General features: G+C 72.3%; 96 protein-coding genes and 2 riboswitches (1 of these 98 running past the window's edge). Of the genes, 53 read left to right on the forward strand and 43 right to left on the reverse strand.

All coding sequences use genetic code 11. The annotated features are described in order from the left end of the window. Window positions 1–15: 15 nt before the first annotated feature. Together ACIGO6_RS22385 and ACIGO6_RS22390 are read right to left on the reverse strand one after the other, a co-directional pair. Window positions 16–789, reverse strand: coding sequence for an SDR family NAD(P)-dependent oxidoreductase (locus ACIGO6_RS22385; protein ID WP_399878773.1), 774 nt, complete (start codon window positions 787–789; stop codon window positions 16–18). Window positions 790–852: 63 nt separating this feature from the next. After that, window positions 853–1,521, reverse strand: a complete 669-nt coding sequence (locus ACIGO6_RS22390) for an MOSC domain-containing protein (protein WP_399878775.1) — start codon at window positions 1,519–1,521, stop codon at window positions 853–855. Between the two features lie 91 nt (window positions 1,522–1,612). On the opposite strand from ACIGO6_RS22390, the gene ACIGO6_RS22395 reads away from it, so the two are divergent. Beyond that, window positions 1,613–2,527 carry a LysR family transcriptional regulator gene (locus ACIGO6_RS22395; protein WP_399878777.1) on the forward strand — a complete coding sequence of 305 codons (915 nt, stop codon included), beginning with the start codon at window positions 1,613–1,615 and terminating at the stop codon, window positions 2,525–2,527. Window positions 2,528–2,543: 16 nt separating this feature from the next. On the opposite strand, the gene ACIGO6_RS22400 is transcribed toward ACIGO6_RS22395, so the two are convergent. Beyond that, window positions 2,544–2,876 carry a WhiB family transcriptional regulator gene (locus tag ACIGO6_RS22400; protein WP_399878779.1) on the reverse strand — a complete coding sequence of 111 codons (333 nt, stop codon included), beginning with the start codon at window positions 2,874–2,876 and terminating at the stop codon, window positions 2,544–2,546. 399 nt (window positions 2,877–3,275) lie between these two features. On the opposite strand from ACIGO6_RS22400, the gene ACIGO6_RS22405 reads away from it, so the two are divergent. From ACIGO6_RS22405 to ACIGO6_RS22420, 4 genes are all read left to right on the forward strand, one after another. Continuing rightward, entirely contained in the window at window positions 3,276–3,887 is a 612-nt protein-coding gene (locus ACIGO6_RS22405) for a response regulator transcription factor (protein WP_003948568.1), read from the forward strand. Between the two features lie 279 nt (window positions 3,888–4,166). Beyond that, window positions 4,167–4,754 (forward strand): sigma-70 family RNA polymerase sigma factor, encoded by a 588-nt coding sequence (locus ACIGO6_RS22410; RefSeq protein ID WP_345588558.1) that lies wholly within the window; start codon window positions 4,167–4,169, stop codon window positions 4,752–4,754. 151 nt (window positions 4,755–4,905) lie between these two features. Further along, window positions 4,906–6,414 carry an IMP dehydrogenase gene (gene guaB / locus ACIGO6_RS22415; RefSeq protein WP_399878780.1) on the forward strand — a complete coding sequence of 503 codons (1,509 nt, stop codon included), beginning with the start codon at window positions 4,906–4,908 and terminating at the stop codon, window positions 6,412–6,414. 114 nt (window positions 6,415–6,528) lie between these two features. Then, window positions 6,529–7,653: a GuaB3 family IMP dehydrogenase-related protein gene (locus ACIGO6_RS22420; RefSeq protein WP_031018174.1), complete on the forward strand. Its 1,125-nt coding sequence runs from the start codon at window positions 6,529–6,531 to the stop codon at window positions 7,651–7,653. A gap of 69 nt (window positions 7,654–7,722) precedes the next feature. Here ACIGO6_RS22420 and ACIGO6_RS22425 read toward each other — a convergent pair whose 3' ends face one another. Beyond that, entirely contained in the window at window positions 7,723–8,931 is a 1,209-nt protein-coding gene (locus tag ACIGO6_RS22425) for a nucleotide sugar dehydrogenase (RefSeq protein WP_399878782.1), read from the reverse strand. Window positions 8,932–9,263: 332 nt separating this feature from the next. Here ACIGO6_RS22425 and ACIGO6_RS22430 point away from each other — a divergent pair, with 332 nt between their 5' ends. The 8 genes from ACIGO6_RS22430 (at window position 9,264) to ACIGO6_RS22465 (ending at window position 24,532) form a co-directional block, all read left to right on the forward strand. Beyond that, window positions 9,264–10,970, forward strand: coding sequence for a glycerol-3-phosphate dehydrogenase/oxidase (locus ACIGO6_RS22430; protein ID WP_399878783.1), 1,707 nt, complete (start codon window positions 9,264–9,266; stop codon window positions 10,968–10,970). Window positions 10,971–11,130: 160 nt separating this feature from the next. Then, window positions 11,131–13,221: a serine/threonine-protein kinase gene (locus ACIGO6_RS22435; protein ID WP_399878785.1), complete on the forward strand. Its 2,091-nt coding sequence runs from the start codon at window positions 11,131–11,133 to the stop codon at window positions 13,219–13,221. 153 nt (window positions 13,222–13,374) lie between these two features. Continuing rightward, a complete protein-coding gene (locus ACIGO6_RS22440) occupies window positions 13,375–15,996 on the forward strand; it encodes a protein kinase (protein ID WP_399878787.1) in 2,622 nt (873 codons plus the stop codon). 145 nt (window positions 15,997–16,141) lie between these two features. Continuing rightward, window positions 16,142–17,974 (forward strand): protein kinase, encoded by a 1,833-nt coding sequence (locus tag ACIGO6_RS22445; RefSeq protein ID WP_399878957.1) that lies wholly within the window; start codon window positions 16,142–16,144, stop codon window positions 17,972–17,974. A gap of 110 nt (window positions 17,975–18,084) precedes the next feature. Beyond that, window positions 18,085–19,131, forward strand: coding sequence for a serine/threonine-protein kinase (locus ACIGO6_RS22450; RefSeq protein WP_399878789.1), 1,047 nt, complete (start codon window positions 18,085–18,087; stop codon window positions 19,129–19,131). Between the two features lie 81 nt (window positions 19,132–19,212). Next, the gene (locus ACIGO6_RS22455) at window positions 19,213–20,931 is read left to right on the forward strand and encodes a serine/threonine-protein kinase (protein ID WP_399878791.1); all 1,719 of its coding nucleotides are present in this window, start codon (window positions 19,213–19,215) and stop codon (window positions 20,929–20,931) included. Window positions 20,932–21,063: 132 nt separating this feature from the next. Next, window positions 21,064–22,677 carry a succinic semialdehyde dehydrogenase gene (locus ACIGO6_RS22460; protein ID WP_399878792.1) on the forward strand — a complete coding sequence of 538 codons (1,614 nt, stop codon included), beginning with the start codon at window positions 21,064–21,066 and terminating at the stop codon, window positions 22,675–22,677. Between the two features lie 37 nt (window positions 22,678–22,714). After that, on the forward strand, window positions 22,715–24,532 hold the full coding sequence (locus ACIGO6_RS22465) for a GMC oxidoreductase (RefSeq protein WP_399878794.1): 1,818 nt from the start codon (window positions 22,715–22,717) through the stop codon (window positions 24,530–24,532). A gap of 79 nt (window positions 24,533–24,611) precedes the next feature. Here ACIGO6_RS22465 and ACIGO6_RS22470 read toward each other — a convergent pair whose 3' ends face one another. Next, window positions 24,612–25,733, reverse strand: a complete 1,122-nt coding sequence (locus ACIGO6_RS22470) for an LAETG motif-containing sortase-dependent surface protein (RefSeq protein ID WP_399878795.1) — start codon at window positions 25,731–25,733, stop codon at window positions 24,612–24,614. Window positions 25,734–26,299: 566 nt separating this feature from the next. Further along, the gene (locus ACIGO6_RS22475; RefSeq protein WP_399878796.1) at window positions 26,300–26,635 is read right to left on the reverse strand and encodes a chorismate mutase; all 336 of its coding nucleotides are present in this window, start codon (window positions 26,633–26,635) and stop codon (window positions 26,300–26,302) included. 346 nt (window positions 26,636–26,981) lie between these two features. On the opposite strand from ACIGO6_RS22475, the gene guaA reads away from it, so the two are divergent. After that, window positions 26,982–28,562, forward strand: coding sequence for a glutamine-hydrolyzing GMP synthase (guaA, locus tag ACIGO6_RS22480; protein ID WP_399878797.1), 1,581 nt, complete (start codon window positions 26,982–26,984; stop codon window positions 28,560–28,562). Window positions 28,563–28,571: 9 nt separating this feature from the next. On the opposite strand, the gene ACIGO6_RS22485 is transcribed toward guaA, so the two are convergent. Beyond that, window positions 28,572–29,045, reverse strand: coding sequence for a pyridoxamine 5'-phosphate oxidase family protein (locus ACIGO6_RS22485; protein WP_399878799.1), 474 nt, complete (start codon window positions 29,043–29,045; stop codon window positions 28,572–28,574). Between the two features lie 169 nt (window positions 29,046–29,214). On the opposite strand from ACIGO6_RS22485, the gene ACIGO6_RS22490 reads away from it, so the two are divergent. After that, complete coding sequence (locus ACIGO6_RS22490; protein WP_399878801.1) at window positions 29,215–30,018, forward strand: class II aldolase/adducin family protein; 804 nt, start codon at window positions 29,215–29,217, stop codon at window positions 30,016–30,018. A gap of 118 nt (window positions 30,019–30,136) precedes the next feature. On the opposite strand, the gene ACIGO6_RS22495 is transcribed toward ACIGO6_RS22490, so the two are convergent. Continuing rightward, window positions 30,137–31,057 (reverse strand): DUF4429 domain-containing protein, encoded by a 921-nt coding sequence (locus ACIGO6_RS22495; RefSeq protein WP_399878803.1) that lies wholly within the window; start codon window positions 31,055–31,057, stop codon window positions 30,137–30,139. Between the two features lie 263 nt (window positions 31,058–31,320). Here ACIGO6_RS22495 and ACIGO6_RS22500 point away from each other — a divergent pair, with 263 nt between their 5' ends. Together ACIGO6_RS22500 and ACIGO6_RS22505 are read left to right on the forward strand one after the other, a co-directional pair. Beyond that, entirely contained in the window at window positions 31,321–32,616 is a 1,296-nt protein-coding gene (locus ACIGO6_RS22500) for a hypothetical protein (RefSeq protein ID WP_399878805.1), read from the forward strand. 190 nt (window positions 32,617–32,806) lie between these two features. Further along, window positions 32,807–33,337, forward strand: a complete 531-nt coding sequence (locus tag ACIGO6_RS22505) for a DoxX family membrane protein (RefSeq protein ID WP_399878807.1) — start codon at window positions 32,807–32,809, stop codon at window positions 33,335–33,337. Between the two features lie 128 nt (window positions 33,338–33,465). On the opposite strand, the gene ACIGO6_RS22510 is transcribed toward ACIGO6_RS22505, so the two are convergent. Beyond that, window positions 33,466–33,708: a hypothetical protein gene (locus ACIGO6_RS22510; RefSeq protein ID WP_399878809.1), complete on the reverse strand. Its 243-nt coding sequence runs from the start codon at window positions 33,706–33,708 to the stop codon at window positions 33,466–33,468. Beyond that, a complete protein-coding gene (locus tag ACIGO6_RS22515) occupies window positions 33,695–35,143 on the reverse strand; it encodes a PspC domain-containing protein (RefSeq protein ID WP_399878811.1) in 1,449 nt (482 codons plus the stop codon). Before ACIGO6_RS22515 ends, ACIGO6_RS22510 begins: the two co-directional genes overlap by 14 nt. Window positions 35,144–35,323: 180 nt before the next feature. On the opposite strand from ACIGO6_RS22515, the gene ACIGO6_RS22520 reads away from it, so the two are divergent. Together ACIGO6_RS22520 and ACIGO6_RS22525 are read left to right on the forward strand one after the other, a co-directional pair. Further along, window positions 35,324–36,616: a PspC domain-containing protein gene (locus ACIGO6_RS22520; RefSeq protein WP_399878812.1), complete on the forward strand. Its 1,293-nt coding sequence runs from the start codon at window positions 35,324–35,326 to the stop codon at window positions 36,614–36,616. Then, window positions 36,613–37,362: a LuxR C-terminal-related transcriptional regulator gene (locus ACIGO6_RS22525; RefSeq protein WP_399878814.1), complete on the forward strand. Its 750-nt coding sequence runs from the start codon at window positions 36,613–36,615 to the stop codon at window positions 37,360–37,362. Before ACIGO6_RS22520 ends, ACIGO6_RS22525 begins: the two co-directional genes overlap by 4 nt. 112 nt (window positions 37,363–37,474) lie before the next feature. On the opposite strand, the gene ACIGO6_RS22530 is transcribed toward ACIGO6_RS22525, so the two are convergent. Next, window positions 37,475–39,037 (reverse strand): polysaccharide lyase family 1 protein, encoded by a 1,563-nt coding sequence (locus tag ACIGO6_RS22530; RefSeq protein WP_399878816.1) that lies wholly within the window; start codon window positions 39,035–39,037, stop codon window positions 37,475–37,477. Window positions 39,038–39,319: 282 nt separating this feature from the next. After that, window positions 39,320–40,375, reverse strand: a complete 1,056-nt coding sequence (locus tag ACIGO6_RS22535; RefSeq protein ID WP_399878818.1) for an NlpC/P60 family protein — start codon at window positions 40,373–40,375, stop codon at window positions 39,320–39,322. A gap of 324 nt (window positions 40,376–40,699) precedes the next feature. Here ACIGO6_RS22535 and ACIGO6_RS22540 point away from each other — a divergent pair, with 324 nt between their 5' ends. After that, window positions 40,700–41,053, forward strand: coding sequence for a hypothetical protein (locus ACIGO6_RS22540; RefSeq protein ID WP_399878820.1), 354 nt, complete (start codon window positions 40,700–40,702; stop codon window positions 41,051–41,053). Here the strand turns inward: ACIGO6_RS22540 and ACIGO6_RS22545 are convergent. Both ACIGO6_RS22545 and ACIGO6_RS22550 read right to left on the reverse strand, forming a co-directional pair. Further along, entirely contained in the window at window positions 41,031–42,050 is a 1,020-nt protein-coding gene (locus ACIGO6_RS22545; protein WP_399878822.1) for a tellurite resistance/C4-dicarboxylate transporter family protein, read from the reverse strand. The two genes, ACIGO6_RS22540 and ACIGO6_RS22545, sit on opposite strands and share 23 nt — an antisense overlap. Before the next feature lie 27 nt (window positions 42,051–42,077). Continuing rightward, on the reverse strand, window positions 42,078–43,271 hold the full coding sequence (locus ACIGO6_RS22550; protein WP_399878824.1) for an NlpC/P60 family protein: 1,194 nt from the start codon (window positions 43,269–43,271) through the stop codon (window positions 42,078–42,080). A gap of 7 nt (window positions 43,272–43,278) precedes the next feature. After that, a riboswitch (cyclic di-AMP (ydaO/yuaA leader) is annotated at window positions 43,279–43,458 on the reverse strand. 231 nt (window positions 43,459–43,689) lie between these two features. Here ACIGO6_RS22550 and pcrA point away from each other — a divergent pair. After that, window positions 43,690–46,185: a DNA helicase PcrA gene (gene pcrA, locus ACIGO6_RS22555; protein ID WP_399878826.1), complete on the forward strand. Its 2,496-nt coding sequence runs from the start codon at window positions 43,690–43,692 to the stop codon at window positions 46,183–46,185. Window positions 46,186–46,292: 107 nt separating this feature from the next. Here the strand turns inward: pcrA and ACIGO6_RS22560 are convergent, their stop codons facing one another. After that, the gene (locus ACIGO6_RS22560; RefSeq protein ID WP_399878828.1) at window positions 46,293–47,888 is read right to left on the reverse strand and encodes a peptidoglycan DD-metalloendopeptidase family protein; all 1,596 of its coding nucleotides are present in this window, start codon (window positions 47,886–47,888) and stop codon (window positions 46,293–46,295) included. A gap of 207 nt (window positions 47,889–48,095) precedes the next feature. Continuing rightward, complete coding sequence (locus ACIGO6_RS22565; RefSeq protein WP_399878830.1) at window positions 48,096–49,076, reverse strand: lipase family alpha/beta hydrolase; 981 nt, start codon at window positions 49,074–49,076, stop codon at window positions 48,096–48,098. A gap of 505 nt (window positions 49,077–49,581) precedes the next feature. Here ACIGO6_RS22565 and ACIGO6_RS22570 point away from each other — a divergent pair. Continuing rightward, complete coding sequence (locus ACIGO6_RS22570; protein WP_055418278.1) at window positions 49,582–49,998, forward strand: cobalamin B12-binding domain-containing protein; 417 nt, start codon at window positions 49,582–49,584, stop codon at window positions 49,996–49,998. Between the two features lie 179 nt (window positions 49,999–50,177). Here ACIGO6_RS22570 and ACIGO6_RS22575 read toward each other — a convergent pair whose 3' ends face one another. Both ACIGO6_RS22575 and ACIGO6_RS22580 read right to left on the reverse strand, forming a co-directional pair. Beyond that, window positions 50,178–51,812: a DUF5691 domain-containing protein gene (locus tag ACIGO6_RS22575; protein WP_399878832.1), complete on the reverse strand. Its 1,635-nt coding sequence runs from the start codon at window positions 51,810–51,812 to the stop codon at window positions 50,178–50,180. Between the two features lie 52 nt (window positions 51,813–51,864). Then, window positions 51,865–53,220 (reverse strand): SWIM zinc finger family protein, encoded by a 1,356-nt coding sequence (locus tag ACIGO6_RS22580; RefSeq protein ID WP_399878834.1) that lies wholly within the window; start codon window positions 53,218–53,220, stop codon window positions 51,865–51,867. A gap of 130 nt (window positions 53,221–53,350) precedes the next feature. Between ACIGO6_RS22580 and ACIGO6_RS22585 the strand changes: the two genes are divergently transcribed. The 6 genes from ACIGO6_RS22585 (at window position 53,351) to sucD (ending at window position 62,381) form a co-directional block, all read left to right on the forward strand. Further along, a complete protein-coding gene (locus ACIGO6_RS22585; RefSeq protein ID WP_399878836.1) occupies window positions 53,351–54,490 on the forward strand; it encodes an AAA family ATPase in 1,140 nt (379 codons plus the stop codon). Between the two features lie 108 nt (window positions 54,491–54,598). After that, window positions 54,599–57,106 (forward strand): DUF5682 family protein, encoded by a 2,508-nt coding sequence (locus tag ACIGO6_RS22590; protein WP_399878838.1) that lies wholly within the window; start codon window positions 54,599–54,601, stop codon window positions 57,104–57,106. Next, window positions 57,103–58,281, forward strand: coding sequence for a VWA domain-containing protein (locus tag ACIGO6_RS22595; protein ID WP_399878840.1), 1,179 nt, complete (start codon window positions 57,103–57,105; stop codon window positions 58,279–58,281). The genes ACIGO6_RS22590 and ACIGO6_RS22595 overlap by 4 nt, the downstream gene beginning before the upstream one ends. A 129-nt stretch (window positions 58,282–58,410) precedes the next feature. Then, window positions 58,411–59,412, forward strand: a complete 1,002-nt coding sequence (locus tag ACIGO6_RS22600) for a hypothetical protein (RefSeq protein ID WP_399878842.1) — start codon at window positions 58,411–58,413, stop codon at window positions 59,410–59,412. 875 nt (window positions 59,413–60,287) lie between these two features. Continuing rightward, a complete protein-coding gene (sucC, locus tag ACIGO6_RS22605) occupies window positions 60,288–61,469 on the forward strand; it encodes an ADP-forming succinate--CoA ligase subunit beta (RefSeq protein ID WP_351137457.1) in 1,182 nt (393 codons plus the stop codon). A gap of 27 nt (window positions 61,470–61,496) precedes the next feature. After that, window positions 61,497–62,381 (forward strand): succinate--CoA ligase subunit alpha, encoded by an 885-nt coding sequence (gene sucD, locus ACIGO6_RS22610; protein ID WP_356601891.1) that lies wholly within the window; start codon window positions 61,497–61,499, stop codon window positions 62,379–62,381. 164 nt (window positions 62,382–62,545) lie between these two features. Here the strand turns inward: sucD and ACIGO6_RS22615 are convergent, their stop codons facing one another. Further along, a complete protein-coding gene (locus ACIGO6_RS22615; RefSeq protein ID WP_399878844.1) occupies window positions 62,546–63,745 on the reverse strand; it encodes a helix-turn-helix domain-containing protein in 1,200 nt (399 codons plus the stop codon). A 107-nt stretch (window positions 63,746–63,852) separates the two neighbouring features. Between ACIGO6_RS22615 and ACIGO6_RS22620 the strand changes: the two genes are divergently transcribed. Next, window positions 63,853–65,430, forward strand: coding sequence for a DUF6350 family protein (locus tag ACIGO6_RS22620; RefSeq protein ID WP_399878959.1), 1,578 nt, complete (start codon window positions 63,853–63,855; stop codon window positions 65,428–65,430). A gap of 103 nt (window positions 65,431–65,533) precedes the next feature. Here ACIGO6_RS22620 and ACIGO6_RS22625 read toward each other — a convergent pair whose 3' ends face one another. Next, the gene (locus ACIGO6_RS22625) at window positions 65,534–66,328 is read right to left on the reverse strand and encodes a hypothetical protein (protein WP_399878846.1); all 795 of its coding nucleotides are present in this window, start codon (window positions 66,326–66,328) and stop codon (window positions 65,534–65,536) included. A gap of 316 nt (window positions 66,329–66,644) precedes the next feature. Here ACIGO6_RS22625 and purN point away from each other — a divergent pair, with 316 nt between their 5' ends. Both purN and purH read left to right on the forward strand, forming a co-directional pair. Continuing rightward, window positions 66,645–67,283 carry a phosphoribosylglycinamide formyltransferase gene (gene purN / locus ACIGO6_RS22630; RefSeq protein WP_399878848.1) on the forward strand — a complete coding sequence of 213 codons (639 nt, stop codon included), beginning with the start codon at window positions 66,645–66,647 and terminating at the stop codon, window positions 67,281–67,283. Continuing rightward, on the forward strand, window positions 67,280–68,851 hold the full coding sequence (gene purH, locus ACIGO6_RS22635; protein WP_399878850.1) for a bifunctional phosphoribosylaminoimidazolecarboxamide formyltransferase/IMP cyclohydrolase: 1,572 nt from the start codon (window positions 67,280–67,282) through the stop codon (window positions 68,849–68,851). Before purN ends, purH begins: the two co-directional genes overlap by 4 nt. Window positions 68,852–68,933: 82 nt before the next feature. On the opposite strand, the gene ACIGO6_RS22640 is transcribed toward purH, so the two are convergent. The 7 genes from ACIGO6_RS22640 to ACIGO6_RS22670 all read right to left on the reverse strand — a co-directional run bounded on the left by ACIGO6_RS22640 (window position 68,934) and on the right by ACIGO6_RS22670 (window position 75,662). Beyond that, window positions 68,934–69,854 (reverse strand): hypothetical protein, encoded by a 921-nt coding sequence (locus tag ACIGO6_RS22640; protein ID WP_399878851.1) that lies wholly within the window; start codon window positions 69,852–69,854, stop codon window positions 68,934–68,936. Between the two features lie 4 nt (window positions 69,855–69,858). Continuing rightward, window positions 69,859–70,236, reverse strand: a complete 378-nt coding sequence (locus ACIGO6_RS22645; protein WP_399878853.1) for a peptidase inhibitor family I36 protein — start codon at window positions 70,234–70,236, stop codon at window positions 69,859–69,861. Between the two features lie 122 nt (window positions 70,237–70,358). Beyond that, entirely contained in the window at window positions 70,359–71,756 is a 1,398-nt protein-coding gene (locus ACIGO6_RS22650; protein WP_399878854.1) for a protein kinase, read from the reverse strand. Then, window positions 71,753–72,496: an FHA domain-containing protein gene (locus tag ACIGO6_RS22655; RefSeq protein ID WP_399878856.1), complete on the reverse strand. Its 744-nt coding sequence runs from the start codon at window positions 72,494–72,496 to the stop codon at window positions 71,753–71,755. The genes ACIGO6_RS22650 and ACIGO6_RS22655 overlap by 4 nt, the downstream gene beginning before the upstream one ends. A 137-nt stretch (window positions 72,497–72,633) precedes the next feature. After that, the gene (locus tag ACIGO6_RS22660) at window positions 72,634–74,190 is read right to left on the reverse strand and encodes a serine/threonine protein kinase (RefSeq protein ID WP_399878857.1); all 1,557 of its coding nucleotides are present in this window, start codon (window positions 74,188–74,190) and stop codon (window positions 72,634–72,636) included. Then, window positions 74,187–74,957 (reverse strand): FHA domain-containing protein, encoded by a 771-nt coding sequence (locus ACIGO6_RS22665; protein ID WP_399878859.1) that lies wholly within the window; start codon window positions 74,955–74,957, stop codon window positions 74,187–74,189. Before ACIGO6_RS22665 ends, ACIGO6_RS22660 begins: the two co-directional genes overlap by 4 nt. 126 nt (window positions 74,958–75,083) lie before the next feature. Further along, a complete protein-coding gene (locus tag ACIGO6_RS22670) occupies window positions 75,084–75,662 on the reverse strand; it encodes a hypothetical protein (protein ID WP_399878861.1) in 579 nt (192 codons plus the stop codon). A 319-nt stretch (window positions 75,663–75,981) separates the two neighbouring features. Between ACIGO6_RS22670 and ACIGO6_RS22675 the strand changes: the two genes are divergently transcribed. From ACIGO6_RS22675 to ACIGO6_RS22690, 4 genes are all read left to right on the forward strand, one after another. Further along, complete coding sequence (locus ACIGO6_RS22675; protein ID WP_399878862.1) at window positions 75,982–76,836, forward strand: bifunctional methylenetetrahydrofolate dehydrogenase/methenyltetrahydrofolate cyclohydrolase; 855 nt, start codon at window positions 75,982–75,984, stop codon at window positions 76,834–76,836. A 115-nt stretch (window positions 76,837–76,951) separates the two neighbouring features. Next, the gene (locus ACIGO6_RS22680; protein ID WP_399878961.1) at window positions 76,952–77,389 is read left to right on the forward strand and encodes a DUF3017 domain-containing protein; all 438 of its coding nucleotides are present in this window, start codon (window positions 76,952–76,954) and stop codon (window positions 77,387–77,389) included. Window positions 77,390–77,970: 581 nt separating this feature from the next. Continuing rightward, the gene (locus ACIGO6_RS22685) at window positions 77,971–79,248 is read left to right on the forward strand and encodes a DUF2690 domain-containing protein (RefSeq protein WP_399878863.1); all 1,278 of its coding nucleotides are present in this window, start codon (window positions 77,971–77,973) and stop codon (window positions 79,246–79,248) included. 437 nt (window positions 79,249–79,685) lie between these two features. Further along, a complete protein-coding gene (locus tag ACIGO6_RS22690) occupies window positions 79,686–80,675 on the forward strand; it encodes a malate dehydrogenase (protein WP_399878865.1) in 990 nt (329 codons plus the stop codon). A 64-nt stretch (window positions 80,676–80,739) separates the two neighbouring features. Here ACIGO6_RS22690 and ACIGO6_RS22695 read toward each other — a convergent pair whose 3' ends face one another. Next, window positions 80,740–81,636 (reverse strand): GNAT family N-acetyltransferase, encoded by an 897-nt coding sequence (locus ACIGO6_RS22695; RefSeq protein WP_399878866.1) that lies wholly within the window; start codon window positions 81,634–81,636, stop codon window positions 80,740–80,742. Window positions 81,637–81,832: 196 nt separating this feature from the next. On the opposite strand from ACIGO6_RS22695, the gene ACIGO6_RS22700 reads away from it, so the two are divergent. From ACIGO6_RS22700 to ACIGO6_RS22720, 5 genes are read left to right on the forward strand one after another with little or no spacing between them, the layout of a single operon-like run. Then, window positions 81,833–83,362, forward strand: a complete 1,530-nt coding sequence (locus ACIGO6_RS22700; RefSeq protein WP_399878868.1) for an aldehyde dehydrogenase family protein — start codon at window positions 81,833–81,835, stop codon at window positions 83,360–83,362. Between the two features lie 46 nt (window positions 83,363–83,408). After that, window positions 83,409–84,941, forward strand: a complete 1,533-nt coding sequence (locus ACIGO6_RS22705; RefSeq protein ID WP_399878870.1) for a GMC family oxidoreductase — start codon at window positions 83,409–83,411, stop codon at window positions 84,939–84,941. After that, on the forward strand, window positions 84,938–86,065 hold the full coding sequence (locus tag ACIGO6_RS22710; RefSeq protein WP_399878872.1) for a glycine betaine/L-proline ABC transporter ATP-binding protein: 1,128 nt from the start codon (window positions 84,938–84,940) through the stop codon (window positions 86,063–86,065). Before ACIGO6_RS22705 ends, ACIGO6_RS22710 begins: the two co-directional genes overlap by 4 nt. Continuing rightward, window positions 86,065–88,005 (forward strand): ABC transporter permease, encoded by a 1,941-nt coding sequence (locus ACIGO6_RS22715; RefSeq protein ID WP_399878874.1) that lies wholly within the window; start codon window positions 86,065–86,067, stop codon window positions 88,003–88,005. Before ACIGO6_RS22710 ends, ACIGO6_RS22715 begins: the two co-directional genes overlap by 1 nt. A gap of 1 nt (window position 88,006) precedes the next feature. Next, window positions 88,007–88,957, forward strand: coding sequence for an ABC transporter substrate-binding protein (locus ACIGO6_RS22720; RefSeq protein ID WP_399878876.1), 951 nt, complete (start codon window positions 88,007–88,009; stop codon window positions 88,955–88,957). Window positions 88,958–88,978: 21 nt separating this feature from the next. Here the strand turns inward: ACIGO6_RS22720 and ACIGO6_RS22725 are convergent, their stop codons facing one another. Genes ACIGO6_RS22725 through ACIGO6_RS22735 form a run of 3 tightly spaced genes read right to left on the reverse strand, consistent with a single transcriptional unit; the run spans window position 88,979 to window position 90,650 of the window. Further along, the gene (locus ACIGO6_RS22725; RefSeq protein WP_399878877.1) at window positions 88,979–89,698 is read right to left on the reverse strand and encodes an isocitrate lyase/phosphoenolpyruvate mutase family protein; all 720 of its coding nucleotides are present in this window, start codon (window positions 89,696–89,698) and stop codon (window positions 88,979–88,981) included. Then, the gene (locus ACIGO6_RS22730) at window positions 89,695–90,141 is read right to left on the reverse strand and encodes a carboxymuconolactone decarboxylase family protein (protein ID WP_399878879.1); all 447 of its coding nucleotides are present in this window, start codon (window positions 90,139–90,141) and stop codon (window positions 89,695–89,697) included. Before ACIGO6_RS22730 ends, ACIGO6_RS22725 begins: the two co-directional genes overlap by 4 nt. Continuing rightward, window positions 90,138–90,650, reverse strand: a complete 513-nt coding sequence (locus ACIGO6_RS22735) for a carboxymuconolactone decarboxylase family protein (protein ID WP_399878881.1) — start codon at window positions 90,648–90,650, stop codon at window positions 90,138–90,140. The genes ACIGO6_RS22730 and ACIGO6_RS22735 overlap by 4 nt, the downstream gene beginning before the upstream one ends. Window positions 90,651–90,696: 46 nt before the next feature. Between ACIGO6_RS22735 and ACIGO6_RS22740 the strand changes: the two genes are divergently transcribed. The 6 genes from ACIGO6_RS22740 (at window position 90,697) to ACIGO6_RS22765 (ending at window position 97,246) form a co-directional block, all read left to right on the forward strand. Further along, window positions 90,697–92,085, forward strand: a complete 1,389-nt coding sequence (locus tag ACIGO6_RS22740; protein ID WP_399878883.1) for a PLP-dependent aminotransferase family protein — start codon at window positions 90,697–90,699, stop codon at window positions 92,083–92,085. 75 nt (window positions 92,086–92,160) lie between these two features. Beyond that, window positions 92,161–92,526: a hypothetical protein gene (locus tag ACIGO6_RS22745; protein WP_399878885.1), complete on the forward strand. Its 366-nt coding sequence runs from the start codon at window positions 92,161–92,163 to the stop codon at window positions 92,524–92,526. 9 nt (window positions 92,527–92,535) lie between these two features. Beyond that, complete coding sequence (locus tag ACIGO6_RS22750) at window positions 92,536–93,720, forward strand: glutathionylspermidine synthase family protein (RefSeq protein ID WP_399878887.1); 1,185 nt, start codon at window positions 92,536–92,538, stop codon at window positions 93,718–93,720. 136 nt (window positions 93,721–93,856) lie between these two features. After that, window positions 93,857–93,944, forward strand: a riboswitch (ZMP/ZTP riboswitch). A 35-nt stretch (window positions 93,945–93,979) separates the two neighbouring features. Beyond that, a complete protein-coding gene (locus tag ACIGO6_RS22755) occupies window positions 93,980–95,425 on the forward strand; it encodes a glycine hydroxymethyltransferase (protein ID WP_399878889.1) in 1,446 nt (481 codons plus the stop codon). Between the two features lie 53 nt (window positions 95,426–95,478). Then, window positions 95,479–96,492, forward strand: a complete 1,014-nt coding sequence (trpS, locus tag ACIGO6_RS22760) for a tryptophan--tRNA ligase (RefSeq protein WP_399878891.1) — start codon at window positions 95,479–95,481, stop codon at window positions 96,490–96,492. Between the two features lie 175 nt (window positions 96,493–96,667). Beyond that, window positions 96,668–97,246, forward strand: a complete 579-nt coding sequence (locus tag ACIGO6_RS22765) for a 2'-5' RNA ligase family protein (RefSeq protein ID WP_399878893.1) — start codon at window positions 96,668–96,670, stop codon at window positions 97,244–97,246. A gap of 29 nt (window positions 97,247–97,275) precedes the next feature. Here ACIGO6_RS22765 and ACIGO6_RS22770 read toward each other — a convergent pair whose 3' ends face one another. Together ACIGO6_RS22770 and ACIGO6_RS22775 are read right to left on the reverse strand one after the other, a co-directional pair. Next, window positions 97,276–98,031 carry a decaprenylphospho-beta-D-erythro-pentofuranosid-2-ulose 2-reductase gene (locus tag ACIGO6_RS22770; RefSeq protein WP_399878895.1) on the reverse strand — a complete coding sequence of 252 codons (756 nt, stop codon included), beginning with the start codon at window positions 98,029–98,031 and terminating at the stop codon, window positions 97,276–97,278. A 16-nt stretch (window positions 98,032–98,047) separates the two neighbouring features. Further along, window positions 98,048–99,457, reverse strand: a complete 1,410-nt coding sequence (locus ACIGO6_RS22775; protein ID WP_399878897.1) for an FAD-binding protein — start codon at window positions 99,455–99,457, stop codon at window positions 98,048–98,050. Window positions 99,458–99,590: 133 nt separating this feature from the next. Between ACIGO6_RS22775 and ACIGO6_RS22780 the strand changes: the two genes are divergently transcribed. The 4 genes from ACIGO6_RS22780 to ACIGO6_RS22795 are packed head-to-tail and all read left to right on the forward strand — an operon-like array spanning window position 99,591 to window position 102,467. Then, the gene (locus ACIGO6_RS22780; protein WP_399878899.1) at window positions 99,591–100,097 is read left to right on the forward strand and encodes a phosphatase PAP2 family protein; all 507 of its coding nucleotides are present in this window, start codon (window positions 99,591–99,593) and stop codon (window positions 100,095–100,097) included. Beyond that, complete coding sequence (locus tag ACIGO6_RS22785; protein WP_399878901.1) at window positions 100,094–101,044, forward strand: decaprenyl-phosphate phosphoribosyltransferase; 951 nt, start codon at window positions 100,094–100,096, stop codon at window positions 101,042–101,044. Before ACIGO6_RS22780 ends, ACIGO6_RS22785 begins: the two co-directional genes overlap by 4 nt. After that, window positions 101,038–101,544 (forward strand): GtrA family protein, encoded by a 507-nt coding sequence (locus ACIGO6_RS22790; RefSeq protein WP_399878903.1) that lies wholly within the window; start codon window positions 101,038–101,040, stop codon window positions 101,542–101,544. The genes ACIGO6_RS22785 and ACIGO6_RS22790 overlap by 7 nt, the downstream gene beginning before the upstream one ends. After that, window positions 101,532–102,467 carry a YihY/virulence factor BrkB family protein gene (locus tag ACIGO6_RS22795; RefSeq protein WP_399878905.1) on the forward strand — a complete coding sequence of 312 codons (936 nt, stop codon included), beginning with the start codon at window positions 101,532–101,534 and terminating at the stop codon, window positions 102,465–102,467. Before ACIGO6_RS22790 ends, ACIGO6_RS22795 begins: the two co-directional genes overlap by 13 nt. On the opposite strand, the gene ACIGO6_RS22800 is transcribed toward ACIGO6_RS22795, so the two are convergent. Next, a complete protein-coding gene (locus tag ACIGO6_RS22800; RefSeq protein ID WP_399878907.1) occupies window positions 102,415–103,707 on the reverse strand; it encodes a D-alanyl-D-alanine carboxypeptidase family protein in 1,293 nt (430 codons plus the stop codon). The genes ACIGO6_RS22795 and ACIGO6_RS22800 overlap by 53 nt on opposite strands. A 91-nt stretch (window positions 103,708–103,798) precedes the next feature. Here ACIGO6_RS22800 and ACIGO6_RS22805 point away from each other — a divergent pair, with 91 nt between their 5' ends. Next, window positions 103,799–104,038 carry an SCO4848 family membrane protein gene (locus tag ACIGO6_RS22805; protein ID WP_399878909.1) on the forward strand — a complete coding sequence of 80 codons (240 nt, stop codon included), beginning with the start codon at window positions 103,799–103,801 and terminating at the stop codon, window positions 104,036–104,038. Between the two features lie 36 nt (window positions 104,039–104,074). After that, on the forward strand, window positions 104,075–105,433 hold the full coding sequence (locus ACIGO6_RS22810; RefSeq protein WP_399878910.1) for a metallophosphoesterase: 1,359 nt from the start codon (window positions 104,075–104,077) through the stop codon (window positions 105,431–105,433). Here the strand turns inward: ACIGO6_RS22810 and ACIGO6_RS22815 are convergent. The 9 genes from ACIGO6_RS22815 to ACIGO6_RS22855 all read right to left on the reverse strand — a co-directional run bounded on the left by ACIGO6_RS22815 (window position 105,424) and on the right by ACIGO6_RS22855 (window position 111,957). Further along, a complete protein-coding gene (locus tag ACIGO6_RS22815; protein ID WP_399878912.1) occupies window positions 105,424–106,170 on the reverse strand; it encodes a TetR/AcrR family transcriptional regulator in 747 nt (248 codons plus the stop codon). The genes ACIGO6_RS22810 and ACIGO6_RS22815 overlap by 10 nt on opposite strands. Before the next feature lie 11 nt (window positions 106,171–106,181). Continuing rightward, window positions 106,182–106,670, reverse strand: coding sequence for a thiol-disulfide oxidoreductase DCC family protein (locus ACIGO6_RS22820; RefSeq protein WP_399878914.1), 489 nt, complete (start codon window positions 106,668–106,670; stop codon window positions 106,182–106,184). A 4-nt stretch (window positions 106,671–106,674) separates the two neighbouring features. Further along, window positions 106,675–107,082, reverse strand: coding sequence for a hypothetical protein (locus ACIGO6_RS22825; RefSeq protein WP_399878915.1), 408 nt, complete (start codon window positions 107,080–107,082; stop codon window positions 106,675–106,677). A gap of 109 nt (window positions 107,083–107,191) precedes the next feature. Continuing rightward, complete coding sequence (locus ACIGO6_RS22830; RefSeq protein WP_399878917.1) at window positions 107,192–107,602, reverse strand: VOC family protein; 411 nt, start codon at window positions 107,600–107,602, stop codon at window positions 107,192–107,194. Between the two features lie 178 nt (window positions 107,603–107,780). Continuing rightward, the gene (locus ACIGO6_RS22835) at window positions 107,781–108,554 is read right to left on the reverse strand and encodes a succinate dehydrogenase iron-sulfur subunit (protein WP_311571808.1); all 774 of its coding nucleotides are present in this window, start codon (window positions 108,552–108,554) and stop codon (window positions 107,781–107,783) included. Then, on the reverse strand, window positions 108,554–110,308 hold the full coding sequence (gene sdhA, locus ACIGO6_RS22840) for a succinate dehydrogenase flavoprotein subunit (protein WP_399878919.1): 1,755 nt from the start codon (window positions 110,306–110,308) through the stop codon (window positions 108,554–108,556). Before sdhA ends, ACIGO6_RS22835 begins: the two co-directional genes overlap by 1 nt. A 19-nt stretch (window positions 110,309–110,327) precedes the next feature. Next, window positions 110,328–110,816 carry a succinate dehydrogenase hydrophobic membrane anchor subunit gene (locus ACIGO6_RS22845; protein ID WP_019330052.1) on the reverse strand — a complete coding sequence of 163 codons (489 nt, stop codon included), beginning with the start codon at window positions 110,814–110,816 and terminating at the stop codon, window positions 110,328–110,330. A 5-nt stretch (window positions 110,817–110,821) separates the two neighbouring features. After that, complete coding sequence (gene sdhC / locus ACIGO6_RS22850; RefSeq protein WP_079163643.1) at window positions 110,822–111,202, reverse strand: succinate dehydrogenase, cytochrome b556 subunit; 381 nt, start codon at window positions 111,200–111,202, stop codon at window positions 110,822–110,824. A 260-nt stretch (window positions 111,203–111,462) separates the two neighbouring features. Further along, complete coding sequence (locus ACIGO6_RS22855) at window positions 111,463–111,957, reverse strand: 2-oxo-4-hydroxy-4-carboxy-5-ureidoimidazoline decarboxylase (protein WP_399878921.1); 495 nt, start codon at window positions 111,955–111,957, stop codon at window positions 111,463–111,465. Window positions 111,958–112,238: 281 nt separating this feature from the next. On the opposite strand from ACIGO6_RS22855, the gene ACIGO6_RS22860 reads away from it, so the two are divergent. Then, on the forward strand, window positions 112,239–113,622 hold the 5' portion of the coding sequence (locus ACIGO6_RS22860; protein WP_399878963.1) for a glycoside hydrolase family 20 protein. It continues 209 nt past the right edge of the window; the window shows 1,384 of its 1,593 coding nt (coding positions 1–1,384); it begins with the start codon at window positions 112,239–112,241; its stop codon lies off the right edge, out of view.

Consider the following 113,622-nt stretch of genomic DNA (forward strand, 5'->3'; position numbering starts at 1 on the left):
GTACGTCCCCTGCTTCTACTGCGGCCCGTACTTCCGGCCCGTCCGCGACGTGATCCCGCCCAGCAGCCCCCGCGGCACCAGCTTCGCCGCGCCCATCAGGGTCTTGTAGCGGGGGTCCGGAATGGACAGGGACTTGCCGCGGGAGAGGTCGGCGAGGCCCGCCGCGACGACCTTGTCCGCGTCGAGCCACATCCAGCCCGGGATGTTGTCCGTGCCCATCCCGGCCCGCTGGTGGAACTCCGTGCGCACGAAGCCGGGGCACAGCGCCATCAGACGTACGCCGCTGCCGGCCAGGTCCTTCGCCACGCCCTGCGTGAACTGCACCACCCACGCCTTGGAGGCGCCGTAGGTGCCGCGCGGGACGAAGGCCGCGACCGAGGCCACGTTGACGACTCCGCCGCGGCCCCGCTCCCTCATCCCCTCCACCGCCGCCGAGGTCAGCCGCAGCACAGCCTCGCAGTGCACCTTGAGCATCGTCAGCTCGTCGGCCATGGAGACGTCGAGGAAACGGCCCTTGTTGCCGAAGCCGGCGTTGTTGATCAGCAGGTCGACGGGGTTCCTGCGCGCGCCCAGCCGGGCGGCCACCGCGTCGATGCCGGCGTCCGTCGCCAGGTCGGCGGTGAGCACCTCCGCCTCGATGCCGTGCCGGTCGTGCAGCTCGGTCGCCTGCTCGCGCAGCCGCTTGGTGTCGCGGGCCACCAGCACCAGGTCGTGCCCGTCGGCCGCCAGTCGTCGCGCGAACGCGGCGCCGATGCCCGCCGTCGATCCCGTAATCAATGCCGTTGTCATGGCGCAAGGTTAGAGGTCCGGACTGTGCACGTCCGCTTCTTCACCGGGACTCCGGGGCCCGGGTCAGGAGCCGTACGTCTCCACGTACTTCCGCGCCCTCGCCAGTGCCTCCGGGTGCAGCGCATCGCCCGCCGCGAGCAGCCGGGGCAGCAGCTCCCGCTGTGTCGTCACCGCCCGGAACTGCAGCGCCACCGTCACCTCGTGGGCGGGCCGGTGCACGATCCGCACCGGGTCGCCCGCCCGTATCTCCCCGGGCTCGACCACCCGCAGGTAGGCGCCCGGCGCGCCCCGTTCCGTGAAGCGCTTCACCCACCGCCGTTCACCCAGATGGCCCTGGAAGGTGCGGCAGGGGATACGGCCGCTGGTGACCTCCAGCACCAGGTCGGAGCCGATCCGCCAGCGCTCGCCGATCAGGGTGCCGGAGACGTCCACGCCCGTCGTCGTGAGGTTCTCGCCGAACGCGCCGTTCGGCAGCGTCCGGCCCAGCTCGCGCTCCCAGTCGTCGAGGTCCTCGCGCGCCACCGCGTACACCGCCTGGTCGTCGCCGCCGTGGTGGCGGGTGTCGCACACCGTGTCCCCGGCCAGCCCGCTCGCGCCGATCCCCGCCGGACCCGGTGCCGCCACCCGTACGGGCCCGTCGGTCGGCCGCTTGTCGATCCCGGTGACGCCCTCGGGCTGGTCCGTGTAGGGCACGGCCTTCGCGCGGCCCAGGTTGACTGACAGAAGCTTCATGGCGAAACGGTAGGACGATCGACATCAAAGCGGCGACGCATTATTCGGCTCTCGATCAAAGTCCCGCTTATCGTCGCTTATGCTCGGGGGTGTGATCGAGGCTCGTCATCTCCGCGTGCTGCGTGCCGTGGCATCGACCGGTTCCTTCTCCGCCGCGGGGCGCGAGCTGGGCTGTACCCAGCCCGCCGTCAGCCAGCAGATGAAGGCCCTGGAGGCCTCGGTCGGCACGCCCCTGCTCGTGCGCACCGGACGCGAGATGCGGCTGACCCAGGCCGGTGAGGCGCTGGTCCGGCACGCCGCGGGGATCCTCGCCGGGCTCACCGCGGCCGAGGAGGAGGTCGCCGCCATCGCCGGGCTGCGGGCCGGGCGGGTCCGCCTGGTCTCCTTCCCCAGCGGCAGTTCCACCCTCGTACCGACCGCGCTCGCCGCGCTGCGTGCCGCGCACCCCGGCACCCGGGTCTTCCTGGAGGAGGCGGAGCCGCCGAAATCCGTGGAGCTGCTGCGCGAGGGCGACTGCGACGTGGCGCTCGCCTTCCGCTACGAGGGCGCGGCCGGCGCGGAGGAGTGGGACGACCTGGTCGTCCGGCCGCTGCTGACCGACCGTCTCGTGGCGCTGGTGCCGGAGCGGCACCGGCTCGCGCGCACGGAGCCCACCGGGTCCGTGGCCATCGGGGAGCTGGCCCGGGAGCCCTGGATCGCGGGGTGTCCGCGCTGTCGCGGTCAGCTGGTCGAGGTCTGCGAGACGGCCGGCTTCACGCCCCGCATCGACTTCGCGACCGACGACTACCCGGCGGTCGTCGGCCTGGTCGGGGCCGGCCTGGGCGTGGCCGTCCTGCCCCAGCTCGCCGTCGAGTCCGTACGGCCCCGGGGCGTGCGCACGGTGAGGCTGGAGCCGGCGGTGCGGCGGGAGATCGTCGCGCTCACCCTGCCCGACCTCGCCCAGGTGCCGGCGGTGTCGGCGACGCTGGACGAGCTGGCCCGGGCGGCGGCACGCCAGCCGGCGTAAGTAGAGAAACGTTCCTTCAGTGATGAGCGGCCGGCTCCCCGCCGGCCGGTGCCGATGCCGCCACCAGGCGGTGGCGTGCTCGTCCCATGAGCTCTTCGCGCTCGTCCTCGGTCAGCCCGCCCCACACGCCGTACGGCTCACGCACCGCCAGTGCGTGCGCCGCGCACTCGGCGCGGACCGGGCACCTCATGCAGACCTCCTTGGCCGAGTTCTCGCGAGCACTCCGCGCCGCACCGCGTTCGCCCTCCGGATGGAAGAAGAGCGAGCTGTCCACCCCGCGGCACGCAGCCAGGAGCTGCCAGTCCCACAGGTCCGCGTTCGGTCCGGGAAGGCGGGAGAAATCTGCCATTGCGTGACCCCTTGTTGTAGATCTGGGTGGATCTGGGTGGATAGGGGGATACGACGTCCACGACCGTACAACTACGGTCTAAGGAGATGAAAATATGACTCATTGCGAATCTAGCCGCAGACACCAGCGAAGCGGAAGAAAAGCGGCTAAATGGGGCATCGGTTGTGATGAAACGGCGCGGGTCCGACGCGCATGTCTGCTGCGTGGCCGCCCCCTCACGTAGAGTGCCGAAGACGACACACAGCCCCGTAACTCTTTCGAGTGACCGTCGTTGAGAGTGCGGAGGCGGTTGAAGGAACAAGTGCTCGGGCGGGCGTCCGGGACGGTCGACCGCACAGGTGACGATTTCGTACCAGCCTGGAGGCTCAACGTGACGCGCATCAGCTGCGGAGGACGGCCATGACTTCCGTCCTCGTCTGCGACGACTCCCCGCTTGCCCGAGAGGCGCTCCGCCGCGCGGTCGCGACCGTGCCCGGCGTCGAGCGCGTGACGACGGCGGCCAACGGCGAGGAAGTCCTCCGCCGCTGGGGCGCCGACCGCTCGGACCTGATTCTGATGGACGTACGCATGCCCGGCCTGGGCGGCGTCGAGACCGTCCGGCGGCTGCTGTCCGCCGACCCCGGTGCGCGCATCATCATGCTCACCGTCGCCGAGGACCTGGACGGCGTGGCCCTCGCGGTCGCCGCCGGTGCCCGCGGCTATCTGCACAAGGACGCCTCGCGCGCCGAACTGCGCGCCACGGTCACGCAGGCCCTCGCCGACCCGACCTGGCGGCTCGCCCCGCGCCGGCTGCGCTCGGCCGAGATGGGCGCCGCGCCCACCCTCACCGCGCGGGAGATCCAGGTCCTGGAGGGCATGAGCCACGGCCGGTCCAACGCGGAGATCGGCCGCGAGTTGTTCCTCTCCGAGGACACCGTCAAGACCCACGCCCGGCGGCTCTTCAAGAAGCTCGGCGCCTCGGACCGGGCACACGCGGTGGCGCTCGGTTTCCGGTGGGGCCTGGTGCGCTAGGACAGCCCGTGCGGTGCAGTCCGGAAGGGCCCGTCGGGAGTGCCGCGATCCCCGCTTATCGCGAGGTGGGCGGGGGTGACAAGGCGACCCGCCGGGTGCTCGCTGCTCGTTTCGGCGCGGATGACGCATCCTTGAGGTGTGGAGTTCCTCGGGGACGAGTCGGTCGAGCGGAAGGGGAGGGCGCAGCGGATGAGTGCCGGCGCACCTGCTCATAACGCTTCGGTGCACAACAACGGGCACGGAGCCACGGATCGGACGGCCGCAAGGCACCATGGACCGATGCGTGACGACGAGGCGGCCCCTGATCAAGGGACGGTCGGTGGGCTCGTGCACCGCGCCGTCGACGGGGACGAGCAGGCCACGCACGACCTGCTCGCCCATGTCCATCCCCTGGCCCTGCGCTACTGCCGTACGCGGCTGTCCCGGCTGCCGGGCGACGCCCGGCACTTCGTCGAGGACCTCGCCCAGGAGGTCTGCGTGGCGGTGCTGCTCGCGCTGCCCCGCTACAAGGACACCGGGCGCCCCTTCGAGGCGTTCGTCTTCGCCATCGCCGCCCACAAGGTCGCCGACCTCCAGCGCGCGGCGATGCGGCACCCCGGGTCGACGGCCGTGCCGTCCGACGAGATGCCCGAGCGGCCGGACGACTCGCTGGGCCCTGAGGAGCGCGCGCTGCTCAACAGCGACGCCGCCTGGGCCAAGAAACTGCTGGCCAACCTGCCCCAGAACCAGCGCGAGCTGCTCCTGCTGCGCATCGCGGTCGGGCTCACGGCCGAGGAGACCGGGCAGATGTTGGGAATGTCACCCGGCGCGGTGCGCGTCGCGCAGCATCGGGCGCTGAGCCGGCTGCGGGCCCTGGCAGAGCAGTAGTTGCCGCCGTGAACGAGTGGCGACCGGTGTCCGTACGGAGCTCCGTACGAAGCTACGAAGGTCGCGGACGTCCTTGATCGTGGAATGAGCCACCCCTCCTTCCCGTTAGCATGGACATCCGCACCGATCAAGGCCATTTGGGGAAGGTGTCATGACTGCCAACGTCGACGGAGTGCCCGAGAAATTCGCGACGCTCGGGCTGACCTACGACGACGTGCTGCTGCTGCCGGGCCCGTCGGACATGGCACCCGACGAGATCGACACCGCCTCGTACGTCTCCAAGAACGTGCGGGTGAACATCCCGCTGCTGTCCGCCGCCATGGACAAGGTCACCGAGTCGCGCATGGCGATCGCGATGGCCCGCCAGGGCGGCGTCGGCGTTCTGCACCGCAACCTGTCCATCGAGGACCAGGCCAACCAGGTCGACCTGGTCAAGCGTTCCGAGTCGGGCATGGTGGCCAACCCGATCACCATCCACCCGGACGCCACCCTCGCCGAGGCCGACGCGCTGTGCGCCAAGTTCCGCATCAGCGGCGTCCCGGTCACCGACGGCGCCGGCAAGCTGCTCGGCATCGTCACCAACCGCGACATGGCCTTCGAGACCGACCGCGCCCGTCGGGTGCGCGAGGTCATGACGCCCATGCCGCTGGTCACCGGCAAGGTCGGCATCTCCGGCGTGGACGCCATGGAGCTGCTGCGCCGCCACAAGATCGAGAAGCTGCCGCTGGTCGACGACCAGGGCGTGCTCAAGGGTCTGATCACGGTCAAGGACTTCGTCAAGGCCGAGAAGTACCCGAACGCCGCCAAGGACGCCAAGGGCCGGCTGCTGGTCGGCGCCGCGGTCGGTGTCGCCGGTGACGCCTTCGAGCGCGCCCAGGCGCTGATCGAGGCGGGCGTCGACTTCATCGTGGTCGACACCGCCCACGGCCACTCCCGGCTGGTCGGCGACATGGTCGCCAAGATCAAGTCGAACTCCTCCGGCGTCGACGTCATCGGCGGCAACATCGCCACCCGTGACGGCGCCCAGGCGCTCATCGACGCCGGCGTGGACGGCATCAAGGTCGGCGTCGGCCCCGGCTCCATCTGCACCACCCGCGTCGTCGCCGGCATCGGCGTCCCGCAGGTCACGGCCATCTACGAGGCGTCGCTCGCCGCCAAGGCGGCCGGCATCCCGGTCATCGGCGACGGCGGCCTGCAGTACTCCGGCGACATCGCCAAGGCCCTGGTCGCCGGCGCCGACACGGTGATGCTGGGCTCGCTGCTCGCGGGCTGCGAGGAGTCGCCGGGCGAGCTGCTGTTCATCAACGGCAAGCAGTTCAAGTCGTACCGCGGCATGGGCTCGCTGGGCGCCATGCAGACCCGCGGCGACCGCAAGTCGTTCTCCAAGGACCGCTACTTCCAGGAGGGCGTCGCCTCCGACGAGCAGCTGGTCCCCGAGGGCATCGAGGGCCAGGTGCCCTACCGCGGCCCGCTCTCCTCGGTCGTCCACCAGCTGGTCGGCGGCCTGCGCCAGTCGATGTTCTACGTCGGTGGCCGCACCGTGCCCCAGCTGCAGGACAACGGCCGGTTCGTGCGGATCACCTCCGCCGGTCTCAAGGAGAGCCACCCGCACGACATCCAGATGACGGTCGAGGCACCGAACTACAGCCGCAGCAAGTAAGCAGCAGCTCCCCGAGGGCGGCCCCGGACATCCGGGGCCGCCCTCTGCGGTGCCCCGCCGTGCCGGTCGGGGATACTGGAAGGCGCTGCAACGCATCAGGGAAAGGCCACAGACGTGACTGAGATCGAGATCGGGCGCGGCAAGCGCGGCCGCCGGGCGTACGCCTTCGACGACATCGCCGTCGTCCCCAGCCGCCGTACGCGGGACCCGAAGGAGGTCTCGATCGCCTGGCAGATCGACGCCTACCGCTTCGAGCTGCCGTTCCTGGCCGCTCCCATGGACTCGGTCGTCTCCCCGGCCACCGCCATCCGCATCGGCGAGCTCGGCGGCCTCGGCGTGCTGAACCTCGAGGGTCTGTGGACCCGGCACGAGGACCCGCAGCCGCTGCTCGACGAGATCGTCGGGCTCGACGCGGACACCGCGACCCGCCGCCTCCAGGAGATCTACGCGGCTCCCATCAAGGAGGAGCTGATCGGGCAGCGCATCAAGGAGGTGCGCGACTCGGGCGTGGTCACCGCCGCCGCGCTCTCCCCGCAGCGCACCGCCCAGTTCTCCAAGGCCGTCGTGGACGCGGGCGTGGACATCTTCGTCATCCGCGGCACCACGGTCTCGGCGGAGCACGTCTCCGGCTCGCACGAGCCGCTGAACCTGAAGCAGTTCATCTACGAGCTCGACGTCCCGGTGATCGTCGGCGGCTGCGCCACCTACACCGCCGCCCTGCACCTGATGCGCACCGGCGCCGCGGGCGTCCTCGTCGGCTTCGGCGGCGGCGCCGCCCACACCACGCGCAACGTGCTGGGCATCCAGGTCCCCATGGCCACGGCCGTGGCGGACGTGGCGGCCGCCCGCCGCGACTACATGGACGAGTCCGGCGGCCGGTACGTGCACGTCATCGCCGACGGCGGTGTCGGCTGGTCCGGCGACCTGCCCAAGGCGATCGCCTGCGGCGCCGACTCCGTGATGATGGGCTCCCCGCTGGCCCGCGCCACCGACGCGCCGGGCAAGGGCAACCACTGGGGCATGGAGGCCGTCAACGAGGAGCTGCCGCGCGGCAAGAAGGTCGACCTCGGCACGGTCGGCACCATCGAGGAGATCCTCACCGGCCCGTCCCACACCCCTGACGGCTCGATGAACTTCTTCGGCGCCCTGCGCCGCGCGATGGCCACCACCGGCTACAGCGAGCTGAAGGAGTTCCAGCGCGTCGAGGTGACGGTGGCGGACTCGCAGCACCGCCGGTAGTCACCCGGACGGCGTACTGAAGGGGCCCGGAGCCACCGCTCCGGGCCCCTCGGCGTGTCCGGGTGCGGGTCAGAGCCGGTGCGCCGCTCCCGTGGGCGTCGCCCCCCGTGTGTCCAGCAGCAGCTGGGCCTTCACCGACAGGCCCTGGAGGTCGTACGTGCGGTGCTGCTGGAGGAGGATCGTGAGGTCGGCGTCGGCGGCGGCCTCGTAGAGGGAGTCGGCGCGGGGGACGGGGCGGTCCAGGACGTTCCAGGACGGGATGTGCGGGTCGTGGTAGCTGACCGCGGCGCCCATGGACATCAGGCGGGTCGCGATCTCCTCGGCCGGGGTCGCCTGCTGGTCGGCGAGGTCGGCCTTGTAGGTGACGCCGAGGAGCAGGACGCGGGCGCCGCGGGCGGACTTGCCGTGCTCGTTGAGGAGGGCGGCGGCGCGCTGGACGACGTAGCGGGGCATCTGGGAGTTGACCTGCTGGGCCAGCTCCACCATGCGCAGGCTGTGGGGGGCCTGGCCGGTCAGGTCCTGGGGGACGGAGTGGCCGCCGATGCCGGGGCCGGGGCGGAAGGCCTGGAAGCCGAAGGGTTTGGTCTCGGCGCAGCGCAGGACGTCCCACAGGTCGACGCCGAGGTCGTTGCAGAGGACGGCCATCTCGTTGACGAGGGCGATGTTGACGTGCCGGAAGTTGGTCTCCAGGAGCTGGACCGTCTCCGCCTCGCGGGGGCCACGCGCGCGTACCACCTTGTCGGTGAGGCGGCCGTAGAAGGTGGCGGCCGACTCGGTGCAGGCGGGGGTGAGCCCGCCGATGACCTTCGGGGTGTTGGCCGGGGTGAAGTCGCGGTTGCCGGGGTCGACGCGGCTGGGGGAGTAGGCGAGGTGGAAGTCGCGGCCGGCGCGCAGCCCGGAGCCCTGCTCCAGGATCGGGCGCAGGAACTCCTCCGTCGTCCCGGGACGCACCGGCGACTCCAGGATGACGGTGGTGTACGGGCGCATGTGGGCGGCGAGGGTGCGGGCGGCGGCCTCCACCTGGGTGAGGTCGAGGCCGCCGTCCGCGCCCGGTGCGGTGGGCGCGCAGATGACGGCGGTGCGGACGCGGCCCAGCTCGGCCGGTCCGGCGGGGGTGCGGAAGCCCGTCGCGAGCATGCGGCGCAGTTCGGCGGGGGTGAGCGGGTCGGCCTCGGGGCCGGTGCGGTAGCCGAGGGTGGCGACGCCGGCGGCGACGGCGGCCTGGGCCAGCGGCAGGCCGTACGGGCCGAGTCCGATGACGGCGAGATCTGCGGGCATGGCGTGGGCCGTCCTTCCCAATAACCGAAGCGGGACAGGCGCGCAAGCCCGGTGGACAGGGTGGGCGAGCACAACGTCAGACTAGGAGTAAATATGACCGATTTGCGGGATTGATCCGCCGAGTTTCGGTGAGTGTCGAGTGCCGAGGGTGAGCTGGGGGGACGGTGCGGGAAGTCGCGGGGGGAGTTGTCCACAGGCTGGGGCCGCGCGGCGGCCGATGTCGGGCAGGCCGGTCAGAATCTGGGCATGGTGGGTACCAGGAACCGGGCTTCGCCCGACGGGTGTCTTCGCCCGGCGGGTGCGGCCGACGCGACCGACAGCGGGAGGCAGCAGTGAGGACAGCGACCCTGGGGCCGGCGCAGCGCGCCGAGTCGCTCGCGGCCATGGCCGAGCGCGAGCTGGACGTACTGGTGGTGGGCGCGGGCGTGGTCGGTGCGGGCACCGCCCTCGACGCCGTGACCCGGGGCCTGTCCACCGGCCTGGTCGAGGCACGGGACTGGGCGTCGGGCACCTCCAGCAGGTCCAGCAAGCTGATCCACGGCGGCCTGCGCTATCTGGAGATGCTGGACTTCGCGCTCGTACGGGAGGCGCTGAAGGAGCGCGGACTGCTGCTGGAGCGGCTCGCGCCGCATCTGGTGAAGCCGGTGCCGTTCCTGTACCCCTTGCAGCACAAGGGCTGGGAGCGGCTGTACGCCGGGTCGGGCGTCGCGCTCTACGACGCCATGGCCATGGCCCGCGGGCACGGCCGGGGTCTGCCGATGCACCGCCACCTGAGCCGCCGTCACGCCCTGCGGGTGGCACCCGCCTTGAAGAAGGACGCGCTGGTCGGCGCGCTCCAGTACTACGACGCCCAGATGGACGACGCCCGGTTCGTGACGACGCTGGTGCGCACGGCGGCGGCGTACGGCGCCCAGGTCGCCAACCGTGCGCGCGTGACCGCGTTCCTGCGTGAGGGCGAGCGGGTGGTCGGCGCGCGCGTGCAGGACGTCGAGGCGGGCGGGGAGTACGAGATCCGCGCCAAGCAGATCGTGAACGCGACCGGGGTGTGGACCGACGACACCCAGTCGTTGGTGGGCGAGCGCGGCCAGTTCCACGTGCGGGCGTCCAAGGGCATCCACCTGGTCGTGCCCAAGGACCGCATCCACTCCACCACCGGCCTGATCCTGCGCACCGAGAAGTCCGTGCTGTTCGTCATCCCCTGGGGCCGGCACTGGATCATCGGCACCACGGACACCGACTGGGACCTGGACAAGGCGCACCCGGCCGCCTCCAGCGCGGACATCGACTACCTGCTGGAGCACGTCAACTCGGTACTGTCCGTCCCCCTGACGCGCGACGACGTCGAGGGCGTGTACGCCGGACTGCGCCCGCTGCTGGCCGGCGAGTCGGACGCCACCAGCAAGCTGTCGCGCGAGCACACCGTCGCGCACCCGGTGCCCGGCCTGGTCGTCGTCGCGGGCGGCAAGTACACGACGTACCGGGTGATGGCCAAGGACGCCGTGGACGAGGCGGTGCACGGACTCGACCTGCGGGTCGCCGACTGCGTCACCGAGGAGACCCCGCTGCTCGGCGCCGAGGGCTACCAGGCGCTGTGGAACGCGCGGGCGCGGATCGCCGCCCGCACCGGCCTGCACGTCGTACGCGTCGAGCACCTGCTGAACCGGTACGGCGCGCTGGCGGAGGAACTGCTGGAACTCGTCGCCGCCGACCCCGCGCTGGGCGAACCGCTGCACGCCGCCGACGACTACCTGCGCGCCGAGGTCGTCTACGCGGCCTCCCACGAGGGCGCGCGGCACCTGGACGACGTACTGACCCGGCGCACCCGCATCTCCATCGAGACCTTCGACCGGGGCACCCGCAGCGCCCGTGAGGCGGCCGAGCTGATGGCCCCGGTGCTGGGCTGGGACAAGGACCAGATCGAACGGGAGATCCAGCACTACGAGAAGCGAGTGGAGGCCGAGCGGGAGTCGCAGCGTCAGCCGGACGACCTGACGGCCGACGCGGCCCGGCTCGGGGCGCCGGACATCGTGCCGCGGTAGGCCTGGTGGCAGGGACCGGCGGGGCGGGTGTGACGCACGGTCACCCCGCCGTGCCGCCTCCCCTCGCCTCCGGTGGGCGCCAGAGGCACCCTGGGCGTCGAGCACTTGTCGGGTGAGGGACAATGAAGGCTCTGTCAGGGCGGGTTGCATGAGGGGACGCATGTCGGAGGCGGAGCGGGCGGGAACACCCCGAACGGACAAGAGCGCACGTCTCCTCGCCGGGCGGTACCGGCTGGGAGACGTGCTCGGCCGCGGCGGCATGGGGACGGTGTGGCGCGCCGAGGACGAGACCCTCGGACGCACGGTCGCCGTCAAGGAGCTGCGGTTCCCGGGCAACATCGACGAGGAGGAGAAGCGGCGCCTGATCACGCGCACGCTGCGTGAGGCCAAGGCGATCGCGCGGATCCGCAACAACAGCGCCGTCACGGTCTACGACGTCGTCGAGGAGGACGACCGCCCGTGGATCGTGATGGAACTCGTCGAGGGCAAGTCGCTCGCCGAGGCCATCCGCGAGGACGGCCTGCTGGAGCCCAAGCGCGCCGCCGAGGTGGGTCTCGCCATCCTCGACGTGCTGCGCTCCGCGCACCGCGAGGGCATCCTGCACCGTGACGTGAAGCCGTCCAACGTGCTGATCGCCGAGGACGGCCGGGTCGTGCTCACCGACTTCGGCATCGCCCAGGTCGAGGGCGACCCGTCCATCACCTCCACCGGCATGCTCGTCGGCGCCCCCTCCTACATCTCCCCGGAGCGCGCCCGCGGCCACAAGCCCGGCCCGGCCGCCGACCTGTGGTCGCTGGGCGGACTGCTGTACGCGGCGGTCGAGGGCACCCCGCCCTACGACAAGGGCTCCGCCATCGCCACGCTCACCGCGGTCATGACGGAGAACCTGGAGGAGCCGAAGAACGCCGGCCCGCTGCGGGACGTCATCTACGGGCTGCTCAACAAGGACCCCGCCCTGCGGCTCGACGACGCCGGCGCCCGGGCGATGCTCAACAAGGTCATCCACGCGCCGGACAAGGCGGACGAGCCCGAACCGGCCGACGCCACCAAGGTCGTGCCGCTGCCGGAGCAGCCGGACGAGCGGGCGCGCCGGGGCGGTTCGGCGGGCGCCGGCGGCAAGCGGGGCGAGGAGGCCGGGGAGCGGTTGCGCGGGGCGCTGCGTTCCGTGCGCAAGGCCGCCGTCGGGGCGGGTGCGGCCGGCGCCGCGGCTGCCTCCCGCGCCAAGCAGGGCGGCGCCGACCGTGCCGCTTCGGGCTCCGCCGGTTCTGGCGGTGCGGCCGGTGCGGCCGGTTCGTCCACCGCGTCGCCGTCCGCCGACACGGCCGCCGCCACGTCGGCACCGACCGGAGTCCGCTCGGGTGCGGGCGCCGGAGCGGGTGCGGGTGCAGGCGGCGTTGCTGCGAACGCGCCTGCGGGTACCCGGAGTTCCGGCTGGCCGGTCGTGCCGCCGCCGGACCTGCCGGCCAGGCCCGTGCCCCGGGCGCCGATCACCGACGTGGTGTCGCGCCGGACGCTGGTGATCATCGCCGTCGTCGTGGCGCTCGCCGTGCTCGGCACCGTGCTGGCCCTCACGCTCGGCGGAGGCGACGAGGACGGGGCCAAGGGCGGCAGCGGTGACAAGGCGGTCGCCACCGCCGACGCGAGCGGTGACACCAAGCAGGACGAGGAGAGCGGGACCGGCACCGACGGCTCCGCCTCCGACGAGGCGACGGACGGATCCTCGGCCGGCGCACCGAGCTCCGGAGCGAGCGCGTCCGGCGATGCCGGGGCCGGCGCCGGGACCGGGTCGGGCGATGCCGGGAAGTCCGGCGACGACGAGGGCGTGGCCGCCACCCACCAGGGCAAGCAGGGGTACAGCATCGGACTGCCCGAGGGCTGGAAGTACCAGTCCGCGAGCTCCGCGGGCGACCGGTTCACCGGCCCGAACGGTCAGAAGCTGCTCGTCGCCTGGACGTCCACGCCCAAGAGCGACCCGGTCGCCGACTGGAAGAACCAGGAGCGGGGCATGATCCGCTCGCAGTACAAGAGGATCCGCATCGAGAAGGTGGGCTACCGCGGCTGGAACGCGGCCGACTGGGAGTTCACCTACACGAGTGGCGGCACCAAGTACCGGACCGTGGACCGGGGGTTTGTCGTCAACGACCACCAGGGCTACGCGCTGATGTACACCGCGAAGGCCGCGGACTGGGACAGCGACCTGCGCCGGGACACCTGGCAGACCCTGTCGAGGACCTTCCAGCCCAAGTCCTGAAGCGGGGGAGTCCGGGTTTGACCGGCCGGATATCCGGCATCCCCTCTTTGCGGGTTGCCTCCGGCACGTATCGTGAGTGCTTGCGGACCGTACGCAGCCGGAACGGCCCGCGGGGCGAACGGAATTGACCGACGGGCTGCCGGGGGTGGCGACGTGGACGACTATGCGGGACGGGTGCTCGCCGACCGCTACCGCCTGCCCCTGCCGCCGTCCGACGAGTACGAACTCACCGAGACCCGGGCCTTCGACACCTACAGCGGCCAGGAAGTCCTGGTCCGACAGGTGCCGTTGCCGGAGGTCGTCGAGGCGGAGGTGCTCGACGCGGACGGTCTGCCCGACGGGTTCACGGCCCGGGACGGCGGCGTCCGGCACACCGGCCGGCGGCCGTCGGCCGACCGCGGTGGCCCGCGGCGGCCCACCGACCCGGTGGTGCGCCGTGCCGTCGAGGCCGCGCAGGCCGCGGCCGCCGTCCCCGACCATCCGCGGCTGGACCAGGTCTTCGACGTGTTCGCCGAGGGTGGCTCGCTGTGGATCGTGAGCGAACTGGTGGCCGCGAGGCCGCTGGCCGCGCTGCTCGCCGAGCAGCCGCTGACGCCGTACCGGGCGGCCGAGGTGGCCTCCGACATCCTCCTGGCGCTGCGCGTCCTGCACACCTACGGCTGGGTGCACCGGAACATCACCGCACGCACGGTGCTGGTCTGCGACGACGGACGCGTGATGCTGACCGGCCTGGCGGTCGGAGCGGCGGAGGAGGCCCTGTGCGGCTACGACCCGGTCCCCGCCCCTGAGGGCGAGACGGACGGGAGCGCTGCGGACCCGGGCGGGGCGGTTCCCGGTACGAGGGCGCCCCTGGCCGGGGGCTTCGGGTCCGACGCCGGTGCCGCGGGCCGGGGTGGTGTGCCGGGCTCCGGTGGCGCCGTGGGCCCCGGTGGTGGTGACCCCGAGGCTGCGCGGCGGGCCGCCATCGAGGCACGGGCCGTCGAAGGGCTGCCGGGGCCCGGGGTTCAGGGGCCGGGCGGGAGCACCGCCGGGAGCGCGCCCGCTTCACTCGAGGCCGGCGGTGACGTCCGCGCCGCCCGCGCCGGGGCGATCGCCGCGTACCGCGCGGGAGCCCGCGCGGCGGCCCGCGTCCAGGAGGCGCAGAACGGCCGCACGGCCCTGCCCGGCGCCCGCCCCGCCCCCGACAACGCCCCGGCCCGGCCGCCCGGCCCCGGCAGGCACGGAACGGAACAGGGCGGCGCCGCGCAGGCGTTCCACCCCACCGACCACGGCACGTCCCCCGGGGCCGCCCCGCCCGGGCAGATCGCCGACCCCTACGGCGTACGCACCGCCTCCTGGCACGGCGCCGCCCCCCGCGCCGCCGCCCCCCGCACTCCCGGCGACCCGGCCCCCGCCGCAGCACCCCCCGCTGCGGCGGCCGGGCGTGCCCTGCCCGCCGCGTCGCGGCAGGAGGACGCCGTGTCCTCCGGGCACTGGGACGACCTGCTCTCCCGTACCCCCACCCGGCACGGTCCGGCCACCGCGCTCGCCGCCGAGCGGGCACGGCAGGCGCGGATGGCCGTGGTCGGGCCCGTCACCGAGCGCTGGGCGCCGGAACAGGCCGGCCCGGTGCACGAGAACTGGCAGCTGGCCGCGCCCATCGGCCCCCCGACCGACCTGTGGGCCCTGGGCGCGCTGCTCTACCGCGCCGTACAGGGCCACGCGCCCTACCCGGAGGATTCGACCGCCGAGCTGGTGCAGATCGTGTGCGCGGAGCCGCCCGCGTTCGCCGAGGAGTGCGGGCCGCTGCGGCCCGTCGTGGAGTCGCTGCTCCGTCAGGACCCCACCGAACGCATCGACTTCGAGGAACTGCGCGGATGGCTGCGCTCCCTGGTGCGCTCGGCGCCCGAGGCGGAGGCCGGCCTGCACGTCGTCGCGGCACCACCCGCCGACACCAGCCGGCTGCCGATCGTGCGCCGCCGGGGCGAACTGGTGCGCAGGCGGCGCGCCGGACTGCCCGCGCATCACGGCCGGCACAAGCGGGCCAGGCAGGAGACCACCCGCTCCCCGCGCAGCCTCGGCCGGACCCTGCTCCTGCTGATCCTGCTCGCCCTGGCCGGAGCGGTCGCGTACGCCATGTTCTTCATGCCGAAGAGCGACACGAGCGGGTCCGGCGCCCCGGACCGCACGGGCGCCGCCGGCGAGGCGAGCCAGGCGCCGCCCGCGAAGTCGCCGGACGTCAGCAGTGAGCCCCGCCCGGAGCAGACGTCCCCGAAGGAAGGCCCGAGCGCCTCGGAAACGTCGGCCGGCTCCACCGGGCCGCAGACCAACGACCCCGACGTCGCCGACGGATTCACCCTGCGCAAGGACGCGGAGGGCTTCCGCGTCGCCGTCGCCGAGGGCTGGAACCGCACGCCCCGCAACGGCAGTGGCCAGGTCGTCTACGCCAAGGGCGACTTCGAGCTGATCGTCGTACCGGGCCGCGACCGTGCCTCCGAGTTCGGCGCCGACCTCATGACCTACCAGCGCGAGAGCGAACCCGAGTTGGCTTCGTACCGTGCCTCCAGCTGGGCCACCTCCAGCGGTCTGAAGACCATCGACGTCGGCGGACGGACCATGGTGGAGGGGCAGTTCACCTGGACCGCCGGCGACGGCGGCGAGCTGTACGTGCGCAACCTCGCGATGCTGATCGACGGCCGCTACCACGTGGTGCAGGTCCGCGGCCCGGAGGCGGAGCGTGACGAGGTGACCCGGCTGTTCGAACAGGCCTCGGCCACCTACCAGTACACGCGCTGACGGTAGTTCGGCCCGATGGTTGCCTCCTGTCACAGAAAGCGACAACCGTCACAGAGCGGTTTCCAAGCCACCCCACCCGTTCCGCGGACGGGAACCGGTCCCTAGTCTGACCCTGACAAGACCATTGCGGGGCAACGTGAATCAGATGCAGGGCCGGCTCGTCGCGGGCCGTTACCGGCTCGGCGAGGCGATCGGCAGCGGCGGCATGGGCCGCGTGTGGCGCGCTCACGACGAGGTGCTGAACCGGACCGTCGCCATCAAGGAGTTGACCGCCGCGCTCTACGTCTCCGAGAGCGACCAGGCGATCCTGCTGGCGCGCACCCGGGGCGAGGCGCGCGCGGCCGCGCGGATCAACCACTCGGCCGTCGTCACCGTGCACGACGTACTCGAACACGACGGCCGGCCGTGGATCGTGATGGAGCTGGTCGAGGGCCGCTCGCTCGCCGACGCGGTCAAGGAGGAGGAGCGGGTCGATCCGCGGGAGGCGGCCCGTGTCGGCCTGTGGGTGCTACGTGCCCTGCGCGCCGCGCACACCGCCGGCGTCCTGCACCGCGACGTCAAGCCGGGCAACGTCCTGCTCGCCGACGACGGCCGCGTGCTCCTCACCGACTTCGGCATCGCGCAGATCGAGGGCGACTCCACCATCACCCGGACCGGAGAGGTCGTCGGCTCCGTCGACTACCTCGCGCCCGAGCGGGTCCGCGGCCACGACCCCGGGCCCGCCTCCGACCTGTGGGCGCTCGGCGCGACGCTGTACACGGCGGTGGAGGGCAGGTCGCCGTTCCGCCGCACCTCACCGCTCACCACCATGCAGGCGGTCGTCGAGGAGGAGGCCACCGAGCCCCGGTACGCCGGCCCGCTCGCGCCCGTCATCAGCGCCCTGCTGCGCAAGGATCCGGCCGCCCGGCCCGACGCGACCGAGGCCGAGCACTTGCTCGCCCAGGCGGCGGAGGGGCGGCGGCCGAACGCGGCCCAGGCGTATGTGCCGACGCAGTACGCGGGCTCGCGGGGGTACGGCACCCCGGCCCACCCGGGGACGCCCGGGGTACCCGGGTCGCCCGGATCGGCCGAGCCGGCGGGTGGGGCCGCAGCAACGCCGCCGTACTCGTCGACGACCGGCCCGACGACGGTCGGTCCCACGTCGGTGGGCCATGCACCCGCCGGCCACGTGCCTGCCGGGCACGCGCCTGCCGGGCACGTGCCTGCCGGCCACGCGGCGACGGGTCACATACCCATGGGCGGGACGCCCACGACCCCCACGCTCGCGGGGCAGTCCGGACCACCGGGCACCCCCGCCGCCGGACACCCCCGGCGCGGCCGTCGTCGCATGCTCGCCCTGGTCGTCGCCGTCGCCGCCCTCATCGGCGCGGGCACCGCCGTGGTGCTGCAACAGGGGGACGGGGGCGGCTCATCGGCCGGCCCGGACCCCACCCACGCACCGTCCGCCTCCGCCTCTTCCTCCCCCTCCGCCTCCGCCACGACCGGCAAGGACCCCGGCGGCTCCGTCCCGGCAGGCTGGGTCCGCCGCGACGACCCGTTGGGTTTCAGCCTCTACCTGCCCGAGGAATGGCAGCGGACGGAGTTCGACGACTCCGGCGAACTCAAGCAGGTCGACTACACCCCCGACGGCGGCGAGCACATCATCCGCATATCCGTCGACACCGCTCCCGACTACAACGACCCTTACGCGCACCAGCTCGACCTGGAGGTCCAGCTCCAGCGGCTGGTCGGCTACGAGCGCGTCGCCATGGAGCGCACCACCTACCGCGACCGCGACAGCGCCTGGTGGGAGTACACCTGGACCGCGCTGGCGAAGGACACCCCCTTCCCCGGCCCGCGCCGGGCCGCGGCGCAGACGTATCTGTCCCGGAACGGCGTCGAGTACGCCCTCAACATGTCGGGTCCCGCGAACGACTGGCCGACCACCCGACAGCAGTTCACGGCGGTGCTGCAGAGCTGGCAGGAGCAGACCGGCTGACACCCGCGGCGTGCGCCGTGCGCGAGCCGCCACAACGGCGCTCGCGCACCCGTCGGTTGTCGGCCACCCGCGTCTCGGCTGCCCGGATCCGGCCCGTCCGGTGGGGCATGATGGAACGCATGGTGACCGAGGGGGCGGGCGGGCGTGTCATCGCGGGCCGTTACCGGCTCCATGAACGGCTCGGCCGCGGCGGTATGGGCATCGTGTGGCGGGCGACCGACCAACTGCTCGCCCGCCAGGTGGCGGTGAAGGCGCTCCCCGTGGGCGAGACCCTCTCCGCGGCGGAGGGCCGGCGGCGTCGCGAGCGCACCCTGCGCGAGGCCCGCGCGGTCGCGCAGCTGAGTCACCCGCACGTCATCGTCGTGCACGACGTCGTCGAGGACGACGAACGCGCCTACATGGTCATGGAACTGGTCGACGGCGGCTCGCTCGCCGACCGCGTTCTGTCCCACGGCCCGGTCGACGCCACCGAGGCCGCCCGTATCGGCATCGCCCTGCTCGACGCCCTGCGCACCGCGCATGCGGCCGGCATGCTGCACCGGGACGTGAAACCGTCGAACGTGCTGGTCGCCGAGGACGGCCGGGTCGTCCTCACCGACTTCGGCGTGGCCCAGGTCGCGGGCGCCACCACACTCACCGAGACCGGCTCCTTCGTCGGTTCCCCCGAGTACACCGCCCCGGAGCGGATGTCCGGTGCCGGGACCGGGCCGGAGTCCGACCTGTGGTCGCTGGGCGTCCTTCTGTGCGCCATCCTGAGCGGCGCATCCCCCTTCCACCGCGACTCGCTCGGCGGGGTCCTGCACGCCGTGGTCACCGAGGAGATCCGCCCGCCCGCGGAGGCCGGGCCGATCCTGCCCGTCGTACGGGGCCTGCTCGAACGCGACCCGCTGCGGCGGCTGGACGCGGCGGAGGCGGAGCGGATGCTGCGCGCCTTCCTGACCACGGGCCGTACCCCCGCGCCCGCCCGGGCCGGAGAAGCCCGGCACGTGACGCGGGGCGTACTCGCGGCGGTGCTCTTGGTGGTCGCGGCGGCGGGCGCGGGCATCGCGACGGCGGCGCTGCTCGCGGACGAGGGCGGTGACGGGGGCGGTACGCCGTCGAGTTCGGCCCCCGCGACCCCGACGACCGAACCCGCAACGCACCTAAACGGCAGATAAGAGGCAACCCGAGTCACGGGTCTGTGACCGCCGGGCATCCGCAGTGGAAAGGGATGCGCCGGGCACGGTATGGATGAACCCATGAGCAGCAACAACGGGGGGCCCCGCGAAGGGGCGGACGAGCCGACCAGCTTTGACCTGCGACCACCCCATCCACCGGTGGCCGTGCCGCATCCCGGGAACCCGTACGCGGCACCCACCCAGGTCGTGCCGCCGCAGGCCCAGGCTCAGGGGCAGGCGCAGGCTCAGGGGCGGGCCCAGGCTCAGGGGCAGGCGCAGGCGCAGGGCGTCGGGCGGCTCATCGCCGGCCGCTACCGGCTGCTCGCCAAGCTCGGCCACGGCGGCATGGGCACGGTGTGGCGGGCGAAGGACGAGACCGTGGACCGCGAGGTCGCCGTCAAGGAGCCCCGCGTACCCGATCACCTTCCCGAACGCGAACGGGACAACGCCTTCGAGCGGATGCGCCGGGAGGCGCGCGCCGCGGCCCGGCTCGACCACCCCTCGGTGGTCAACGTGCACGACGTGGCGGTCGTGGACGGCCGGCCGTGGATCGTGATGGAGCTGGTCCAGGGACGCTCGCTGGGCGACGCACTGCAGGAGGGCACGCTGGACGCCCGCGAGGCGGCCAGGATCGGCCTGGAGGTGCTCGGCGCGCTGGAGGCCGCGCACGCGGCCGGCATCCTGCACCGGGACGTGAAGCCGGACAACGTGCTGCTCGGCCGGCACGACCGGGTCGTCCTCACCGACTTCGGCATCGCCCAGATCGAGGGCGAGACCAACCTGACCGACACCGGCGGCTTCGTCGGCTCGCCCGAGTACATCGCCCCGGAGCGGGTGCTGGGCCGGCGGCCCGGCCCGGCGAGCGACCTGTGGTCCCTGGGCGTGGTGCTGTACGCGGCGACGGAGGGCGTCTCCCCCTTCCGCCGCAGCAACACGCCCGCCACGCTCCAGTCGGTGCTCAACGCCACGCCCGCGCCGCCCGCCGCCGCGCAGGGACCGCTGGCCGAGGTCCTCACGGGCCTGCTGGACAAGGACCCGGCGCGCCGCCCGGACGCCGCCCGGGTCCGCGCCCTGCTGGACGCCGCCGCGAACCCGCCCGCGCCGCCGCCCACCCGGATGGTCCGGCTCGACGGGGCTCAGGAGCCGGGCGGAACGCCCGTGTCCAAGTGGGGCGTCCGGCTGGGCCGCAACGCGTGGATCACCCTCGGCGCGGCGGTCGTCGCGGCGGCGGTGGCCTCGTACCTGGTGATCGCGGACCCCTTCGCGGGAACGGAATCGTTGCCGAAGGGCTGGAAGCAGCAGAAGCTCGACGGCAAGGTCGGCATGAGCGTCGGCATGCCCGCCGAGTTCGTGAAGCAGAAGCGCCCCGACGACTGGGACGGCACCAACGAGACGTTCGCCGACCCGAGCGGCGCGGTCGTCGTCTCCGTGGACCGGGACGCCGAGGCCGACGACAAGGACGGCGAACTCCCGGCCACCGCCATCGCGGGCGCGTGGGCGGACTGGGACACGCTCAAGGACGGCGAGTACTCCTGGAACATCGACGACGATCCCGCCCCCAAGGGGGAGCCGAAGGAGACCGAGCACAAGGGCGAGAGCGCGGCCGAGAACACCATCCGCTACACGACATCGGACCTGCAGAACCCCCGCGAGCGCGAGCTCCGCGTCCTCTACTACAAGGCCGAGAACGGCGACCTGTGCAAGGTGTCGATCGACTACCCCGGCAAGGGCTACTTCGCCGCCGAGGGACGGGAGATCGCCCGGACGGTGATCGCCAACTGGGAGGTCGACGAGTCCTGACGCGAGAGGAGGGCACGTAACCTCCTGATCAGCGGGTTTGTTGCCAGCGATCACTGGCGTTGTGTGAGCACTCGGTGAATCCCCGTTACCGACGGGTACACAAAGCTCTCCCGGCGTCATACCCTGCCGCTCATGACGGACGCGCACGCCCCGGAAATCACCGGCACGAATCCTCTCGCCCCCGCACCCGAGGGCGCCCGCACCGCTGCCGACGTGGTCACGCCCGAGCTGGTCGCCCAGCTCACCAAGGGCGTGGCCGGCTCCGGCCGGACCGCCAACCACACGCCGTTCACCGGCGAGAAGCTGGCCGACCTGCCCGAGTCGACGCCCGAGGACGTGGCCGGCGCCTTCGAGCGGGCCCGCGCCGCCCAGGACGTGTGGGCCCGCACGCCGGTACGGCAGCGCGCCGCCGTCCTGCTGCGCTTCCACGACCTGGTCCTGGAGCGCCAGGCCGAGGTCCTCGACCTCATCCAGCTGGAGACCGGCAAGGCCCGCCTGCACGCCCACGAGGAGGTCCAGGCCGTCGCCGTCGCCGCCCGGCACTACGGCCGCAAGGCCCCCGCCTACCTGCGGCCCAAGCGGCACACCGGCGCCATCCCGACCCTGACGAAGGTCACCGAGCTGCGGCAGCCGCGCGGGGTCATCGGCCAGATCGTGCCGTGGAACTACCCGTTCGAGCTCTCCGTGGGTGACGCGCTGCCCGCCCTCGTGGCGGGCAACGCGGTCGTGATGAAGCCCGACACCGAGTCCTGCCTCACCGCGCTGTGGGCCCGTGACCTGCTGATCGAGGCCGGACTGCCGGCCGACGTCCTCCAGGCCGTCATCGGGGTCGGCCCCGTGATTGGTCCGGAGGTCGTCAAGCACGGCGACTACGTCTCCTTCACCGGCTCCACCCGCACCGGCCGGGAGGTCGCCACCGTCGCCGCGGACCGGCTGGTCGGCGTCTCGCTGGAGCTGGGTGGCAAGAACGCCATGCTGGTCCTGGAGGACGCCGACATCGAGAAGGCGGCGGCGGGCGCCGTCCGCGCCTGCTTCTCCTCCGCCGGTCAGCTGTGCGTCTCCATCGAGAGGCTCTACGTCCACGAGTCGGTGGCCGACGCCTTCCTGGACCGCTTCGCCGCCCGCACCCGCGCGATGCGGCTGGGCAGCGCCCTGGCCTACGGCGCGGACATGGGCTCGCTGGTCAGCGGGCACCAGCTGGAGACCGTCAAGCGTCACGTGGAGGAAGCCGTCGACAAGGGGGCGCGCGTCGTCACCGGAGGTGTGGCCCGCCCGGACATCGGCCCGTACTTCTACGAGCCGACCATCCTCGACGGTGTCACCGACGCCATGGCCCTGTGCTGCGAGGAGACCTTCGGACCGGTCGTCTCCGTGTACCGCTTCTCGAGCGTGGACGAGGCCGTCGACCGCGCCAACGCCACACCGTACGGGCTGAACTCGTCGGTCTGGACGACGAACGCCCGTCTCGGTCACGAGGTCGCCGCCCGGCTGCGCACCGGAACGGTCAACATCAACGAGGGCTACGCCTCCGCGTACGGCAGCGTCCAGTCCCCGATGGGCGGCATGAAGGACTCCGGCATCGGCCGCCGACACGGCTCCGAGGGCATCCTCAAGTACACCGAGGCCCAGACCGTCGCCCACCAGCGACTGCTGCCGATGGCCCCGTCACTGGGGATGGACGACGAGAAGTACGCGGCGTTCATGAGCCGGAGCCTGCGCCTGATGAAGGCATTCCGCTTCCGCTGACCCCCTTACCAACGCCCGTTCTCAACGAGGAGAGCACGTGTCGCAGGAGAAGTCTGTCCAGACCCGGGACGAGAACGGGTACGACTACGACGTCATCGTCGTCGGCTCCGGCTTCGGCGGCTCCGTGTCCGCCCTCCGCCTGACGGAGAAGGGCTACGACGTCGGCGTCCTGGAAGCCGGCCGCCGCTTCACCCGCCAGTCGCTGCCGAAGAACTCCTGGGACCTGAAGAACTACCTCTGGGCCCCCAGGCTCGGCATGTTCGGCATCCAGCGCATCCACCTGCTCGGGAATGTCATGGTCCTGGCAGGCGCGGGCGTCGGCGGCGGCTCCCTCAACTACGCCAACACCCTCTACGTACCGCCGAAGCCCTTCTTCGACGACCCCCAGTGGCGTGACATCACCGACTGGCAGGACGAGCTGGCGCCGTACTACGACCAGGCCCGGCGCATGCTCGGCGTCCGCCTCAACCCGACGATGACGCCCTCCGACGTGCACCTGAAGGCCGCGGCCCAGCGAATGGGCGTCGGCGACACCTTCCACATGGCGCCGGTCGGCGTGTTCTTCGGCGACGGCGAGGACGCCGACGGCACGGCGAAGGCGAAACCGGGCGAGCAGGTGCCCGACCCCTACTTCGGCGGCGCCGGACCGGACCGCAAGGCGTGCAACGAGTGCGGCGAGTGCATGACCGGCTGCCGGCACGGCGCGAAGAACACCCTCAACGAGAACTACCTGTACCTCGCCGAGAAGGCGGGCGCGGTCGTCCACCCGATGACCACGGTCGTCTCGGTCACCGAGGACTCGCGCGGCGGATTCGCGATCGCGACGCTCCCCACCGACCGGCGGAAGAAGAGCGCGGGCCGCACCTTCACGGCCCGCCGGGTCGTCATCGCCGCCGGCACCTACGGCACCCAGACCCTGCTGCACCGCATGAAGGCGGGCGGCCGGCTCCCGCACCTCTCCGACAAGCTCGGCGAGCTGACCCGCACCAACTCCGAGGCCCTGGTCGGCGCCCAGACCATCGACCGGCGCTACCGCCGGGCCACCGGCGAGCCACGGGCCGACTTCACGCGCGGCGTCGCCATCACGTCCTCGATCCACCCGGACGCCAACACCCACATCGAGCCGGTCCGGTACGGCAAGGGCTCCAACTCGATGGGCGGCCTGTCCATCCTCCAGGTCCCGTACGCGGGCGAGTCCGCCTCGGGCGCCCACCGCGTCCTGGGCTTCCTCGCGCACGCCGCCAAGCACCCCGTGCAGGTCCTGCGCTCCCTGTCCAACCGCCGCTGGTCGGAGCGGACGATCATCGGCCTGGTGATGCAGTCGCTGGACAACTCCCTGACGACCCACCTGAAGCCGACGGGCGTGGGCAAGGGCCTGCTCACCGCCCGCCAGGGCCACGGCTCGCCCAACCCCAAGCAGATCAAGGCCGCCTCCGAGGGCGCCTCCGCGCTCGCCGCCGAGATCAACGGCTTCGCCGGTTCCAACGTCGGCGAGCTGATGGGCACCCCGCTCACCGCCCACTTCCTCGGCGGCTGTCCCATCGGTGCCTCCCGCGACACCGGCGTCATCGACCCGTACCACCGGCTCTACGGCCACCCCGGCATCTCGGTCGTCGACGGCGCCGCGGTCTCGGCGAACCTGGGCGTCAACCCGTCCCTGACCATCACCGCGCAGGCCGAGCGCGCCATGTCCTACTGGCCGAACAACGGCGAGTCCGACCCGCGCCCGGCGCAGGGAGCGGCGTACGAGCGCCTCGCCCCCGTCGAGCCCAAGTCCCCGGCGGTCCCGGCGGAGGCCTTCGGCGCGCTCCGGCTGCCGTTCCTGGGGATGCCGACGGTGCCGCCGAAGAAGTAGCGGACGACACAGAACAGAAGGACCTGCGCCCCCCTCCGAGCGCAGGTCCTTCCCGTCTTGCGTCAAGCCGTGCCGACGGTTACGCCTCGATGCCGGCCTTGCGCCGCCGCACCACGAACACCGCACCGCCACCGACGACGACGGCGAGCCCGCCGGCGAGGCCGATCATCGGCAGCGCGGAGTTGGAACCGGTCTCGGCGAGGCTGCCGGTGGGCAGCTCGGAGACGTTGCCCTGCGGCTTCTTCACCGAGATCTTGTCGCCCTTGGAACCCTTGTCGCTCGGCTCGGCGGTGCCGGGGTCGGGGTTGGCCGAGCCGGACTTCAGGACCTGGAAGTCGTACTGGGCCCAGCCCGCGGCGATGCACTCCTGGCCGTCGATGTCGTCCAGGTAGGCGCCGAACGCGAAGGAGTAGGCGTCACCGGCGGGGGCATTGGCGTCGATGCTGAGCCGCAGGTCGACGGTCTTGCTCGCCTTGGCCTTCAGCTTCTCCACGAAGAAGAAGTAGTCACCGGCCCACTCGTCGGTGCCGATGCGCTCCCAGGCGCCGGACTCGGGGTTCTTGAACTCCAGGTCGACGTACGAGCTGAGGAACTTCTTCTCGTCCTCGAACTCGTAGTTCTCCACCTCGGCGTAGAACGCGACTTCCTTGACGTCGGTCTTCGACTCGTTGGTGACGGTGAGCTGGAACGCGTGGCGGCCGTCGCCCGCGACGATCTTGCCCGGCAGGCCCTTGATGGCCGCGGACACCTTGGCGCCGGAGTAGTCCGCGTCGATGTCCTCGCAGAACGGGACGTCGTCCGGCTCCTCCGGCTCCGTGGGCTCGCCGGTCGGCGCCGAGGTCGACGGGGCGGGGCTGGTCGTCCCGGAGCCGCCGGGGGTGCTCTCCTCGTCGGACGGGGTGCTCTGCTCGTCCGAAGGCGTCGACTGCTCGTCGGACGGCGTGCTCTGCTCACCGGCCGGCGTCGACTGCTCGTCGGAAGGCGTCGACTGCTCGCCGGCGGGGGTGCTCTGCTCGTCCGAGGGCTTGGTGTTCCCGTCGGAGGAGGAATCCTGGTCGTCCGAGGAGGTGTCCGTCTCGGACGAAGCGCTCGCTGACGGGGCCGGGTTCTCGGTCGCGAAGGCGGCCGGTGCCGACAGCAGTGCCAGCGGAGCGATGACGGACGTCGCGGCCATGGTGACGATGGCGCGGCGAAGCTTCATGAAGACCTCGTGAAGTCAGGCGTACCGCGTCTGTGCGGTACGGGGCTCTGAGGAGGCCTCCGCGTGTGGGGCGCGGTGGACCCTTCGGACCGATCCACTCGATCGGTTCGCCGTGTTTGATCGGCGAAGCCTGTGATTGGTTGCCCTGACCTCACAGAATTCTTATGTTGCCTGCACCACACGGTTCGCCACACGGATCTCATGGTGTCCGCACCACACACGAAGGGCCCCGCGGGATGTGCCCGCGGGGCCTTCCGGTGCAGTTGTGTGAGGGGGTCGTGCAGGGACGTCTCGACCGTGCGGTCCGGATCCGGACCTTCCCGTCGGCCGGCCCCGGGCGTCCCCGGAGCCGGCCGTTCTCTTGGGTGACCGGGCTGCTGTCCCCTGCCGTCCGGTCACTTTCCTGGAGCGAGGTCCCACGACGTGCGGCACGATGCGCACGTCTCATCGCTCCAGCGAGCCACGCGTGGTTCTTTCGGGCCCGCCCCTGGCTGACACGGACACCGGGACCAACGAAGCCGCTCCCGTACCGGTCACGCGCCGTACGGGTGAGAAGGCGCCCGAACTCAGATGCGACCCCGGCACAGCTCCAGCATCGTCATCGCCAGCGCGGTACCCGGCTTGCCCAGCGCCTGCCGGTAGTGGTCGAGGACCTCCATCTCGCGGGAGAGGTTCACGCGCCGGCCGCCGGAGGTGATCCGCGCCTCCTGGATGACGGCGGAGACGGCCATCCGTTCCTGGATCAGTCCGATGATCCGGTCGTCGAGCGCGTCGATGCGTTCCCGGGCGCCGGTGATCACGTCGGCGGCCTCGGTGGTGCGGGCGCCGGTCTTGTCCGCCGCGGTGGCGGTCGTGGTGGCGGTCGTGGTCGTGGTGGTGGTGTTGTTCGTCGCGGTGGCCATGGGGGGCTCCTTCAGGGGGCTCGGGAGGCGGGCCCCGGAGCGACAGGGTCCGGGAAACGGCAGGCGCCCCGGGCCTTGTCGGCCCGGGGCGCCTGGGAAGTCGCTTGTCAGTTGCTCAAGCAGCACGACCATGGCAGCCGGTGGGCCGGTTGCCATAGGTAAACAGGAAGGTCGAGTGCGTGAGCATGGGCCCAGTATGCCCCGGGAGCGGACGGCGTCCAAGCCGGTTCGCATGATGAGACGTGGGGGCGGGAGGGTGCCGGGCGCCACGGGCGGGCCGGGTCACCCGCCCACCTCGGTAGAATCGGGAGCACAAGACCCCCGCCCGACCGCCGGAAGGCACCCCGTGTCATCAGCGACTCCCGCTGCCGCCGCCCCCGACACCGTCCTGGTCGTCGACTTCGGCGCGCAGTACGCCCAGCTCATCGCCCGTCGTGTCCGCGAGGCGCGGGTCTACAGCGAGATCGTGCCGAGCTCCATGCCGGTCGACGAGATGCTCGCCAAGAACCCGGCGGCCATCATCCTCTCCGGCGGCCCCTCGTCGGTGTACGAGCCGGGCGCCCCGACCCTCGACCGCTCCCTGTTCGAGGCCGGCGTCCCCGTCTTCGGCATGTGCTACGGCTTCCAGCTGATGGCGCAGACCCTCGGCGGCACCGTCGACAACTCCGGCGCCCGTGAGTACGGCCGTACGGATCTGCACGTCTCCAAGACCTCCTCCACCCTCTTCGAGGGCACCCCGGCCGAGCAGGACGTCTGGATGTCGCACGGCGACGCCTGCTCCGCCGCCCCCGAGGGCTTCACCGTCACCGGCTCCACGGACGTCGTCCCGGTCGCAGCCTTCGAGAACGACGAGAAGAAGCTCTACGGCGTCCAGTACCACCCCGAGGTGATGCACTCCACGCACGGTCAGCAGGTGCTGGAGCACTTCCTGTACCGCGGCGCGGGCCTGACCCCCGACTGGACCACGGGCAATGTCATCGAGGAGCAGGTCGCGGCCATCCGCGAGCAGGTCGGCGACAAGCGCGCCATCTGCGGCCTGTCCGGCGGCGTGGACTCCGCCGTCGCCGCCGCCCTCGTCCAGAAGGCCATCGGCTCCCAGCTGACCTGCGTCTACGTCGACCACGGCCTGATGCGCAAGGGCGAGACCGAGCAGGTCGAGAAGGACTTCGTCGCCGCGACCGGCGTACAGCTGAAGGTCGTGGACGCCAGCGAGCGGTTCCTGAAGGCGCTGGCCGGGGTCTCCGACCCCGAGGAGAAGCGGAAGATCATCGGCCGCGAGTTCATCCGCGTCTTCGAGCAGGCCCAGGCCGAGATCATCGCCGACCAGGGCCCGGCCGTGGAGTTCCTGGTCCAGGGCACCCTCTACCCGGACGTCGTCGAGTCCGGCGGCGGCACCGGCACCGCCAACATCAAGTCGCACCACAATGTCGGCGGGCTCCCCGAGGACCTCGAGTTCAAGCTCATCGAGCCGCTGCGCAAGCTGTTCAAGGACGAGGTCCGGATGGTCGGCCAGGAGCTCGGCCTGCCGGACGAGATCGTCCAGCGCCAGCCCTTCCCGGGCCCCGGTCTCGGCATCCGTATCGTCGGCGAGGTCACCAAGGAGCGCCTGGACCTGCTCCGTGAGGCCGACGCCATCGCCCGCGAGGAGCTGACCGCGGCCGGTCTCGACCGCGACATCTGGCAGTGCCCCGTGGTGCTGCTCGCCGACGTCCGCTCGGTCGGCGTCCAGGGCGACGGCCGCACCTACGGCCACCCGATCGTGCTGCGGCCCGTCTCCTCCGAGGACGCGATGACCGCCGACTGGTCGCGGCTGCCGTACGAGGTCCTCGGCAAGATCTCCACCCGGATCACCAACGAGGTCGCGGAGGTCAACCGGGTCGTCCTCGACGTGACGTCGAAGCCGCCGGGCACGATCGAGTGGGAGTGAGCCCCGGGCTCAGGCCCGCTTGAGAGTGCGCACCGGCTCTCCGGGCTTCCAGACCTGGACGACGAGATACGCGTCGTCCTCGACGTAGGTCCGCACGACCTCCGTCAGCTCGGTGCGGAAGAGGTGGAACGGCTCCGGCGGTTCCACCTCCTTCACGTACGCCGCCTTCGTCGCCCCGTCCTCGACCTCGACCGCCCGTCCGCTGATCCGTACGTCCCCGCCGCCCATGCCGGTGCCGTCGCCGGGGTTCGCCTGGAGCGCGAAGCGCGGGTCGCGGCGCAGGTCGAGGGCCTTGAGCGAACCCGGCATCATGCCGAGCCACAGCTCTCCGTCCAGGAAACGCACCTCCAGGCCGGTGGTGCGGGGCGAGCCGTCCTTGCGCAGGGTCGCGAGCGTGTGGTGCGTGTACGCGCCGAAGCGCGCCTCGACGGTGGCGGCCAGTTCGGGTTCGGCGGCGGCGAGGGAGGCCCAGTTCGCTGTCATACGGACAGTGTGGCGGCGATACCCGACAGCTTCTGTCCGGTATTCGTGGCGTGTCCGTTCTTCGTGGCGCGCAAGGCGTGTCCCTTTGCCGAAGGGTTCTGTCCCCCAGGGCTGACCGACGGTAACTTCCGCATCGTCACGCAATCCAGTGCCGGAGGACTGAGGACACATGCACGGGACGTCCGGGGCCACTCCGCCCCCGCCGCTGCCCACCGACCAGTTGCGGTTCGCGATGCCGCCGATGCACGACTCGGTCGAGGACGAGCGCCGGCACCGCAAGGAACGGCTCGCGGGCGCGCTACGGCTCTTCGGACGGTACGGGTTCGAGGACGGCGTCTCCGGGCACATCACGGCCCGCGACCCCGAGTTCAGCGACTGCTTCTGGGTCAATCCGTTCGGCATGCCGTTCCGGCACATCACCGTGAGCGACCTGGTGCTGGCCAACTCCGAGGGCCAGGTGGTGGAGGGCCGCTACCACGTCAACCAGGCAGCCTTCACCGTGCACGCCCAGGTGCACGCCGCCCGCCCGGACGTCGTCGCGGTCGCCCACTGCCACTCGGTGCACGGGCGCGCCCTCTCGGCACTCGGCGACCTCCTGGACCCCATCACCCAGGAAAGCTGCGCCTTCTACGAGGACCACGCCCTGTACGACTCCTACTCCGGCGTCGCCGTCGACATCGAGGAGGGGCGGCGCATCGCGGAGGTGCTCGGGTCCGGCAAGGCGCTCGTGCTGCGCAACCACGGGCTGCTGACCGTCGGCGACTCGGTGGACGCGGCGGCCTGGTGGTTCATGTCGCTGGAGCGGTCCTGCCAGGTGCAGCTGATGGCGAGGGCCGCAGGCCGGCCGGTGCTCATCGACCACCGTCAGGCGGAGGCGACCCGGGAGCAGCTCGGCGGCGACCTGGTGGCGTGGATCAACTACCAGCCACTGTGGCAGGAGATCACCCGGAGCGAGCCGGACCTGCTGGACTGACCTGCTGGACCGACCTGTTGGACCGACCTGTTGGACCGACCTGTTGGACCGACCTGTTGGACCGACCTGTTGGACCGACCTGTTGGACCGACCTGTTGGACCGAGGGGACCGGAAGTTTCAGAAGCACCGCAGTACGGCCGTCTTCGTCATCGTGAACTCCTCGTCGGTGAGCACGCCGCTGCGGTGCAGCTCGCCCAACTCGCGCAGCCGGCGCAGCAGGACGTCGTGATGGTCGGACGCGGGCGGTACGGCACCCGAGAGCCGGCGCCGGGCCCCGCCCTCGAGGCCCGGGTCCGACGTCCCCTGACCGGCGTACGCCTCGTCCGTGCGGGTCGAGGGATGCGGCAGCCGCGCGGTGACGGCGGTGGCGATCAGCGCGGTGAGCAGATCACGGCGGGCGCTGCCCCACAGGTCCAGGGCGTACGGGTCCTTCTCCGGCGGCAGCTTGGCGAACACCGTCTCCCGGGTCACGAACCGCAGGAATCCGTCCGCGGACCCGGTGTTCGGCAGCCACTCGACCTGCGTCAGATCGCCGACGGCGATGATCCGCGGGCCGGTGGCCCGCTTGACCCGGTCGGACGTGTCGGCCCAGTCGATCCGCACCTGCGTGCCGTCGAAGGAGACCGTGCCGTCCGAGGAACGCACCGACACCGGCACCGGCGGCCCGGGCAGCAGGTACGCCTTGGTCGGCTCGCTGGGGATCCGGTCGAGCAGCAGCGCGCGGCGGATCTCCTCGGCGACGTACTCGGCGACCCCGCAGCGGTCGAGCGTCACCGCCAGCCGGTACGGGTCCGCCGCCTCCGGCAACCGGCCGCCGGTCGCCTGGAGGAGCGGGTCGGCTCCCTCGCGCAGCCGCAGACGCAGCCGCCCGCGTCTGCGTTCCGGCTCGAAGACGATGCCCGCGACGGCCTCCAACGGCACCGAGACCTCTCCGTACGTCTGCCGGAACAGCGGCACCGAGCGGTGCAGACCCGGAGTGATCCGGACCGTGCTGCCGTCGAACGCCCAGGTCCCGTCGCGCTGGATGATCTCGGCCATAACGGAATTCTCGCAGCCGGGTCAACACGGCGGTCCGCGCGTCACCCGCGCTGAGCAGACAGGACCGGGGGCGCCGGGCGCGCAGGGGGTGCTGTACGGCACAATTCGCTGTCGTTCCACGGGACTTAGGGCTGTCGCCGCAGGCGGTGCCACAACTGCTGCCGCGGGTGTCGTGGCAACTGTTGCCGCGGGTGTCGTGGCGGCTGTTGTGGCTGGGTTCTTCGCAAGGTTCTGACAGGGGTTCGGGAAGGCGGGCGTCGGGCGTGGCGGTGCAGGAGGCGAGACGTGGGAGCGGCTCGGACAAGGGCGCGTACGAGGTGGCGCACGGGGGCGGTTGCACCTGCGGGGACTGCCCGCACGGCGCCCGTGAGGGGCACCGGCGTGCGGTCGCCGCGTTCCTGCTGCGGCGGGACGAGTTCGCGGCCGGACAGGGCCTGCCGGCCGCGGTGGCCCACTCGGCCTCCGCCTCCCGGCAGTGGGTCTCGGAGGAGCTGACCCAGTCCGCGGAACTCGTCGCCGAACGCGGCCGCGCCGAGGGCGAGGCGTGGCTCGCGGGCCTGGGGCGCCGCACGGCCGCCGTCGTGTGGGCGGGGGTCGTACTGCTGCTGCTCGGGCAGTCGCTCACCGCCATCGGTGCCGGCTGGACGGCGGCACGCACCGCCGGGCTCGCGGCGGCACTGGTCGTGGCCGGTGCCCTGACGGCCGCGTCGTGGTTCCACCGGACCCGGGGCGGCGCGCTGGCCCCGGTCATCGGTGAGGACAACCGCCTGTCCACCTCCCGGGCGGTGGCCGCAGCCTGGGTGCTCTTCGTCGCCTACGCGGTGCTGGTCCTGGTCGGGCAGCTGGCGGTGGCCTCCGGGCACGGCCGCCGCGACGCGCTGATCTCCGGGCTCGAACTCGCCCGCGGCGCCGGAGCGGTGACCGTACTCGCGGTGGTGTGCGGGATCGCGGTCCTGGTGCGGCGGGTGGTCGGGCTGCGGGTGCTGGGACAGCGGCTGCAGAAGGTACGGGCGGACCGGCCGCGCGCGGCCGACCTGCTGACGGACGACGCGGGGCGTGGCACCTTCGCCGACATCCAGTACGTGGTGATCAGCACCGTCGCCCTGGTGTTCGCGGCGGTACGGCTCGCCCGGCGGCCCGAACAACTGCCCGACCTGCCCTGGGGCCTGGCCGTCGTGGTGCTGGTGTCGGCGGCGACCTACCTGGCCGGCAAGTATGCGGAGGGCGGTCGGCCCGTGATCCTCTCCGTGGTCCGGGCACGGGAGGCCGGTGACCTGGACGCGCCGGTCCGCACCGGCGACGACATCGAGATCCGGGGCGCCGGCTTCGTCCCACCCGGAGCCCAGCGCGCGGACCGTCTCTCCCGCATGGTCGTCCGTATCGGCGCGGTCAACGTCCACGTACCCCTGGTCCCGGTGACGGGCGGATTCAGCAACCCCACGGACGACCGGCTGACGGTCCCCGTACCGGCGGACGTGGAACCGGGCCGGGTGGACGTCCAGGTGATCACGAGTGCGGGCGTGGAGACCAACCGGTACGCCATCGACGTGACCGACTGATGCCCCTCAGATGGTCCCTGATGGTCGTCTTTTGCCCCCCTGGTGCCCCTCTGGGCCCGTCCGTGACCGCCAAACTGTCGAAACCGACAGGAAGAAACCGGTCGCAGGAGGGTTGAGCGAGGCCTCCGCGTCGTACGTATGGTCTCGTGAGGGGGTCTCGGCATGCGCGGGCGAAGGGCGGCTGGCAGTGATGACTCACGGCATGCACACGGACACGCACACCTCCCATCTCAACGGTGGCCGGGACTGGCGTGACAACGCCACCCGGTACGCACTCCTACCCCTACGCATCTTCCTGGGCGTCACCTTCATCTACGCGGGCCTGGACAAACTCACCGACAGCGCCTTCATGAAGGACGCGGGCGCCGGCTCCGTCGGCGACATGATGCGCACCGTCCGCGACTCCGCGGCCATCCCCTCCCTGGTCGACCTGGCCCTGGAGAACCCGCCGGGCTTCGGCTACGCCATCGCCCTGGGCGAGCTGGCCGTCGGCATCGGCACCCTGCTCGGGCTGCTGACTCGTCTGGCGGCACTCGGTGGCGCGCTGATCTCGCTCAGCCTGTGGCTGACCGTCAGCTGGGCCTCCGACCCGTACTACTACGGCAATGACCTCGCCTATCTCATGGCCTGGACTCCTCTCGTCCTCGCGGGCGCCCCGCTCCTGTCCATGGACGCCGCACTGCGTGCCCGACGCCGACGCGGGGCGGGCGGGTACCGGTAGCTTTCGTCGCCGGGGGCGTTGTCGGGCTGCTGCTCGTTGCGGGGCGGTGTGCTGCGGGGACGGGCCGCTGAAGGGGCTCGGTCCTGAAGGGGCGCTCAGCCCTGAGCCGGGCTCAGTCCTCAGGGGGCTCAGTCGGGGAGGCCCGCTCGGGGACCGTTGTCGTTCGCGCGGAGCGCCCCGCGGCGTCGGCGTATGTCCCGGGTCACGACCCCGACCGCTCCTGCGGTACAGAGACCGCCCATGACGACAGGGATCATCACGAACCACGGTGTGTCCCAGAGGCCGCCCGCATCACCCGCATAGATGACGCCCGCAAGGATCAGGAAGACGCCGGCGACCAGTCGCCCGGGTTGGAAGCTATGACGCAGCACGGGTCACCTCCGCCTGTCCGACGCCGACCTGGAGGTCGAGGTCGACCGTGCCGGCGTTCTTGCCGCCCGTGGTGGGGGCCAGAGTGATCTCCCTGTGCTTGCCGGGGGCCACGTCCACGTCCTTCGCGTCGTCGCCGGGAAGCTGGATGTCGCCCACGCCCACCTCGACGCTCAGCCGCACCGTCACGTCCTGCGGCACGACGACCCGTATTCGGCCCATGCCCACGTCGGCCCGGGTGGTCACCGACTGGCCGTCGGTCAGCTCCAGCCGGGTCAGATCAAGGGTGCCGGAGCCGGCCCCGACGTCGTACTGCTCGCGCACCTCGGCCACCGTCGTGGGCCGCCAGGTGGTGCTGACCCAGTCGGTGCCGACGTCCTTGGGCAAGGCGGCCGAGCCGGCGAGCAGGCCGGCCGTGATGATCGCCAGGAAGATCGAACCGGCTCCCGTGCGCCCCAGGAAGGCGCTGACGGCGATGCCGAGGCCGAAGACGGCGAGCGCGCAGGCCAGGCCGGTCTGCAGGCTGGTCCCGAGCGGCTGCTCGTCCCAGGTCAGCCGGGTGCCGAGGAAACCCGCGAGCAACGCGAGGAGGAAGACCCAGCCGCCGATTCCGCGAGGACCGCGGGGCTGCGGCCGGTAGTGCCGGTCGCCCGCAGCGGCGCGCGAGCCGCCGCGGATTCCGCGCCCGATGCTGATGGCCGCGTCGATGTCACGGTCGTGGGGGTCCTTCGGCCCCCACAGATATCCCGTCCCCCCGACGTGGGTGCCGTCCTTGACTATGGGGTCGCGCCACCAGGAGGGCATCGTGACCGCGGCCGGGGGTGCCTGGGCCTCCGGTGGAGCGTCGGCGGCGGCCTGGGCGGCGAGCGGGTCGGGGCCGGTGGTCCCGCGCTGCTGCGACCAGTACCCGGCGCCCGCGAGAAGGAGGGAGAGGACGACGCCGAAGGTCAGCACTCCGCCGTTGTTCAGCATGGTCAGGAAGACCCCGCAGCCGACCAGCGCGAACAGCACGGCCGCCAGCGCCTGGCCGTCGACCCGGCCGGTCAGCAGCTTGCGCACCTCGTTCTCCTCCTCGTCGTCGTACGAGACGAAGAGCCAGGCGAAGCCGTAGAAGATGAGGCCTATGCCGCCGGTCGCGGAGAGCACCGCGAGCGTGATCCGGAAGATCACCGGGTCCATGTCGCACTGCAGCCCGAGGCCGGAGCACACCCCGGCGAGCGTCTTGTGGCGCCGGTCCCTCCGGAACCTGTGGGGCGGACCGGGGGCATCGGTGCCGGCCGGGTCGCCCGCGTCGGTCGTGGCACCCCCGGCATGCGGGGAGCCCCCGGCCTTCGCGGCATCCGCGGCGGGCACGGCATCCTGCGGCCCGGCACCCAGCGGTGCGCGCGGGCCGGAGCCGGGTCCCGGACCCGTCGCGGCGTGCTCGTGATCTGTCATGAGTCCATGGTGACGGGCGCGACGCCACGACGGCAGCCGGTACGACCCTGGTCGGACCCTGATATCGGCCCTGACGCGACGCCGGGGGAGCGTTCGAAGGACCCGCGGCCCGAAGATCAGGGGAGTCTCGGGGACCGACCCTGATGCTCGCGCTCCCGCGATCGTGTGAACATCGGTGTCATGCCGGAAGCCGCAGCAGCACCCCTGGTCGAACCGAGGCCGCCGCGCAAGCTCTACCGCAGCAGCGACGGACGCTGGCTCGGTGGCGTGGCGCGAGGGCTCGCCGGGCATCTCGGGCTGCCCGTCATCTGGGTGCGGCTCGTCTTCGTCGGCCTGTTCATGGCCGACGGACTGGGTGCGCTGCTGTACGCGGCCTTCTGGTTCTTCGTACCGCTGGGCGTCGGCGGCGTCGACGCGCAGAAGCCGCCGTCCCTCGTCACCGCCGAGACCTCGCCGGACGGCCGCCGCAGACTCGTCGCCCGCAAACCGGACAAGGGCCAGATCGTCGCCCTGCTCCTCATGGTCGTCGTGGCCCTGGTCTTCGTGGGCAACGTCGATCTCGGTGGCGGAGCGAAGGCGTACCTGTGGCCGACCGTGCTCGTCGGCGCCGGCGTCGCCCTCGTCTGGCGCCAGGCGGACAACGCCCGCCGGGCCCGCTGGGCCGAGGTCGGACGCCACCGGCGCACCGTCACCCTGCTGCGTTCGGTGGCCGGTGTCCTGCTGGTGACGGCCGGTGTCACCGGCATCTTCGTCCTCCAGGGCTCCGCCGCCCACCTCGGCTCCATCCTTCAGGCGGCCCTCGCCGTCCTCGTGGGGATCACGCTTCTCGCCGGCCCCTACCTGGTGCGGATGACACAGGACCTCTCCGAGGAGCGGCTGATGCGCATCCGTGCCCAGGAGCGCGCCGAGGTCGCCGCCCATGTGCACGACTCGGTGCTGCACACCCTGACCCTGATCCAGCGCAACGCGGAGAACGCGGGCGAGGTGCGCCGCCTGGCCCGGGCCCAGGAGCGCGACCTGCGCGCCTGGCTCTACAAGCCGGAGGGCAACGGCAAGGACGAGGACGACGAGCCCACCACCCTCGCCGAGGCCGTGAAGCGCAATGCCGCCGAGGTGGAGGACAAGCACGGCGTCCCCATAGAGGTCGTGGTCGTCGGCGACTGTCCCCTCGACGAGAAGATCGGCGCACAGATGCAGGCCGCACGCGAAGCTATGGTGAATGCCGCCAAGTACGGTGGCGAGGGCGGGGCGGTGCAGGTCTACGCAGAGGTCGAGGGCAGGACGGTCTTCGTGTCCGTCCGGGACCGCGGCCCCGGCTTCGACCTCGACTCGATACCCGCCGACCGCATGGGCGTCAGAGAATCGATCATCGGCCGCATGGAGCGCAACGGCGGCACGGCGCGGCTGCGCGCGGTGCCGGACGGCGGCACGGAGGTCGAGCTGGAGATGGAGAGGGCGGAGAAGACGTCATGAGCGACCCGACCGAGGCGAACGGAACGGCGGCGGGAGCGGGCGAGGCGGCCGAGCCCGCCCAGCCGGCGAACGGCGGCGCGGGGGAGCGTCATGTGCGCGTGGTGCTCGTCGACGACCACCGCATGTTCCGCACCGGCGTCCAGGCCGAGATAGGACAGACCGCGCAGACCGGCGTCGAGGTCGTCGGTGAGGCCGCCGACGTCGACCAGGCCGTCACGGTGATCACCGCGACCCGGCCCGAGGTGGTGCTCCTCGACGTCCACCTCCCCGGTGGCGGCGGCGTCGAAGTGCTGCGCCGTTGCGCGCCCCTGATGAGCGACGCCGAGCAGCCCGTCCGCTTCCTCGCCCTGTCCGTCTCGGACGCGGCGGAGGACGTGATCGGCGTGATCCGCGGCGGCGCCCGCGGCTACGTGACCAAGACGATCACAGGTACCGACCTCGTCGACTCCGTCTTCCGCGTCCAGGAGGGTGACGCCGTCTTCTCCCCCCGCCTGGCCGGCTTCGTCCTCGACGCCTTCGCCTCCACCGACGCCCCGCCGGTCGACGAGGACCTCGACCGCCTCACCCAGCGCGAGCGCGAGGTACTGCGCCTGATCGCCCGCGGCTACGCGTACAAGGAGATCGCCAAGCAGCTGTACATCTCGGTGAAGACGGTCGAGTCCCACGTCTCGGCGGTCCTGCGCAAGCTCCAGCTGTCCAACCGTCACGAGCTGACGCGGTGGGCGACGGCCCGGCGGCTGGTGTGACGGCCGGCGGGTGAGGCGAGCGGACGCCTCTCGAGAGGCGTGCATTCCAGGGACCGCGACGGCCCGCCGACCGGGTTCCGGCCGACGGGCGTTCGCGGCATCGTAGGTCGGCTCAGCCGGCGTAGGTCTCGAACTCGGCGACCCTCGGGGTGCCGTTCGCGCTGGTGATCTCGAAGGTGACCTTCTTCAGTGAGGTCGCGGGGAAGGAGATGACCCCCGCACCGCTGCCCGAGGTCAGCGTGGCGCCGGTGTCGGCGTTGACGACCCGCCAGGAGCCGATGGTGCCCGCGCTGCCCGAGGCCTCCCTGATGTTGATCTTGGAGACCGACGTGGCCGAGCCCCACTTGACGGAGACGGAGCCGGTCGTGCCGTTGGGCGACCAGTAGGTGTTCAGGTCACCGTCGCGCACGTTGCCGTAGCTCGTCCCGCTCGCCTTGGAGGAGCCGTCGGCGCCGGCTCCGAGGCTGAGGTTGGTCCCGCTGGGCTGCGTGGGGTCGGTGGGGTCCGGCGTCGGGTCCGTGGGGTCGGGCGTGGGGTCGGTGGGGTCCGGCGTCGGGTCCGGGCTCTCGGCCGAGCAGTTGCCGTCGGACACCCGCAGGCCCTTGTTGGCTCCCGCCGTCGCGCTCACGACCTCCGGCACGCAGGCGGCGTCGTCGAGGGCGTAGGCGTAGGGGATGCTCACGGTGGTGTTGGACTGCGGGTTCGGTCCGGCGGGGTTGTTGTCGCCCTCGCGCTCGGACCAGGTCACGTTGTCGAAGATGTTGCCGCTGACCTGCCAGCTGCCGGCCTGGTCGGTGTAGAAGGTGCCGAGGACGTCCTTGGAGTCCTCGAAGTAGTTGTTGTCCACCTTGGCCTTGGCGCCCGCCCGGGAGTTGATGCCGGACTCGTTCAGGCTCTTGTAGTGGTTGTTGTACATGTGGGCGATCCCGCCGCGCAGCAGGGGGGCGCGGGAGTCGATGTTCTCGTACAGGTTGTGGTGGAAGGTGACGTAGCCGTTCGACACGTCGCTCTCGCTGGACCCGATGAGGCCGCCGCGGCCGGAGTTGCGCAGCGTGCTGTAGGACAGGGTCACGTACTGGGTGTTGTCCTTCATGTCGAAGAGGCCGTCGTAGCCCTCCGACTCCCCGCCGGACGCCTCCAGGGTGGTGTGGTCGACCCACACATTGCGGACGTCGCTCTCCATGCCGATGGCGTCACCGCCGTTGGAGGTGGGGGAGCCGGACTTCTTGACGTTCCGGACCGTCACGTTCTGGATGATGATGTTGCTGGACTCGCGGATGTGGATGCCGAGTTGGTCGAAGACCGCGCCGTTGCCGACGCCGACGATGGTGACGTTGCTGATCTGCTTGAGCTCGATCACACCGGCCGCGGTGCTGCAGCTGTCGCCGGACACCTTGCTGGTGTTGCCGTGGTTGATGGTGCCCTCGACCTCGATGATGATCGGGGTGCTGCTGTCGGCCCGGCTGCACAGGGCCTGGTGGATCGCGGTGCCGGTGGTGGCGCGGACGGTCTGACCGCCCGAGCCGCCGGTGGTCCCGCCGTTCTGGGTCGCGTATCCGGTGGCGCCACTGGCCGCGGCCGAGGCCTCGGGTGAGGTCAGGAACGCGCCGGTGGCGGTTGCCAGGGCAAGCGTGCCCAGTGCGGCCGAGAGCCGTATGGCGACTGGTCGTCTCATGTTCGCCTCGCCTTTCGTCTTTGTGTGGCGGCGGGTGCCGCATGGTGTTGTCGTTCGGCGGGCCGTCGAGGTTGCCGCCCTGGGTCAGGCAGTCGCTGCGCGACCCTTTTCGTTCACAAGCTCGGATGGGACGGTGTAACGCCTGCCCTGGATGAACTAGGCATGACAAGCGGGTAAGCGCTTTCTGTGCAGGGGAGAATAGGATGGGTACCCAGAGGTGGCAAGAGCTTGCGCAAGCGTTGATGCGTAAATGTGGACGCCGTACGCATCTGTGAACGCGCGTCACGCCACTCGCGTGGCCCCCGCGAACGGCATCTCGTCGAGCGGGGCGACGCGGACCGGCGCCGACGGGTTCGGGGCGTGGATCATCCGGCCGTTGCCGACGTAGATGCCGACGTGACTGATGCCGGAGTAGAAGAAGACCAGGTCGCCGGGGGCGAGTTCCGCGCGTGTGACGCGGCGGCCCGCGTCGATCTGGGCGTAGGTCGTGCGGGGGAGCGAGACGCCGGCGGCGCGATAGGCGGCCTGGACGAGGCCCGAGCAGTCGAAGGCGTCCGGGCCGGTCGCGCCCCACACATAGGGGCTGCCCAGCTTCTGGTACGCGTACGCGACGGCCGCCGCGGCCCGGGAGTTGGGCGCCTGCGCCGAGGCGGACAGGCCCTTCCGGGCGTCTGCCGAGGAGCGGGAGGCGTGCTCACCCGTGCCGCCGCCGATGCGTGCGCGCTCCTCGTCCGTCAGCCGGGACAGCAGCCGGCGGGCCGTCTCCAGCTTGCCGGTGACGGTCTCGCGGTGGCGCTTCAGCTCGGCCCGCCGCGACTTCAGCGAGGACAGTTCGACGCGCGCGGCGCCGCGCAGCTGCTCGATCTCCCGCAGCTCGCTCCGTACCCGGCGCACGGCGGCCGTCTGTCGGCTGCCCGCCCGCTCGACGAACGCGGCGTCGTCGAGATAGCGGTCAGGGTCGGAGGAGAGGACGAGTTGCAGGGCCGGATCGAGGCCGCCGCCGCGGTACTGCGCCGCCGCGACCGAACCCAGGGCCTCCCGCGCCGAGTTCAGACGCTCCTGCTTGCGGGCCGCCTCGTCCCGCAGGTTCTCCAGACGCTGTTCGGTGGCGTCCGCCCTCTCCTTGGCGCCGTTGTACTTCTCCGTGGCGACCTCCGCCTCCTGGTAGAGCTTGGCCACCCTGGCCCTGACCTGACCCGCTGTCGGCTCCGGGTCGGCGTGTCCGGTGCCGCCGCCCAGGCCGGTCGCGGTGGCCGCGCCCGCGAGGGTGATCGTGGCGGCGGTACGGGCCGCCCCGCCGCCCGCCGGGCGCTGTCGTGGCCTGCGGTGTGCTGCCACCAGGGATCCACGTCCTTCCGTACGACTCGCCGGTCGCTGCTCGTGCCGGTCGCCTGCCGCAGGACGCTAGGCGCGCGGGTAACGAGCCGGTGACGGAATGCGCGGAACTGGCGGTACCGGAGCGAGAGGTGACCGTACGTGACCGCGGGATCCGCTCGTGACCGTCGTCTTCACGCAGGGTGATGACCGATGTGCCGAATCGGGGGCGTAGGGAGACAGTAGGGTGCTATGGAGCACATGTGCGGGTCCGTACGCGTCCGGGGCTCTTCGTGCCGGGCGGGCCGGTGTCGGAGGGTGCCCGGCCGCTGATTAGGCTCCGGCCTCATGGACGTACTCATCCACCTCTTCGTCGGTCTGCACATCATCGGCATCGCGGCACTCCTCGGGGGCTTCCTGACCCAGATGAAGGCGATGGGCCAGGGCGCGGCCCGTTTCACCCCGGCGATGCTGCACGGCGCGCTGACGATGCTGGTCACCGGAGTGGTCCTGGTCGGCCTCAACCAGGCCGAGGACCACGCCGTCGACAACATCAAGATCGGCGTGAAGCTGGCCGTGCTGATCGTGATCCTCGGTCTGGTCTACGTGAAGCGCGACGACGAGAAGGTGGAGAAGCCGCTGTTCGGCCTGGTGGGCCTGCTGACCGTGGCGAACATCTTCATCGCGGTGCTGTGGACCTGACCGTCCCGGCGTCCGCACCCGCGGACCGCAGCTCGGTCCGGGCCGAGACGACTGCCCCGGCGGCGACCGCCAGCCACGCCGCGACCGCGATCCACACCAGCGCCCGACCGGGCGCGTCCAGCCACGGGGCGTCGACGACGGCGGCGACGGACAGGGTCGCCGCCGCCGTCATGCCGAGCGGGAAGACGGTCGACCAGCGGCGCACGTCGTAGCGGATCCGCGGCCACACGATCTCGCCGGCGAGGAGTACGACGTACCAGGCGAGGTCGAGGGCGAGCAGGAAGACGGTGACGTCGTGCAGGACGGCGTGGTCGTCGGCGTTCCACAGGTACATGCCCGTCCCGGCCGCCGCGAGCAGTTTGGCGCCGGCGAGCGCCGAGATGGCGAGCGCGCCGCCCGCCACCCAGTGGTCCCCGCTGCCCCGGGCCACCTGCCGCAGATCGAAACGGAACAGCGCGATCAGGTAGAGCACGATGCCCAGCCAGAACGGCACCAGGGACGCGTGCGCCAGCCACGCCGTCGAGGTGGCCGCGGACAGCGTGGCGCCGAGCACCGCGAGCCCTTCCGTGGCCACGCAGCCCAGGAACACCGCCCCGGGCATCCGGCGCCCCCAGTGCCGTACGACCAGCAGGAGCAGCCCCGGCCACAGCAGTGCGGCCAGCGCCAGCAGCGCCGCCGCCAGGAGCCACCAGCCGAGCAGGGAGAAGCGGGTGCCCAGCACGGTCGTCGCGGCGATGGCGGTCAGCGCGCCCGGCGTCCCCGCCCGCGTCACCCACTGCACGCGCTCGGCCAGCAGCAGGTAGACGAAGTTCGCCGCCAGGGTCAGCCAGGCGGCGCAGGCCAGGAGCAGGGCGATCCGGGACAGGATCTCGTGGCCCGTCAGGTGCAGGCCGACCGACACGATGGCGGTCGCCATCACCGCGGCCCCGGCCGCCGGCGGACGCTGCGCCCACCAGGCGCGCAGGTGGTGGGGATGGGGAGAGGTGCCGGATGACATGGCCCCGATGCTAGAGAGCCACGCCGGTCAGGCCGGGCGCACCACGCTGTGGATCGACGACTCGCCGTCGTAGAAGATCGATTCCTCGCGCACGTACGCGCCCGGCTTCGGGGCGTGGATCATCATGCCGTTGCCGATGTAGAGGCCGACGTGGCTGAGGTCGTCGTAGAAGAACACCAGGTCACCGGGTTGGGCCTGGGAGACCGGGACCGTCGTGCCGGCGTCGACCTGGTCGTAGGTGGTGCGCGGCAGCGTCACGCCCGCGGCCTTCCAGGCGGCCTGGGTGAGCCCGGAGCAGTCGTAGGAGCCGGGGCCGGTGGCGCCCCAGACGTACGGCTTGCCGATCTGGGCGCGGGCGAAGGCGAGCGCCTTCTCGGCCTTGGTGCCGGTGGAGGAGTCCGAGGCGGAGTCCGAGCCGGAGGAGCCCGATGAACCGGAGCCGGTGTTTCCGTCCTGGGCGGCCTGCTCCTGTTCCTGTGCCTCCGCCTCTGCCTGTTCCTGGCGCTTGCGCTCCTCGGCCTGCTGCTGCGCGAGCTCCGCGGCCTTGCGGGCGGCCTCCTCCTGCTTCTTCCTCTCGATCGCCGCGAGCCGGGCCTTCTCCTCGGCGGTCAGCTCCGAGAGCAGCTCGCGCGCGGTGGCGAGCTTCTTCTGGACGGTGGCCTTGGCCGTCTTGAGGTCGTTCTGCGACTCGGTGAGCGTCTCGAGGCTCTCGGTGGCCTCCCGGCGCTTCTTCATCGTCTCGGACTGCTGTGTGACGTAGTCGTCGACCGCGTCCTTCTGGCGGCCGGTGAGCCGGCTCATCAGCCGGGTCTGGTCGAAGTACTCCTGCGGCGAGTCCGCGAGGAGGAAGGTCGCGGTCTCCGGGACCAGACTGCCGGTGCGGTACTGCGCGGAGGCGTAGGACCCGAGCTCCTCGCGCGCCTCGTTGAGCTTCTGGGTGCGCTGGGCGACGTCGTCGAGGAGGGTGTCGACCTTCTTGCGCTGCTTGGAGGTCTTCTCCTTGGCCGCGTTGTACTTCTCGGTCGCCGATCCTGCCTGGCGGTAGAGGTCGTCGACCTTCTTCTCGACCTCTTCGAGGCTCGGCCTGTCGTCGTCCGACGGCGCGGCGTTGGCCGTCTGGGAGAGCAGGGCGACGGAGGTGAGGGCCGCCGTGGCGAGGGCGGGGGTCCGTATGCCTGCGACACGTGTACCGGTGGGGCGCGACTTGCGGTGCGACGCCAAGGAGGCGACTCCTTCCGTGCTCCGCCTACCGGGTTAGCTGTCGGGTTCGGGCGGAGTGGTTCTGGAAGGGTTGCCCTACGGCGGTCCGTCCCGGCGGGGGCGGTGCGGCCGATTCACCCCAAGGTTCTCGGTTGGGTCCCCGGCTCCGGGCGCCGTGCGGGCACGCCGGACTCGGCGGAGGCCGCGCGGCCCGGCGACGTTCGCCGGAGGGGGTCGTGCGGCCTGCCCGCACCGTAGCCAACTCGTGTGGCGGCTGTGAAGGTTGATGGGTGATATGCCCGATACATTTTCGTGACCTTTGGTGCGGGCGTCACTCTTCGTGGTGGGGCCGGTAGCGGGGCGTGCCCGGTGGCGGCTCTCCGGTCATTTTCCGGGGCGGGAACCGGTTGTCGGTGGGGCGCCCTAGACTCGGAGAGCGATGAGCAGCCTCTTTGACGACAGCTTCCTGGCGAGCCTCCAGACCCCCCGCGGTCACGAGGAGGAACCCCCGCCGCCGCCCGAGGACGATCACGGACCGGAGCCGGTTCCGCACGATCTGTTCGGCGGGAAGTTCGACGTGCCGCCGGACCGGGACACCCACTACCGGGACGGCGCCCCGCGCCCCGCCCTGGACCCGGCCGCGCTGCTGGAGGGGCTGAACGAGAACCAGCGCGCCGCCGTCGTGCACTCCGGCTCCCCCCTGCTCATCGTGGCCGGAGCGGGCTCCGGGAAGACCCGCGTGCTCACCCACCGCATCGCCCACCTGCTGGCCGAGCGGGGCGTCCACCCGGGCCAGATCCTCGCGATCACCTTCACCAACAAGGCCGCGGGCGAGATGAAGGAGCGCGTCGAGCAGCTCGTCGGCCCGCGGGCGAACGCGATGTGGGTCATGACCTTCCACAGCGCGTGCGTCCGCATCCTGCGCCGCGAGTCGAAGAGGCTCGGCTTCACTTCGTCCTTCTCGATCTACGACGCCGCCGACTCCAAGCGCCTGATGGCGCTCGTCTGCCGCGACCTGGACCTCGACCCCAAGCGCTTCCCGCCGAAGTCCTTCAGCGCGAAGATCAGCAACCTGAAGAACGAGCTGATCGACGAGGAGGACTTCGCCGCCCAGGCCGCCGACGGCTTCGAGAAGACCCTCGCCCAGGCCTACGCCATGTACCAGTCGCGGCTGCGCGAGGCGAACGCCCTCGACTTCGACGACCTGATCATGACCACGGTCAACCTGCTCCGCGCCTTCCCGGACGTCGCCGAGCACTACCACCGCCGCTTCCGGCACGTCCTGGTCGACGAGTACCAGGACACCAACCACGCCCAGTACGCCCTGGTCCGCGAGCTGGTCGGCACCCCCTCCGAGCACCCCGTCGACGTGCCGCCCGAGGCCGAGGTGCCGCCCGCCGAGCTGTGCGTGGTGGGCGACGCCGACCAGTCGATCTACGCCTTCCGCGGCGCCACCATCCGCAACATCCTCCAGTTCGAGGAGGACTACCCGGACGCCACGACGATCCTCCTGGAGCAGAACTACCGCTCCACGCAGACCATCCTCAGCGCCGCCAACGCGGTCATCGAGCGCAATGAGTCCCGCCGCCCCAAGAACCTGTGGACCAACCAGGGCGCCGGCTCGCAGATCACCGGGTACGTCGCCGACACCGAGCACGACGAGGCGCAGTTCGTCGCCGACGAGATAGACCGCCTCACGGACGCGGGCGAGGCGAAGGCCGGCGATGTCGCCGTCTTCTACCGCACCAACGCGCAGTCCCGTGTCTTCGAAGAGGTCTTCATCCGCGTCGGCCTGCCCTACAAGGTCGTCGGCGGCGTCCGCTTCTACGAGCGCAAGGAGGTCCGGGACGTCCTGGCCTACCTGCGGGTGCTGGCCAACCCGGAGGACACGGTGCCGCTGCGGCGGATCCTCAACGTGCCCAAGCGGGGCATCGGCGACCGCGCCGAGGCGATGATCGACGCCCTCGCCCAGCGCGAGAAGATCGGCTTCGCGCAGGCGCTGCGACGCGTCGACGAGGCGTACGGCATGGCCGCGCGCTCCGCCAACGCCGTCAAGCGGTTCAACACGCTCATGGAGGACCTCCGCACCATCGTCGAGTCCGGCGCCGGACCGGCGACCGTGCTGGAGGCGATCCTGGAACGCACCGGCTACCTCGCCGAGTTGCAGGCCTCCACCGACCCGCAGGACGAGACCCGCATCGAGAACCTCCAGGAACTCGCCGCCGTCGCCCTGGAGTTCGAGCAGGAGCGGGCCGAGGGCGAGGAGGCCGGGACCCTGGCCGACTTCCTGGAGAAGGTCGCGCTGGTCGCGGACTCCGACCAGATCCCCGACGAGGAGGACGGCGACGGCGTCGTCACCCTGATGACCCTGCACACCGCCAAGGGCCTGGAGTTCCCGGTCGTCTTCCTCACCGGCATGGAGGACGGCGTCTTCCCGCACATGCGCGCCCTCGGCCAGGCCAAGGAGTTGGAGGAGGAGCGGCGCCTGGCGTACGTCGGCATCACGCGTGCACGGGAGCGGCTCTACCTGACCCGGTCCACGCTGCGCAGCGCCTGGGGGCAGCCGTCGTACAACCCGCCCTCGCGCTTCCTGGAGGAGATCCCGGCGCCCCACCTGGAGTGGAAGCGCACCGGGGCCAACGGACCCGCGTCCTCCGCGCCGGTCTCGGCGGTGGCCGCCTCGCTGTCGTCGTCCCGGTCCCGCTCGTCGGCGTCGGGCGCGTCCGGCTTCGCCACGCGCCGGTCGTCCTCCGCCTCCGCCGAGCAGGCGACGGTGTCGCTGGTGGTCGGCGACCGCGTCACGCACGACCAGTTCGGGCTCGGCACGGTGGTCGGGATGAAGGGCACCGGGTCGAACGCCGAGGCGACGATCGACTTCGGGGACGCCAAGCCGAAGCGGCTGCTGCTGCGGTACGCGCCGGTGGAGAAGCTCTGAGCGTCTGAGGGTGTGGTGAGGGCCCGGGCGGTTGCTCGGGCCCGGGCCGCTGCCCGGTTCGGACCGGTCCGGCCTGGTGGGGTGTGAACGGCTGAGACGTTACGGCGTCACGACGGGTCCAGGCCGTGGCTGCGCAGCCACGACAGCGGGTCGATCGCCGAGCCGCCCGAGGGGCGCACCTCGAAGTGCAGGTGCGGGCCGGTCGAGTTGCCCGAGTCGCCGGAGAACGCGATCGTGTCGCCGGCCTTCACCGTCGTACCGGGGGCGACCTGGTAGGTGGAGAGGTGGCAGTACCACGTCTCCGTGCCGTCCTTCGCGGTCACGATCATCATGTTGCCGTACGCGCTGTTGTACTGCGTGCTGACCGTGCCGTCGGTCGCGGCCATCACCTTCGTGCCATACGACACGGGGAAGTCGATGCCGCTGTGCACGGACATCCAGTTGATGCCGGCCTGGCCGTAGTACGCGCTGAGGCCGTGCTCCGCGACCGGGAGGGCGAACTTGGGGCGCAGCCGCTCCTTGCGGGCCGCCTCCTGAGCCGCCCGCTTCTTCTCGGCGGCCTGCTGGGCCTTGAGGTCGATGCGCTCCTGCGTCCGGCTGGCCCGGTCGGCGAAGTCGTCGGCCCCGGCGGCGAGGCTGGTGAGCTGCGTGTCCAGCTTGTTGTTGGCGGCGGACGGTTTCACCGGGGCCGCGCCCGCGTCGGCCGGGTCCGCCGCCGACGCCGTGGTCTCCGTGCCGTCGTCGCCGGTCAGGCCTACGGAGGCGGCGGCGATACCGGCGACGCTCATCACGCAGGCCGACGGCACGGCGATGGTCAGCAGCGCCGAGCGCTTGGCGGGCTGGCGGCGGCGGGAACGCGCCCCGCCGCGGGAGGCGGTGCGGGGGGAAGGGACGCGGGCTGCCGGGGTGATCTCTTCCTGGCCCTCGAGGAGAGGGGGCACGGTGGGGAGTTCGCCGGTCGCGGCCAACTCGTCGTCGTGCGCGGCGGGTTCCTCGGCGGGTGGTGGGGTGTCCGGCGCGGTGTTCTCCGCCGGTTCGGGCTCGTTCGGCGCGGGCGCGTCCGCCGTGGTGCCGTCCGAGTTCCACTGGGTGGCGTCGTAGGCGCCGGTATCGAAGGTGCCCGCTTCGAAGGTCTGCGTGCCCCAGTCCCACTGCTGGGTCTGGTCGGCGGCGTTGTCCGTCTGGTCGGGCCGGGCCCAGGCGCCGGTGTCCCACTGTCCGGTGGCCTCGGCGGCGGTGGCCTGCGGCGGCACGGTCGCGGCCTGCTGGAAACCGGCCGTCCACGTGGTCGTGTCGTAGGCGCCGGTGTCGTAGGCGGTGTGGTGCTGGGCCGCGTAGGCGTCGTAGTTCAGGACCTGCCCGCTGCCGGTGGACCACTGGGTGGTGTCGTACGTGCCGGTGGTGTCGTACGTGCCGGTGGTGCTGTACGTGCCGGTGGCGTCATAGGTGCCCGTGGTGTCGTACGAGCCCGTGGCGTCGTAACTGCCGGTGGCCTGGTGCAGGAGGTCGCCGAAGAGGGGGTCCGCGTCGAAGGTCGCCGTGGCGGGGCCGCCGGTGGAAAAACCGGTGGTGTCATAGCCGCCGTACGTGGTGAGGTCGCCGTACGGGGCCTCCTGTGTGCCGTACGACGCGTAGTGCGCCGGGGCGGCGTCGGAAGCCGCGGCCGGGGCGGGCGTGCTCCCCGACGGGTGACGGTCGTTCACCAACTTCTCTTTCGCCTCGACAACAGGGGCTGCCAGAGCAGTGCGGCGACTGTACCCGGCGGTATACGGGCACGACAATCTTCGTCAGGTTTCGTGGGCGCAGGAAACGGGCAATCGGCCGTGTTTTGGGGGACGGCGGGCACGAGTTTGGCTTTGTGTTCGAAATTCGTTCGATGTCGATCGGGTGGTGGCGGCCGAATTTCGGGCTCAGGCGACCGTCAGGCCGCCGGTGCGTTTGCCCGTGGCGGAAGCCGTTTCCGAACCTGTCTGCCTCTCGGCGTCGGTCTCCGTCTCGAGGGTGTCGAGGGCCTGCCGGATCCCGGTGGCCACGGCGGGGTGCACGGGCAGGGCGAGGTGGCCGATGCCGCTCACCCGCACGTTCTGCACCGTCAGGTCGGGGTGGTCGAGGCAGGCTGTTTCCAGCGGGTCCATCACGCGGTCCAGGTCGCTCCAGAAGCTGACGAACTGCGTACGGCAGCCGGGTGCGGGCCGGTTCAGCTCCTCGAGCACCGCGGAACCGGGGCGCATCTGGCGCACGATCGGGTGCGCGTTCGCCAGCGGGACCACCCGGGTGCCGGTGTGAGGGGTGCCGAGCGTGACGAGCGTCCGCACGCGGAGGTCTCCGCCGAGCCGCTGCACGTAGTACCGCGCGATCAGCCCGCCGAGGCTGTGCCCGACGACGTCGACGCGCTCGCTGCCCGTCCGCTCGCAGATCTCCTCTATGTGCCGGCCGAGCAGCTCGGCAGCGGTGCGGATGTCGCAGGTCAGGGGTGAGTAGTTCAGCGACTCGATCTGGTGCCGGCCGTGCTGGGCCAGGCTGCGGCGCAGGAGCAGGAAGACCGAGCGGTTGTCGATGAAGCCGTGCAGCAGGACGACCGGGGGGCTGGTGCGGGCCGGCAGCCGGGGAGCGGGAGGGGAGGGCTGCGGGTCCCGGGAGCCTGCCGACGGGAGGCGGGAGACGGCGGGTCGGCGCTCCTGGACGATCCCCGAGGGATAGAGCAGGAGATGCCCGGCGAGGATCGCGACCTCCAGGGCGGTTGCCTTGAGGAAGGTCAGGGAGAGTCCGGTCAGTCTGGCGGGGATTCCCGGCAGTCCCGGGAGCGCCGGCAGGGCCGACAGGCCCGGCAGAGCCGGCAGAAGACGCTGACAGAGCGGGAGAAGGGGCAGTGCTGCCGTGGTGACCTTCATTGGCCGACCTCCTGTCGGCACGCGGAACGCCTCTGCCCCCCGTGTGCCCTCGTTGGAGTGCCGTGACACCAGTGAGGGGTGAGGTTTGCGAGGTTTAACCCATACAGAGGTGCCGTATCAGTGGTCTCTTGCCCCGTGGTGTCGGTGATACGGCGCGAGGCCCGCTGCTGCCCGGTCCTGCCCTCGCCGCGGCTCTCCGTGCGCGTGATGCCGCCGCGCCCTTGTGCGGTGCGCGGCGAACGTGTCCCACTGTGTGATTTCCCCCTCTGTATCCACCGCGAAACTGCCGGTTGCGGGATGCTGGCGATAACGTTCGTTCACTTCCCCGGACGGTGTGGTGCGGGGCGTCCGCGCCGCAAGGCGTGTGCACTTTGTGCATGTGGTGCGTGTTGTGCACATTGCGCGCAATGTGCCTTCTATGCCCGCCGTGCTCCTGTGTACGGCGTCGGCGAAGTGTGCGGTACTTGTCGGTACGGATGGATGTAGTCGCTTCATGGAGGCAGTGATGGGTGTGGCAGCCGGTCCGATCCGCGTGGTGGTGGCCAAGCCGGGGCTCGACGGCCACGATCGCGGGGCCAAGGTGATCGCGCGGGCGCTGCGCGACGCCGGTATGGAGGTCATCTACACCGGGCTCCACCAGACACCCGAGCAGATCGTGGACACCGCGATCCAGGAGGACGCGGACGCCATCGGGCTGTCCATCCTCTCCGGTGCGCACAACACGCTCTTCGCCGCTGTGATCGAGCTGCTCAGGGAGCGGGACGCGGCGGACATCCTGGTCTTCGGCGGCGGGATCATCCCGGAGGCGGACATCGCCCCGCTGAAGGAGAAGGGTGTCGCGGAGATCTTCACGCCCGGCGCGACGACGGCGTCGATCGTGGACTGGGTACGGGCCAATGTGCGGGAGCCGGCGGAGGCGTAGCCGGCCGACGGCGGACGGCCGACGGCAGGCGCGCCGGCGGCCCGGGGTAGCGGGCGGCGGGGCAGCCGGGGCGGTCCGGACGCGTGCTGCGGCTCGTCGGCTCCGGATCGCGCGGACCGGGCGCCGGCGCCCGGCGCCGCGGGACTGTCCCGGGGTGCCCGCGCCCCACGCAGCCGCCCCTAGTCCGCCCCCAGTTCCTCGGCCATCGCCGCGCGCAAGCGCAACGTCGTGACGAGGCGCTGGAACGCCTCCGCCCAGTACCCCCCGGCCCCCGGCGACGCGTCCTCCGGCTCGTCCGGTATCGCCAGCAGGCCGTCGAGGCGGCCCGCCTCCGAGGGGTCGAGGCAGCGTTCGGCCAGGCCCATGACGCCGCTGAAGCTCCACGGGTAGCTTCCGGCGTCACGGGCGATGTTGAGTGCGTCGACCACCGCCCGTCCGAGCGACGGCGCCCACGGCACCCCGCACATGCCGAGCAGCTGGAACGCCTCGGACAGACCGTGCGTCGCGATGAACCCGGCTACCCACTCCGCCCGTTCACCGGCGTCCAGCGTGCCGAGCAGTTTGGCCCGCTCGGCCAGGGACACCGCGCCCGGACCCCCGGCCTCGGGCGCCGTGGGTGCTCCCAGCAGGGCTCTTGCCCAGTCCCCGTCCCGCTGCCGCACCGCGGCGCGGCACCACGCCGCGTGCAGTTCGCTCTGCCAGTCGTCCGTCACCGGAAGGGCCACGATCTGCTCGGGGGTGCGTCCGCCGAGCCGCGCGGACCAGATGCCCAGTGGTGCCGCCTCCGCCAACTGGCCGAACCACCACGATCGTTCGCCGCGCCCGCTGGGCGGCTTGGCCACGACACCGTCCCGCTCCATGCCCGCGTCGCACTCGTGGGGTGCCTCGACCGCGATCGCCGGTGGATCCAGCGTGCGGTCGAGGGACACGCACGTCACGGCCCGGGCCGCCATACGCGTGGCGAGCGCCGAATCAGGGAGAGCCGACAGCAACTCGGCCGCCGTCGCCCGCACATTGCGGCTGCGGTCGGCCAGCGCCTGTTCCAGGAACGGCTCGTCGGCCGACTCCAGCCCCGTGCGCAGCGAGTCGAGGAACATCAGCCGGTCTTCGGCCCGCTCCGTCGCCCAGGTCGAGGCGAGCAGCTCACGGGCACCGTCGGGGTCGCGGGCGCGCAGGGACGTCAGCAGGGCGACGCGCTCGGCGAACAGGCCCTCCGCCCAGAGCCGCCGCACCCGCTCCGTGGCACCCTCGGTGGCACTGGGGTCGGGCAGTGCGGTGCCCCCGCCCGACGTCGCACGCAGGGCGAAGCGCCAGTCCGGGTTCAGCCGGGCCAGCCACAGGGCTCGGGGCCCGGCGAACGTCAACGCCGCCGGCCGCAGGTCCGTGCGTCCCCGGGCCGCGTCCAGGAGGGCCGGAAGAGCTTCGGGCGGTGCCGCGAAACCGCGGGCGTTCGCCGTCGCCAGCCACTGGGGCAGTAGCTCCATCAGGTCGGGCGCGCTGCCCCTGCGGCCGCCGCCCGCCGCACCGGGGCGGTCGGTGAGCAGCATCGTGAGCCGGCGGGCGGCCGCGTCCGGCAGGGGTGGGCGGGGGTCTTCGGGGGCCGGGTCGGGACGCCGGGCCGCGTGGGCCGGGCGCAGTCCGGCGCGTCGGCGGACTGTCTCCGCGGCAGCGGCGTCCAGCAGCGCCGCCGGGGCGCCGAGGCCGGGCTCGCAGCCCGGGGGAGTGCGCCGTTCCGTGCCGAGCAGTGCCGCGGTGACGAGCTCCTCCCAGACGCCCGGTGCGGGCGCGTCAGCGACAGCGGGTGTCCTGGTCATGCGGTTCCTTTCCGGTACGGCCGGTCTTCCGCGCGGTCTTCCGTCGGGCGAGTCAGCACAGCGGCACCGCCGGTCCCGGTCCGGTCGGCCAGGCAGTCAGCGGAGTGAAGCCGCGGTGGCCGCACTCGCCGAAGACCTTGACAGGGGCGCCGCCCGACAGGGCGACCAGGCGCCACAGCCCCGGGCGGTTGCCGGGCACCGGGGCGAGCGGCAGCGCCGTGTCCCCGTCGGCGTCCGCAAGCTGCCACGAGTCGCCGTCCGGTACCGGGACGACCTCTTGCAGGGTCACCGGGACCGACTCGAGCCACGGGTCGTCGCGGAGGGCCTCGCCGTAACGCACGGCCGCCTGGGACGTCGTCACCCCCCGCGGGCGTATCTCCGCGGGCGCGGGCGGCGCGAACTGCTTCCCCAGGGCCGCTCGCTGCTGACCGGCACCCGGATACGCCGACACCTCGGCGTCCAGGACGAGCCCCACCGGCAGCGCCAACTCCGGAGCCCGGCCCGCGGCGCCGTAGGAGAGGAGCAGTGCGGCGCGGTCCGACTCCGCGCCGTACAACCAGACCCTACGGGTCGTCAGTCGTGCGTCCGAGGTGTCGTACTGGGCGAGGACCAGCCAGCGGTCCCGCAGCGGAGGGCCGTCCGCCGGCGCGGACAGGCCGACGCGTGAGCGGACCGTCGCCGCCAGCGCGTCCGGCAGCCGCTCGCGGTGCAGCCAGCCCCGGTCGAGGAGATGGAGAAGGGCGCACTCCTCCAGCAGCCGGACCGGCCAGCCGGGCCCGGACGACGGTATGGCCCCCAACTCCCTTACGCGCGCGGCCAGCCCGGACGCCTGGGCGTCGACCATGCGGGCCGCCGTCTCCTCCCATAGCCCGTAACCGGACTGTTCCGCGCCGGCCAGGCCTCCGCGCAGGAGGTCCGCGAGCCGCTGCTCCAACTCCGTCGCGCCCGCGGTGATCCGCTCGGCCCTTCGCTCCGCCCGGCGCCGCGCCGCCTCCGGGTCGCTCGGCCCGGTCACGGAACCGGACGAGTCCGCCGCCCCCTTCTCCTCTCCGCGCTCACGCCGTCCCGTGATCCACTGCTCCGCCCAGTCCGGCGCCTTCGCCTCCGGAGCCGCACCGCCTCCGCCCGCCCAGAGCAACAGCAGCCCGAGCGCGTGCTTGCACGGGAACTTGCGGCTCGGACAACTGCACTTGTAGGCGGGCCCGGACCCGCCCGCGACGTCGACGACCGTCCGATACGGCGTGCTGCCGCTGCCCCTGCACTGCCCCCACACCGCCCCTTCGTCGGAACACCCCACCTCGGACCACGGCCCGGTCGTGCCGAGTTTGCTCCCCGCTTTGCGTGACGCGACGTCAGGCGCCAGTGCCAGCACCTGGTCCGCGGTCCAGCGCACCCCCTGCTGAGTCATGCCATCGAAGGTAGATCCTCCCACTGACAATCAGCCGAGCTCGGGCGTTTGTGCAGGTCAGAGCGATTGTCAGTGGCGTGGTGCACCGTGGATGCAGATCGAACCGGCCGAGCTGGAGGGGGAATCAGCCATGCCTGTGTCCGTAGAACCGACATCCGTCGTCCCGGGCCAGAACGGGTCCGCGCCCGAAGCGGAGGCGTTGCGGCCGCACGCCGAGCAGGCCTTCGCGGCCGAGCTCGCCGCGTTGGCCGCGCAGGACGACCACCCGCGTCCGGCCCGTTGGAAGCTGTCGCCGTGGGCGGTTGCCACCTATCTGCTCGGCGGCACCCTGCCCGACGGCACGGTGATCACCCCGAAGTACGTGGGCCCGCGCCGTATCGTCGAGGTCGCCGTCAGCACGCTCGCCACCGACCGTGCGCTGCTCCTGCTGGGCGTGCCCGGCACCGCGAAGACCTGGGTGTCCGAGCACCTCGCCGCAGCGGTGAGCGGCGACTCGACCCTGTTGGTGCAGGGGACGGCCGGCACCCCGGAAGAGGCGATCCGGTACGGGTGGAACTACGCGCGGCTGCTCGCCCACGGTCCCAGCCGGGACGCCCTCGTGCCCAGCCCGGTGATGCGGGCCATGGCGGAGGGCACGACGGCCCGCGTGGAGGAACTGACCCGCATTCCGGCCGACGTGCAGGACACGCTCATCACGATCCTGTCGGAGAAGACCCTGCCTATACCGGAACTCGGCCAGGAGGTGCTGGCGGTCCGCGGCTTCAACCTGATTGCCACCGCCAACGACCGCGACCGCGGGGTCAACGACCTGTCCAGCGCCCTGCGCCGCCGCTTCAACACCGTGGTGCTGCCGCTGCCGGCGAGCGCCGAGGCCGAGGTCGACATCGTCTCGCGCCGCGTCGACCAGATCGGCCGTTCCCTCGATCTGCCGACCGCGCCCGACGGCATCGACGAGATCCGCAGGGTCGTCACCGTCTTCCGCGAGCTGCGCGACGGGCTGACGACCGACGGGCGTACGAAGGTGAAGTCGCCCAGCGGCACGCTGTCGACGGCGGAGGCCATCTCGGTCGTCACCAACGGTCTGGCACTGGCCGCGCACTTCGGTGACGGGGTGCTGCGGCCGGGCGACGTCGCCGCGGGCATCCTCGGCGCCGTCGTCCGCGACCCCGCCGCCGACCGCGTCATCTGGCAGGAGTACCTGGAGACGGTCGTCCGCGAGCGCGACGGCTGGTCGGACTTCTACCGGGCCTGCCGGGAGGTGAGCGCGTGAACGGCATGCGGATGTGGACGCGGACGCTGCTCCGGACCGGTGCCCCGGTGGCCGGTGTGACGGGGGACGACGAGGACTCGAGCTGGACGCGTAGGCGAGGGGGACCGTGTGACGGGCATTGACCGGCCCGTGGGCGACCGGCCCGGCGGGTCGGGCGCGGGGCCGCTGCTGCTCGGCGTGCGCCACCACGGGCCGGGGTCGGCGCGGGCGGTCCGGGCAGCACTGGAGGCGGCCCGGCCGGGGGTCGTGCTGATCGAAGGGCCGCCCGAGGCCGACGCCCTGATCCCGCTGGCCGCCGACGAGGACATGCGACCGCCGGTCGCGCTGCTGGCCCACGCCGTGGACGAGCCCGGTCGCTCGGCCTTCTGGCCGATGGCCGAGTTCTCCCCGGAGTGGGTGGCCATCCGCTGGGCCTTGGAGCACGACGTTCCGGTCCGCTTCATCGACCTTCCGGCCGCGCACACGCTGGCGTGGCCGGAGCCGGAGCCGGAGCCGGAGCCGAGGTCGGGGCCGGGGGAGGGTGAGGGGGGCGAGCCCGGCGCACCCGGTGCCGCTTCCTCCGACGTCCGGGTGGATCCCCTCGCCGTCCTCGCCGAGGCCGCCGGTTACGACGATCCGGAGCGCTGGTGGGAGGACGTCGTCGAGCACCGGGGCGCAGGGGAAGGAGACGTGTTCGCACCGTTCACGGCGCTGGAGGAGGCCATGGGGGCGCTGCGGGAGACGGAGGAGGGCGGAGGGCGCGACCGGGACCTCGTGCGCGAGGCGTACATGCGGCTTCAGGTGCGGGCGGCGCAACGCGACTTCGACCGGGGCGTGGCGGTGGTGTGCGGGGCCTGGCACGTGCCCGCGCTGCGGCGCAGGACCACCGTCGCCGCCGACCGGGCACTGCTCAGGGGCCTGCCCAAGGCCAAGGTGGACCTGACCTGGGTTCCCTGGACCCACCGCCGGCTGTCCCGGGTCAGTGGATACGGGGCGGGCATCGACTCGCCGGGTTGGTACGGGCATCTGTTCGGCGTCCCGGACCGGCCGGTGGAGCGGTGGCTGACCAAGGTGGCCGGGCTGCTGCGGGAGGAGGACAGGCCGGTCTCCTCGGCACATGTGATCGAGGCGGTGCGGCTGGCCGGGACCCTCGCCGTGATGCGCGGCCGTCCACTGCCCGGGCTGAGCGAGACGACGGACGCCGTACGGGCGGTGATGTGCGAGGGCTCGGACGTGCCGCTGGCGCTCGTGCACGACCGGCTGGTGGTGGGCGACGTGCTGGGGGAGGTCCCCGCGGGGGCACCCGCGGTGCCCTTGCAGCGGGACCTCGACCGGATCCAGCGGCGGCTGCGGCTCAGGCCGGAGGCGCAGGAGCGGGAGCTCGAGCTGGACCTGCGCAAGGAGACCGACGCCGGGCGGAGCAGACTGCTGCACCGGCTGCGGCTGCTCGGCGTCGGATGGGGTGAGCCGGCCGCCTCGCGGGGCAGCACGGGCACGTTCCGGGAGACCTGGCGACTGCGGTGGGAGCCGGAACTGTCGGTGCGGGTCGCCGAGGCCGGGGTGTGGGGCACCACCGTGCTCGCCGCCGCGACCGCAAGGGCCAAGGCGGACGCCGTCACCGCGCAGGGTCTCGCCGACGTCACCGCGCTCGCCGAGCGCTGTCTGCTGGCCGAACTGCCCGGCACGCTCCCCACGGTGATGCGGATCCTCGCCGACCGCGCGGCGCTGGACACCGAAGTCGGCCACCTCGTCCAGGCCCTGCCCGCCCTGGTCCGCTCCCTGCGCTACGGCGATGTGCGCGGCACCGACACCGGCGCGCTGGCCGAGGTCGCCGCGGGCCTCGCCGAGCGGGTCTTCGTCGGCCTGCCTCCGGCCTGCGCGGCGCTGGACGCCGACGCGGCCGAGGGGATGCGCCGGCACGTGGACGCCGTGCACGGGGCGGTGGGCCTGCTCGGCGACGCCCCCGCGCCGGGCCACGGCGACCTGCGCGCCCGCTGGCGGGCCGTGCTGCGGACCCTGTCCACGCGGGACACCGTGCCCGGCGTCATCCGCGGGCGCGCCGTACGACTTCTGCTGGACGACGGGGAGCTCGCACCGGACGAGGCGGCGCGGCTCATGGGCCTGGTGCTGTCCCCGGGGACGCCACCGTCGGACGCGGCGGCCTGGATCGAGGGCTTCGTCGGCGGTGGCTCCGGCGGTGGCATGCTCCTCCTCCACGACGAGCGGCTGCTCGCGCTGGTGGACGCCTGGCTGACCGGCGTACCGGCGGAGGCGTTCACGGACGTGCTGCCGCTGCTGCGGCGCACCTTCTCGGCGTACGAGCCGGGAGTGCGCCGCAGCCTCGGCGAGCTGGTCCGGCGCGGACCCGACCGGCGGGCGAGCGTCACGACGGCCGGTTCCGGCATACCCGGCTTCGCGGCCGGGCTCGACACCGAGCGCGCCGACGCCGTGCTCCCGGTGGTCCGGCTGCTGCTGGGCCTGGACGCGGCGAGCACAGCGGACACGGTGGTTACGGCGGACGCGACGGGCCCGGCAGGCACGGCGGACGCGGCGGACGCGCGTACCCGAACCGCCGGGCCCGGCACGGGTCTGCGGCCGGGCGCCGACGACAACGACCTCGTGGGGGTGGACGCATGACGACCGAGCCAGGGGTGGTCGACGCGGCACAGGAACGGCTGCGGCGGTGGCGGCTCGTGCTCGGCGGTGACCCGGCCGACGGCACCGGGTGCGCGCTCTCCGGACAGGACGCCGCCATGGACCGGGCGCTCACCGCGCTCTACGGAAAGGGGGACGGACCACGGGCGGGACGGGACCGTTCGGCGGGGCTCGGCGCCTCCGCGCCGGCCGTGGCGCGTTGGCTGGGGGACATACGGACCTACTTCCCCTCCTCCGTCGTGCAGGTCATGCAGCGGGACGCCATCGACCGGCTCGGGTTGGCCACACTCCTGCTGGAGCCGGAGATGCTCGAAGCAGTGGAGGCCGACGTGCACCTCGTGGGCACGCTGCTGTCCCTCAACAAGGCGATGCCGGAGACGACGAAGGAGACGGCGCGGGCCGTCGTGCGCAAGGTCGTCGAGGACCTGGAGAAGCGGCTCGCCACCCGCACCCGGGCGACCCTCACCGGGGCCCTCGACCGCAGCGCCCGCGTCAGTCGGCCCCGGCACCACGACATCGACTGGAACCGTACGATCGCGGCCAACCTGAAGCACTACCTGCCCGAGTACCGGACGATCGTGCCGGAGCGGCTCATCGGGTACGGGCGGGCGTCCCAGTCCGTGAAGAAGGAGGTCGTCCTCTGTATCGACCAGTCGGGCTCGATGGCGGCATCCGTCGTGTACGCGTCCGTGTTCGGCGCGGTACTGGCGTCCATGCGGTCCATCAGCACCCGGCTCGTCGTCTTCGACACGGCGGTCGTTGACCTCACCGACCAGCTCGACGACCCGGTCGACGTGCTCTTCGGCACCCGGCTCGGCGGGGGGACGGACATCAACCGGGCGCTGGCGTACTGCCAGTCGCAGATCACCCGGCCCGCCGAAACGGTGGTCGTGCTGATCAGCGACCTGTACGAGGGGGGTATACGGAACGAAATGCTCAAGCGGGTGGCGGCGATGAAGGCGGCGGGGGTGCAGTTCGTGACGTTGCTGGCGCTGTCCGACGAGGGGGCGCCCGCGTACGACCGGGAGCACGCGGCAGCGCTCGCTGCGCTGGACGCGCCGGCCTTCGCCTGCACGCCCGATCTGTTCCCGGAGGTGATGGCGGCGGCGATCGAGAAGCGGCCGCTGCCGATACCGGACATGACTACCCATCGGTAACGGAGGACTTGCGCAACCTCCGGAGGCCCGTGCGAGGATCGCGCGTCGTATCGATGCGTTGTTCGATGCCCGCGTGGTCGGGTGTCCGCGACGCGGGCCCCGTTCCGCCGCATGAGAGGAATTCCCCTCTTGGTCTGGTCAGCAGTCCTGCCCGGTGCCGCTCCGCGCGTGATGCGCAGGGCGGCCGGGCGGCGTGCGCTGCACGTGGCGCTGCTGGTGGGCGGGTTGTTCGTGCTCGGAGTGCTCTGCGGAGAGCGGGCACAGGCGGCCGAGGGGGCGCCGGGGGTGAGGGACGTGGTCGGCCGGGTCGTCGACAGCGCCGTCACCGTCGAGGGCCCGGAATCCTCCGTCCCGCAGGACTCCCGCGGAGCGGTCCCGGCGGCCGGCGCGGTGTTGCCGGAGCTGCGTCCGGTGGCCGAGCGTGCGGTCCGGTCCGTGGAGGACCGGGTGGTGCGGCCGGTCGGCGACACGGTCGACACGGTGGCCAGGGTGACCGAGGGGCTCGGCGCGGTCGTGCGGGCGGAGGTGCCGCCCCTCGCGGCCTTGCCGCCGCTGCCTCGCCCTCCCTCGCCGCCCTCGCTGTCGTCGTCGGCGCCTCTGCCGGGGGCGTCCGGCGTGACCGGCGTGACCGACCTGACGGGGCTCCCCGGCCGGACGGTGCCGGACGGCTCGGCGCCCTCGGCGTCGCCGCCCCGTGCTACGGCCTCGGAGCCGAGCACCTCCGAGGTCACTGGCCAAACCGACGCCTCCGACTCCCCGGCCTCCGACTCCCCGGCCACCGCCACCCCTGCCTCCGACCCCTCGGTCTCCGACGGAGTCGCGGCGACGGTCGCGTATGGGCCGGACCCCGTCGCCGCCGGGACGGTGCCCTCCGCAGTGCAGGGCGACACCCGCAGCGCCGTGCCCGCGCCCACCGGACACGCCCCCGTCCACCAGGCACCCCCCGGCGACCCCGACGGCGCCCTGGACACCGGGTCCGGCGCCGACAACGGCACTCCGCGTCACTGCGACGCACACGCGGTCACTCCGCAGCACCGGCTCCCGCTCCGGCTCGTGCCCGGTGCCCTGGTGCGCGCCGACGTGACCGAGACCAGGGAGCGGTACCGGGACATCCCGGTCTCCCCGGCCTAGGACAGACGCCGGCGCATCCTCCGTCGCAGGCGCGCCGCGCGGTGCGGAGAGGCCCGCCGCGCGGTGCGGAGAGGCCCGCCGGCACCACCCGTTCGAGGCCGTCGGCCTCCGGTCCGTCCCCGGCCCGTTGCCGGTCCGTCGCCGTCCGTTCCCGGTCCTCTGCCGGTCCGGCCTCGGCCCTCCCCGGTCGTCCTCGTCGGCCGACCGACCACAGCGGCGGCCCACGCCCCGGCCGGCCCATGACCGGCCCCCGCCGCAGCCGCCGCGACGTCCCGGCGCCCTCACGCCGAGGGCACCCGCGACACGCCCGCACCGCACCCCGCCGCACTCGCCCCGCCCCGCCCCGCACCCCGCCGCACCGCGATCACCGCGGCGGCCCACAGACTCCGCGGAGCAGCAGGCCCCGGACGGCCGAAAGCCGTCGGCCTCCGTCCGGCCGAACCCCGCGGACGGGGCCGGCTGGTCCCCATTGGGGTGGGGACCAGCCGCCCCGCCCTCCGCAGCGCCGCACCCGAGCGGCCTGCGGGGAGCCCATCGGGCCTCACCGGGCCAACCCCAGCCCGGTGAGGCCCTCTCCCTCGGCCTCGCTGTCCCCTCCCGCGGCGTCTCCCCTCCCACCCCAGCCACCTCCGCCCACCCCTCACACCCGGCACCCCGTGCCAGTGAGCGCGGCATCATGTGACAGGCATCACCGCTCAGGTGTGACCCACGATTTAGAGACCCCCCGCAAGCGGCGATAACCTGCGAGACGGACATGCCGCGCGCTCGGACACCGTGTGCGCCTCCCTTGTGACTCACGGCGGACGTCACGTTGCCCTTCGCGGCACGCCCACGCATCCAACGAACCGCGAGATCACTGATAGGGACGGAAGCGCGTGGACCTGTTCGAGTACCAGGCGAGGGACCTCTTCGCCAAGCACGATGTACCGGTGCTGGCCGGTGAAGTCATCGACACGCCTGAGGCGGCGCGCGAGATCACCGAGCGTCTGGGCGGCAAGTCCGTCGTCAAGGCCCAGGTGAAGGTCGGTGGCCGCGGCAAGGCCGGTGGCGTGAAGCTGGCCGCCTCGGCGGACGAGGCCGTCGCCCGCGCGACGGACATCCTCGGCATGGACATCAAGGGCCACACGGTCCACAAGGTGATGATCGCCGAGACGGCCCCCGAGATCGTCGAGGAGTACTACGTCTCCTTCCTCCTCGACCGTGCCAACCGCACCTTCCTCTCCATCGCCTCCGTCGAGGGCGGCATGGAGATCGAGGAGGTGGCGGCCACCCGTCCGGAGGCCGTCGCCAAGACCCCGATCGACGCGATCGACGGCGTGACGCCGGAGAAGGCGCGCGAGATCGTCGAGGCCGCGAACTTCCCGGCCGAGGTCGCCGACAAGGTCGCCGACATCCTGGTCAAGCTGTGGGACACCTTCATCAAGGAGGACGCCCTCCTGGTCGAGGTCAACCCGCTGGCCAAGGTCGTCTCCGGCGACGTCATCGCCCTCGACGGCAAGGTGTCGCTGGACGACAACGCCGAGTTCCGTCACCCCGACTTCGAGGCCCTCCACGACAAGGCCGCGGCCAACCCGCTCGAGGCCGCCGCCAAGGAGAAGAACCTCAACTACGTCAAGCTCGACGGCGAGGTCGGCATCATCGGCAACGGCGCGGGTCTCGTCATGAGCACCCTCGACGTCGTCGCGTACGCCGGTGAGAAGCACGGCAACGTCAAGCCCGCCAACTTCCTGGACATCGGTGGCGGTGCCTCTGCCCAGGTCATGGCGAACGGCCTGGAGATCATCCTCGGCGACCCGGACGTCCGCTCCGTGTTCGTCAACGTCTTCGGCGGCATCACCGCCTGCGACGAGGTCGCCAACGGCATCGTCCAGGCGCTGAAGCTCCTCGAGGACCGCGGCGAGAAGGTCGAGAAGCCGCTCGTCGTCCGTCTCGACGGCAACAACGCCGAGCTGGGCCGCAAGATCCTCACCGACGCCAACCACCCGCTGGTCCAGCGCGTCGACACCATGGACGGCGCGGCCGACAAGGCCGCCGAGCTGGCCCACGCCGCCAAGTAAGCACTCAGGACGAGGACAGAACACACCATGGCTATCTGGCTCAACAAGGACAGCAAGGTCATCGTCCAGGGCATGACCGGCGCCACCGGCATGAAGCACACCAAGCTCATGCTCGGTGACGGCACCGAGGTCGTGGGCGGCGTGAACCCGCGCAAGGCGGGTACCTCCGTGGACTTCGACGGCACCGAGGTACCGGTCTTCGGCACCGTCAAGGAGGCCATCGAGAAGACCGGCGCCAACGTCTCCGTCATCTTCGTGCCGGAGAAGTTCACCAAGGACGCCGTCGTCGAGGCCATCGACGCCGAGATCCCGCTGGCCGTCGTGATCACCGAGGGCATCGCCGTGCACGACTCGGCCGCCTTCTGGTCGTACGCCGGCAAGAAGGGCAACAAGACCCGGATCATCGGCCCGAACTGCCCCGGCATCATCACGCCGGGCCAGTCCAACGTCGGCATCATCCCGGGCGACATCACCAAGCCGGGCCGCATCGGCCTGGTCTCGAAGTCCGGCACGCTGACGTACCAGATGATGTACGAGCTGCGTGACATCGGCTTCTCGACCGCCGTCGGCATCGGTGGCGACCCGATCATCGGCACCACGCACATCGACGCGCTCGCCGCGTTCGAGGCCGACCCCGAGACCGACCTGATCGTCATGATCGGCGAGATCGGCGGCGACGCCGAGGAGCGTGCGGCGGAGTACATCTCGAAGAACGTGACCAAGCCGGTCGTCGGCTACGTCGCGGGCTTCACCGCGCCCGAGGGCAAGACCATGGGCCACGCCGGCGCCATCGTCTCCGGTTCGTCCGGCACCGCCCAGGCGAAGAAGGAGGCCCTGGAGGCCGCCGGTGTCAAGGTCGGCAAGACGCCGACCGAGACCGCGAAGCTGGCCCGCGCCATCCTCGCCGGCTGACACAGCCCCATAGGCCGACCGCTTTCCAGCGGATGCCGTACGCCGAGTGGCCCGTCCCGATCGGGGGCGGGCCACTCGGCGTACGGTGAGGTGTCCTGCTGCAGTGTCCCGGTGAGGCGTCCCGGCGAGGCGCCCCGGTGTGTGGCGTCCGGGTGCCGGCGGTGTCACTCCAGCCGGGGCGTCAGCCGCTCCGGACCGTCCTGCAACTGGTCCCGCAGCTTCTGCCGCAGCGCCAGCTCCTCGTCCGACAGGGCCCCCGGCGCGACCCGGGGCGGCACCCCGCGCACCGTCTCTCCCGGCGCCACGGGCCGTTCGTAGTGGGTGGGCGCGGAGCGCAGGGTCAGGGCCGTCGTCCCGATGAAGGCGACCGTGAGCGCGATCGCGACCCTTGTCATCAGCCGTGCCCGGCGTTCGCTGCCCGCCCGCACCGCCGGGGGCCCGGCCGCCCGCAGCCGCTCGGCCGACGCCAGCTCTGCCAGCCGCTGGTGCAGCACCTGCGGGTCGGCCAGCTCGGGCAGCCGGCCGGCGACGGCCTCGCGGGCGCGCAGGAGCCGACCGGCCGTCACCGGGGTGCTCGCCTCCGTCTCCGCCGCCGTCTCGGGCAGGTCCAGGCCCACACCGTCGTACAGCAGAAGCGTGCGGCGATGCCGCGGGGGGAGCCGGAGCAGGGCGTTCTGCAGGGCGCGGTGGGAAGGGTCGGCGGGCGGCGGCTCGGGGTGCCGGTGGCGCATGCGGAACCGTTGCCAGGGGGAGAGCGCGTACTCGTACGCCGTCGCCCGCACCCAGCCCACCGGGTCCCGGTCGCGGGCCACCTCGGGCCAGCGCTCCCAGGCGTGCTGGAAGGCCCGCTCCACGGACTCGCGCGCCAGCTCCCGGCGGCCCGTCAGCAGATAGGTCTGCCGTACGAGGGCGGGGGCGCCGAACTCGTAGAGCGCGTCGAAGGCCTGAGCGGGCGTCAACTCCGAGGGCGCGGGTGCCGGTTCAACGACCGGAACCGGCTGCTCGTCCACGTTCAGCGGCCTCGCGGGCCGTACGAGGATGTCGGTGCCCTTCTCCGAGGCGCCGGCCGGTCCGGTGCCGACGGCCACGACGACGGGCACCGGCGCCGGTTCGCCCTCCGGCGTCGGTTCCACCGCCCCTGCCCCCGCTGCCTCTTCCTCCGCCTTCGCCAGGGTGTTCAGCAGCTCCGCGTACGCCTCCCGTTTCCGGCCGCGCGGAGTGGTGCGGCCGCTCTCCCACGCGCGGACCGTCCCGCGGCCGACGCCCAGCCGCGTCGCGAGCTCGGCCTGCGTCAGCGCGGCGGCCTCGCGCAGGTGCCGGCGTGTCTTGGGAGGGGGGAGCGGGGGTGCAGGGCGCGGCGTCACAGGGCGCCCCTGCGTACGAAAAAGTACATAACCATATATTGGGCGACACAGCGGTGCTTCGCCCGTTACGCCCGTAAAGCGCGTGTCGTTGGGAGCATGGCGGCGTGATGCCGACGACCGCCCGCAGAGCCCCGTTGTCCATGCTGCGCACCCGGTGGCGCGACCGGTCCCCCGGGCTGGCCGCCGGCCTCCTGGGCGGCGCGGTCGCGGCGGGTCTGGGACTGGCCGCGTGCGCCGTGCTCGTCACGGTGCTGTGGATCAGCTCGCCGTACCCCGACAACGGACCCGGCGGCGCGCTGCACGTCGCCGCGGCGATGTGGCTACTGGCCCACGGCGTCGAACTGGTCCGTGCCGACACCCTCACCGGCGCCCCCGCACCCGTGGGCGTCACCCCACTGCTGCTGCTCCTGTTGCCGGTGTGGCTGCTGCACCGCGCGGCCCGGGACGCCAGCGACCCCGGGGACGGTGTCGGCCTGGCCGTGGGAGCGGGCCCGGGGGCGGGGGCCGGAATGCACCTGGGCGGCGGCGGGGGCCGCGCCGCCGGACCCCCGCCCCTCTCCGCGCGCAACGCCTGGACCGGGGTCGTCGTCGGCTACCTCGCCGTCGCCGCGCCCGTCGTGCTGTACGCGGCGGGCGGCGCGCTGCGGCCCTCCTGGTGGTCGATGACGGTGTGCCTGCCGCTGACCACCATGGCCGCGGCGGGGGCCGGCGTGTGGACGGCGTTCGGCCGACCGGGCGGTCCGGTGGGACAGGCGCTGCGCGTGCTGCCCCGGACGGTGCGGGAGCTGGTCGTGGAGCCGGACGCGCGCCTGGGCGCCGCGACACGCGCCGCGGGCGCCGGTGCGGCGGTGCTCGTCGGTGGCGGGGCGCTGCTGCTCGCGGTGTCGCTCGTGTGGCACGGAGCCGCGGCCCGGGAGGCGCTGGTGCAGTTGGCCGAGGGGTGGCCGGGCCGGTTCTCCGTACTGCTGCTCTGCATGGTGCTGGTGCCGAACGCGGCGGTGTGGGCGGCGGCGTACGCCCTCGGCCCCGGCTTCGTGCTCGGGACCGGGCATGTCGTGGAGCCCTTCTCCTCCGGCCCCGCCCCCCTGCTGCCGCCGTTCCCGCTGCTGGCCGCGGTACCGGACGCGGGTCCGGGCACGCCGCTGCACTGGGCGGCCGGGGCGGTGCCGCTGGCGGCGGGGGTGGTGACGGGGTGGTTCACGGCGCGGGCGGCGTCGGCGTGGTCGTGGCGTCGGACCGCTGCCGCCGCCCTCGTGGCCGCCGCTCTGTGCGCGGTCCTCGTCGCCCTGCTGGCCGCATGGGCGGGCGGGCCGCTCGGAGACGCCGCGCTCGCCGAGTTCGGACCGGTGTGGTGGCAGGCCGGCGGCGCGACGCTGGTGTGGGTCGGGGTGGTGGCGGTGCCGGTGGCGGTGGTGCTGCGGGCGTGGTGGGGCTGGCGGGGTGCCGCGGAGGTCTCGGCGGGGGCGGTGCGCAAGGAGGAGGAAGCGGCCGCCGCCGGCGAACGGTGGTGGCGGTTGCCGTTGCCCTCCATGCCCTCCGTGCCCTCCATGGCTTCCCTCGGGTGGGTCCGAGGGAAAGGTGCGGTGGGGGGCCCGAGCGCGGAGGAGGACGAGGACGAGGATGCCGTGCCGTTCGGGCTGTACGACGGGGACGACTCGCCTGTGGGGCCGCTCCGTGGGGGGTGAGGCGGGAACGGCGCGTCGGGTGTCGCCATGGGTACGGCCTTCGGCTTCGTTCCTCAAACGCCGGACGGGCTGGGATTGCCCGGACCGGCGTCGAAAGGGAACGTCAGCCCTCCGTGCCCAGCAGGTCCCTCAGCTGCTCCGGCAGGAGGCGGTCGCAGGACTGTTTTGCCTCGCTGGTCAGCGCGTCGTTCTGGCACGTGTAGTAGTCGTTGTAGACCAGCTGGGCGCCGAAGGACGCGGCGACCAGGGCGAGGGCCAGGGACGAGGTGACCAGGCCGCTGATCGCGGCGGTGCGCTGCGGGCGGCCGTTCTGCTCGGCGGACGGGGCCGGGGTGTCCGGGTCGCCGCCGGTGCGGGGCTTGGCGCGCAGCGCGCTGATGCCCCAGTACAGGGCGAGGGCGCCGAGCAGCAGCGCGACGTACGGCCAGGTGAAGAGCGCGAAGAAGAGGGCCCACATGCCGCTCAGCAGCGCATAGCGGGCGCGTCGCTGGGCCGGGTCCGTCGGGTCCCAGCGCGGGCCCCCGCCGCCGCCCGGTCCCTCGGAGCCGGAGCCGCCGGGCCGCTCGCCGAAGTTGCCCGGGGAACGGCCGGGCTGCCGGTCGCTCCACTGGCGGCCCCACGGGGAGCGACCGCCGCCGTCACCCTGTGAGCCCCGGGAGTCGTCGCCCGACGGGTGCCGCGGCTGCCAGGGGCGGTCCGGCGTGCCCTCGGGGGGCGGGGCGAACGGGTTGTCCTGCTGGGGATCCTGAGGTGCGCCGTCCTGCTCGCCGCCGTTCTTCCGGTCCGAGGAGGAGTCGGGCGGCGAGGAGCGGCGTTCCCGCAGCAACACGGCGCTGCGCCCCCCTGGCTGCGCCGGCTGCTGGGGGAGCGTGAGCAGTCGCGGGCTGCGGTCCGGCATCAAGTGAGCGTCTTCCCCTTGGCGATAAACGAACTGGAACGAACGGGCGAACTGGTCGGCACGACTGGTGAACGCATGGCGCGCGGGTCGCGTTCCCGGTCCGGCTCCAGGCAGACGCTACCTTCCGGCCACGCCCCCGTCCCGAGGGGGCCGTCCGGTGTGCCGGTATCGTTGCTGACGGTCGGCTGCTTCGTAGACTTCCCCGTATCCCGGGGCGCGAAGCATTCGTACGACTGTACAAACCGATGAACGTGCACCACCGTCGGCCGTGCGAAACCGACCGCTGAGACCCGCTCCCCCGAGAAAGGCCCCCACCGTGGCCGCCAAGCCCGTGGCCCAGCGAGCCAAGCGCCTCGTCGTACTGGTCTCCGGATCCGGCACCAACCTCCAGGCGCTCCTCGACGAGATCGCCGCCATCGGCGTCGAGGCCTACGGAGCCGAGATCGTGGCCGTCGGCGCCGACCGCGACGGCATCGAGGGGCTCGCCCGCGCCGAGCGCGCCGGGCTGGCGACCTTCGTACGAAAGGTCAAGGACTACGGGACCCGCGAGGAGTGGGACGCGGCGCTCGCCGAGGCCGTCGCCGCCCACGAGCCCGACCTCGTCGTCTCGGCCGGGTTCATGAAGATCGTGGGGAAGGAGTTCCTGGCGCGGTTCGGCGGGCGGTTCGTCAACACCCACCCCGCGCTCCTCCCCAGCTTCCCGGGAGCCCACGGTGTGCGGGACGCGCTCGCGTACGGCGCCAGGGTCACCGGCTGCACCGTCCACTTCGTCGACGACGGCGTCGACACCGGGCCGATCATCGCGCAGGGCGTGGTGGAGGTCCGGGACGAGGACGACGAGAGCGCTCTGCACGAGCGCATCAAGGAAGTCGAGCGAAGGCTGCTCGTCGATGTCGTGGGGCGGCTCGCCCGCAACGGCTATCGCATTGAGGGACGAAAGGTAGTTATCCAGTGACCGCCACCGCCGAGAGCAACAAGCGGGCCATCCGTCGCGCGCTCGTCAGCGTCTACGACAAGACCGGACTGGAGGAGCTGGCCCGCGGGCTGCACGAGGCCGGCGTCGAGCTCGTCTCCACCGGCTCCACCGCCGGGCGCATCTCCGCGGCCGGCGTGCCCGTCACCAAGGTCGAGGAGCTGACCGGCTTCCCCGAGTGCCTGGACGGCCGCGTCAAGACCCTGCACCCCAAGGTCCACGCCGGCATCCTCGCCGACCTGCGCCTGGACAGCCACCGGCAGCAGCTCGACGAGCTGGGCGTGGCGCCGTTCGACCTGGTCGTGGTCAACCTCTACCCGTTCCGCGAGACCGTCGCCTCGGGTGCCACCCCGGACGAGTGCGTCGAGCAGATCGACATCGGCGGCCCGTCGATGGTCCGCGCCGCCGCCAAGAACCACCCCTCGGTCGCGGTCGTCACCAGCCCCGCCCGCTACGCCGACGTGCTGTCCGCGGTGAAGGACGGCGGCTTCGACCTCGCCGCCCGCAAGCGGCTGGCCGCCGAGGCCTTCCAGCACACCGCCGCGTACGACGTGGCCGTCGCCTCCTGGTTCGCCTCCGAGTACGCCCCCGTCGACGAGTCCGGGTTCCCCGACTTCCTCGGCGCCACGTACGACCGCGCGCACACCCTGCGCTACGGCGAGAACCCGCACCAGCCCGCCGCGCTCTACACCGCCCCCGAGGGCGGCGGCCTCGCGCAGGCCGAGCAGCTGCACGGCAAGGAGATGTCGTACAACAACTACACGGACACGGACGCCGCCCGCCGTGCCGCGTACGACCACGCCGAGCCCTGCGTCGCGATCATCAAGCACGCCAACCCGTGCGGCATCGCGGTCGGCGCGGACGTCGCCGAGGCGCACCGCAAGGCGCACGCCTGCGACCCGCTGTCCGCGTTCGGCGGCGTGATCGCGGTCAACCGCCCGGTCTCCAAGGAGATGGCCGAGCAGGTCGCCGAGATCTTCACCGAGGTCATCGTCGCGCCGGACTACGAGGACGGCGCGCTCGAAGCCCTCACCAAGAAGAAGAACATCCGCGTGCTGCGCGCCCCCGAGGCCCCCGCCGCCCCGGTCGAGGTCAAGCCCATCGACGGCGGCGCCCTCCTCCAGGTCACCGACCGCCTCCAGGCCGACGGTGACGACCCGGCCACCTGGACCCTCGCGACCGGCGAGGCCCTCTCCGAGGCGGAGCTGGCCGAGCTGGCCTTCGCCTGGAAGGCGTGCCGGGCCGTGAAGTCCAACGCCATCCTCCTCGCCAAGGACGGCGCCTCCGTCGGCGTCGGCATGGGCCAGGTCAACCGCGTCGACTCCGCGAAGCTCGCGGTGGAGCGCGCGGGTGCCGAGCGCGCGCAGGGGGCGTACGCCGCCTCCGACGCGTTCTTCCCCTTCCCGGACGGCCTGGAGATCCTCACCGCGGCGGGCGTGAAGGCCGTGGTCCAGCCGGGCGGCTCGGTCCGCGACGAGCTGGTGGTCGAGGCGGCCCGGAAGGCCGGCGTCACGATGTACTTCACCGGGACGCGGCACTTCTTCCACTAGGCGGCGTGTGAGGGTGTCCCGGTCACAGTGCACCGGCACCGGGACCGGGACGCCCCCGTCACGCCCCTCCATCACGCGGTCGTCACGCCGTCGAAGCCGTCCGCGCTCCCGCCTGCCGCAGCGCGGCGTCCCGGGCCGCACGGAACTCCTCCAGCAGTGAGGTGCGCGCGGGTGGCAGCGCCTTCTCCACCTGCTTCTGGGCCCGGGAGATCTGTTCGGCCAGACCGGCCTCGGCCTGGCACGCGGCGTCCCGCACGGCGATCCGCAGTTCCTCCCGCCCCGTGGCCCGCAGGGCAGCCGCGTCCGAGCCGGCGGAGTCGAGCCGCTTCTTCAGCGCCTTGAGCGGGTCCTCGCGGTGCGCGTACCGGAAACCCTCGTCCCGCATGCACGCGGCCCACTTCCGCTCCGCCGACCTCACGAGGGAGTGGTCGAGCGTGTCCGTCACGACCGAGTTGCGAAGGCTCTGCAGCGCGTACTGGTTCCGGTCCCACGACGCGCCGTACAGGGCCCGGCGCGCCACGGAGACGCAGGAATCGGTGGCCACCGACACGGTCGGCCCGCCAGGGAGTTCGATCTCCTCGCGCGGCCCGTTCGCCGCCCCCTTGAGCGCACCCTCCCAGGCGCGGCGGTCACGTTCGGCCAGCGCCGACACTCGTTGGGCGTTCGGGTCGGCCGGGGGCTTCCTCAGCCTCTGCACGGTCAGGCCGTAGCCGTCCTGGGCCGCGCGGCTCGGCGTCAGCAGGCCGTAGGGACTCTCGGCCGCCCTCCGCTCGACGTCACCGACGGGTATCGCGTCGTAGTCGAACCCGCGGCTCGTCATGCACGTCCGCACCTCCTGCTCCTCGGCACGGTGCAGTGCGGCCGACTCGGCCGCGGTGTAGTGGAGTGCGCCGCCCAGCGGCCGGGGATCGGGCTGCTTCCTGGCCGCGGCCCCGCCGCCGGGCGACGCGGAGCACCCGGCGGCGAGGAGGGCTGCGGCGGTCAGCCACAGCAGTCTGCGCATGGCGTCAGCAGACCCAGCGGTTGGACGCGAGGTCGTCGGCGAAGATGCCGCCGCTGTACGAGTCGAGGTTGCCGATGGTGTACCCGCGCAGCAGGAGGAAGGAGCTGCCGGTGTAGCCCGTTCCGTTGTAGACGCGCACGTTGCAGTCGTTGCCGTTGTTGTAGACCGACTCCGCGTTGTTGAACTTGGTGTACTGGAGCAGGTTCGTGTTGTCCCCGAACACCTCACCCGGGTCGCCCGCGCCGTTGTCCCCCAGGTACGCGCACAGCGCGCCGGAACTGCAGTCGGTCCACGCCGCGCTCGCCGGCGTGGCGGTGGCGGCGATGCCCAGTCCGGCGAGCGCCGCCGCCCCGAAGGCTGCCGCGATCTTCGTACGGATCATGTGAGGTCCTCCCCTTGTGTGTCCCTGTGGTCCCTTGTGCAGGCCTCACTCTGGCCGGGGAGGGGGATTCGGGGTACCTGAAACCTTGCAGGGTGGCTGTTCCCGGGACCGTTCCGGACAGGTCAGGACGTCTCCGCCTGGCGCAGCGCGCGCCAGGTGGCCGGGCCCACGATGCCGTCCGCGTCCAGCCCGGCGCGCTTCTGGAAGGTGATGACGGCGCCCTGGGTCATGGGACCGAAGTCGCCGTCCACCTCGCCGACCTCCGTGATGCCGTGCAGGTGTCTGAGGAGGCACTGCAGCTCCCTGACCTGGCTTCCGCCGTCGCCCCGCTTGATGGTGAAGTCCCAGGTGCCGCTGTGCCCCGCCATGTGGCCCCGGCCGTTGGCGTCCTCGTACACCACCGGCTTCTCGCAGGTGGGCGGGGCCGCGGCCGCCGGCGCCGAGTCCCACGGCGTGGTGTACGCCAGGCTGGCGGCGCCCACCACGGCCGCGGCGATCGCCGCAGCGACGACCGGGCGCCGCCACCGCCGGGGCCGCAGCCTCGGCAGCCGGGCCGACCTGGCGGCGCCGGCCGCCGCCTCCACCCGGCGCAGCAGCGCCCCGGTGTCGAAGGCGCGCTCCGCGTGGGTCGGGGCCAGGCAGTCCCGCAGGATGTCCCGCCACCCGTCGGGGAGGCCGGGGGACAGGCGCAGTTCCTCACGGCCGCGGGCGTAGCGCATCGCCGCGTCGGAGCGTGCCTCCGCGGTGCCGCCGGGCAGCGGGAACTCCCCGGTCAGGACCACGTGCGCGAGGACACCGAAGGCCCAGACGTCGGCCGACGGGCGGATCCGCGTGCCACGCTCGTCGACCTCGGGCCACAGCAGCTCGGGCGGGGTGTAGTCGGGGGTGGCGAAGGCGGGGGCGTAGGCGTGGGTGCCCTCCATCTCCGCGGCCATGTTGAAGTCGGCGAGGCGGGCCGAACCGTCCGCCATCAGCAGCACGTTGGCCGGTTTCAGGTCGCCGTGCACCCAGCCCGCGTGGTGCAGCTGGTGCAGGCCCTCGCAGATCTGGGCCAGCAGCGCGGGCCCGGACTCCGGGGTGGGAGCCCGGTCCAGTACGGCGTCCAGAGACCCCTCGGCCCGCTCCAGCACCAGGACGGTGGCGCCGTCCAGCTCCGGGTGGTCCGGGTCGTCGACGGTCAGGGTGTCGTACATCCGGATCAGCCGGGGGGAGCGGAGCCGCCGCAGCAACTGCACCTCGCGCTCGGCCAGGTCACGCAGATGGTGCAGCTGGCGCGGGGTGCGGGTGCCCGTGGGCAGGAACTTCAGCGCCACGCGGTGCGGCGACTCGCCGGTACCGGTACCGGTGCCGGTGCCGGTGCCGGTGCCGGTGCCGGTGCCGCGGTCGGGCGGCGCGGCGGACGGGTGGCGCACCGCCTCGTAGACCGTGGCGAACGCCCCCGACGCGAGCGGCTCGCGCACCTCCCAGGACCCGATCCGGTACCCCTTGGGCACCGGGACCGCGTACGGCCGCCCGGTCACCGCGCCGCCCCGCTCGGGACCGGTGCGAGCACCACGAGGTCGTCCTCGCGGACCAGGTCGAAGCGGAGGGCCAGCGAGGCCAGGGACTCCTTCTTGCCGTGTGTCCGCCGGCCCGGCTCGGCCGTGTCCGGGTCGGGCCGCAGCCGCAGTTTGACGGCGAGGTAGTCGATGTTCCAGTAGACGGCGGAGCGGCTGACCTTGGGCCAGCTGGGCCGCAGACGCTCCACGATCTCCTCGACGGCGGGCAGCGGGGCCTGCGGCTCGCCCCGCAGACGGCGCTCGCACAGGGCGGCCAGCACCGCGAAGTACCGTTTGGTGCGGTCGAGGGCGAACGCCGGTGCGGTGGTGGCTCCGGCCAGTCGCCCGCGTTCGACGCTGCGGAACGAGTGCCGCGGCGCCCACACGTCGAAGGTGAGCAGGTCACCCGCGGCGGGCAGGGTCACCCGCGACAACTCGAACGGCACGGGCGCGTCCACGCGGCCCGGCGCGACCTTGATGTGCTCGCCGGCGCCCTCCGGGTTCTCCACCACATACGTCTGGTCCTCGCTGAGGTTGCTCAGCAGCCAGAACGTCCGGTGTGCCGCGATCTCCCCGGCGATCCGGGGCACCCCCGCGTGCGCGATGGTCAGGCCCCCGCCTCTGGATTCGGCCCTGCCGAACTCGACGCGCTCACCCGCGGCGAGCCTCAACTGTTCGGCCACACTGCCGCACGACGGCGGCACGACGATGACGCTGTACATGGAGTCGTCCCCCTCCCCCGATCACTCGGGGTCAACCTTCCCCAGTCCAACAACGGGCAGAGTAGAGGAGGCGCCTGCCGGAACCCGCAGCATTCGGACGGCCCGGCGGGTCGACGGCCACCTCGGACGTCACAGGGTCACTCACGGGCCGACGGCGTGTACTCCTTGAGGTGGTGAGCGACGCGGTCGGCGTAGTCGCGGTACTTCGGGGGAACTCCGCCCGCGTCGTTCACCTTGCGGTACGACGTCCGGTAGGCGACGGCGACCAGCACCCTGCGGTCGCCGGGCAGGCCGGCGTGCAGACGGGGCGTGATCCAGCACAGGTACCGGCCCATCGCCGGGATGGACTCGGCGGGAGGGAACGGCGGTTCGGGGACCGTCTCGCCGGGTGTGCCGTCCTCGTTCATCCACCAGCGCAGCACCTTCGGGGTCCAGCGGGCGATGCCGTACTCGTCCTTGGCGGGATCGGCGAGGTCCGGGTCGAAGTCGCTCTCCACCTTCAGCATGGCGGCGATCAGGGGCGGGCTCACCTCTTTGCGATCGCAGTCGTGCGCCGTCTCGACGATGAGCAGGCGGTAGGCGGGCGGCACGTCCCGGTCGGTGCGGAGTTCGGCGGCGCCGTAGGAGGCGGCGGCCACGTTCGCGGAGGCGCCGGCGCCCCGGCCGCCGGCGGCGGGGGAGCCGTCGTCCCGGATGCCGAGGCCGTACCCGAGCGTCGCGACGACGGCGACGGCGGCCGCCGCGGCGAGGGCGGCCCGCCAGGGATGCGCGGGGCGCCGGAGGAGCCGCGCCGTTCCGCTCGCGCCGCCCGCGGTGTCCGCCACGCGTCGCAGCAGCGCGTCCGTGCCGATGCGCCCGGCGTGCGTACGGGTCAGACACGCCCGTACGACCTCCCGCCACGCCTCGGGGAGTTCGGGGGACAGCCGCAGGTCGTCGGTGCCGCGGCCGTAGGCGACCGCGGCGTCGCGGCGGGCCGTCGGTGTGCCGCCGGGCAGGGGGAAGGAGCCCGTGAGGACCAGGTGGGCCAGGACGCCGAAGGCCCACACGTCGGCGGACGGACGGATCCGCCGGCCGCGTTCGCCGATCTCGGACCACAGCAGCTCGGGCGGGGTGTAGTCCGGGGTGGAGAAGGCGGGCGTGTAGGCGTGGGTGCCCTCCAGCTCCGCGGCCATGTTGAAGTCGGCGAGCCGCGCCGAACCGTCCGCCATCAGCAGCACGTTGGCCGGTTTCAGGTCCCCGTGCACCCAGCCCGCCCGGTGCAGCTGGGCCAGCCCCGCGCAGACCTGCGCGAGCAGCGCGGGCCCGCCGGGCGGACGCGGCGAGCCGGCCAGCAGGCCGGACAGGGACCCCTCGGCGCGCTCCAGTACGAGGACGGTGGCGCCGTCGAGCCGGGGGTGGGCCGGGTCGTCGACGATCAGGGTCTCGTACATCCGGATCAGCCGCGGCTGCCGCAGTCGGCGCAGCAACTCGACCTCGCGCTCGACCAGTTCCCGCAGGTGGGCGAGTTGACGCGGGGTGTCGGTGCCGGTGGGCAGGAACTTCAGTGCGGCCGTGCGCGGCAGCCCCCCGCCGCCGTCCTCCGTCCGGCGCGCGGCGTACACGCTGCCGAAGGCGCCGGTGGCGATCGGCTCCCGCACCTCCCAGACCCCCACCCGGTACCCCCTGGGCACCGGGACGGCGTACGGCTCCGTCATCGCAGCGCCCGTCCGGACGGATCGGTGAGGACCACCAGGTCGTCCTCGCGGACCAGGTCGAAGCGGAGGGCCAGGGAGACCAGGGACTCCTTCTTGCCGTTGAGCCGCGGGCCCGGCTCGGCCGTCTCCGGGCCCGGCTTCAGCCGCAGCTTCACGGCGAGGTAGTCGATGTTCCACTGCACCGACGTGCGGGAGGCGGCCGGCCAGGTCGGCCGGAGCCGGTCGACGACCTGGTCCATGGTCGGCAGCGGCGCGTGCGGCGCGCCGCGCAGCCGGGGCTCGCACAGGGCGGCCAGGACCGCGAAGTACCGCTTGGTGCGGTCGACGGAGAAGGCGGGGGCGGTCGGCTCGCCGTCCGTGCCGTCCGCCGGGTGCAGGTAGTCGTGGCGCGGCGCCCACACCTCGACCGGCAGCAGGTCGCCCGCGGCGGGCAGCACGATCCGCGAGAACTCGAACGGCACCGGCGCCTCCAGCCGGCCCGGCGCCACCTTGATGTGCTCGCCGGCGCCCTCCGGGTTCTCCACCACGTAGGTCTGGTGGGACGAGAGGTTGCTCAGGGCCCAGAAGGTGCCGTGCGCGGTGATCTCACCGGCTCTGCGGGACACCCCGTCGTGCCCGATCCGCAGGCCTCCCTCGGGCACCGACCGCCCGAAGACGAGCCGTTCGCCGGGCGCGAGCCGGAACTGGGCGGGCATACCGGCGCGTTCACCGGTGCGGTCGCGTTCGTCCTCCGTGGTCGGCGGAGGTACCACGATGATGCTGTACAAGGTGCGTCTCCCCGTGCCTGACGGCTACCCCGGCCAGACTAGGGCGACGCACCAGGGCCGTGTCCCCCCTCGTACGGGTGAGACACGGCCCTGTGACGTGATTGGCGAGAAAGCGCTCCGGGCGCCTCAGTAGCGCGGCCGCTTGTACCAGGCCGCACCGTTCGCGTTCCCGACGAACACGGCGACCAGGATGGCGAGCACCGTGTGGACCAGGCCCACGATGATGAACGGGTACAGACCGAGGATCGCGGTGATGATGGCGAAGACCATGGTCGTTATGCGGATGCCGTTGCCGCCGCTGCCGACCTTGAGCGCCATCACGAGCGCGATCACGCCCCACACGAGTGCGAACGCCACGAGGCCCCACAGCATGCCGGACGAGTAGTCGGCCAGCTGCTGGAAGGCGGCGTCGTCCTTCAGGGTCTCGTCGTCCTTCGCGGCCTCCACGCTCACGGCGCTGAAGGCGAACAGGGCCACGCCGAGGAGCTGGAGGCCGACGATGACCCACAGCAGGACGCGGGCCGTGCTGACCGTGCCGGGCATCGAGGTCGGGGCGGCGGGGTAGCCGTGGCCGGCCGACACCGGGGGAGCCTGGGGGTAGCCGTAACCGGGCTGACCCTGGGGCTGTTGCTGCGGGTAGCCGTAGTTCGGCTGCTGGCCGCCCTGGGGCGCACCGTAGGGGTTGTTCGGGTCGCCGAAACTCATGGCGGGACTTCCTCCGTCGCGGTAAGTGCGGGGACGACGCGTGGCCCGGCTCGGAGGAGATTCATGACGTAGCGGTTCGTCCCCCCGGTACGGCCCCGCGGCACTGTGCCGCTCCATCGTTCTTGACCGGTCTCCTACTTGTCCACCCCGGCCGCAAGGTGTTGTGCAAGTGCAACAACCACGATCATGCGCGGATACGGGCGGACGCGTCCCGTGTCGTCCTGGTTCACGACACGTCCCGGATCACGACACGTCCCGGATCACGACCGGACGGTGACCGGATTGGAACAGGGGGCCGGTCATCCGCGAGGATGGGGGCATGACCGCCCAGATTCTCGATGGCAAGGCCACCGCAGCCGCGATCAAGTCCGAACTGGCCGCCCGCGTGGCGGCGCTGAAGGAGAAGGGCGTCACGCCCGGCCTCGGCACCGTCCTGGTCGGCGACGACCCCGGCAGCCAGAAGTACGTCGCCGGCAAGCACCGCGACTGCGCCCAGGTCGGCATCGCCTCCATCCAGCGCGAACTGCCGGCCACGGCGACGCAGGAGGAGATCGAGGCGGTCGTCCGCGAACTGAACGAGGACCCGGCCTGCACCGGCTACATCGTCCAGCTGCCGCTGCCCAAGGGCATCGACGAGAACCGCATCCTGGAACTGATGGACCCGGACAAGGACGCGGACGGCCTGCACCCGATGAACCTCGGCCGACTCGTCCTCAACGAGCCGGCCCCGCTGCCCTGCACCCCCAACGGCATCCTCACCCTGCTGCGCCGCTACGGCGTGGAGATCAAGGGCGCCGAGGTGGTGGTCGTCGGCCGCGGTGTCACCATCGGCCGGCCGATGCCGCTGCTGCTCACCCGGCGCAGCGAGAACGCCACCGTGACCCAGTGCCACACCGGCACCCGCGACCTGTCCGCCCACCTCAAGCGCGCGGACATCATCATCGCCGCGGCCGGCTTCCCGCACCTGATCCGCCCCGAGGACGTCAAGCCGGGCGCCGCCGTCCTCGACGTCGGCGTCTCGCGCAACGCCGAGGGCAGGATCGTGGGCGACGTCCACCCCGACGTGGCCGAGGTGGCGGCCTGGATCTCCCCGAACCCCGGCGGCGTCGGCCCCATGACCCGGGCCCTGCTGCTCGTCAACGTGGTCGAGGCGGCGGAGCGCAGTGCCGGCTGAGCGGACTGGGGGTACGGAGGGGACTGCGGGGTCCGAGGAGATCAAGGGCACGGAGAGCGCCGAGACCTCTGAGACCTCCGAGGTCTCTGATGCGTCCGAGGCGGGCGCCGAGGGCATCACCGTCCGGGACCCCGTCAGCGCGCCGGACGCCGACGGCAGGCCGCGGCGCGTCACCCGCCGGTTCCCGCTCTTCACCCGCGACACCGCGCGCCCCGAGGGCGGCGGCCGGGCGGCGCCCCGGGACGCCCCGGCGCCCGCGCGGCAGTGGCCGGTGCTCGTCGTCGTGTTCCTGGTCGGCCTCGGCCTGCTGCTGACCACGCTGGACGTGTTCCGCTGGGGGACGCTGCTGGTCGGCGCGGCCCTGCTGGTCGGCGCCGCGCTGCGCTGGGTGCTGCCCGACGTCGGCATGCTCGCCGTGCGCTCGCGCTTCACGGACATCACCACGTACGGCGTCCTCGGCCTCGCCATCGTTCTGCTGGCGTTGATGACCCAGCCGAAGCCGGTGCTGGAGATCCCGTTCCTGAAGGACACCCTGCACTTCACGGTCGAGTAGGCCACCGGTTCACCGGCATGCGTACGGCGGCCCGTCCCCACCCCCGTGGGAGGACGGGCCGCCGCCGTGATCAACCCTGCTGCACGCGGAACGCCCTGTTCAACGCCTGTCAGGGCGCTGTGGCACGGAAGTGACCGTTCCGCTACTCCGCTACGCGATCTGTGAAAGACGCGCTGTGAAGGGCGGGGTTCGTGGGCCCTGCGTGATCGCATATGTGCGGTCCGTGTGTCGAAGTGTCGACAAGTTCGCGGATGTGGTGCCAAGTCGTTCGACACCAGGGCTAGCGTGGCAATCGGGACGGCCGGGGTGACCTGAACGGCGGCCGGGGGGACTGCGTACTGGGGGCGGGGGCTGCGTTCGATGCGCGGAGAACCGGTGGGACACTGGACCACGGGTCGGTGGGCGTGCGACGGTGCACGTTCGCGACCTCTGTGCTCCTGTGCGCCCCCACCCCGGGAACTGAGATCCTGACCGGGCGCATCCCTGTGGGTAGCCAGAACGGGGACTCGGTGCGGGACGCCGCGCACGAGGACCGAGCGGGGGAACGAACAGCATGTCACCGGGGGGAAGAGGGGGAAGCAATGCCTCGTTGGAAGGCTTTGCCGGATGAGCTCGATCCGCAGATCAGAGAGTTCACCAGCCAGTTGCGCCGACTCGTGGACCGCAGCGAGCTGAGCATCGCGTCGGTCGCCGACGCCACGGGCTACAGCAAGACGTCCTGGGAGCGCTATCTGAACGGCCGGCTGCTGGCGCCCAAGGGCGCCATCGTGGCCCTGGCCGAGGTGACGGGGACCAACCCCATGCACCTGACGACCATGTGGGAGCTGGCCGAGCGGGCCTGGAGCCGCTCGGAGATGCGCCACGACATGACGATGGAGGCCATCCGGATCTCCCAGGCGCGTGCCGCGCTCGGCGAGCTGGGCACGCCCGCGGCCAAGGCCGGCAGCGGCGGGCGGGGCAGCCGGGGGAGCAGGGCCGGCCGCCACGGCGGGGGCGCGGTGAACGCGCCCGGGATCGCCGGGCCGGCCGGTGTGGCGCCCACGCTGCCGCCGCCGACGGTCCCCACGCAGCCGACGGCCGCCGAAAGCCCCGACTCCGCCGTAGGAGCGGTACGGGACCGCGGCGCGTCCGGCACCACCTCCGGGGTCTCCTCCGGTGGGCCGTCCGACGGCAACTCGTGGGGGCTCGCCGGGTACCGGGGACCCGCTCCCACGGGTGGGCGCGGCGGGTCCAGGACCGGCGGCGCGGGCTCCGCGGGGCTCGCCGAGACGCCGGCCGCCGCACCGGGCGGCCCGGAGCCCTCGGCCCCGTACGGCGAGCCCCCGCGAGGCGGCTCCCGCGCGGGAGCCCGCTCCTCCGCGGGCGGCGGCAAACGGATGACGACGTTCGTCGCGGGTGTCGTCGGCGTGCTCGTGGTGATCGCGGGCGCCTTCTTCCTCCTGAACGACGGCGGGGACAAGAAGGACGAGGGGGCCAAGCCCTCCCCCTCGCCCACCGTGAGCACCAACACCGAGCTGCCGCCCGGAGTGAAGTGCAGCGGCGACCTGTGCACCGGCAAGGACCCGGAGGTCATGGGCTGCGGCGGCGACCTGGTGACCACCGCCGCGACCGCCACCGTCGGCACGGCCGCCGTCGAGGTCCGCTACAGCAAGACCTGCGGCGCCGCGTGGGCCCGGGTCACCCAGGCCGCGCAGGGCGACGAGGTCCAGGTGAGCGCGGACGGCAGGAACGCGCAGACGGGCGCGGTCACCGGGGCCGCCGACACCGTCGCGTACACCCCGATGGTGGCGGTGAAGTCCGCGGCCGAGGCCAAGGCGTGCGTGACGCTGGCGGCGGGCCGGAAGGGCTGCACGGAGTAGCCGCGAGGGCCGACGAGAGCGTCGGGAGGGAGCCGCGAGGACGCCGTGCCGGACACGGGCACGGCCGCTCCGGGAGAAACCCGTCCGGGACATGCATGGCCCGCGGCGTCGCGGGCACGCGACAAGTACCCCCACGGGAGCCCGGCAACGGAAACCCCGACCGGCGGCCGTCTCGTCCCTCCTCTCCCGGACCGGCGGCCGCCTCTTCGTGCCCCGAGGGCGCCGGGCCCGTCCGGCACCTCCCGCCCGTTCGCCCGCTCGCTTCGCTCACTCGGGTGACCGGGCGGCGACCCTGTGGGCCGGGCCACACCGACCCGGACGTCCCGGGCACCGCGGGCGCGATAGCCTGACCGCTGGATCGATCTCTTGACGCCAAGAGATCGATCAAACGCCCGGGGCCGGGACGCCCCACCGCCAGCTGTCATACGGAGAACGCCATGACTCGCACTCCCGTGAACGTCACCGTCACCGGCGCGGCCGGCCAGATCGGTTACGCCCTGCTCTTCCGCATCGCCTCCGGCCAGCTGCTCGGCGCGGACGTGCCGGTCAAGCTGCGCCTCCTGGAGATCACCCCGGCGCTCAAGGCCGCCGAGGGCACCGCGATGGAGCTGGACGACTGCGCGTTCCCGCTGCTCCAGGGCATCGAGATCACCGACGACCCGAACGTGGCCTTCGACGGCGCCAACGTCGCCCTCCTCGTCGGCGCCCGCCCCCGCACCAAGGGCATGGAGCGCGGCGACCTCCTGGAGGCCAACGGCGGCATCTTCAAGCCGCAGGGCAAGGCCATCAACGACCACGCCGCGGACGACATCAAGGTCCTCGTCGTCGGCAACCCGGCCAACACCAACGCCCTGATCGCCCAGGCCGCCGCCCCGGACGTACCGGCCGAGCGCTTCACCGCGATGACCCGCCTGGACCACAACCGCGCGCTGACCCAGCTCGCGAAGAAGACGGGCTCCACGGTCGCCGACATCAAGCGCCTGACCATCTGGGGCAACCACTCCGCCACCCAGTACCCGGACATCTTCCACGCCACGATCGCCGGCAAGAACGCCGCCGAGACCGTCAACGACGAGAAGTGGCTGGCGGACGAGTTCATCCCGACCGTCGCCAAGCGCGGCGCGGCCATCATCGAGGCCCGTGGCGCCTCCTCGGCCGCCTCCGCCGCGAACGCCGCCATCGACCACGTGTACACCTGGGTCAACGGCACCGCCGAGGGCGACTGGACCTCCATGGGCATCCCGTCCGACGGCTCCTACGGCGTCCCGGAGGGCCTGATCTCCTCCTTCCCCGTCACCACCAAGGACGGCACGTACGAGATCGTCCAGGGCCTGGACATCAACGAGTTCTCCCGCGCCCGCATCGACGCCTCCGTCAAGGAGCTGTCGGAGGAGCGCGAGGCGGTCCGCGGTCTCGGCCTCCTCTGAGCCGACCCCGACGCCCGCACGGGCCCCGCTCCGGTACCGGCCGGGGCGGGGCCCGTGCTCGTTGTCAGGCTTCGGGCAGCCGCTTCTCGAACCAGTGCCCGGCGTAGACGTGGTCGGAGTACGCCGGGATCTCCGCGTAGCCGCACGCCGCGTACATCGCCCGCGCCTCGGTGAGCACGGCGTGCGTGTCCAGGCGTACGACGCCCAGTCCCCGGGCGGCGGCTTCCGTCTCCAGCGCGTCCAGCAGGCGCCGGGCCAGTCCGAGCCGCCGGGCGCCCGGGTGCACCCACACGTGCTTGATCTCGCCGACCCCGGGTCCCGTGCGCCGTAGCGCCCCGCAGCCCACGGGCCGCCCCTCCTCGTACGCGACCAGGAACACCCCGGCGTCCCCCGACACCTCCCGCGGCCGCACGAGGTCCGCGGGGTCGAAACCCTCGGGGAAGCGTGCGTCCAGGTCGGCGGCGTAGGCGTCCAGGCAGGCGCGGGCGTCCCGGGATCGGGCGTCGACCGGCGTGACGGTGAGGGCGGCCAGCCGCAGCAGGCGCTGCGCGGTGGACACCGCGTCGGTGAGCCGCCGGCGCTGCTCCGGGGCCAGCCCCGCCAGCAGTCCGGCGGCGAGCGCGTCGGCCCGGCGGTTCTGCTCCGCGACCTCGGCGTGTCCGGCGGGCGTCGGTTCGATGGTGCGCAGCCGGCCGTCGCCGGGGTGCACGCCCAGCCGGACCATGCCCTGCGCCTGGAGTGCCTTCACCATGCGGCTCAGATACCCGGCGTCCAGGCGCAGCCGGTCGCGCAGCTCCCGCAGGGACACCCCGGATCCGCTCTCGGTGATCTCGAAGAGCAGCCGGGCCTCGCCGAGGGGGCGGTCCTGGCCGAGGTAGTGGTCGTCGAGCACGCCGATGCGTCGCGTGAAGTAGCGGTTGAAGCGCCGCAGCGCGGTGACGTCCTCTGTCGTCGCCTCCATTCCCTTGACCCTAGTCAAAGAAACACGCCGGGTCCATGCCCGATATGTACTCCTTCTCCCTTTCCTCAGTGATGCGCCGCACTTTCGCACACCGATTCGGCATGCATGCGAGGCCGTGGGGCAGGGGCTCACGGTCCCCGAGAGTGACATGGGTGTGACCCAGCGGGGTTGATCAGGAACGGAAGGCATTCCCACCATGGCGAACAGCACGGAAACCCAGGGCGAGCGGGGTCACCGCACCATCCACGCGGGCGGCGAGTGGCTCGCGGCGACCTCGGGTGCGACCCGCGAGATCCTCGACCCCGCGGACGCCGTGCCGTTCGCCGTGGTCGCCGAGGGCGACGAGAAGGACACCGACCTCGCGGTGGCCGCCGCCCGGCACGCCTTCGACGCCGGCGAGTGGCCGCACACCCCGGTCGCCGAGCGTGCCGCCCTGCTGCGTCGCGTCGCCGACCTCCTCGTGCGCGACCGCGAGAAGCTGGGCCTGCTGGAGAGCCGCGACGCGGGCAAGACCGTCGAGGAGGGCCGGGTCGACATCGACTGCGTCGCCGACGCCTTCCGCTACTTCGCCGACCTCGTCGCCGGTGAGGCCCCCGGCCGGGTCGTGGACGCGGGCTCGCCCGACGTCCACAGCGTCGTCGTGCACGAGCCGGTCGGCGTCTGCGCGATGATCACACCCTGGAACTATCCACTTCTCCAGGCCAGTTGGAAGATCGCCCCGGCGCTCGCCGCCGGCAACACCTTCGTGGTCAAGCCCAGCGAGATCACCCCGCTCACCACGATCGCCCTGATCGACCTGCTCGTCGAGGCCGGCCTCCCCACCGGCGTCGCGAACATCGTCACCGGCCCCGGCCACACCGTCGGCGCCCGGCTCGCCGAGCACCCCGACGTCGACCTGGTCTCCTTCACCGGCGGCCTGGTCAGCGGCACCAAGGTCGCCCGGGCCGCCGCCGTCACCGTCAAGAAGGTCGCCCTCGAACTCGGCGGCAAGAACCCCAACGTCGTCTTCGCCGACGCCTGCGAGACCGACGAGGGCTTCGACACCGCCGTCGACCAGGCCCTCAACGCCGCCTTCATCCACAGCGGCCAGGTCTGCTCCGCCGGTGGACGCCTGATCGTCGAGGAGTCGGTCCGCGACCGCTTCGTCGCCGAACTCGCCCGCCGCGCCCAGAGGATCCGCCTCGGCCGCGGCACCGAGGACAGCGTCGAGTGCGGCCCGCTCGTCTCCGAGCAGCAGCGCGCCAGGACCGAGGACTACGTCGCCTCCGCCCTCGCCGAGGGCGCCGTGCTGCGCTGCGGCGGCAAGCGCCCCGAGCCGTCCCCCGAACGCCCGGAGAGCGGCTACTTCTACGAGCCGACCGTCCTCGACCAGTGCCACCGCGAGATGCGCGTCGTACGGGAGGAGGTCTTCGGACCGGTCCTCACCGTCGAGACCTTCCGCACCGAGGACGAGGCCGTCGCCCTCGCCAACGACACCGAGTACGGGCTCGCCGGCGCCGTCTGGACCGCCGACGCGGGCCGCGCCCGCCGGGTCGCCGGCCGACTGCGCCACGGCACGGTCTGGATCAACGACTTCCACCCCTACCTGCCGCAGGCGGAGTGGGGCGGCTTCGGCAAGAGCGGCGTCGGCCGCGAACTGGGCCCCGCGGGCCTTGCCGAGTACCGCGAGAGCAAGCACGTGTACCAGAACCTCGCGCCGAAGCCCGTTCGCTGGTTCGCCGGCTGACCACCCGTCCGCACCTTCCGTCCCCACGCCCCCTGGAGTAACCCCCATGCCCGAGACCACGCATGTCTACGACTACGTCGTCATCGGCGGCGGCACCGCAGGCTCCGTCATCGCCTCCCGCCTCACCGAGAACCCGGACGTCACCGTCGCCGTCGTCGAGGGCGGCCCCAGCGACGTCGGCCGCGACGACGTGCTGACCCTGCGCCGCTGGATGGGCCTGCTCGGCGGCGAGCTGGACTACGACTACCCCACCACCGAGCAGCCGCGCGGCAATTCGCACATCCGGCACAGCCGCGCCCGCGTCCTCGGCGGCTGCTCCTCGCACAACACCCTCATCGCCTTCAAGCCGCTGCCGTCCGACTGGGACGAGTGGGAGGCCGCCGGAGCCAAGGGCTGGGGCGCGGTCCAGATGGAGGCGTACTTCGCCCGGCTGAAGAACAACATCGTCCCGGTCGACGAGAAGGACCGGAACGCCATCGCCCGCGACTTCGTCGACTCCGCGCAGAAGACGCTGGAGGTCCCCCGGATCGAGGGCTTCAACAAGAAGCCGTTCAACGACGGCGTCGGCTTCTTCGACCTCGCCTACCACCCGGAGAACAACAAGCGGTCGTCGGCGTCGGTGGCGTACCTGCACCCGGTGATGGACGAGCGCCCCAACCTGACGATCCTGCTGGAGACCTGGGCGTACCGGCTGGAGCTCGACGGCACCCGCGCCGAGGGCGTCCACGTGCGCACCAAGGACGGCGAGGAGATCCTGGTCAAGGCCCGGGGCGAGGTCGTCCTGTGCGCCGGCGCCGTCGACTCCCCGCGCCTGCTGCTGCACTCGGGCATCGGCCCGAAGGACCAGCTGGAGGCCCTCGGCATACCCGTGGTGCTCGACCTGCCCGGCGTCGGCGAGAACCTGCTCGACCACCCCGAGTCGGTGATCGTGTGGGAGACCAACGGTCCCATCCCCGACAACTCCGCGATGGACTCCGACGCCGGTCTGTTCGTGCGCCGCGACCCCGAACACGCGGGCCCCGACCTGATGTTCCACTTCTACCAGATCCCGTTCACGGACAACCCGGAGCGACTGGGCTACGAGCGCCCCGAGTTCGGCGTCTCCATGACCCCGAACATCCCCAAGCCGAAGTCCCGCGGCCGCCTCTACCTCACCAGCGCCGACCCGTCCGTGAAGCCCGCCCTGGACTTCCGCTACTTCACCGACGAGGACGACTACGACGGCCGCACCCTCGTCGACGGCATCCGCATCGCCCGCGAGATCGCCAAGTCCGAGCCGCTGGCGGGCTGGCTGAAGCGCGAGGTCTGCCCCGGCCCGGACGTCACCGGTGACGAGGAGCTGAGCGAGTACGCCCGCAAGGTCGCCCACACCGTCTACCACCCGGCGGGCACCTGCAAGATGGGCGCCGCCACCGACGAGACGGCCGTCGTCGACCCCGAGCTGCGCGTCCGAGGCCTGACGGGCATCCGCATCGCCGACGCCTCCGTCTTCCCGACGATGACCGCAGTTAACCCGATGATCGGCGTGCTCATGGTCGGGGAGCGCGCCGTCGAGCTGATCGGTGGTGATGCCCGATGAGCAAGACCGTCACCGACACCGTGGCCGAGCGACCCCCGGTCTTCTCCGTCGACGGCCTGTGGAAGGTCTTCGGCCCCAAGGCCGCCCGCGTCCCCGCCGACCCGGAGCTGACCGCCCTGACACCGGCCGAGCTGCGCTCCCGCACCGGCTGCACCGCCGCCGTCCGCGACGTCTCCTTCGACGTGCGCAAGGGCGAGGTCTTCGTCGTCATGGGCCTGTCCGGCTCCGGCAAGTCCACCCTCGTACGCTGCCTGACCCGCCTCATCGAGCCGACGGCCGGATCCATCGCCATCGACGGCGAGGACGTCCGCGCGATGGACAAGTCCCGGCTGCGCGAACTGCGCCGGCACCGCGCCGCGATGGTCTTCCAGCACTTCGGACTGCTCCCGCACCGCACGGTCCTCGACAACGTCGCCTACGGCCTGGAGGTCCAGGGCATGGGCCGCGCCGAGCGCCGCGAGCGCGCCGCCGCCGTCGTCGCCAAGGTCGGCCTGGAGGGCCTGGAGCAGCGCCGCCCCGGGCAGCTCTCCGGCGGCCAGCGCCAGCGCGTCGGCCTCGCCCGCGCCCTCGCCGTCGACCCGGAGGTGCTGCTCTTCGACGAGCCGTTCAGCGCGCTCGACCCGCTGATCCGGCGCGACATGCAGGAGGAGGTCGTCCGACTGCACCAGGAGGAGGGCCGCACCATGGTCTTCATCACCCACGACCTCCAGGAAGCGCTCAAGCTCGGCGACCGCATCGCCCTGATGCGCGACGGCCGCGTCGTGCAGCTCGGCACCCCGGAGGAGATCGTCGGCTCGCCCGCCGACGACTACGTCCGCGAGTTCGTCCGCGACGTCCCGCGCGAACAGGTCCTGACGGTCCGCACGGCGATGCGTCCCGCGACCTCGTCCGACGAGGCGGGCACGGGCCCGGCCCTGCGCCCCGACGCCACGGTCTCGGAGGCCATCGAGGCGGTGGCGCGGGCGGGCTCGCCGGCCCGCGTGATGTCCGACGGCCGCTGCCTGGGCGTGGTCGACGCGAGCGACCTGCTCGGTGTCGTCGCGGGTACGGCCGTACCCGAGGAACGCCCCGAGGGGGCGGCCGTCCTCCCGGGGGAGGCGGAGCTGCCCAAGGAGGCGGTCTGATGGCGACGATCACCGCACCGGCCCCGAAAACACCCCCGGGCGTCCTCACCCGCCCCGCCGCCCGCAAGCTCCTCACGCTCGCCGTGGCCGCGGCGGTCCTCGTCCCCCTGGCCGTCGCCCAGTGGGGCGGCGCCACCTGGCCCACCGCCCTCACCGTCGACCTCTCCGAACCCCTCGGCAAGGCCAGCGACTGGATCATCGACAACCGCGACAGCCACCCCCTGTTCCTCTACTTCTTCGGCCACGTCAGCAACGTCGTCGTCATCGCCGTACGCGCCGTCTACCTCGCCCTCCTCGCCGTCGGCTGGGCCGGGGTCACCGCGATCGGCGCCCTGGTCGCGTGGCGCGTGGCCGGCGTGAAGCTCGCCGTCGGCACGGCCGCCGCGTTCCTCGCCTGCGGTCTGCTCGGCATGTGGGTGCCGACCATGCAGACCCTCGCGCTGATGGTCGTCGCCGTCCTCGCGTCGGTCGCCGTCGGCGCCCTGCTGGGCCTGGCCGCCGGCCTGTCCGACCGCATGGACCGCGTCCTGCGCCCGGTGCTCGACACCATGCAGGTGCTGCCCGCGTTCGCCTACCTCCTCCCCGTCGTCCTGGTCTTCGGTATCGGCGTCCCCGCCGCCGTCCTGGCCACCGTCGTCTACGCCGCCCCGCCGATGGCCCGGCTCACCGCCCTCGGCCTGCGCGGCGCCGACAAGGAGGTGCTGGAGGCCGTCGAGTCCCTCGGCACCACCGCCCGCCAGCGACTGCTGACCGCCCGCATCCCGCTGGCCCGCAAGGAACTCCTCCTCGGCGTCAACCAGACGATCATGATGGCGCTCTCCATGGCCGTCATCGCCTCCGTCATCGGCGCCGGCGGCCTCGGCGACCGCGTCTACCAGGCGCTCGCCTCGGTCGACGTCGGCGCGGCCCTCGCGGCCGGCATCCCGATCGTGCTGCTCGCCGTCGTCCTGGACCGGGTGACCGCCGCGGCGGGGGAGCGGCTCGGGGAGGCCGGGAAGTCCCCGCTGACCTGGCTGTACGCCCTGGCCGCCGCAGCGGCCGTCGCGGTCGCCGGACGTCTCGCCGGGTTCCTGGAGTGGCCCGACGGGTGGGAGCTGCACATCGCCGAGCCCGTCAACCGGGCCGTCGACTGGATGACCGCCCACCTGTACTCCGGCGTCCCCGTCGTCGGCGGCACCGCCGACTGGGCCGCGCACTTCACCAACTGGGTCCTCAACCCGCTCCGGGACGGCCTCCAGTGGCTGCCCTGGTGGTCCGTCCTCCTGATCGTCGCCGCACTGGCCTGGCTGATCGGCACCTGGCGCACCGCGCTCACCGCCGTCCTCGCCATGGCCGCGATCGGCGTGCTCGGCGTGTGGAACCCCTCCCTGGACACGCTCTCCCAGGTCCTGGCGGCCGTCGCCGTGACCCTGGTCATCGGCTTCGCGACGGGCATCGCCGCCGCCCGCAGCGACCGCTTCGAGCGCATGCTCCGGCCCGTGCTGGACGTCTTCCAGACGATGCCGCAGTTCGTGTACCTGATCCCGGTCGTCGCCCTGTTCGGCGTGGGCCGCGCGCCCGCCGTCGCCGCCGCGGTCGTCTACGCCCTCCCGGCCGTCGTCCGCATCACCGCGCAGGGACTGCGCCAGGTCGACCCGGCCGCCATGGAGTCGGCCCGCTCGCTCGGCGCGACCAGCGGCCAGCAACTCCGCCAGGTCCAGCTCCCGCTGGCCCGCCCGGCCCTGCTGCTCGCCGTCAACCAGGGCGTCGTCCTGGTCCTCGCCGTCGTCATCATCGGCGGCCTGGTCGGCGGTGGCGCCCTCGGCTACCAGGTCGTGTTCGGCCTCGCACAGGGCGACCTGGCGTCCGGCCTGGTGGCCGGCGCGGCGATCGTCTGCCTCGGTCTGATGCTCGACCGGGTCACCCAGCCCACCGAACGCCGTACGAGGAAGGGAGCCTGAGATGTCGCGCAAGCGGATCACGGCGGCCGTAGCCGTGCTGGTGTTCGCCACCGGCTGCGGCGCCGCCGACATGACCAAGCAGGCGTCCCCGTTCGCGGGCGCCCAGGGCGCCAGGACCGTCACCCTCTCCGTGCAGTCCTGGGTCGGCGCCCAGGCCAACGTGGCCGTCGCCCAGTACCTGCTGGAGCACGAGCTCGGCTACCGCGTCGACACCGTCCAGGTCGACGAGGTCCCCGCGTGGGACGCGCTCAGCCAGGGCCGGGTCGACGCCATCCTGGAGGACTGGGGCCACCCCGAGCAGGAGCAGCGCTACGTCGAGGACAAGAGGACCATCGCCCCCGGCGGCGACCTCGGCGTCACCGGACACATCGGCTGGTTCGTCCCGACGTACTTCGCGAAGCAGCACCCGGACGTCACCGACTGGAAGAACCTCGACAAGTACGCCGACCAGCTGCGCACCGCCGAGAGCGGCGCCAAGGGCCAGCTGCTGGACGGCTCCCCGTCCTACGTCACCAACGACAAGGCCCTGGTGGAGAACCTGAACCTGGACTACCAGGTCGTCTTCGCCGGCTCCGAGGCCGCCCAGATCACCCAGATCCAGCAGTTCGCCAAGGAGAAGAAGCCCTTCCTGACCTACTGGTACACGCCCCAGTGGCTGTTCGAGAAGGTCCCGATGACGGAGGTGAAGCTGCCGCCGTACAAGGAGGGCTGCGACGCCGACCCGGCGAAGGTCGACTGCGCCTACCCGGTCACCCCGCTGCAGAAGTACCTCAACGCCGGCTTCGCGGAGAACGGCGGCAAGGCGGCGGAGTTCCTGAAGAACTTCAAGTGGACCACCGAGGACCAGAACCAGGTCTCCCTGATGATCGCTGAGCAGAAGCTGCGGCCCGAGGAGGCGGCGAAGAAGTGGGTGGACAGCCACGCCTCCGTCTGGAAGCAGTGGCTGCCCTGACCCAGCGGCCGACCTGGCCCCTCACTCCGCCAGTCGGGCCGCCATCTCCCGCACCGCCTGCGCCGCTTGCCGCTGGAGGCCCGGCCCGAACGTGATCCGGGTGGCCCCGAGTCCGCCGAGTTCGGCGGGCGAGGGGCCCTCCCCGGGCAGCGCGTGCACGTTCACCGGCCCCTGGATGCCGGCCCGCAGCAGCGGCAGTACGGCGGCCGGGGCGCCGATCGGATACACGCAGTCGGCGCCCGCGGCGACGTACGACGCGGCCCGCTCGATCGCCGCATCCGGGTCCTCGACGCCCCGGACGAAGGTGTCGATCCGGGCGTTGAGGAAGAGCCGGTCACCGGCCGCCTCGCGCACCTCGGCCAGCCACTCGGCGTGCGCCGCCGGGTCCTTGAGCACCCCGTCCGCGGAGTCCTCCAGGTTGCAGCCCACGACGCCCGCCTCGAGGAGCCGCTCCACCAGCTCCTTCGGCGCCAGTCCGTACCCGTCCTCGACGTCCGCCGACACCGGTACGTCGACGGCCCGCGCGATCCGTGCGACGGCGGCGAACATCTCGTCGGCCGGGGTCGCCCCGTCCTCGTACCCGAGCGAGGCCGCCACCCCGGCGCTCGGTGTCGCCAGCGCCGGGAACCCGGCCTCCGCGAACACCCGGGCGCTCGCCGCGTCCCAGGGCCCGGGCAGCACGAGGGGGTCGCCCGGGGCGCGGCCGTGGTGGAGGGCGCGAAAGCGGTCGGTCCTGGTCACCACTCGGTGCTCCCCGGGGGAATCCGCCGTCCGACCATCAGCCGGTTCCAGCTGTTGATGGCGGCGATCAGCGCGATCAGGTGGGCGAGCCCGTCGGCGTCGAAGAACTCGGCGGCCTTCTCGTACACCGCGTCCGGCACGAACCCCTCGGTCAGCACGGTGACCGCCTCGGTGAGGGCCAGCGCGGCCCGCTCCCGCTCGTCGAAGACCCCTTCGGCCTCCTCCCAGGCGGCGAGCAGATCGAGCTGCCGTTCACTCACCCCCTGCTTGCGCGCGATGCCGAGGTGCATGTCCAGGCAGAACGCGCAGTGGTTGAGCTGAGAGGCGCGGATCTGCACCAGTTCCGCGAGGTCCGGGTCGCCCAGGCCCTGCTTGGCGGCGGCGCCCAGTGCCCGCAGCGCGGACCGGACGCCGTCGTCCAGGAGCCTGGTGCGCACCGTCACGAGTACTGCCCCGGCGTGTAGTGGCCCGGCGTCAGCCGGCAGGTCACGCCGAACCGGTTCCAGGCGTTGATCACCGTGATCGCGGCGATCAGGTGGGCCAGCTCGGTCTCGTCGAAGACCTTTGCGGCCTTCTCGTACACCGCGTCCGGCACGAAGCCGTCCGTCAGCACGGTGACCGCCTCGGTCAGCTCGATCGCCGCGAGCTCCTTCTCCGTGTAGAAGTGCCGCGACTCCTCCCAGGCGGAGAGCTGCACGATCCGCTCCACGCTCTCACCGGCCGCGAGCGCGTCCTTGGTGTGCATGTCCAGGCAGAAGGCGCAGTGGTTCAGCTGGGAGGCGCGGATCTTCACCAGTTCCTTCAGCTTCGGGTCCAGCCCCTGGCCCGCGGCCTTCTCCAGACGCATCATCGCCTTGTAGACCTCGGGGGCGTGCTTGGCCCACTCCAGCCGGGGGGCCTCCTCGGGGGCGAAGGAGTCGGGGGAGGTGGTGGTGTTCTCGTGAGTCGTCATGCTTCGAGACTAGGAGCGAGGCAGCCCACGGGTATGGTCCATTCCCATGGGGGAAACATGGGCCACTTTCGGTGTCGACCTGCATCTGGACCGCTCCGGCCCGGGACTGCGCCGCGGCCTCACCGACGCCCTGCGCGAGGCCGTCCGCAGCGGCCGGCTGACCCCCGGCACCCGGCTGCCCTCCTCGCGCTCGCTCGCCGCCGACCTGGGCGTCGCGCGCAACACGGTGGCCGAGGCCTACGCCGACCTGGTCGCCGAGGGCTGGCTCGCCGCCCGCCAGGGATCCGGCACCCGGGTCGCCGACCGGACGCCCGCCGCCCCCGACCGGCGTCCGGCACCGCACCGACGGGAACCGGGCCGGCCCACCTACGACCTCGTCCCCGGCACCCCCGAACTCGCGTCCTTCCCCCGCACCCGGTGGCTGAGGGCGGCCCGCCGCGCCCTGGCCGCCGCCCCCGACCGCGCCCTCGGCTACGGCGACCCCCGCGGCCGGATCGAACTGCGCACCGCGCTCGCCGGCTACCTCTCGCGCGCCCGGGGCGTGCACGCCGACCCCGACCGGATCATCGTGTGCGCCGGCTTCCTGGGCGGACTCGGCATGCTCGCGGAGCTGCTGCGCCGCGGGGGAGCGTGCTCGGTGGCGGTCGAGTCCTACGGCCTGCCCCACCACCGCCGGCTGCTCGGGCGCGCGGGCTGCGACACACCCCCGCTGCCCTTCGACGAGCGCGGCACCCTGCCCCCCGACGGTCCGGCCGCCGCGCGGGCTGTCCTGCTGGCCCCCTCGCACCAGTTCCCGATGGGCCTGCCGCTGCTCCCCGAACGCCGGACGGCGCTGATCGACTGGGCCCGCCGCACCGGCGGACTGATCCTGGAGGACGACTACGACGGCGAGTTCCGCTACGACCGCCAGCCCGTCGGCGCCCTCCAGGGCCTCGACCCCGACCGCGTCGTCTACCTGGGCACCGCCAGCAAGTCCCTCGCCCCCGGGCTGCGCCTGGGCTGGCTGGTGCTGCCGCCGTCGCTCGTCGAGGAGGCCATGGAGCACATGTCCGGCCGCATCCCGGGCGTGCTCGACCAGCTGACCCTCGCCGAGTTCCTCGCCTCCGGCGACTACGACCGGCACGTCCGCGCCGCCCGCCTGCGCTACCGGCGCCGCCGGGACGCCCTGGTCGCCGCCCTCGCCGAGCGCGCGCCCGACGTGCGGGTGACCGGCATCGCCGCCGGCCTGCACGCCGTGCTCCAACTGCCGCCCGGCACCGAGCAGCAGGTCGTCCGCGCCGCCGCCTGGAACGGGCTCGCGGTCCACGGACTGTCCACCTTCCGGCATCCGGAGGCGGCCGTCGCCCCGCTGGACGCCCTCGTCGTCGGCTACGGCACCCCGCCGGACCACGCCTGGGCGGGGGCCCTGGACGCGCTGTGCCGGGCGCTGCCGTAGAGTCCCCCGGCGACGGCCGTACACTCGATCGGCCCAACTGTCGTACCGGAAAGCGGACAACGGGGAGAGACGGACATGGCGGAGACCCGGCGGCGGCTGCGGTCGAGCACCGTGGTGCTCGGCGGCATGGGAGTGCTCGCGGCGGCCCTGAGCGCGTGCGGATCGGATCCCGACCGCCGCTGCGTGGACCGAGACAGCTACGACTACATCTACGGCTACAAGGTGGTGGCCGACAAGAACTGCAAGTCCGGCTCCTCCGGCAGCTCGTACGGCAAGGGCGGCAAGAAGAAGACCGGTTCGTCGAGGACCGTCGACGACGCCGACTGGTACTACGACGCCGACGTCAGCAACGGCTGGGCCGACGGCGGCACCTTCAGCCGCGACGAGGCCGTCGACCGCGGCGGCTTCGGCTGCTCCGGCTCCGGCAGCGGCGGCGGCTGAGGCCGGACCATGGAACGCCGCACGACGGACCCCCGCCCCGGCTGGCAGCAGACCGTCGAGGAGCAGGGACTGATCTACCCCCTGACCCGCTACCCCGACGACTCCCTGCGCCCCTACTGGGACGAGAGCGCCTACTACGTCTTCTCGCTGCCGGAGATCGAGGCGCTGGAGGAGGTCGTCGAGGAACTCCACCGCATGTGCCTGGCGGCGGCCGAACACATCGTCACCGCGAACCGCTTCGCCGACCTCGGCATCACCGACCCCCGCGTCGTCCACGCGGTCACCGAGGCCTGGCACCGCCGCGCCGAACTCCCATCCGTCTACGCCCGCTTCGACCTGCGCTACGACGGCACGGGCCCCGCCAAGCTCCTGGAGTACAACGCGGACACCCCGACCTCCCTCGTCGAGGCCGCGTCCCCGCAGTGGTTCTGGATGGAGGAGCGCTTCCCCGGCGCCGACCAGTGGAACAGCCTCCACGAGCGCCTGATCGACGCCTGGAAGAAGCAGGCCCCCCTCCTCCCGCCCGGCACCCCGCTGTACTTCGCGAACTCCGAGGCCGACGAGCTGGGCGAGGACCTGATGACGGTCGCCTACCTCAAGGAGACCGCCGAGCAGGCCGGTCTGGCCACCGAGTGGATCTCCATGGAGGAGATCGGCTGGGACCGCCTCTCCGGCCGCTTCGTGGACACCAAGCTGCGCTTCGTCCGCAGCATCTTCAAGCTCTACCCCTGGGAGTGGCTCACCACCGACCGCTTCGCCGACCACGTCCTGGACACCCTCGACAACGGCGGCGGCACCGGCACCACCCTGTGGATCGAGCCCGCCTGGAAGATGCTGCTCAGCAACAAGGCCCTCCTGGCGATCCTCTGGGAGCTCTACCCCGACCACCCCAACCTCCTGCCGGCCTACCTCGACGGCCCCCGCGAGCTGGCGCGCACCACCGGCTGGGTCGCCAAGCCCCTCCTGGGCCGCGAGGGCGCCGGTGTCACGATCCACGAGCCGGGCACCGCCCCGACCGCGCGCGACGAACCCTGCTGCTACCAGGCCCTCGCCCCCCTGCCCGACTTCGACGGCAACCGCGTGGTCCTGGGCGCGTGGGTGGTGGAGAACGAGTCGGCGGGCCTGGGCATCAGGGAGTCGAGCGGTCTGGTGACGGACGAATACGCAAGGTTCCTACCCCACGTGATCCTCTAAGGAGCGGCCGGGGGGAACGCCCCTCAAGGGGCGCGGGGCTGTGACATATGCGGCTCCGTCGCGTGGGCGCGACCAGCCACAATGAAGCCGCAGTCCGCGACGGACAACAACCCGGCAGACGCGTTCCGGTACGCTGATCGCGGGCCGTGACTGGCGCGCTGGGATGGACCAACCATCGGGGAGCGGCCCAAGAAGAACAAGTGCCGTGCGCCTGGGCCGTCCGTACCGTGAACGCTGAACGCAACGTCCGGAGGTCCCCATGTCCGCAGATCGCACGCCCGAGTCCGTTGCCTACCGAGCCGCGCTCGACGTCATCCGCACGGTCGAGCCCCGCGTCGCCGACGCCATCGGCCAGGAGGTCGCCGACCAGCGCGAGATGCTCAAGCTGATCGCCTCGGAGAACTACGCCTCCCCGGCCACGCTCCTGGCGATGGGCAACTGGTTCAGCGACAAGTACGCCGAGGGCACCGTCGGCCGCCGCTTCTACGCCGGCTGCCGCAACGTCGACACCGTCGAGTCCCTGGCCGCCGAGCACGCGCGCGAGCTCTTCGGCGCCCGCCACGCCTACGTCCAGCCGCACTCCGGCATCGACGCCAACCTCGTCGCCTTCTGGGCCGTACTCGCCGACCGCGTCGAGGCGCCGTTCCTCCAGAAGACCGGCGCCCGCCAGGTCAACGACCTGACCGACGCCGACTGGGCCGAGCTGCGACGCGCCTTCGGCAACCAGCGGATGCTCGGCATGTCCCTGGACGCCGGCGGCCACCTCACCCACGGCTTCCGCCCGAACATCTCCGGCAAGATGTTCGACCAGCGTTCCTACGGCACCGACCCGGCCACCGGCCTCATCGACTACGAGGCCCTGCGCGCCTCGGCCCGCGAGTTCAAGCCGCTGATCATCGTCGCCGGCTACTCCGCGTACCCGCGGCTGGTGAACTTCCGGATCATGCGTGAGATCGCCGACGAGGTCGGCGCGACGCTGATGGTCGACATGGCGCACTTCGCGGGTCTGGTCGCGGGCAAGGTGCTCACCGGCGACTTCGACCCGGTCCCGCACGCCCAGATCGTCACGACGACCACCCACAAGTCGCTGCGCGGCCCGCGCGGCGGCATGGTCCTGTGCGACGACTCCCTCAAGGACCAGGTCGACCGCGGCTGCCCCATGGTCCTCGGCGGCCCGCTCCCGCACGTCATGGCCGCCAAGGCCGTCGCCCTCGCCGAGGCCCGCCTGCCCGCGTTCCAGGACTACGCCCAGCGCATCGTCGACAACTCCCGCGCCCTCGCCGAGGGCCTGATGCACCGCGGCGCCACCCTCGTCACCGGCGGCACCGACAACCACCTCAACCTGATCGACGTCGCCACCTCCTACGGCCTCACCGGCCGTCAGGCCGAGGCGGCCCTGCTCGACTCCGGCATCGTCACCAACCGCAACGCCATCCCGGCCGACCCGAACGGCGCCTGGTACACCTCCGGCATCCGCATCGGCACCCCGGCGCTGACCACGCGGGGCCTCGGCACGGCGGAGATGGACGAGGTCGCGGGCCTGATCGACCGCGTCCTGACGACCACGGAGCCGGGCACCACGAAGTCGGGCGCCCCCTCGAAGGCGTCGCACGTCCTGGACGAGAAGGTCGCCCAGGAGATCGCGCAGCGCGCGACGGACCTGGTGGCGGGCTTCCCCCTGTACCCGGAAATCGACCTGGGCTGACGGTCGCCGACCAGGGGAACGAGCCTGCGGTGGAACCTGAGAGAATGACGGACATGGCGAATGACCGACCCCGCGTGCTCTCCGGAATCCAGCCGACCGCAGGCTCGTTCCACCTCGGCAACTACCTCGGCGCCGTCCGCCAGTGGGTGGCCCTGCAGGAGACCCACGACGCGTTCTACATGGTCGTCGACCTGCACGCGATCACGGTCCCGCAGGACCCGAAGGACCTGCGGGCCAACACCCGGCTCGCCACCGCCCAGCTTCTTGCCGCCGGACTGGACCCGGACCGCTGCACGCTCTTCGTCCAGAGCCACGTCCCCGAGCACGCCCAGCTCGCCTGGGTCATGAACTGCCTCACCGGCTTCGGCGAGGCCAGCCGTATGACCCAGTTCAAGGACAAGTCCGCCAAGCAGGGCGCCGACCGCGCCTCCGTCGGCCTGTTCACGTACCCGGTCCTCCAGGTCGCCGACATCCTGCTCTACCAGGCCAACGAGGTCCCCGTCGGCGAGGACCAGCGCCAGCACATCGAGCTCACCCGCGACCTCGCCGAGCGCTTCAACGGCCGCTACGGCGAGACCTTCACCGTGCCGTCGCCGTACATCCTCAAGGAGACGGCGAAGATCTACGACCTCCAGGACCCGTCGATCAAGATGAGCAAGTCGGCGTCCACGCCGAAGGGCCTGATCAACCTCCTGGACGAGCCGAAGACCACCGCGAAGAAGGTCAAGAGCGCCGTCACCGACACGGACACCGTGATCCGCTTCGACCCGGAGAACAAGCCGGGCGTCAGCAACCTCCTCTCGATCTACTCGACCCTCACCGGGGCGGACGTCACCGAGCTGGAGGAGAAGTACGCCGGCAAGGGCTACGGAGCGCTCAAGACGGACCTCGCCGAGGTCATGGTCGAGTTCGTGTCCCCCTTCCGGGAGCGCACCCAGCAGTACCTGGACGACCCGGAGACGCTCGACTCGATCCTGGCCAAGGGCGCGGAGAAGGCACGTGCCGTCGCCGCGGAGACCCTCGCCCGGACGTACGACATGGTGGGATTCCTGCCCGCCAAGCACTGACGGCCCGGCCGCCCCGACCACCGGCTCGGCACCCCCGTGCGCCCCGGCACGCCGCCGTAGCGCTGCACATCACTCCGGTTGCGCCTGCCCCGGGCACGGTCGTGGCCGTACAGTCGATATCCGGGTGTCCGACACAGTGACATCCACCGAGTGACACGTAACGACAGGAGACGACGTGGGGACCGTAACGATCGGCGTGTCGATCGCGGTCCCGGAGCCACACGGCAGCAAGCTCCAGCAGCTGCGCGCGGGCTTCGGCGACGCCGCTGCTCACGGCATCCCCACGCATGTCACCCTGCTGCCGCCGACCGAGGTCGACGGCGCCGCGCTGCCCGCGATCGAGGCGCATCTGGCGGAGGTGGCGGCGCGCGGCCGGCCCTTTCCGATGCGGCTGTGCGGCACCGGCACCTTCCGGCCCCTGTCGCCCGTGGTCTTCGTCCAGGTGGTCGAGGGCGCCGCGGCCTGCGCCTGGCTGCAGAAGCGGGTGCGCGACGCGTCCGGACCGGTGGCGCGCGAGCTGCAGTTCCCGTACCACCCGCACGTCACGGTGGCGCACGGCATCGAGGAGGCGGCGATGGACCGCGCCTTCGAGGAGCTGTCCGACTACGAGGCCCAGTGGCCCTGCACCGGCTTCGCGCTCTACGAGCAGGGCCCCGACGGGGTGTGGCGCAAGCTGCGCGAGTTCCCCTTCGGCAGTGCGGTGGTGCCCCCGCAGTCGGGACGCGTGGAGAGCGGCTCCGTCCCCACGCGGTAGGACCACCGGTGGGCCCCGCCGGGCGGGCCTCACATCGGCAGGCGTCGGAACACCGGCCGCGGCAGATGCCGCAGCGCCGACATCACCACGCGCAGCGCGCCCGGCACCCACACCGTCTCCGAGCGCCGCCGCAGCCCCAGCTCGATGGCCGTGGCGACCGCCTCGGGCGTCGTCGCGAACGGCGCCTCCTCCAGCCCGGCGGTCATCCGCGACCGCACGAACCCGGGGCGTACGACCATGACGTGCACGCCGGTGCCGTGCAGGGCGTCGCCCAGGCCCTGGGCGAAGGCGTCCAGGCCGGCCTTGCTGGAGCCGTAGATGAAGTTGGCGCGGCGGGCCCGCTCACCGGCCACGGAGGAGAGCACCACCAGGGAGCCGTGGCCCTGGGTCTGGAGCGCGCGGGCGCTCACCAGGCCCGCCGAGACCGCGCCGGTGTAGTTGGTCTGCGCGACCCGTACGGCGTTCAGCGGCTCGCGCTCGTCGTGGGCCTGGTCGCCGAGGATGCCGAAGGCGAGCAGCACCAGGTCGATGTCGCCCTCGGCGAAGACCTTGCCGAGCGCCGCCTCGTGGGACCCGGGGTCGAGCGCGTCGAAGGCGACGGTACGCACCTCGGCGCCGAGGCCGCGCAGCTGCTCGGCGGCCGCGTCCAGGGCGGGGGAGGGGCGGCCGGCCAGCCACACCGTGCGGGTGCGGCGGGCGACCAGCCGGCGCGCGGTGGCCAGCGCGATCTCGGACGTACCGCCGAGGACGAGCAGGGACTGGGGGAGACCGAAGGCGTCCTTCACGACAGCTCCAGAGGGGTCAGAGGGCGAGACGGCGGGCCAGGTCGGACACGAACACCCCGCGCGGGTCCAGCTCCGCGCGCAGGGCGCGGAAGTCGTCCAGGCGCGGGTACATCGCGGCGAGCAGCTCGGGCCGCAGCCGGGAGTCCTTGGCGAGGTAGACCCGGCCGCCGGCCTCCGCGACCTCCTCGTCGAGACCGTCGAGGAAGGCGGCGAGGCCCGGCAGGCCGGCCGGGATGTCCAGGGCGAGGGTCCAGCCGGGCACGGGGAAGGAGAGCCAGCCCGGGTCGGCGTCCCCGAACCGCTTGAGGACCGCCAGGAACGACGGGCAGCGGTGCTCCGAGATGCGCCGCACGATTCGCCGCAGGGCGTCCTCCCTGCCCGGTCCGACCACGAACTGGTACTGCACGAAGCCGCCCCGGCCGTAGATCCGGTTCCAGTGCGGGACGCCGTCCAGGGGGTGGAAGAAGGTGGAGATCCGTTGGAGCCGGCCCCGGCTGAGGCGGGGGGCCTTGCGGTACCAGAGCTCGTTGAAGAGCCCCACCGTCGTCCGGCCGAGCAGCCCGTCCGGCACGAGGTCGGGGGCGGCCGGGAGGCGGGAGGTGCGGAAGGCCAGCGGCTCCCGCCTCGTGCGCGTGCCGGCGGGCAGCGCGTCCAGCGGGGCGTGGTCGCCGCGGGTGAGCACCGCGCGGCCGGTCGCCGCGCCGCGGGCGAGGAGGTCGATCCAGGCGACCGAGTAGCGGTAGCGGTGGTCGGTGGCCGTCAGGCGGGCCATCAGGTCGTCCAGGTCGGTGGCGCGCTCGGTGTCGACCGACATCAGCGCCGTCTCGACCGGCTGGAGCCGCACGGTCGCGGTGAGGATCACACCGGTCAGGCCCATGCCGCCGGCGGTCGCGTCGAACAGCGGCGTGCCCCGCGTCACGGTCCGCACCCGGCCGTCGGCGGTGAGCAGCTCCAGGGAGAGGACGTGGCGGGCGAAGGACCCGGACACATGATGGTTCTTGCCGTGGATGTCGGCGCCGATCGCCCCGCCGACCGTCACGTAGCGGGTGCCGGGCGTCACCGGCACGAACCAGCCGAGCGGCAGCAGGACCTGCATCAGCCGGTGCAGGGAGACCCCCGCGTCGCACAGCACGGTGCCGCCGTCGGCGTCGACGGCGTGGATGCGGTCCAGGCCCGTCATGTCCAGAACGGCACCGCCCGCGTTCTGCGCGGCGTCCCCGTACGCCCGCCCCAGGCCCCGCGGGATGCCGCCGCGCGGCCCGCAGGCACGCACCGCGTCGGCGGCCTCCTGGTACGTCCGGGGGCGGATCAGCCGGGCGGCGGTGGGCGCGGTGCGGCCCCAGCCGGTCACGGTGCCCCATACGGCGGCGGGGCCCGCTGCGTCGCGGGGGCCCCGTTCGGGGGCGGGAGCGGTGTCGGCGGGCATGTCGGCGACCGTAGTGCCCTTAAGTGATCGATTAGTTCTAAAACTTCCCAGCCGTCACTGAAACGGGTGATTAATGGTATGTCGCTCGATGATGCCCGACTTCCGGCGCCGTCGGGGTGAACAGTGACTCCACATGGACCACCTCGACGACATGGACCACCGGATCGTGACGGCCCTCAGAGCCTGCGGCACGGACCCGCGCGTGGCCGGTGCCGCGCGTGCCCTGTCCTGGGCCGGGGAACACGGGGCGCTGTGGCTCGGGGCGGGCCTCGCCGCGGCCGCCGTGGACGGCGGGCGGCGCGGGGCGTGGCTGCGCGGCACCGCCCTCACCGCGGGCGCGCACCTGGTCAGCATGGGGGTGAAGCGGGTCGTACGCCGGCCGCGCCCGGCGCACGTCGAACCGCTGGTCCGCACCGCCGGCCGGCACTCCTTCCCCAGCTCCCACGCCACCTCGGCCGCGGCCGCCGCCGTGGCCTTCGGCGCCCTCGGCGTCCACGCCGCCTGGCCGGTCGCCGCCGCGGTGTGCGTCTCCCGGCTGGTCGTCGGCGTCCACTACCCCTCCGACGTGGTCGCCGGCGCCGCCCTGGGTGCGCTCACCGCCCGGCTCGGCGCCCCCTGGATGCGCGGAGGCACCCCGTGACCGACACGGCCGTTCTGCGGCAACGCGCCGCCGGACAGCAGCAGAAGCCCGCGCCGCCGGGCGGAAGGGGACTCCTGGCGGGCCTGCTCAGGACCGCCCGCCCCCGACAGTGGGTCAAGAACGTCCTGGTCGTCGCCGCCCCGGCCGCGGCCGGCGAGTTGTTCTCCCGGCACGCCCTCGCTCAACTCGGCCTGGTCTTCGTCCTCTTCACCGCCTGCGCCGCAGCCGTCTACCTCGTCAACGACGCCCGCGACGCCGAGGCCGACCGCGCCCACCCGGTCAAGCGGCACCGCCCGGTCGCCGCCGGGCAGGTCCCGGTGCCGGTCGCCTACGCCGTCGGCGCCGCCCTGGGCGTCCTCGCACCCCTCCTCGCCGCCCGGCTGTGCCCGCCGGCCGTCGCCGCCCTGCTGACCGCCTACCTCGCGATGCAACTGGCGTACTGCATCAGCCTCAAGCACGTCCTGGTCGTCGACCTCGCCGTCGTCACCACCGGCTTCCTCATGCGGGCGATGGTGGGCGGGCTCGCGCTCGGCATCCCCCTGTCGCGCTGGTTCCTCATCACCACCGGCTTCGGCGCGCTGTTCATGGTCTCCGCCAAGCGCTACTCCGAGGCCGTGCAGATGTCCGGGACGGCCGGTGCCACCCGCGCGCTGCTCACCGAGTACACCACCGGCTACCTCCGCTTCGTCTGGCAGCTCGCCGCCGGCGTCGCCGTCCTCGGCTACTGCCTGTGGGCCATGGAGGAGGGCGGCGTCCCGCACACCAGCGTGCTGCCCTGGCGTCAGCTGTCCATGGTCGCCTTCGTCCTGGCCGTCCTCAGATACGCCGTCTTCGCCGACCGCGGCACCGCGGGCGAACCCGAGGACGTCGTCCTGAGCGACCGGCCGCTCGCGCTGATCGGCGTGGTGTGGATGGCGATGTACGGCCTGGCGGTGGCCAATTGGTAGGCGGCGGACGTTCGGGAGTCGGCGACCGCCCCCCGGGCGCCCGGCGCGAACTGATCGGCTTCGCCTCCGTCGGACTGCTCGCCTACGCCGTCGACCTCGCCCTCTTCACGGCCCTGCGCGGTCCGGCCGGACTCGACCCGCTCACCGCCAAGGCCCTGTCCTTCGTCGCCGGCTGCTCCGTGGCGTACGCGGGCAACGCGCTCGGCACCTACCGGCACACCCGCCCGCCCGGTCTGCGCGCGTACGCCGTGTTCTTCGCGGTGAACGTCGCCGGTGCCGCCGTACAGCTGCTGTGCCTGGCCGTCAGCCACTACGGCCTCGGCCTCACCTCGCAGCGTGCCGACACCGTCTCCGGCGCCGGAATCGGCATGGCCCTGGCCACCCTCCTGCGTTTCTGGGGCACAAGAACACTGGTCTTCCGCACCGGGGAGACCGCCGGCCGACCGCCGGGATCACCAACCGAGCGGACCGGGGGCAGAGTCGGATCATGGACTGGCTGAAGAAGCTCCCCGTCGTGGGGCCGTGGATGGCACGGCTGATGACCACGCACGCGTGGCGTTCGTACGAGCGACTGGACCGGGTGAAGTGGACGCGGCTGGCCGCCGCCATGACCTTCACCAGCTTCGTCGCGCTCTTCCCGCTGCTCAGCCTGGCCGCCGCCGTCGCCGCCGCCACGCTCAGCAAGGACCAGCAGGACCAGCTCCAGGACAAGCTCGCCGAGCAGATCCCCGGCATCTCCGACCAGCTGAACATCCAGGGCCTGATCGACAACGCCGGCACCGTCGGCCTCATCTCCGGCGCCCTGCTCCTGTTCACCGGCATGGGCTGGGTGGAGGCCACCCGGGGCTGTCTGCGCGCCGTGTGGGAGCTGCCCGACGAGGAGGAGAACCCGGTCCTGCACCGGGCCAAGGACGCGGGTGTCCTCGTCGGTCTCGGCGGCGCGCTCCTGGTCACCGTCGGCATCTCCACCGTCGCCTCGGCGCTCGTCGGCTGGATCATCCGCCAACTGGGCCTCACCGGGGGCGGCGTCGGCGGCGTCCTGCTCTACGTCGCCGCGTTCGCCGTCGCCGTGCTCGCCGACTTCCTCGTGCTCCTGTACGCCCTCACCCTGCTCCCCGGTGTCGAGCCCTCGCGCCGCCGCCTGCTGGTGGCCGCGCTGATCGGGGCCATCGGCTTCGAGCTGCTGAAGCTGCTGCTGAGCGGCTATATGCAGGGCGTCGCCTCGAAGAGCATGTACGGCGCCTTCGGCGTCCCCGTCGCCCTGCTGCTGTGGATCAACTTCACCTCGAAGCTGGTGCTGTTCTGCGCGTCCTGGACGGCGACGGGGAGCAAGGAACAAGAGGTCGGCGAGGAATCCGGGGAGCAGGACGTCACGGACGCGTCCGGCGACGGACCAGCTCCGGGAGCGGCCACCTCCGGTTGATCAGGAACGCGCCGCCCGCGAGCAGGACCAGCACGCCCGCGGTGATGCCCGCGGCGACACCGACGCCGCCGGTGCCGCCCGCGGCCGGGGCACCCGCCACCGGCTGCACGCCCGCCGCGCCCTTCCCCGTGCCGCCGGCCTGACCGGTGCCGCTCGCACCGGCCGAGGGGCTCGCCTGGGCGGCGCTCTTCGGCCGCACCAGCTCACCCACCGGACGCGTCTTGCCGATCGCCTTGAAACCCCAGTCGAACAGGCGGGCGGTCTCCTTGTAGACCTCGTTGTGCTCGTTCTTCGCCGGGTTCATGACCGTGACGAGCAGCACCTTGCCGTTCTGTTCGGCGACGCCGGTGAAGGTGGAGCCGGCGTTGGTGGTGTTGCCGTTCTTCACGCCCGCGATGCCCGGATAGACGTCGACGTCCGAGTCGCCGGACAGCAGGCGGTTGGTGTTCTGTATCTCGAAGGACTCGCGGGACGTCTTGCCCTTCTTGTCCTTCTTCGTCTCGCCCGGGAACTTCGCGCGGACCGTCGAGGCGTACTCGCGGAAGTCCTTCTTCTGCAGCCCGGAGCGGGCGATCAGCGTCAGGTCGTACGCGGAGGAGACCTGGCCCGGCGCGTCGTAGCCGTCGGGGCTGACCACCTCGGTGTCGAGGGCCTGGAGCTCGTCGGCGTGCTCGTTCATCTCCCGCACGGTGTTCCCGACGCCGCCGTTCATGGCGGACAGCACGTGCACGGCGTCGTTGCCGGAGCGCAGGAACACGCCGAGCCACAGGTCGTGGACGGTGTAGGTCTCCTCCTCCTTGACGCCGACCATGCTGGAGCCCGCGCCGATGCCCGCGAGGTCGGAGGGGACGACCTTGTGCCGGGTCGTCTTCGGCCACTTCGGCAGCAGTGTGTCGGCGAACAGCATCTTCAGCGTGCTCGCCGGGGCCAGGTGCCAGTGCGCGTTGTGCGCGGCGAGCACGTCGCCGGACTCGGCGTCGGCCACGATCCACGAGCGGGCGGTGAGGTCCTTCGGCAGCACCGGCGCCCCACCCGCCAGGTCCACCTGCGTCCCCGGCTGCCCGAGCCGCGCGCCGCCCACCGTCGACATCTTGGCGGGCGGGGTGACCGAAGGGCTCGCCGAGGGGCTCGCCGTGGGGCTCGGGGCGGCGAGCGCGGCCGGCGAGAGGACGGCGAGAGAGGTCAGGACGGCGGAGGTGACCGACAGGGCTCGCCTGACGGTCTTCTTGGCTGCGGGCACGACCGAGAACGTACCTCCCGACACCGACGCGCTCCCACCCCCGTCCCCACCCCGCGCACGGATCCGGACACCAGGCGGAGATACTGAAACCATGAAGCTCAGCCGCCCCGTCTCCTGGTTCCTGCTCGCCTTCGGGGTGTGGAGCTGGATCATCTGGATCACTTTCGTCAAAAACCTGGTCAAGGACGGCAGCGGGCTCGCCTTCGAGGACGGCGATCCCACGGCGTACTTCTGGGTGCATCTGCTGCTCGCCGTCGTCTCCTTCGTATTGGGGACGGTCATCGGGGTCGTCGGGTTGCGCGGACTGCGCGCACTGCGTCGAAAGCCATAGGCGTCGCGGACGTCACAACTGAGGGGATACGACGGCATGGTGGTCGTCTTCGCGCTCGTCGCGCTGGCCGTGGTGAGCGTGGTGGCCGCGGCGAACTGGTATGTGTGGCGGCGGTTGTTCCGCGACACGACCCGGGGGCCCGGCCCCGTGCGCCGTATCGGCGCGGTGGTGATCGCCGGCGGCTGGGCGCTGGCGGTGGGTGCGCTGGTCGCCGAGCGCGCGGGGGCTCCCTTCTGGCTCCAGCGCGTCCTGGCCTGGCCCGGCTTCCTGTGGCTGGCGCTGTCGATCTACCTGCTGCTGGCGGTGCTGGCGGGCGAGGTCGTACGCCCGCTGCTGCGGCGGCTGCTGGAGCGCCGGGCGGCCGCGCGGCAGGCCGAGGCGGAGCCGGAGCCCGAGGCGGCCCCGGCCGCGGACACGGCGCGCATACCCGCCGGGACGGCCCCGGCCAAGTCGCCCCGGACACCTGAGGCGCCTGCGGCCTCCAAGGCGCCCGAGGCACCTGAGACGCCCGAGGCCCCGGACACCGGCGCCACCGCCCCCGGCGCCACCCCCGCGAGCCCCCTCGCGCTCCCCTCTCGCCGTCTCTTCGTCTCCCGCGTCGTCGCCGGTGCCGCAGCCGCGGCGGCCGTCGGGACGGTCGGCTACGGCACGTACGGTGTGCTGAGCGGCCCGAAGGTGAAGCGGGTCACCGTGCCGCTGGCCAAGCTGCCGCGCGCCGCGCACGGCTTCCGCATCGCCGTGGTCAGCGACATCCACCTCGGTCCGGTGCTCGGCCGGGGCTTCGCGCAGACGGTCGTGGACACGATCAACTCCACGCAGCCCGACCTCATCGCCGTCGTCGGCGACCTGGTGGACGGCAGTGTGAAGGACCTCGGCCCGGCGGCGGCCCCGCTGGCCCAGCTCAGGGCCCGGCACGGCGCGTACTTCGTCACCGGCAACCACGAGTACTTCTCCGGTGCCGAACAGTGGGTCGCCGAGGTGCGGCGCCTCGGCCTGATCCCGCTGGAGAACACCCGCACCGAGCTGCCCCACTTCGACCTCGCCGGCGTCAACGACGTGGCGGGCGAGGACGAGGGCCAGGGCCCCGACTACGCCCGTGCCCTCGGCGACCGGGACCGCGCCCGCGCGTGCGTGCTGCTCGCCCACCAGCCGGTGCAGATCCACGACGCCGTCGACCACGGCGTCGACCTCCAGCTCTCCGGCCACACCCACGGTGGCCAGCTCTGGCCCGGCAACCTCATCGCGGGCGCCGCCAACCCGACGCTCGCGGGCCTGGAGCGCTACGGCGACACCCAGCTGTACGTCAGCCGCGGCGCGGGCGCCTGGGGCCCGCCCACCCGCGTGGGGGCGCCCTCGGACATCACGGTGATCGAGCTGGCGTCCCGTCAGGCCTGACGGGCGGACTTCCCGGTCGCCGGGTCGGGCAGCGCCTTCGTCATCCCGGGCAGGAAGTCCGTGAACAGCTCGTGCACCTCGCGCACCAGGGGCCGCAGCACCCGGAACCGGGCCAGCGCGACGCCCCGCGCGGTGAGCCGGGCGCCGCGTTCGGCGAGGCGGTAGCTGCGCTCGCGGCCCTCGGTGCGGTCGAAGATCCAGTACAGGACGAGGCCCATCTGCGAGAGCCACATCAGCTCGGGCAGGATGTCCCGCAGGTCCTCGGGCACCTTGGTCTTCGCCCCGGCGAGCACCGTCCGGTGGATGCTGATGGCCTCCACGCGCGCGTGCTCCGACTCCGGGGAGAACGGGCTGAGCGGGCTGTCCGGGTCGGCGGCGTTCTTGAAGAACTGCACCGCGAACTCGTGGTACGGCGTCGCGATGTCCAGCCAGACCTTCAGCACGCCCGCCAGCCGCGCCTCCAGGTCGGTCTCCTTGGCCAGCACCTCGCGGACCGCCGCCTGGTGCTCGGCGGCGATCCGGTCGTAGAAGCCCTGGATCAGGTGCTCCTTGCCGGCGAAGTAGTAGTACGCGTTGCCGACGGAGACCCCGGCCTCCTGGGCGATGGCCCGCATCGTCGTCCGGTCGTATCCGCGTTCCTGGAACAGCCGCATGGCCGTCTCCAGGATCAGCGCGCGGGTCTGCTCGGACTTGCTGAGGGGGGCTCCGTCGTCGGGGCCGTCGTTGGTCGCAGGCACAGGAGCAGAGCCTAACGAGTGGCGCAGGCGCCGTCGTCACAGCCGGGCCCGGTGTACATCCAGCCGAGCCCCGGCTCGTACGCCCACCCGTCGGCCCGGCGGTACCCGTTGCCGCCCCACCGCTGCTGTCCGCCCCGCCACTTCGCGGCGGCCAGGACGGCTCCGCGGGCCAGCACGGCACCCGTGGGCGTACTGAGCCGGTGGGCGAGCCTGCGGTACCTGCGCAGCGCCCACAGGACGACGACCCAGGCGGCGGCGCCGCGGTAGACCTGCCCGGCGTCGCCCACGGCGGTGACCTCGTCGAGGGTGGCCGCGTGGTCGAGGCCGGGGAAGCGCCTGCGCGCGTCGTCCGACGCGGCCGGGACCAGCTCCAGCGGCACCAGCCGCGGCTGCCGCAGCAGCCAGTCCCGTACGTGCGTGCACAGGGAGCACTCGGCGTCGTAGAGGACGGTGAGCCGGCGCACGGGGGCGCCGGCCGTCGTCCCGGGAGCGGGAGTCATCGGCTCAGGCCCCGGCCGTCGGGGCCACCCAGCCCTGCGGCGGGACCGGCGGCACCTGCTCCCGCTCCATCATTCCGCGCCGCCGGATCTTGTTGAGCACGTACACGTTGCCCAGGTGCATCACGCCGAGCACCAGCAGCACCACGCCCAGCTTGGTCGAGAGCGCCTCGAAGATCCCCCGGGTGTCGGTGATGGTGTCGTCGCCGCTCAGGTAGAGGGCGACGAAGCCGAGGTTGACGAGGTAGAAGCCGACCACCAGGAGGTGGTTGACGGCGTCGGCGAGCTTCTCGTTGCCGTGCAGGACGTCGGCCAGGAAGACGCGGCCGTTGCGGCTGAGCGTGCGGGCCACCCAGACGGTCAGACCGATGCTGACGACCAGGTAGATGACGTAGGCGATGACGGTGCGGTCCATGCCCCACCCCTTCTTGAACGCGTTCAAAACGCTGACAGGACTGACTGTAGACCTGCTTTTGAACGTGTTCAACTCGTCGGGGGAGTGGTGCGCGTCACGGGCAGGGGCCTCAGGGGCGGCGGCCCAGCTCCGGGCGCTTGGTGTAGTCCGTCAGGCCGATGACGTTGCCCCAGGGGTCGGCGAACTCGACGGTCCAGCCGGTGGCCACGGGGAACGGCTCGTCCAGCGGCGGCACCCCCGCCTCGCGCAGGGCGCGGGCCGCCTCGCGGGCGTCGGTCACCTCCAGCCACACCCGCGTGGAGGGCCACATGGGCGGCTGCCGCCCGAACTCCTCCTCCGCCCGCAGCAGCAGCCCCGGTGTCTCGCCGCCCACCTTCAGCAGCGCGATCCCGGCCTCGTCGAGCCGGTAGGCGACCGGGAAGCCGACCCGCTCGTAGAACCCGACGGCCTCACCGAGGTCCCCGACGGGCAGCAGTACGTTGTCGAACCCGAGCAGTTCGTACGATTCGTCATCTGACATGGCGTCAGGCTAGGACGATGAGTGCCCGGAACGGCTGATGGTCGGGCCGAGCCCGCTGCGGGCTTACGCCGTCCGGCCGCAGGAACGCCCCAGGAACGACGTAGGAACGCCGCAGGGCCCCGTCTCCATGGGATCCATGGGAAACGGGGCCCTGCGGCGGCCTACGGGCCGACGGACGTCAGAAGCGGCGCGTGATCAGCGCCCGCTTCACCTCCGCGATCGCCTTGGTGACCTCGATGCCGCGCGGGCAGGCGTCCGTGCAGTTGAAGGTCGTACGGCAGCGCCAGACGCCGTCGCGGTCGTTGAGGATCTCCAGCCGCTGCTCGCCGGCCTCGTCACGCGAGTCGAAGATGAAGCGGTGGGCGTTCACGATCGCGGCCGGGCCGAAGTACTGGCCGTCGTTCCAGAACACCGGGCACGAGGACGTGCAGGCGGCGCACAGGATGCACTTCGTCGTGTCGTCGAAGCGCTCGCGGTCCTCGGCGGACTGCAGGCGCTCACGCGTCGGCTCGTTGGTGTCCTTCGTGATCAGGAAGGGCATCACGTCCCGGTACGCCTGGAAGAACGGCTCCATGTCGACGACCAGGTCCTTGAGGACCGTCAGGCCCTTGATGGCCTCGACCGTGATCGGCTTCTCGGGGCTGATGTCCTTGATCAGCGTCTTGCAGGCAAGGCGGTTCTTGCCGTTGATCCGCATGGCGTCCGACCCGCAGATGCCGTGCGCGCAGGAGCGGCGGAAGGTCAGGCTTCCGTCCAGGTCCCACTTGATCTTGTGCAGCGCGTCGAGGACACGCTCCTTCGGGTCGATCTCCAGCTGGAAGTCTTCCCAGGTCGCCTCGGCCGAGACCTCCGGGTTGAACCGGCGGACGCGGAAGGTGACCGTGATGTACGGGGAGTCGGCGAAGCCGGGCTCGGGGGCCTTGTCGCTCTTCTCCATGACAGGGGTAGCCATCAGTACTTACGCTCCATCGGCTGGTAGCGGGTCTGGACGACCGGCTTGTAGTCGAGCCGGATGGACTCGGCGCCGTCGTCGCCCACCTCGCGGTACGCCATGGTGTGGCGCATGAAGTTGACGTCGTCGCGGTTGGGGTAGTCCTCGCGGTAGTGACCGCCGCGCGACTCCTTGCGGGCGAGCGCGGACACCGCCATGACCTCGGCCAGGTCGAGCAGGTTGCCCAGCTCGACGGCCTCCAGCAGGTCGGTGTTGAACCGCCGGCCCTTGTCCTGGATCGCCACGTTCTTGTAGCGGGCGCGCAGTTCGCCGATCTTCTCGACGGCTGTCTTGATCGTCTGCTCGGTGCGGAACACCATGACGTTGGCGTCCATGCACTCCTGCAGCTCGCGGCGGATCGTCGCCACCCGCTCGGTGCCGGTGGAGGAGCGCAGCCGCTCGATCTGCTCGACGACCAGGGACTCCGGGTCCTCGGGCAGCTCGACGAAGTCCGCCTTCTGCGCGTACTCCGCCGCCGCGATGCCGGCCCGGCGGCCGAAGACGTTGATGTCGAGGAGCGAGTTGGTGCCCAGGCGGTTGGCGCCGTGCACGGACACGCAGGCCACCTCGCCGGCCGCGTACAGGCCCGGGACGACGGTGGTGTTGTCCGCGAGGACCTCGCCCTCGACGTTGGTCGGGATGCCGCCCATGGCGTAGTGCGCGGTGGGCTGGATCGGGATCGGGTCCGTGTAGGGCTCGATGCCGAGGTAGGTCCGCGCGAACTCCGTGATGTCGGGCAGCTTGGCGTCCAGCTGCTCCGGCGGGAGGTGGGTGAGGTCCAGGTAGACGTGGTCGCCCTCGGGACCGCAGCCGCGGCCCTCGCGGATCTCCGTGTAGATGGACCGGGACACGACGTCACGGGACGCCAGGTCCTTCATGACCGGCGCGTACTTCTCCATGAAGCGCTCGCCGTCCTTGTTGCGGAGGATGCCGCCCTCACCGCGGGCGCCCTCCGTCAGCAGGATGCCCATGCGCCAGATGCCGGTCGGGTGGAACTGGAAGAACTCCATGTCCTCCAGCGGCAGCCCGCGCCGGTACACGGCGGCCTGGCCGTCACCGGTCAGCGTGTGCGCGTTGGAGGTCACCTTGAAGAACTTGCCGGTGCCGCCGGAGGCGTAGATCACGGACTTCGCCTGGAAGACGTGGATCTCGCCGGTCGCCAGTTCGTAGGCCACCACACCGGCCGACTTCTTGACGCCGTCGACCTCGGTGATGAGCTGGTCGAGGACGTAGAACTCGTTGAAGAACTCCACGCCCTCCTTGACGCAGTTCTGGTACAGCGTCTGGAGGATCATGTGGCCGGTGCGGTCGGCCGCGTAGCAGGAGCGGCGGACGGGAGCCTCGCCGTGGTTGCGGCTGTGACCGCCGAAGCGGCGCTGGTCGATCGTGCCGTTCGGCGTCCGGTTGAACGGCAGGCCCATCTTCTCCAGGTCGAGGACCGAGTCGATGGCCTCCTTCGCCAGGATCTCGGCGGCGTCCTGGTCGACCAGGTAGTCACCGCCCTTGACCGTGTCGAAGGTGTGCCACTCCCAGTTGTCCTCCTCCACGTTGGCCAGCGCGGCGGCCATGCCGCCCTGCGCGGCGCCCGTGTGGGAGCGGGTGGGGTAGAGCTTCGTCAGGACGGCCGTGCGGCTGCGCTTGGTCGCCTCGATGGCGGCCCGCATACCGGCGCCACCGGCGCCGACGATGACGGTGTCGTACTTGTGTACCTTCATGATTTTCGCAGCCCCGTGCCTAGCGGATGTTCGGGTCGAAGGTGAAGATCACCAGCGTGCCCAGCAGGATGGTGAACACCGTGGCGGTGTAGAGCAGGCCCTTGAGCCACAGGCGGGTGTTCGGGCGCTCCGCGTAGTCGTTGATGACCGTGCGCAGGCCGTTCGCGCCGTGCAGCATCGCGAGCCACAGCATCAGGAGGTCCCAGACCTGCCAGAACGGCGAGGCCCAGCGGCCGGCCACGAAGGCGAAGCCGATCTTCGAGACGCCGCCGTCCAGCACCAGCTGGATGAGCAGGTGCCCGATGACCAGGACGACCAGCACCACGCCGGACAGGCGCATGAAGAGCCAGGCGGCCATCTCGAAGTTGCCGCGGGTGGACTTCGGGGACTTCTTGGTCCGCTTGCGGGGCGGCTCGATGAGCGGCGCCGGGTTGTCCACGGTGTAGACGGAGGCGCCCGCGCCCTCGACGGGGCCGATGCCGGAGGCGGTGGTTTCAGTGGTCGACATGTGCGTCAGCTCCCGAACAGTTCACGAGCGGCGTGGCCGAGGACGGGGTAGATCGCCCCGATCATCAGCACGACCCACAGGGCGACGACGGTCCAGAGCATCTGCTTCTGGTAGCGGGCGCCCTTGACCCAGAAGTCGACGGCGATGACACGCAGGCCGTTGAGCGCGTGGAACAGGATGGCGGCGACGAGGCCGTACTCCAGCAGCGCGACGATCGGCGTCTTGTACGTGGCCACGACGGTGTCGTAGGCCTCGGGGGACACCCGCACGAGAGCGGTGTCCAGCACGTGAACGAACAGGAAGAAGAAAATGAGGACGCCGGTGACTCGGTGAGCCACCCAGGACCACATTCCTTCCCGGCCGCGGTACAGCGTTCCAGCCGGCACGGAAGTTTCCTCCGGGAGCGGGGATTGGGGCCGCGCCGGCTTTCCTTGTCGGTCGGGCCCGGCCGGGTACGGTCCACCGGCCCCCAGCATCGTAGCGACGGTTGCCTGCGGCGCTTACGGGGGGCCTGCTTGTGTGATCAAAGTTGCACTCAAAGGAGCAGTGGGGTGGCTGCGGGGCGGCTACTGGGGAGGGGGTTGGGGTGGTTTGCCGGGTGCGGGTCGTCAGTGGTTGCTCGCGCCCCGCGGCGGAGCCGCTGATGTCACAGCCCCGCGCCCCTCAGGGCGTCGATCAGCCGCGCCCTTGCCAGTTGCCGGAGTTCGTCTGCCGCCACCTGGCGTTCCTCTTCCGGATCGTTTGTCAATCGTGACCGGATGCCTGCCAGCACGTGGTCCAGGGCCTCGTTCGCGGGCATGCCGTTCAGGCAGATGACGAACCCGTGTCCGAAGCGGCTCTCGTAAGCGGCGGTGGCTGCGCTCAGGGCCGTATGGGCCGCCGCGTACGTGTCCTCCGGCAGGGGAGGCAGGGACTCGGTCGACAGGGCCTCGGTCAGGTCGGCCGGGGAGAGGTCGTACGTCGCCTCGTCCGAGGCCGCGAGCAGGGCCGGCAGGTCCGGGTAGGGGCGGTGGGCGGTCAGGCGGTGGGCCCAGTGGTGGCTGTTCAGGCAGGTGAGGAGGGTCTGGAGGGCCTCGTCGGCCGGGGCGGTGTTGAAGCGCTCCAGTGAGCGAACGGTGACCGGGGTGGCGCGTGTTTGCACCGGTACCGGTATGGCCACTCGGCCGGGGAGGTCTGGAAGACGGTGCACAGGCAGCGTGGGTCCTCGTGGGCTTCGCGTGTGTGTCGGCAGGGGATTGTGCGAAGGATGTGGCGTCACGTTATCGAGTGACGGCAAGACGTGTCCGTCCGATGCCCGAATTTCACCCGAACGGGAGAGTTTCAGAACATGTGGTGGACGCATGGTGAAGCTCACGGCCGTAGGTTGACGCTGTGAGCCAGCACGGACGCCGGACACCGGCGAACAAGGTGAGGCAGAGCAAGGTGCGGCAGCGGGCCGTGATCGCCGGTGCGGCGGTCGCCGCGCTCGGTGTGGGGGCCGGCCTGTGGGCCACCGACAGCGGGGGCGGCGGCGGGTCCACCGGCCCGGCGGCGCGGTCCTCGGACGAGGCGGCGGCGCCCACCACCTCGCCGAGCCCGAGCCGCTCCTACGCCCTGTCGAAAGCGCCGCGCACCATACCCTCCGTACGCGAGCACACCCCGGCCCGCGGCCCCGGCTGGCAGCCCGAACGCGACCACCGTGTCGTCGTCGCCGACCGCGGCCTCGCCGACGAGGGGCGCCAGATAGCCGGCGAACTGGGGCTGACGTACGCGGGGGAGAAGGACGACGAGCGCGCCGGGGACCTGCTGCTGGACGTCCGGCAGGAGCAGGGCGCGAACCCGGAGTCGTACACCATGACCGTGCGCGACGGCCGGGTCACCGTCACCGGCCCGGCCGAGGCCGGCGTCTACTACGGCACCCGCACCCTGAAGCAGGCCGTCGACGGCGGGGGCACCGCGCCGGAGGGCGAGGTGAAGGACGAGCCGGCCAAACCGAAGCGGGGTTTCTCGCTGGACATCGCCCGCAAGCACTACAGCGCCGACTGGATCAAGGACCGGATACGCGAGCTGGGCGACCTGAAGTTCAACGAGCTGGGCCTGCACTTCTCCGACGACCAGGCCTTCCGCATCGAGTCCGACTCGCACCCCGAGATCGTCTCCGACGACCACCTGACCAAGGCCGAGGTGAAGGAGATCGTCGATCTCGCCGCCTCCCGGCACATCACCGTCGTCCCCGAGATCGACTCGCCCGGCCACCTGGGCGCCGTACTCGCCGCCCACCCGGACCTCCAGCTGCGCAACGCACAGGGCACGCCCACCCGTGGCGCGATCGACATCTCCAAGCCGGAGTCCGCCGAGATCGTCGACGACCTGCTGAACGAGTACGCCGACCTCTTCCCCGGCTCCCAGTTCCACCTCGGCGCCGACGAGTACCAGGCCCTCGTGGTGCCGGACCCCGAGGCGTCCTACCCGACGCTGGCCGCCGCCGCCCGCAAGGCCTACGGCTCCGGCGGCACGGTCGCCGACCTCACCACCGGCTGGCTCAACGACCGCGCCAAGACGGTCATGGCCCACGACCGCACCCCCCGCGCCTGGAACGACGGCTTCTTCAAGGACACCTCCGTCGAGCCCCTGAAGGACATCAAGGTCGCCTACTGGACCGGCAAGGAGATCGGCGCCCGCCAGCCGACGGAGTACCTGAGCGAGGGACGCGAGGTCCTCAACTACAACGACGAGTTCCTCTACTACGTGCTCGGCGAGCCGCAGACCTTCGTCTACCCGACCGGCGAGCGGATCTACGAGCAGTGGACCCCGCGCGTCCTGCGCG

Source organism: Streptomyces sp. NPDC053750, from assembly GCF_044544295.1.
Taxonomy (GTDB): Bacteria; Actinomycetota; Actinomycetes; order Streptomycetales; family Streptomycetaceae; genus Streptomyces.

What these genes read in the sequence shown, in the direction of transcription:
- ACIGO6_RS22670 (WP_399878861.1), bottom strand. Translation starts at nt 75,662, where the DNA reads ATGAGTTTCGGCGACCCGAACAACCCCTACGGTGCGCCCCAGGGCGGC.
- ACIGO6_RS22445 (WP_399878957.1), top strand. Translation starts at nt 16,142, where the DNA reads ATGCAGGGCCGGCTCGTCGCGGGCCGTTACCGGCTCGGCGAGGCGATC.
- ACIGO6_RS22740 (WP_399878883.1), top strand. Translation starts at nt 90,697, where the DNA reads ATGGGGGAAACATGGGCCACTTTCGGTGTCGACCTGCATCTGGACCGC.
- ACIGO6_RS22735 (WP_399878881.1), bottom strand. Translation starts at nt 90,650, where the DNA reads ATGACGACTCACGAGAACACCACCACCTCCCCCGACTCCTTCGCCCCC.
- ACIGO6_RS22565 (WP_399878830.1), bottom strand. Translation starts at nt 49,076, where the DNA reads ATGAAGGTCACCACGGCAGCACTGCCCCTTCTCCCGCTCTGTCAGCGT.
- ACIGO6_RS22475 (WP_399878796.1), bottom strand. Translation starts at nt 26,635, where the DNA reads ATGGCCACCGCGACGAACAACACCACCACCACGACCACGACCGCCACC.
- pcrA (WP_399878826.1), top strand. Translation starts at nt 43,690, where the DNA reads ATGAGCAGCCTCTTTGACGACAGCTTCCTGGCGAGCCTCCAGACCCCC.
- ACIGO6_RS22805 (WP_399878909.1), top strand. Translation starts at nt 103,799, where the DNA reads ATGAAGCTCAGCCGCCCCGTCTCCTGGTTCCTGCTCGCCTTCGGGGTG.
- ACIGO6_RS22435 (WP_399878785.1), top strand. Translation starts at nt 11,131, where the DNA reads ATGTCGGAGGCGGAGCGGGCGGGAACACCCCGAACGGACAAGAGCGCA.
- ACIGO6_RS22720 (WP_399878876.1), top strand. Translation starts at nt 88,007, where the DNA reads ATGTCGCGCAAGCGGATCACGGCGGCCGTAGCCGTGCTGGTGTTCGCC.
- ACIGO6_RS22710 (WP_399878872.1), top strand. Translation starts at nt 84,938, where the DNA reads ATGAGCAAGACCGTCACCGACACCGTGGCCGAGCGACCCCCGGTCTTC.
- ACIGO6_RS22595 (WP_399878840.1), top strand. Translation starts at nt 57,103, where the DNA reads ATGACGACCGAGCCAGGGGTGGTCGACGCGGCACAGGAACGGCTGCGG.
- ACIGO6_RS22685 (WP_399878863.1), top strand. Translation starts at nt 77,971, where the DNA reads ATGCCTCGTTGGAAGGCTTTGCCGGATGAGCTCGATCCGCAGATCAGA.
- trpS (WP_399878891.1), top strand. Translation starts at nt 95,479, where the DNA reads ATGGCGAATGACCGACCCCGCGTGCTCTCCGGAATCCAGCCGACCGCA.
- ACIGO6_RS22690 (WP_399878865.1), top strand. Translation starts at nt 79,686, where the DNA reads ATGACTCGCACTCCCGTGAACGTCACCGTCACCGGCGCGGCCGGCCAG.
- ACIGO6_RS22400 (WP_399878779.1), bottom strand. Translation starts at nt 2,876, where the DNA reads ATGGCAGATTTCTCCCGCCTTCCCGGACCGAACGCGGACCTGTGGGAC.
- ACIGO6_RS22675 (WP_399878862.1), top strand. Translation starts at nt 75,982, where the DNA reads ATGACCGCCCAGATTCTCGATGGCAAGGCCACCGCAGCCGCGATCAAG.
- ACIGO6_RS22405 (WP_003948568.1), top strand. Translation starts at nt 3,276, where the DNA reads ATGACTTCCGTCCTCGTCTGCGACGACTCCCCGCTTGCCCGAGAGGCG.
- ACIGO6_RS22745 (WP_399878885.1), top strand. Translation starts at nt 92,161, where the DNA reads ATGGCGGAGACCCGGCGGCGGCTGCGGTCGAGCACCGTGGTGCTCGGC.
- ACIGO6_RS22515 (WP_399878811.1), bottom strand. Translation starts at nt 35,143, where the DNA reads ATGACAGATCACGAGCACGCCGCGACGGGTCCGGGACCCGGCTCCGGC.
- ACIGO6_RS22575 (WP_399878832.1), bottom strand. Translation starts at nt 51,812, where the DNA reads ATGACCAGGACACCCGCTGTCGCTGACGCGCCCGCACCGGGCGTCTGG.
- ACIGO6_RS22845 (WP_019330052.1), bottom strand. Translation starts at nt 110,816, where the DNA reads ATGTCGACCACTGAAACCACCGCCTCCGGCATCGGCCCCGTCGAGGGC.
- ACIGO6_RS22820 (WP_399878914.1), bottom strand. Translation starts at nt 106,670, where the DNA reads ATGACTCCCGCTCCCGGGACGACGGCCGGCGCCCCCGTGCGCCGGCTC.
- ACIGO6_RS22505 (WP_399878807.1), top strand. Translation starts at nt 32,807, where the DNA reads ATGACTCACGGCATGCACACGGACACGCACACCTCCCATCTCAACGGT.
- guaB (WP_399878780.1), top strand. Translation starts at nt 4,906, where the DNA reads ATGACTGCCAACGTCGACGGAGTGCCCGAGAAATTCGCGACGCTCGGG.
- ACIGO6_RS22755 (WP_399878889.1), top strand. Translation starts at nt 93,980, where the DNA reads ATGTCCGCAGATCGCACGCCCGAGTCCGTTGCCTACCGAGCCGCGCTC.
- sucD (WP_356601891.1), top strand. Translation starts at nt 61,497, where the DNA reads ATGGCTATCTGGCTCAACAAGGACAGCAAGGTCATCGTCCAGGGCATG.
- sdhA (WP_399878919.1), bottom strand. Translation starts at nt 110,308, where the DNA reads ATGAAGGTACACAAGTACGACACCGTCATCGTCGGCGCCGGTGGCGCC.
- ACIGO6_RS22490 (WP_399878801.1), top strand. Translation starts at nt 29,215, where the DNA reads ATGCACGGGACGTCCGGGGCCACTCCGCCCCCGCCGCTGCCCACCGAC.
- ACIGO6_RS22645 (WP_399878853.1), bottom strand. Translation starts at nt 70,236, where the DNA reads ATGATCCGTACGAAGATCGCGGCAGCCTTCGGGGCGGCGGCGCTCGCC.
- ACIGO6_RS22540 (WP_399878820.1), top strand. Translation starts at nt 40,700, where the DNA reads ATGGACGTACTCATCCACCTCTTCGTCGGTCTGCACATCATCGGCATC.
- ACIGO6_RS22390 (WP_399878775.1), bottom strand. Translation starts at nt 1,521, where the DNA reads ATGAAGCTTCTGTCAGTCAACCTGGGCCGCGCGAAGGCCGTGCCCTAC.
- ACIGO6_RS22450 (WP_399878789.1), top strand. Translation starts at nt 18,085, where the DNA reads ATGGAACGCATGGTGACCGAGGGGGCGGGCGGGCGTGTCATCGCGGGC.
- ACIGO6_RS22470 (WP_399878795.1), bottom strand. Translation starts at nt 25,733, where the DNA reads ATGAAGCTTCGCCGCGCCATCGTCACCATGGCCGCGACGTCCGTCATC.
- ACIGO6_RS22825 (WP_399878915.1), bottom strand. Translation starts at nt 107,082, where the DNA reads ATGGACCGCACCGTCATCGCCTACGTCATCTACCTGGTCGTCAGCATC.
- ACIGO6_RS22795 (WP_399878905.1), top strand. Translation starts at nt 101,532, where the DNA reads ATGGACTGGCTGAAGAAGCTCCCCGTCGTGGGGCCGTGGATGGCACGG.
- ACIGO6_RS22705 (WP_399878870.1), top strand. Translation starts at nt 83,409, where the DNA reads ATGCCCGAGACCACGCATGTCTACGACTACGTCGTCATCGGCGGCGGC.
- ACIGO6_RS22715 (WP_399878874.1), top strand. Translation starts at nt 86,065, where the DNA reads ATGGCGACGATCACCGCACCGGCCCCGAAAACACCCCCGGGCGTCCTC.
- ACIGO6_RS22455 (WP_399878791.1), top strand. Translation starts at nt 19,213, where the DNA reads ATGAGCAGCAACAACGGGGGGCCCCGCGAAGGGGCGGACGAGCCGACC.
- ACIGO6_RS22485 (WP_399878799.1), bottom strand. Translation starts at nt 29,045, where the DNA reads ATGACAGCGAACTGGGCCTCCCTCGCCGCCGCCGAACCCGAACTGGCC.
- ACIGO6_RS22640 (WP_399878851.1), bottom strand. Translation starts at nt 69,854, where the DNA reads ATGCGCAGACTGCTGTGGCTGACCGCCGCAGCCCTCCTCGCCGCCGGG.
- ACIGO6_RS22530 (WP_399878816.1), bottom strand. Translation starts at nt 39,037, where the DNA reads ATGAGACGACCAGTCGCCATACGGCTCTCGGCCGCACTGGGCACGCTT.
- ACIGO6_RS22585 (WP_399878836.1), top strand. Translation starts at nt 53,351, where the DNA reads ATGCCTGTGTCCGTAGAACCGACATCCGTCGTCCCGGGCCAGAACGGG.
- ACIGO6_RS22780 (WP_399878899.1), top strand. Translation starts at nt 99,591, where the DNA reads ATGGACCACCTCGACGACATGGACCACCGGATCGTGACGGCCCTCAGA.
- ACIGO6_RS22700 (WP_399878868.1), top strand. Translation starts at nt 81,833, where the DNA reads ATGGCGAACAGCACGGAAACCCAGGGCGAGCGGGGTCACCGCACCATC.
- ACIGO6_RS22835 (WP_311571808.1), bottom strand. Translation starts at nt 108,554, where the DNA reads ATGGCTACCCCTGTCATGGAGAAGAGCGACAAGGCCCCCGAGCCCGGC.
- ACIGO6_RS22695 (WP_399878866.1), bottom strand. Translation starts at nt 81,636, where the DNA reads ATGGAGGCGACGACAGAGGACGTCACCGCGCTGCGGCGCTTCAACCGC.
- ACIGO6_RS22810 (WP_399878910.1), top strand. Translation starts at nt 104,075, where the DNA reads ATGGTGGTCGTCTTCGCGCTCGTCGCGCTGGCCGTGGTGAGCGTGGTG.
- ACIGO6_RS22385 (WP_399878773.1), bottom strand. Translation starts at nt 789, where the DNA reads ATGACAACGGCATTGATTACGGGATCGACGGCGGGCATCGGCGCCGCG.
- ACIGO6_RS22520 (WP_399878812.1), top strand. Translation starts at nt 35,324, where the DNA reads ATGCCGGAAGCCGCAGCAGCACCCCTGGTCGAACCGAGGCCGCCGCGC.
- ACIGO6_RS22750 (WP_399878887.1), top strand. Translation starts at nt 92,536, where the DNA reads ATGGAACGCCGCACGACGGACCCCCGCCCCGGCTGGCAGCAGACCGTC.
- ACIGO6_RS22830 (WP_399878917.1), bottom strand. Translation starts at nt 107,602, where the DNA reads ATGTCAGATGACGAATCGTACGAACTGCTCGGGTTCGACAACGTACTG.
- ACIGO6_RS22775 (WP_399878897.1), bottom strand. Translation starts at nt 99,457, where the DNA reads ATGCCCGCCGACACCGCTCCCGCCCCCGAACGGGGCCCCCGCGACGCA.
- ACIGO6_RS22525 (WP_399878814.1), top strand. Translation starts at nt 36,613, where the DNA reads ATGAGCGACCCGACCGAGGCGAACGGAACGGCGGCGGGAGCGGGCGAG.
- ACIGO6_RS22625 (WP_399878846.1), bottom strand. Translation starts at nt 66,328, where the DNA reads ATGCCGGACCGCAGCCCGCGACTGCTCACGCTCCCCCAGCAGCCGGCG.
- ACIGO6_RS22545 (WP_399878822.1), bottom strand. Translation starts at nt 42,050, where the DNA reads ATGTCATCCGGCACCTCTCCCCATCCCCACCACCTGCGCGCCTGGTGG.
- ACIGO6_RS22655 (WP_399878856.1), bottom strand. Translation starts at nt 72,496, where the DNA reads ATGTACAGCGTCATCGTCGTGCCGCCGTCGTGCGGCAGTGTGGCCGAA.
- ACIGO6_RS22660 (WP_399878857.1), bottom strand. Translation starts at nt 74,190, where the DNA reads ATGACGGAGCCGTACGCCGTCCCGGTGCCCAGGGGGTACCGGGTGGGG.
- ACIGO6_RS22580 (WP_399878834.1), bottom strand. Translation starts at nt 53,220, where the DNA reads ATGACTCAGCAGGGGGTGCGCTGGACCGCGGACCAGGTGCTGGCACTG.
- ACIGO6_RS22620 (WP_399878959.1), top strand. Translation starts at nt 63,853, where the DNA reads ATGCCGACGACCGCCCGCAGAGCCCCGTTGTCCATGCTGCGCACCCGG.
- ACIGO6_RS22425 (WP_399878782.1), bottom strand. Translation starts at nt 8,931, where the DNA reads ATGCCCGCAGATCTCGCCGTCATCGGACTCGGCCCGTACGGCCTGCCG.
- ACIGO6_RS22570 (WP_055418278.1), top strand. Translation starts at nt 49,582, where the DNA reads ATGGGTGTGGCAGCCGGTCCGATCCGCGTGGTGGTGGCCAAGCCGGGG.
- ACIGO6_RS22410 (WP_345588558.1), top strand. Translation starts at nt 4,167, where the DNA reads ATGCGTGACGACGAGGCGGCCCCTGATCAAGGGACGGTCGGTGGGCTC.
- ACIGO6_RS22460 (WP_399878792.1), top strand. Translation starts at nt 21,064, where the DNA reads ATGACGGACGCGCACGCCCCGGAAATCACCGGCACGAATCCTCTCGCC.
- ACIGO6_RS22495 (WP_399878803.1), bottom strand. Translation starts at nt 31,057, where the DNA reads ATGGCCGAGATCATCCAGCGCGACGGGACCTGGGCGTTCGACGGCAGC.